The following is a 111,275-nucleotide window of genomic DNA, read 5'->3' as shown; positions in this document are numbered from 1 at the left end:
GTTTGCCCATCTGGCAAATTTTGGCTGGATTCGCGGCGACGACCATAGAGAACACGTTTCAATACGGCCAGCTGCTCCTGCATCTGTTGGTTTTCGTGGAGTAAATTTTGGACGATAGTCCGTAATTGCTCGGGGGTGGCATCTGCGAGTGCAATGCTATTTTTTGGGTCGACCAATGTGTGGCCCTCCTGAATTATTGATTATTGGATTATATCATTTATAGATCATAAAAAGGAAGAGGTAATACCAAATTTCATTTGGCATCCTCTTCCACATTTAATTGGTATATCCGACCCTGCGGTCATGAATGGTACGCCTCTCAATAATACTTAGACCAGTGATCAATCGTTTTAACTGGTAATGGCTTAGTCGTTGTACGTCGGACCGGTTGCGGGGCCATTGCAGGTGGCCGTTCTCGAACCGCTTGTAATAGAGGACGAAGCCGCTGCGATCCCAGTAAAGGGCCTTGAACCGGTCCCGCTGACTGCCGCAAAATAGGAATAGTGAGTGGTCGTACGGGACTTCGTTCTCACCATAGAGTTCCCGCAGTGAGGCAGCTAAACCGTCAATTCCTTTGCGGAGGTCAGTCTTGCCACAGATGATGTAGATGTTAAGTTCTTGGATATTGGGGAACATTACCAGTCAACTCCTGTAAGACGATGTGCAGAGTGCTCCGATCAGCACCATTATAAAAAATCACTTCGGCATCTTTGAGCTTGATTCGAGCAGCTATCTGGGGCTTCCCACCAGTGCTGGGTGTCCGATCTGTCATTTGAACCGGCACAATATCTTTAATTTGAACCATAAAAAGCCTCCTTGTGCACTTGATGACTCAAGCATACAAGGAGGCTACGGCGCGAACCATATACCCGTTTAACGACCGCTTACCGTCAAACAGGTCCTGATGCTCTCCAAGAACATTATTCAGCTCATCGAAGACAAACCAGAACGAGCGATCCGCGTAATGGTAATAATCCTTTTTCGCCAGCGCGTCGTTCAAAGCCTGATCCGTTGGGAACAACTTGTTTTCAACCACTCGACTCGTCAATTGCCACCCTAACGCCGTGACATAATCCTGGCTGGTCATCCGCATCAACTGCTCGACTTGCCGATTCAAGATACCGAAAAATGTGTTGAGCCCAGTTGACGGACTGCCCACAAACAGCCGTCTGGCTAAATAACTCAGAATAATCGCTAACACGTTAGAAAGCTCTTCACCGGTGAGCCGGCCCGAATTGTTCATTTTGAACAACTGAAGAAAATACGGCGTGGTAATATCGTTATTCATTCGGCCCAGCCGAATCAACAACTCCCGGGCCCGTGGATCGGGGTAATCCTCAACTTGGTGATGCTGCGGATCCTGATCAGGCTGTAATACTTGGCCACCTGACTTTCCTTCCGTAATTCATCAATGCGGTCAAACCCCGGAGCTTCACCGATAAATCGCCGATAGTCGTCGTGGATCTGCTGTTCCAAAGTGATTTTCGACCGAACAGCCAACGATGTCAGATAGTGCCGGAAAAATTTGGACAATTCACCCCGACCGACCAGCTTTTCGTTTTTCTGCCAAATCGCGTAGGCCTGCTTTTGCTGGTCGCCATGTAAGTCCATCAGCAGGAAGTTGCGAATTTTATCGGCTTCGGTTAGATCCAACCCAGTGGAATTGAGACTTTCAAAAATTAACTGGGCGTCGTCATCCTGCTGAACGGTAATTGACATCACGACCAGCCGTTGCTCCAAGACGGTTAGCCAATCCTGTGGCGACATCTTCGGATCGTCTTTGAGCACCTGCTGAAACAAGACGTAGGTGTCCCTAAATAGCGACGGCTTGGCCGCTGCCCCATTCTCTAAGACATCTACATATTCTTCCTCGTCACCTGGCACCGAGTGCAGGCGATTCTTGTGCACATTCTCGTGGTCGTACTTGTCGATCAAGTATAGATCATCGATTCGTTGATGGGTTTCATCAGTTCTTGGAAATGTATCCCGAATGGCCATCAGAAAGAGAGAAATGGTGGTGATTCGTTGCTGCCCATCGATCACCGAAAAATCGTTGATGCCCTCAACTGTGGCATCCAAAATGAGACTACCCAGAAAATAATGCGGCCGGTGCTGCTCCTCCGCTAAGCGCAGATCGTCAACCAACCGTTCCACCTGGACCTTTACCCAACTATAGCGGCGCTGGTAAACCGGAATATAGTAATGATTCCCCTTCATTACTTGCGTGACTAAATTTTGCGAACTTCCTTGCATAATTTTTCACTCCCCCAACATACGTTTGCTTTGATTGTAGCAGATAACGGAGTTGATGGTGAGCATTTGTGATTGAAAATACAGAAAAGGCCATCCGCTTTTGCGAATGACCAATAAACTCAGTAACCAGATTTAATTCCGGTACACCAAGAGCACAACCATTTAGCAGGTTCTGGAAGAATCCATTAGCAGTTTCAATCCGCGCACCCCTAGAGGTGCGACCAACCCCCTTCGGCCTGGTCGGTCTGCATGCATCTTTCAATTCACGCACCCCAAAGGATGCGATACAATCCTGACCCAATGTCGCTGCAGGAGAAAGTCTTTCAATTCACGCATCCCCGAAAGATACGACCGCAACAATTCATAACGCCATTGCAGCGGGTATAGCACAGTGACCACTAACACGTAGAGGCTTGTGGCTCTATGAAGATTTTACCAAGTTCGACGGTGAAACAGCAATAATGATGCTTGCATTAATTAAAGATTGCACGTGCTACCCATCGAAACAAAAAATCCACCCGCTTCCGCGAGTGGACCATGAAATATTAAACTCAATTACTCAGGCAATTGCCCATCCCAACCAGCATCCCGAGTTAATTCCAAAGAATCAAACCCGGCCATGGTCAGATACATCTTGCCATTGCTGATCTTCGCGAGAATATTATTGATCCCCGGCTTAGTGGCCCGGAAGAGCACGCGGCCGTCAGCCATTTGTTCAGCAACTACCGGTGACTGAGTTGTATTGCCGTCTTGGGTTACGACCATCGTCCCGGTAGTGGTGTAGTAAATCGTAAATCCGTCTGCACCATCCCACTTACCGTGGAATTGCGCCAACGGTACGGCGGATTCAGTCGAGCTGCTTTCAGCTGCTGCCTGCTTGCTGCTAGAAGACGCAACGCTGCTAGTGCTGCTGCTCTGCGGTTGACTGCTGGTTGTCGCAGCAGCCTGCTGCTGACTGCTTTGGGTGCTGGCTGCCGGTGCGCTGTATGTATCATTATTCGCTACCGGTTGGCTGGATTCAGTTGATTGGGAAGCACTGTTTTGATCAGTGCCCTCGCTATTGTCCGGTGTGGAACTAGCGGTAGCGGCAACCTGCTTGTCACTGCTCTTTTTGCTTTCAGATTTCTTTTCTGACTTCTTAGGTGCCTTCACGGATGAGGATGTCGTATCGGACTGGGACACTGCAGCGCTGTGATTGTTGGTGCCTTCACTGCAACCAGCCAAAAGAATTAACGATAATGCGGATATAAGTGCGATGTGCAATGTACGTGTCTTCATATTTATCACCTCGTAAACAGTGTAACCGACCAAAACGCTGGAAACAACCCTATGTTACAAAATTGTTACCTAGTTTGTAAGGCTTTAGAAATATTTAGACTTTTGTCCGCCAATGGCTTTCCCACCCCAGACTCGGTATGCTGGTAGTAGTAACTAGCGAAAGGATGACCACCATGAGATACAGAACTTTAGGAAAAACTGGTTTAAAAATCAGCGAAGTCTCCCTCGGCACCTGGCAGCTTGGCGGCAAATGGGGCGACCCGTTCAGCACTCAAGACGCCCAAGACACCCTCGCCGCGGCCTATGACGCCGGCGTGAACTTTTTCGACACCGCCGACGTCTACCAAGACGGCCAAAGCGAGCACGCCATCGGCCAGTTCCGCAAGACTCACGACGACATCATCATTTCCACGAAAATCGGCCGCAAGCTACCGGAACAAACGGCGGCCGGTTATTCACCGGACAATATCCGCCAATGGATCGATGATTGTCTAACCAACCAAGGCGTCGACGCCCTGGACAATGTCCTGCTCCACTGTCCCAGTTTCGATACATATTACACGCCTGAGACTTTCTTCACGTTGGATCAGCTCCAAAAAGAGGGCAAGATCAAGAACTACGGGGTGAGTGTCGAAAAGGTGGAGCAGGCTATCAAGGCCCTGGACTACAACATCGGCAGCGTGGAGATCATTTTCAACATGTTCCGCCTGCGCCCGGCCAAGCTGTTCTTCAAGCTGGCCAAGCAGCACAACGTCGGCATCCTTGCCCGGGTGCCGCTGGCTTCGGGTCTGCTGTCTGGTAAATACACCCTGGATACCCAGTTCGGTCCCAACGATCAACGGACGACGAATCGTCACGGGGAGCAATTTGACAAGGGTGAGACCTTCTCCGGTGTCGACTACGCCACCGGCGTGAAGGCTGCCAATGAACTGAAGGCCCGGCTGCACACCGACAACCTGGCCGCCACTGCCCTGCGCTGGATCCTGATGTTCGACGCCGTCTCCACCGTGATTCCCGGCGCCAGCAAGGCCAGCCAGATCAGCCGCAACACGACGGCCGCCGACCTGCCCGCCCTGACCCACGAGCAAATGGGCATCGTCCAAGATGTCTACGACCAATATATTAAAGATCCAGTTGACTACCTCTGGTGATCAGCTACCCATCAAGCTTAAGAAAATGGCTGACCAAGGCCTATGCGCGCGCTGGTCAGCCATTTTTCTATCCCATTACAAATTACAAATCCCGATACTCGTACAATCTCCGAGCCAGCCAGAGCGACCCAACAAACAGCACCGCACCAACGGCTAAGGCAATCCCGCCAATCCGCAGGCCCCGACGAGAAAGAAAGCCGGCCGTCCCCACGAATTGGGAAGAAATACCGCCCAGATACCCGACAAACAACCCAGTAACGATAAAGGGCAGAAAAACCGCGTACGGCGCTTTCTCATAACTCACCCGCATCAGAATCGGATACTGCACGGCGGTCATCATCAGCAGCATGTAGGGGCCGACCAGAGAGACAGACAGCAGGATCTGGAAGTCGCTGCCGAACAGCGCCGGCCGCAGCAGATGGATCACCATCAGTGTCAGCCACGTATTCCCCAACATCAACAGCCCCACCGTGAGCGCAAACAGATAGTGGCCATGGACCACGTCCCGCCGGCGAATCGGCAGCATGGCGTACAGCGCATCCAGACTGCGCTGGGCGCTGGAGATAAACGGCGTGATCAGATACGCGCCGGAGCCGCCGATCATGCTGCCGAAGCCGATCAAAAACGCATCTTCGCGCATCGGGCTGTATGCTAACCCAATCGTGATCAGATCAATGGCCAAGTAAATATAGACCACATTATTTCGCGCACTGACGGCGTGCATGTCGAGCATCATCATTTTATAAGCGTTGCGCATGCGCGTGCCTCCCAAACTTATTCATCACAAATCCCGCTGGCCGTACAACCGCCGGGCCACCAACAGCGACACCAGGAACACCGCCGCCCCACCGGCCAAGCTCAAGCCTAGCAAGGGATACCCGCGAGCAGAAAAGACCCCCTGGGGCCCAAGCAGATCAGTAGACGACCCGGCGATGTACCCCGACACCAGGCCCGCCGCCACGATCGGCAAGAAGATCAAATACGGCGCCTTTTCGTAACCGATCCGCATCACTATCGGATATTGCAGGGACGACATCAGCAGCAGCATAAACGGCCCGACGAGGGCAAAGGCAATCAAGATCGGCAAATCAGCACCGAACAGCGTCGGCCGCAGCCAGTGAAGTACAATCACGATCAGCCAGGTGTTCAGGAGCAGCAGTCCGCCAAGCGTGACCGCAAACAAGTAATGCCCATTCACCACATCCCGCCGGCGCACTGGCAGCAAAGCATAAAACGCGTCGAGTCCGCGCTGACCACTGGCAATGAACGGGGTGATGAGACACGCCCCCGATCCGCCGATCAGACCGCCGAACCCAACCAGGAACGCCGTTTTCTGCATGGGACTGAACGCTAAGGCCACGGTGACCAGGTCCGTGATGAGATAAATGAACAAGATACTGCTGCGTGTATTCACGGACCGCATATCGAGCCGCATGATCCGCACTGCATTACGCATGGGGGCCCCTCCCAAAGTAAATCATCAATTCTTCCAGCGTGATGCTTTCCTGAAGCAGGGTATCTGGCAAACCCACCGTCTGATCCACCGCCAGCAAGCCGCTGAACCCTTCGCTGTGGGTCCGCAGGCCAATCAACGCGGCCCGCAAGGCCGGCGTCAAATCAGCTAAGCCGCCTTTGATCAATACATACTGACCCAGCAGATCATCCACGTGGCCAAAGAACTGCTGCCGGCCGCCGCGAATGTACAGCAGAAAGTCCGCGATTCGTTCCAAGTCTCCGGTCAGATGGGTCGACAGCAGCACCGAATGCTGCCCATCCGCGATAAAGTCCTGCAACCGGGTCAGCAGTTCATCCCGGGCCAGCGGATCCAGTCCCGCCGTGGGTTCATCCAAAATCAGCAAGCGCGGATGATGGGCTAAGGCCGCCGCTAATTGCAGCTTCACCTGGGTCCCCCGGGACATGCTCTTATACTTGGTCTTCAGCGGAATCTCCATGTCGGTGCACAATTGGTCAAAATACGCATCATCCCATTGGGGGAAGAAAGACCGCAGACTTTTTGCCACCTGCTTCACCCGCCAATAATCGGGATACAGGGTGGTATCCAGCTGCACGCCCAAACTGTCCCGCAGGGCGATCCGGTCGGCCGCGGTCGCGGCGCCGAGCAAGCTGATGGTTCCCGCATCCGGCCGAATCATATCCAGCAAGGCTTTGATGGTAGTGGTTTTCCCCGCCCCATTGGGCCCGATCATGCCCATGATGTAGCCGGCGGGCAAATGGAAATGGATCCCATGCAGGGTGAACTCCTTATACTGTTTCGCTAAACCGTCCACGACGATCAGATTTTCTTCCTCACCGGTCACCATCATCACCACTTTCTGCTGCAATCAGCGTATCAAGCATCGTGTGCAGGTCCTGCACGGGAATCTTCGCCAGCTGGGCCGCCGCCAGGGCATCGCCGAGGTGCTCCTCAATCTCCCGCAGGGCGTGCTCCTGGACCAGCGCACTATCCTGGCCCAGCACGTAACTGCCTTTGCCCTGGACGTTGTTCACGAATCCCTGCTCCTCCAGGTCATGGTAGGCCCGCGTCGTGGTGATCACACTGATCTGCAAATCTTTTGCGAGCTGACGAATGGAGGGCAGCAATGTGCCCTCCACCAGATCGCCAGCAAGAATGGCGGTTTTAATTTGGTCTTCGATCTGTTGATAGATCGGAATACCCGCTTTATTCGATACGACGATCCGCATACTGCCGCCTCTGCTTTCTACAAGATTGCTTATTTCGTATTTGCTGGTACAGCTTTGCCCCGGCCCCGTTCGCTGCGGGCGATCGTCCATGACTGACGCAGCGCATGCCAGATACTGTTGTCGGAGTATGCCAGCACATTGGTTTCATAGAGTTTCGCCGCTAGCCAGGTGAAGACGATCAGAAAGGCCGTGCTGATGGCCAGCGCGATCACGGCCTCGCCGCTGCTGACCTGGCCCACCGCCAACCGGGAGGGCATCATCATCGGCGACAGGAACGGGATGTAACTCATGATGCTCATCAGCGGCGTGCTGCCGTTGGCGGACATCAGGGAGGCCAGATACCCGATCAAGGACAGCATCACCACCGGCATGGAGGCCTGGCCAGCCTGTTCCTGACTGGCTACCAGGGACCCCAGCAGTGCAGACAGCACAGTGTAGCTGAGAATTCCGACAATGAAGAAGCCCAGGGTCACCGCCAGGAAGCTGCCGTCCAGCATTGACCAATCCACCTGACTGACGATTCCGCGAATCGTTTGATTATTGCGGCCCACCAGCAAGGCAATACCGGTCGCAATGCCGTACAGAATGATTTGAACAACCATCAATGCCATGATCCCTAATATTTTACCAATAAATTGGGCCCGTGCGCTAATCGCCGCAAGAATCATTTCTTCGATCCGACTGCCCTTCTCCGTGGCGATCTCTTGAGCGGTCATAGATCCGTAGCTGAGCAGGAAGCCGTAGAACAGCACGCTGATCGCCATGGCCAGGAAATACTTTGCCCCCTCGTCGGCGCCGCCCTTGGTGCTCATCTTGCCGCTATCCGAGAACGTCACGCTCCGGGTGGTCACCGTGGGCGGCGTGAGCAGCTTGGTCAGCTGAGCGCCGGTCAAGTGCAGTTCGCCGGCCACGGCCGCCGTATTCAGCTGGCTCAGATCCGCCGTCAGCGTGTTTTTGCTGACGTCTTGGCCGCCTTGGCGGCTGATATACCGGCTGGTGTACGGCGTTTGGGCATTGACGGTGAGGACCCCGTCAATTTTCTTATCCCGCAGCGCTTTCTGGGCCGCGGCTTGACTGCCGTATGTCCGATACTTCACTGAATCGCTGGACTGTTTGCTTAGCCCTTGTTGAATCGGTTGCGCGGCGACCACGCCGACTTCAGCCGGGGCCGTCGTACTGCTGACGTAATACCCGATCCCGAACATGATCAGACCGAGAACCAGCGGCGACAGGACGATAGACCACCAGGTACCGCTCTTCAGATTTTTGCGAAAGACTTGGTTGAAAACAATTTTGACTGCGTTCATGCCGATGCACCTGCTTTCAGTTTGAAAATTTCATCCAATGTCGGCGGCTGCTGACTGAATTCCGGTAAATACCCCTTCGCCGTGGCGGCTTCGAACAACGCCCGACCCGCGGCCGGATCGCTCAAGGTCAGCGTGTAGCGCGTGCCCTGCTGGAGCACCTTGGCGACCCCGGGGAAGGCTTCTAATTCGGCGTCGCTCAGCGGCGGCTGTTCCAAATAGACCTTCGTCCGGCCAAATTGCTGGCGAATCTCGCTGACTTTGCCGTTCAGCACAGTCTCACCATTGCGCAGCATGACAAGATGATCAGAGACTTCCTCCACGTTGCTCATATCATGACTGGAGAAAATAATGGCCGATCCGTTCTCCTTGAGCAAACGGATCCCATCTTCCAACAGGCCCGCATTCACCGGATCCAATCCAGAGAATGGCTCATCGAGAATCAACAGTTTGGGCATGTGGATCAAAGTAGCAATCAGCTGAATCTTTTGCTGATTCCCCTTCGACAGATCTTTGACTTTATCAGTTTTCTTCCCCTTAACTTGGAACTGGTCCATCCACTCGTCTAACCGCGATAGGGCATCGGCCCGGGAGAGGCCGTGGAGCTGGGCAAAGAAAACGATCTGGTCGGCCACCTTCATCTTCGGGTACAAGCCCCGCTCTTCCGGCAGATAACCGATGAACGCCCGGTCTTGGTTGGCGATGGGCCGACCATTCCACAGCACCGCCCCATTATCCGGATGGAGAAAGTTCAGAATCATTCGGAACGTCGTCGTCTTCCCCGCGCCGTTTTGGCCGATCAGACCCATGATCGTCCCCGGCGCGACGCTGAACGTTTCGTTATGGACAGCGGTTTGACCGCCGAATGTTTTGGTTAATCCCTGCAATTCCAGCATTGCACTCACCTCTACTGTTCATAGTGTTTATACTGTACATATTACAATATATACAGTATAGGCAATTAGGAGAAAAGTCAAGGGAAATCTCTCGGAAAATTTTGAATTTTATTTCCCGGAAGATTTCCCTTTTCAGGATCGATCTTCAATCCAACTTTTTTGGTAGCCGCTGCAGCCTGCATCAAGATAGATCAGCTGGATTGGTACCCAGTCCAGTACATCTGCGTGTAGAACATCGCAGGCACTTTCGTAGAAACCGCAACGCCATGCACCAATGGAAGCTTCACCGTTTTTGACGATCAGTACATTGGCAGCACTCATATCCGGCATGTCAACGCTGAAATTCTGTGTCGGTTCACGTTGTTCCAAAAGACTCAATGGACGCCGACCAGATTCATCACGCCGAGATTGTTTGAAGATCGAAGTACCAACTGCAACTTGATCTTGCTGTGCCGGTGTAATACGCTGCTGCTCGCCAAAACGAACATGTTTCCGATAACCGCCGCGTTTCTTTTCTGTTGGCTTTTTCCCAATCTTGAGCTGAGTCAAAGGTTCAGCTGTATCAGAAAAGAGACTGAGGATCACTGGTTCACTGCTTTGTTCATTCCTATTTTGCTGCTTCATTGTCAAAACTTCCTTCGTTTATTTATTTGTACACATGTATCGTACATCCGCGGAAGTTGTGCTGAAGCAACTGAATTACAAAATTATTTTCTCTCGGTCAAAGCCTGAACCAGTGCGTTAAGCCGATCTAAGGTGTTGGTATCGTGAGATTGCTGCGCCCGTTCCAGATTGACAGCAAGGCAGGCTACAAAGCGAGCACTTTCGCGCACTGGATAGTCCGGAAAGGCCGCAACGATGGTTGAATCCAACGGCTGGTCCGGAATGGTATCAGTTGACCGACTGCTGTTGTCGGTGGTACTGAGCAGCGCAGGAACGGGACTATCAATATCAATTGGCGTACCGGTAGCCGGTTCTGGCTGATCGCCGATATCCAGCACATACTCCTCCCCGTCATCAGTATCACTGTCTTTTTGGGTGAAGACTGAACGATAATGAGCCGCTAACGTAACTGGATCGTCCGAAAAGTCTGGCGTATTCAAAAACTCCTGATATCCCGCGAAGCGATCTGGCTCAGCCAGTACCATTACCTGATAGATGCGCTCAGCAGTGATCTGCCCTACAGGATCTCTCAGTTCAGCAGCAATTTTTTGACGCAGCTTTTCTAACTTCAATTCAAAGCACTCCCTCGGTTGATTTTCTTTGTCTCCTAAAACTTAGCACATAGTACCTTAGGCGAAAGCAACTGAACATAAAAAGGCAAGCAGTTTCCTGCTTGCCAATGAGAGAGTCAAACATTCATCAGATCAATGCGGTTAGTTTTGATCTGCGCGGTACATCCAGAAGAACTCATAACTACGAGTTCCTGAGTCGAAGCCAACAGCAACGCCATAAGAACCAGAACCCGTTACCTTAGCAATGGCATCAAGGTTGAACATGTTAACCCAGTCCTCGTTGAAATAGTTCTTAAAATGGCTGTACGTATCCTGATCGATGTCCGTTTGCTGGTAAGGCGTAACAACAACGCCATAGGGATGTAACGCCCCGATACTAGCGTATTGCTGAACCTGGTTCTGCAAAGTAGACGAATGACGCAAAGCAGGTAATCCATGGGTAGAACGATAGTCATCCATAGTTTGGTAAGCCCATTGCTGAAGAGTGGAAAGACTTAACGTTTGAGCATTGATTTGGTCGTAAGGTACGTCGATAGAGTCCCATCCGGTTTTTTTAATCGTACCGGTAATTGTGCCGGTATCTGAAGGCTTGTAATCAGCATTCGTGCCGTTAAAGGTCCAATTAATTTTATCCGGCAATTTAACTGTAAAGGTAGAGCCAACTTTGCCGGTGACCATATATCCAGCAGCGATGAAGCTGTATTTATACAGTGAATTTACTGGCATGATCATCACGCCACCTTCGCCAGCGGGCAAATCGGGATTTTTGTGATACAGAGCGTCGTCTACTGACAAAGGCTCAACTTTTGCAGTACCACTTGTCTCTGATCCACCCTGTGAACCAGATCCTGTGGTCGAAGAGCCTCCCTGTGAATCGGATCCAGTAGAACCAGATCCTGTCGTGCTACCAGTAGATGAGCCCTGATTGCCAGAAGTATTCCCAGTGTTTGTTCCCGTTGAAGAACCGCCGCCAGTCGTGGAACCTGATCCAGAGCCAGTACCACCGTTACCGTTAGTTGAACTGCCTTGATCACCAGTATTAATGGTCGGGGCATTTTGACCATAAGTCTTTGGACCACGGGTGTAATCGTCCATCAAAATTGCGTACTTGCTATCCAGCCACTGATTGCCTCCCAAGTTGTACCACGTGTGGCCATTAACAACTGCCCGGCTCAGCAAACGCCAGTATGTACCATGTTTCAGGTATTTATTTAATGCCCCTGTACCACCGGCATTCTTCCAAATCATGATGCCGTAGCCTGGTACATAATTGATCTTGACAACACCCTTCATGGCTTGGGTGGAGTATTCATTATTTAGATCCAGATAATTGCCGGCAATATACTGATTGCCACCGAGATTAAAATAAATATTGCCGTCATCAGCTTGGACCGCTTTGTACGTTGCCCAGCGACTCCCAGCGGTCAACTTGCGACCCGCATAAGCCTTGTTTGATCCGTAGCCATTCCACAGTGCAATCCCGTATGGCTTGACATAGTTCACTGTGCCAACATAAGGAGCAGCTGCATGAATACTCCCGACCTGTCCAGCCGCGGCAATACCAGCAAAAACTGCCGCAACAAATAAAGCACCCTTAAACTTTTTCACTATGATTCCTCCCCAAACAATATGTTTGCAAGTGGTCTCGCGCTTACATAACTAATATACACCACCAAATGTTGACGGACGCGCTGATTTTCAGGTTTTTTCAACCTGCCAGCACGACTGTATCTTACCGGTCACGAGTCACTCCGTTTTTGTCTGACGCTTTCGTATAACTCTCAAAACTGGACACCAATATTTCGGGCGTCTGCAAAATCATCCCCGTCATGACGTCCCAAGCAGCTTTCATCGCCGCATCCGGCAGTTGATCATACAGTTGCGCTAACGTATCAAACAATCGGTGGATGTAGCGTGTCAACTCGGGATCGATTGTTTCATCCGTCACCGCCGGATAGCCAATATTCGTGTCCCAGATATCCGCTAATTGCTTGACTTGGTGATAAGTCATGGCCTCCCAGGCAAAGGTGTGGTTAGTAATTTGGCCCATGACTTCTGGCATCCACGCCTTGAGCTTATCGACTTCTTCAAGCGTCAGCTGATTTGTCATGAGGTCTTTCGCCTTGTCCAACCCATCAAAGTCTGACCGTCTCATATAGCTGTACATCGTCATTCCCCCATGTGTTTAACGATATGGTAGCACCTTTTTTTCCGGTGCAAGGGCACGGTAGCAATTAATTGGCAAAAAATTTTGCAGATTTTCCGAGTAGTACTCAGACCCCAGCAATAACAGGCAAATGCTGTAGAATAGAAGTGACGGATGACGGCAGTCGAATCGTTTTTCTCCACAAAAAAAGCCCCTGACACATCATCGAAATCATGTGTCAGGGGATCACTATGCCGGTGGCAGGAGTCGAACCTGTACTCGGTGTAAACCGAACAGCGACCTGAACGCTGCGCGTCTGCCAATTCCGCCACACCGGCAAGCAACGTTAAATATATTATCAGGAAAAGGGCGGCTTGCCAAGTCCTTTTCTGCAGAAAGGCGAATTATTTTGCAAAAAAGATTGATTACGGAACAACTGGCCCGGCGCGTCGTACGGCCGCGGGCGCGGGATACGTATAAGGGCAGTTTCGGCCACGTTCTGGTGGTCGGCGGTAACGACCAGTATGGCGGTGCCGGGATCATGAGCGCCGGAGCGGCTGTTCATGCCGGCGCGGGCTTGGTGACTTTGGCTACCCGGCCGGTGAATTTCACGCCCCTGCATACCCGCTACCCTGAAGTGATGGCCATTGACTATACGGACCACAAAATGCTGGCGGAACTGATCACCGGCGCGACGGTGGTCGTCATCGGTCCTGGTCTTGGCACCGATCAAGAATCAGCGGAGACCCTGGAATTTACGCTGACCCACGTGACTGACCAGCAAACGGTCGTCATCGACGGATCGGCGCTGACCCTGCTCGCCGCCAAGAAGAAAATTGAGTGGCCCGCCAGCCATATCATTCTGACACCCCACGAGATGGAATTTGCCCGGCTCAGCAAGCTCAAGATTGCGGCCCAAACGCCGGAGGCAATTCAGTCCTATATGAACACATTGCCGACAGGAACGATTCTTGTCCACAAAAGTGCCCGGACAACGTTGTACACCCCGGGAAGTCAGGACTATTGGCAGAATACGACCGGCAATCCCGGCCAAGCCACCGGCGGTACTGGCGATACACTGACAGGGATCATCGCAGCATTTGCTGCCCAATTCGGCTGGTCAGAAGAAGCGATTGCAGCGGCGGTGTTCACGCATTCGGCGGTGGCCGACCAATTAGCCGAGACTGAGTATGTCACCCTGCCGACAATGGTGATCGATCACGTGTCGGTGTATATGCGCCGGTTAAGCCAATCATAGGCTGCGGGGCAGTACAGAAAAATCCCTGACTGAGCGGCTAATGCCATGCGGTCAGGGATTTGTTCCACTATTCAGTCTTCATACTGGCAATCATCTTCATTGCCGTCTCCGCACTGTGCGCCTGAACTTGATAGACCTTGTTTCCGACTTGCCATGTGAACTTCTGGTTCAAGGCCGCGAAACTGGTCCCCACTTCTAATTCAGCTGCACCCCGGGCATCCGGCAGTGCGTATTGATTCGCCCACGTAACGATTTGCTTCCCTGTCGCCACGGGATCTTCTCCGTTCACTGCCGCCGCATGAACGAGGAACGACCACTGGCCCTTGTTCCAATGCAAGTACCGTTGACCAGCGCCAGCATCGATCGTGCCGGTAACGCCGCTGCCGAGATCAGTCGTGGGCAAACCGGCGGCGTTTTGCTGATAATTCACCTGACCAGCGGCCGCGTCATTATTCGCATAGGTTGTTTCGGTCAATGTGGCATAGGGATATTCGTTTTGCAGCGAGGCCGCGTTGAACGCTTCTGCCTGATCGCCGACACTGTAGTAGATGGTCTTGCTGGTATCGGTTTGGGCATAGCGGATATTCAGATGATCACTGCCGGCACCGAGCCCATCGGCTTGGGGCAGCGGCATTTTACCCAAAACATCCGTCAACTTTTTGTTTAACTCAGCGATCCGGGTCGTGGCGGCTTGGACTTGGTCAGTACTGGTTGACGAGGAAGCGCTGGCTTCTGAACTCGAGCTTTCAGCTTCTGATTTCTTGCTGACTTGACTAGCACTGGCGCTGCTGGATTCTTTGGCTTGGCTGGCCGGTTTCTGGCAACCGCCCAGCAGAGCGGTCAAAACCAGGGCAAATGCCGCAATTTGTTTGATGCGCATGGTAAAGTCCCCTTTCAAAACGCGCTTTGTCGGCCTGACCCAAATGAATTCGCTTTTAGGGCTTGGCAAAGCAGTGATTATCTGATAACATATTAATGTTGCATGCCGGTGTGGCGGAATTGGCAGACGCGCAGCGTTCAGGTCGCTGTTCGGTTTACACCGAGTACAGGTTCGACTCCTGCCACCGGCACTCGCACGGAGAACTGCATTATTGCAGTTCTTTTTTTGTGTTGCTTGCAGAAAGCGCTGACAGGAGGAATGGGTCATGAACTTCAACTTGAGCCCCAGAGAAATTGCGATTCTGCGCTACCTGGCTGGTGTCTTCGTTGGCTTTGTATTCTTTATCTTAATGGGCTATGCCGGCTGGCAGCTGCTGCAATCCACGGCCATTGTTGCCTTCTCAGTCGCGGTTGCCGCCTTGATCCCCAATTTATTCAAGCTGAGAAAAAAGTAGCCTGCAGCCTAAAACTTATCCCACTCATCACCCAGCAGGTCTTTCTTCTTCCGATCATACTCATCTTGGGTAATCGCGCCATCATCCAGCAGCTGCTTATACGCCTTGATCTTGGCGATGGTATCTGCCTCTTTTTCCTGGGCCTGCTGCTTTTCCGCCTGTTCGGCGGCCGCCTCAGCCTTTTGCCGTTGCAAATACCAATAGACTGCACCGGCAATGACGGCCAGAGCGACGACGACGTACCAATATTGAACCACCAGGGCGATGATCAACAGGACCCCGAACGCGCCCCAACAACCTAATTCACCTGAACTCTGCCGCACGACTGGCCACCCGCCTTTCCCTATACCATAATTTTAGCACAGTCCCCGATCAGCCACAGAAAACGCCTCCGTAGATTTTTTTATCCGCGGAGGCGCCTTTTTTATTTTCTCACCAACTGAGCCGCGGTCATCATGGCGGTCAACTCATCAGGATGGAGCGGCCGCACCGCGCCGGGCAGCAGGTCATCTGTCAAAACCAGCGGGCCGAATTGGGTCCGCTCCAGCGACTGCACTTCTTTACCCACCGCGCCGAACATCCGCTTCACCTGGTGGAACTTGCCCTCATGCACGGTTACCTGGGCGTGCTGACCGGGTAACGGCACTAAGGCCGCTGGCGCGGCGGTGAAGTCTTTCAGGTGAATACCGGTCGCGAACTGGCGGACATCCGCCGGGGTCACCGGGGCATCTAACCCGGCCACATAGACTTTATTCACGTGCCACTTAGGACTGAGCAGCCGGTGACTTAATTCGCCGTCGTTGGTCAGCAGCAACAGCCCGGTGGTGTCCTTGTCCAGCCGGCCCACCGGGGCAATATCCGGCCGATAGAGTTCATCCGGAAGCAAGCCCATCACGGTGGTTGCCTTGGCATCCTTGGTGGCCGTAATCACGTCCGCCGGTTTATTCATCACATAATACACATATTGAGTGTACACCAATGGTTCAGCACCCAAGGCCACCTGATCTTGATCGGGGTCCACCTTGGTTTTCGGATCTGTCACGGTGGTGCCATTGAGGGTCACACTGCCCCCGCGGAGCAATTTTTTCACTTCCGCCCGACTGCCCAGTTGCAGGTGGGCCAGAAACTTATCGATACGCATCATTTGATATGCAGCCTCCTTCGAATACCCGCGACGCGGGCGCCCAGCAGCCGATCAGCAACCCGGAAGCGGAGCACCAGATAACCGTAGACCGCGGCGCCAAGGCCGGCGGCCAGCAATAATTCGACCATCGCTAACATCCGATCCCGGGCGGGGAAAACGATATTCATTAAGAAAACAGCCAGCGTGACAACGGCAAACATGATCGTGGCATAAACGAGAATCTGCGTGGTGCCGCGAATGAGATCACCCATGCGGAAGCGGAAATCACGGTACAGCAGCGCAATCATGAACCCGCAGCTGACCAGGAAGCCAATACCCGTGGTCGCCAGAGGGCCGAAGACGCCAAAGTAGTAAACAAAGGAATACTGCAGCGTAATTTTAAATATCGCACCATACAGCAGGTAGCGAATCGCCTGTTTATTCAGGTAGACGCCCTGCAAGATCGCCGCCAGCACCGTGAAGAGCCCCATGATGATGGCGATGTACGAATTGAACTGCAAGACCATTGTGCCCATCGCGTCGTACTTATAAAACACCGTGTTCAGCGGCTGAGCCACCGCGGCCATGCCCAACGAGCTGGGCAGCATGACAAAGAAAAACAGCTCCAAGGTGTTGTTGATCTGCTCCCGCACACTCTTCATGTCGTTACGGGCCTGGGCTGCGGACAGCAGCGGCACCACGGTCAGCGCCATGGACGCCGCCAATGAGACAATGATCATCACCAATTTATTACTGTTGAACCCGAATAATTGGAAGAAATAATCATTTTGGTCCCGGGTCAATTTATAGAACATATCCATGAACGGGTTGAACGTATACTGATCAAAAAATTGATACAACGTGATACTGGCATCCAAAATAATGAACGGGGCCGCCTGCCGAATGATATCCGTAATGATCTGGCGGGTCGACACGGTCAGGCTCTGATCACTTTGCGCAATAGCCGCGTTCATCCGAGGAATCTGGCGCATGTATAAATACACCAAATACACCAGGCCGGCAGCCGCTCCGATGAAGGCCGCAAAGGTGGACTGGGACACGGCATCAATATAATTGCCGCCCATCACTTTCATGATGGCAAAGGTGGCGCCTAGAATGTAGACCAGGCGGGCAACTTGTTCCAGCAGTTGAGAAATCGCACTGGGGGCCATTTCAGCAAAACCTTGGAAGTACCCGCGCAAAATACTCAGCGGCGGAATCAAGAGCAGCGGCCAGCTCAGTGAGCGGATAATGGGGATCATCCGCGGGTCCCCTGCCGCCAGGACCGGCGCCCCGAGGTACATCACCCCCGCAGTCACGACCCCCATGCCGCCCATCAGCATCAATCCCTGATAGAACAGCCGCCGGGATATTCCGTACTCGTTCAATGAGTTATAGTGCGAAATCTGTTTTGAAATCGCCCCGGGGATCCCCACCGTTGAAATAATCAGGAACAAACTATAAATATTGTAGCCGCGCCCAAACAACGCGTTGGCTGAATGATAATGGGTGCCCATCCAGATGCCCCAAGGGATCACATAAATTGCCCCGAGGACCCGGGAGATGATACTGCCGGCCGTCATCCAGGCGGAACCGACCAAGAGGGACTTTCGGTCCGAATTCGCGTCCTGCTTCGGTTTAGTCCGGACATCCGGCTGTTTTTCTTCAGACATCATTACCAATTCTCCTTCACCGTCAATAAACCGCAATGCCCTTATTTTACCCAAGATTGGGAACGCTGACTAGTCAGGCAAAAAAATAACACGCCCCAAGAGGACGTGTTACCTGGATCCGTCGTTATTTCACAACAATATTAACGATTTTGTTAGGAATGGTGATCACTTTGCGCACAGTGCCGTCACCGATGAACTTCTGCACGTGCTCGTTGGCCAGCGCTTGCTTCTCCAGTTCATCCTTCGGTGTATCCCGGGCAACGCTGAACTTGCCGCGCATCTTGCCATTGACTTGGACGATGATCTCCGCCGTATCCTCAGTCAATTGGCTGGGATCGTACTTCGGCCAGGGAGCCAGCTGAACGGAAGTGTCATGGCCCAGTTTTTGCCACAACTCTTCGGCCATATGCGGCGCGATCGGTGCCAGTAATTGGACAAAGCCCTCCACATAAGCCACCGGCAGATCATCCACCTTCTGGGCTTCATTGACGAAGACCATCAGTTGCGAAATCCCGGTGTTATAGTGCAGCGCACCGAAATCATCGCTGACTTTCTTCACGGTCTGGTTATAGATCTTAGTCAAGCGGCCGTCATTGATGGTCGTGATCCGATCCCGCAGCTTGTCGTCGTCATCGATGAACAGGCGCCATACCCGGTCTAAGAACTTCTTGGCCCCATGCATACCGTCTTCGCTCCACGGTGTAGAAGCTTCTAGCGGACCCATGAAGAGTTCCATTAAGCGGAAGGAATCGGCGCCGTATTCCCGAATGACATCATCGGGGTTAACGACGTTGCCCTTGGACTTGGACATCTTCTCGTGCCCGGCACCCAGGATCAAGCCCTGGTTAACCAACCGCTGGAACGGTTCCTTGGTGGGTACGACACCGATGTCGTAGAGGAACTTGTGCCAGAAGCGGGCATACAGCAAGTGCCGCGTGGCGTGTTCCGCGCCGCCGATGTAGAGATCCACCGGCAGCCAGCGCTTCAATTTGTCAAAGTCGGCCAAAGCTTCGTTGTTATGGGGATCGATGTAGCGCAGGAAGTACCAGGAAGACCCCGCCCATTGGGGCATTGTGTTGGTTTCTCGCTTGCCCTTGCGGCCATCGGGGCCGACCACGTTCACCCAATCCGTTAAGTTAGCCAAGGGTCCTTCCGGTTTGCCGGAGGGTTTGATATTTGTCGCCGGCGGCAGGCGTAAGGGCAGCTCTTTTTCTGGTACGAGTGACGTTGTCCCGTCTTCCCAATGGATCACGGGAATCGGTTCGCCCCAATAGCGCTGCCGGGAAAAGACCCAGTCCTGCATGTGGTAGGACACTTTGCGGTCCCCGACGTGGTGGGCTTCCAACCAGCTGATCATCCGCGCCATGGCTTCTTTTTTATGCAGCCCATCCAAGAAACCAGAGTTGATGTGGGCACCGTCGCCGGTGAAGGCTTCTTCGGCGACATTGCCGCCTTCCAGAACGGGAATGATCGGCAGGTCATGGGCTTTAGCAAAGGCGTAGTCTCGGTCATCGTGAGCCGGTACGGACATGATTGCCCCAGTACCGTAGGCCGCCAAAACATAATCAGCGATCCAGATTGGCAGCTTCTTGCCATTAACCGGATTGATGGCGTAAGCGCCGGTGAAGACACCAGTCTTTTCCTTGTTCAATTCCGTCCGTTCCAGCTCGCTCTTCCGTTCAGTGGCTAAAACGTAAGCATCCACGGCGGCCTTTTGTTCCGGCGTGGTGATCTCTTTGATCAATTCCGATTCCGGGGCCAAAACGGTATAGGTCGCGCCGAACAGGGTGTCCGGCCGGGTGGTGAAAACATCGAAGGTTTTATCCGAATCAGCGATCTTGAAGGTTACTTGGGCCCCTTCAGACCGGCCGATCCAGTTGCGCTGCTGTTCCTTGATGTTTTCCGGCCAATCCAGATCATCCAAATCAGCCAACAGGCGGTCGGCATAGGCGGTGATCTTCAGCATCCACTGACGCATCGGCCGGCGGTAGACGGGATAGCCGCCCCGCTCCGTCTTGCCGTTTTCAATATCCTCGTTAGCCACGACAGTACCCAGATCCGGGCTCCAGTTAACCGGCACTTCCGCCTCATAGGCCAAGCCCTTTTTGTACAACTGTTCAAAGATCCACTGAGTCCACTTGTAGTAATTGGGATCCGTCGTGTTGATTTCCCGGTCCCAGTCAAAGGACAGGCCCATGGAATTCATCTGGCGCTTGAACGTTTGAATATTATGCTCCGTAAACGTGGCCGGATCATGACCCGTCTTAATGGCATATTCTTCGGCCGGCAGGCCAAAGGCGTCCCAGCCCATGGGATGCAGAACGTTAAAACCCTGGGCCCGTTTCATGCGGGCAATCGCATCGGTGCCCAGGTAGCCGTGGGGATGACCCACGTGCAGACCTTGGCCGGACGGGTACGGAAACATATCCAGGACATAATATTTCGGCTTATTGGGGTCCTCTGTCGTCTTGAAAGTATGATGTTCCGCCCAATAATGCTGCCATTTTTTCTCGACGGTACGGTGATTGTACGCCATGTTTGTCTTTCCTCCTCAAATGTATAAAAAAAGCCCCACGAAACTATGCAGTTCCATAGGACGGTTAAACCCGCGGTGCCACCTATTATTCGTCTTGCGACGCACTCAAGGGGATAACGCACCCAGCGGTCCAACCTACTATCAGTTCAGTTGCACGGCAAGTCTAACCAGTTCACCGGGGCCAAGGCAACTGCTCGCATCCACCGCAGTCTCTCTGAAGCGCTCTTGCCGGTTACTCATTTAGACGCCTTTAGCTTGAATCAATTGCTCCCACAATACCATAGGCTGGTATGGGATACAAGGTCTAACGGACTTTTAATGTCTGCCCCACCAAAATTAAGTTAGACTGCAACTCATTGACGGACTTCAACGTATCGGTGGACATCTGGTACTTGGCCGCGATACTGGCGATGGACTCACCAGCAGTCACGGTGTGGGTATGATCGTAAGTCACCGGCTGCTGCTTGGCCGCGGCCGGCTGAGCTTGACTGGTCTGTTGGGTCGGTTCAGTGGGAACGTATTGTTCCTTCACTTTTAACACCTGACCTGGAAAGATCAGCATCGTTTGCGCATCCAGATTATTGAGAGAAACGATCTGACTCGCGCTCACGCCGTATTGGGCGGCAATGCCGTCCACGGAATCACCGGCTTTGACGGTGTATGTGGTCACGACCAGCTTGCCGGCCGGCCGATCATAATCGGTCAGATGGTAGCGGTCGATCAGGGTGTTCAAATGGGTATTGTAATCTGTGGCGGTAGCGTAGCGGCCGGTCAGAAACTGCGTGGCATCCTGATAGGTGGCGGCATTTTGCTTATGGGCCCCCGTATACATCGGCTGCTTCAGCAGATTGACGTAATCCTGCAGCGATTGGGTGTAATTATCATACTGGCGAAAACCGGCCTGGATCGTATACCGTTTGCCAGTACCGTCGTCTTCCTGGGTCGCCATGCTCACGGACTGGCCGTTGAAGCTGCCCTTGATACCAAAGAGATTGTAGTTCGGCGCGGCGGCTAACCCGCTTTGGCCCCAGCTGCTTTCCAGAATTGCCTGGGCAATCATGACCGATGCGTACAAGTCATTCTTTGCGGCCAAATCCCGTGCGGAGTCGCCAATCGTTTTGATAAACTGGGTATGCGACTCGTCCGTATTAGTGAATACCGTCGCCTGCGGCGGGGCAGAAACGCTTTGCCCAGTGGCCTGGGCACGACCGTGAACAGCCCCTAAAATGCCCACACCCAAACTGGATACAGCCGCGACTGTGCCCGTCCCGGCCAATAATTGTTTGCGGCGTAACTGCTTCTTGGCGCGCTTCAATCCTTGAATTCGTGCAACTCGACTTGCCACTATTACCCACCCTTGATTTTTATGACGTAATTTCTCAGCTGTTTCTATTATAATGGACTCAATGCCCGCTGTGGAGTAAAAGTTCGAAAGGATGTTTATATTTAATGAATGCGCAACACCGAGCGATATGGCTGACCATCTTGAATTACGCGGTATTTATCGTCCTGCTGATTGGCGTCGCCACCCATGCTGGTTTTATCACTGTGATCGACCATGCCGGTCAGCAGTTAGCGAACCGGGTAACGAATCCGACCATGACCAAGATCATGCTGACCATCACCCAGTCGGCGAATCCTTTGAGTTTGATCGCCGTTACCGCTTTGATCATTATCCTATTGATCAGTACCCGCCAGTGGCGCTGGGGTCTTTTCGTCGGTTTAGCCGGCGGTGCTGCCAGTCTGCTCAACCTGATCATCAAATTGATCATTCAGCGGGCCCGGCCGACGCTGCCCCACCTCATTGAACAGGGCGGCTACAGCTTCCCCAGCGGTCATTCGGACAGCAGCATCGCTATTTACGGCGCACTGATCCTATTTCTGCTGGTCACCCAGCGCTCCCGCTGGTGGCGGACCACCGCGGTGATTTTACTCACCGCCTTCATCCTGTCGATCGGGTTCTCCCGCATCTACGTCCATGTCCACTTCCCCACCGACGTCTTAGCCGGCTGGTTCTTGGGCTGGGGCCACATCTGCGTATTATGGCTGATTGCCCGGCGAACCTGGCTTAAGAATTCTCTTGCTGGGCGGCAGAGCGCCGGGCGTGGGCGGTCTTAGTCCCCGCTGCCCGGGAGCGCAGTTTGTCCGGTACATCAAAGAGATTGCACAGCAGCGCAATGGCAATGATGCCGATCCCGACGATATACACGCCGTGCAGCCCGCTGTAGAGAATGTTGCGCAGCGTCGGCAGCAGATGAGCCGGTAATTGGGCCGCTGTTTGCGGATCAATCAGTTTGTTGAGCATATCCGTCGTTAAGCCCGCATGACCGGCGACACCTTGGGCAAAATGGGTGTTCAAAACGATCCCGAAGACGGAGACCATCAAGGTTTGACCCAGCGTCCGGCTCAGCGTATTGAAGGACGTGGCCACGCCGATTTCAGATTGCGCCACGGAGTTCTGGACAGTGACGGTGGTGATCGTGATGATCAAGCCGAAAGCCAAACCCAGCCAGCCGGCAATCACTAGGAACGCGACGAAGGGTGTGGTCACTGGTACGATGGCCAACGCAGTGGCGCCGACCAGCAGCCAGGCCAAGGCAATCGTCAGCAGATGCTTCGGACTCCACTTCACCAGCAAATGACCAGCCAAAAACGAGCCAATGATCCACATCAAAGAGCTGGGCGTGACGGCAAAGCCGCCCATGGATGCCGGCAAACCCAGAATACCCTGCATCCACATCGGCATGTAGGATTCGAAGCCGATCAGAAAGCCGGACACCAGGGCCGCGACACTATTTTGGATCACAAAGGACCGATTTTTGAAAAGGGCCAGATCGATCACCGGATCGCTGGCCTTTTTTTCGAGGCGAATAAAGGCGACTAACCCGACAACCGAGAGAACCAACGCGGCAAAGGCGATGGGCCGCGAGCCGGCATCGGTGAGCAGCTGCAAGCCGATCATCAAGGCAAACAACGTCACCAGCAGGCTGAACACGCCGGGGTAGTCGATCTGCACGGCCCTGGTCTGCTTTTCTTCAAAGAAGAAGAACTGCACTAAGGCAATGGTGATCAGTCCCACCGGCAGATTGATAAAGAAGATCCAGTGCCAGGACAACCGCTCCACGATAAAGCCGCCCAAAAGCGGCGCGATGACCGACGCGATGCCCCAGGCCGAGCCGTTGAAGCCCAGCACCTTAGCCCGCTTTTCAATTGGATAAATATCCGCGATGATGGTGAACGTGACCGGCATGATGGCGCCGGCCCCAATCCCCTGCAAAGCTCGGAAAGCAATCAGCTGGATCATATTCTGGGCCAACCCGGCCAAGCAGGAGCCGACAATAAAAATCACCAGTCCCACTTCCAACACCGGTTTGCGTCCAATGGCATCGGCCAGTTTACCATACACCGGCGTAACCATCGCGTTGGTCAGCAGATAGATCGAAAAGACCCAGTTCATCAATTCCACCCCATGCAGACTGCCGATGATCGTCGGCATCGCCGTGGAGACAATGGTCCCTTCGATGGCGGTCATGAATGTGGCGACGAAGATAGCCGCAGTCGTGACCGCGACGTTTGTTTGCTTTTTAGTCATTATTTTGACGATTCCCCCTATATATTCTTTGTATGTCAGTTTTTCAGCAGCGCCCACTTCGTTTAGAGAACCGAGTGCCAATGCGCAGCAAGCGGAGCATTGGCACGGCGAAGCAGAGCACATTTCTAGCCGCCCCTGCGGAAACGGGCTCAGGCGGCCAGAAGCTAGGGCGTAAGGCAGAGCGGGCAAAAACCTAAGGGCGCTCTGCCTTACGCCTACGCTTCTGAACGGCCGCCTGAGCCCTCTGGGCACAAAAAAGACGACCCCCACAGAAAAAAACTCTGTGTTTGGTCGCCTCTTAAAACTCGCCGGTTACTGAATTAGTTATTGCCAGGCAATAATTTCTTCAACGCAGGCACTTTATCCAAATGCTCCCACGGTAAATCGACATCTGTACGTCCAAAATGACCATAAGCCGCGGTCTGCTTGTAAATCGGCCGCTGCAAGTCCAGCATCTTGATGATGCCGGCTGGTCGTAAATCAAAATTATCCCGGATGGCCTGCACGATCGCGTCCTCCGGCACCGTATTGGTCCCAAAGGTATTCACCGCCAAGGAGACCGGCTCGGCCACCCCGATAGCATACGCAATCTGCAGTTCGATCTGATGGGCCAATCCGGCTGCCACAACATTTTTTGCAATATAACGAGCGGCGTAACTAGCCGAGCGGTCCACTTTCGTCGGATCCTTCCCAGAGAACGCCCCACCGCCATGGCGAGCCGCTCCGCCGTAAGTATCGACGATGATCTTCCGGCCGGTTAACCCAGAATCCCCCTGGGGGCCGCCAATCACAAAGCGGCCCGTGGGATTGATCAGAATGCGGGTATTTCCGTCCAAATACTTGGCCGGAATCACGGGCAAAATGATATGCTCCGTCACGTCTTCAGTGATTTGGTCCAGTGTCGCATCAGGATCGTGCTGCGTGCTCAAAACGATGGTATGGACCCGGGCGGGCTTGCCGTCGGTGCCGTATTCCACAGTCACCTGGGCCTTGGCATCCGGACGCAGGTAAGGGATGATCCCCTGCTTGCGTACTTGCGCCGTCCGCCGCATCAGTTTGTGCGCCAGCTCGATGGGCAGCGGCATATATTCCGGTGTCTCATCGGTGGCATACCCAAACATCATGCCCTGGTCGCCAGCGCCAATTTTGTCCAGCGGATCCGTATCCTGCTCCCGCGCTTCCAGAGAATCGTTGACTCCCTGGGCAATATCCGGCGATTGCTCGTCAATGGCGGAAAGCACTGCCACACTGTCGCCGTCAAAACCGATCCGATTATCGGTATAGCCGATGTCCTTGATCGTTTGGCGAACGATGTGTTGAATATCCACGTAAGCCGTGGTTGAAATTTCTCCCGTCACGAGCACTAAGCCCGTGGAGACGACCGTTTCGGCCGCCACCCGCGCCTGCGGGTCTTGGGTCAGAATCGCATCCAGGATCGCGTCGCTGATCTGGTCAGCGATCTTGTCCGGATGGCCTTCGGAGACAGACTCCGAAGTGAATAAGCATTTTTCCATGGTTTCCCCCTCTTCGGTTACAAGGCACGGCCTTGGCCGTCACCTATCGGGAATTGTAACTTGCCAATATTAACACATTTACCAGCAAATACCAACAATCCAATTCGCCAGAGGCCGCCGACTACGGTATGATGGAAGGGAAGTTTTTAGAAAAGCAGGTGCCCGTTCCATGTCCGAAACAACAACCGAAAAATGGCTCCATCTAGCCGGCTGTGCCGGAGTGCTGTTGGCGGCGCCCTGGTTATTGGCTTGGCAGAATAACCACTTTGCCCGCTGGGGTGCTTTGACCCTGGTTTCTTTGGCGGCTATTGCCAACATTTTATACCAGGAATGGTTATTGCCCCGCCATCCTAAGACCAATCTGATCATTCTCTGGCTCGGACTCAATCTGGTGCTGGGGGTGCTCGCCGGGTTGACCAGCAACTGGTTCATGCCGGTGCTGGTGGTCCTGGCCGCTGTCCTCTGGCTCGCACCGCCGGTCCTCGCCCGCCGGCCGTTGGAACAGCAGCTGCTGCCGGTAATTGCTTACGGCTTGGCGCCATTCCTGCTCAGTATCGTCCTCTACACCGTGGCTGAGGGCGGGCTTTACCTGCCCGCATTGTTTTGGCCGCTGATCCTGCTCCTCAGTCTCGCTGCGAACGAAACGATGGCAGGCATCAGCAGCGGGCCGATTCGGCTCACGATCGCCGTGGCGACCTCAGCCGCGATTCTCGCCATCGGCCTCGCTTGGGCGCACCTGGCAATCTTAGCCTTAATTCTGCCCGTTCTAGCGACGCTGATCGGCATGATGCCCCAGGGTAAAACCTATTGGTCCGGCGGCATTCTAACCTTAGCCAGTGTGGTGTATTGCTTATTGATCCATTAATCGGCACTGTCCAGCCGCTGCTCGCCCTGCAGGGCCTGGATCGGATCGATATCCTGAGAGACTTCCAAGCAGCCCAAATACGTCCCCTCCGGCGACCGAATCGCAAAGTAGCGGATATACATGTAATGCCCCCGGAAATGGATCCAGAAATCAGCGTGATCCCGGGCGCCGCTATGGAAATCTTGGAGAATTTTTTCGACCTTGTCCACGCTCTTTGGCGGATGACAATTCACTACCAAACGGCCAATCACCGCGGTGGTCCGAGGAAAAACCCGGTCGGGATTATCGCTGAACCAGCGGACGGTATCTTGGGCATCCACGAAGGTCATCTCAAACGGCAACAGCCGCAAGATATTGGTCAGCTCGGCGAGGGTGAAACTGCCGGTGGGCAAAACCACTTGGACATTGCCGGCCGCGTCGGCAGTGATATGGGAAATAAAAGGTCCGGAGGCTGCTTGGCGCCGTTTGCGCCGAGGCGTCGGCGGATCTTTTTTCTTGGCCAGCATATCTTTCACGAACGCCGGCATTTCGCCGCCGCCGTGCAGTTGGGCCATCACCGCCGCCGTATCTGGCGCTGGCGGCGCGGCCGGCCGCGGCGCCTGGGCTGCCGCCAGCTCTTGGGCACTCTCATTCAACTGCTGGGCCAGCGCGGAGTTCCGTTTGGGGGCTGCCGCCAGTTCCGCCTCAGTCGGCTGCCAGGGCAGCGGCTCCGCAATCAGCGTATAGCCGATCGGCCCGCTCTCTGCAGCCACCGTTCCCCAATCCGCCGGGGTGAATATTTCCAGCACCATCGGCAGCAGAATCGCGTCTTCTTTGAAGATCATTTCGTCGACTTCTTTGGCCGCCTTTTGCACCGCTGCTTCAATGACATACTTATCCGGCAGCGGGTCCGTATTGACTAACTGATTAGCCTGTTTGATCAGCCCCCGGATCTCGTCATCCACGCCCCACATCACTTTGGGCGGCGCCGTGACGCCGAGTTTGTCCATGATGGGGAAAATCAGATTTTCCTTGCGGGCATAATGATGATCGATTGTGGCCAAATCTTTGAGGGCGTGGCGCAAATAGTCGTTATCGGCCCCGTCCTGGATCCATTTCTTCAATGTCGGCAGTAATTCATCGTTGAGTAACGACGCGAGGACCGTGTTCTCCAGCTTCATCACTTGGACGGGGTGGCCTGGAATCTGTTCCTCCGGGGTTTTGCTGTCGTTAGTAATCTTGCCCCGAAAAACTGCGGCATGCACGTTGCACAGGTTCTGAATCTCCATTGGGTTCAAGCCGCTGGCAATCAACTGGCGCTCCGCCGTGGTAATTTCCGCAACGTCCACACCGTCGAAGGAGTCGTCAAACATTTTCTTGGCTTCTTCAAAGGAACCGCCATGGTGCAGCAATTCCAGAATCTCGACGATCCGGTGCTGACGCCAGGCACTGTTATGTACAGGTAACGGGCTATTAGTCATTATCAACCACCTCATATCCCGCCTTCGCAAAGTCTTGCTTGACCTTGGCTAGGGAAATTTGCATCAACCGCGCGCCCTTGCGCAGATCGACGAAGTGGCCGACGGTATTGAGCACGGCCGGATCGGCGATGCGGGTGAACCCAATGTCCACCATAATGCCCACAATGTCGGGGTGGGCATGGACCAGGTCGTACACCGGCGTGGTCGCTTTGATTTGTATCATCCGCGTGATTCCTCTTTTCTGTTTGTCTCTATCGTATCAAAAGATGCCTCGGTACTGGGTACTAAAAAGGCCCATCTCATATAATTGAGATGGACCCGTATGATGGAGGCTACAGGGCTCGAACCTGTGACCCTCTGCTTGTAAGGCAGACGCTCTCCCAGCTGAGCTAAGCCTCCATGTCTTACCGACTTGAATTATTATACGGGAAAGACCAGGGGTTAGGCAAGCCTTTTTTTAAACAAAAACGACTTGACCTTAGGCAGCCTCCGCCCTCAAACAAAAAAGCAGCAAGACCTAATCCGCCTTGCTGCCGCATGTTCGTAATGGTCAGAATTTCTTGAGAGAGAAAATTCTGGAGATGAGAGATAGAGATGGGACTATTTGTCCGTTACTTTATTGTTGGCATCCTTCACCACCTTCATATTGTGGATGCTGATGTAGCCCAGCTTCTTAACAGCGCTGTCCTGGACTGCGGTGGATTGCATATATTTGATGTATGCTTTCGTTGCGCTGCTTGGTTTCTTAGTCGTATACATGTGCTCGTATGACCAGATCTTCCACTTGTTGGTAGTGACGTTGTCGTCCGTGGGCTTTACCCCGTCAATACTCAAGGCTTGGAGGTCATCCTTGAAGTAGGAGAAGGCCAGATAGCTGATGGCGCCCGGCGTCGTAGCGACGATCTTTTGGACCGTGCCGTTAGAATCCTGTTCCAAAGACTTCACTGCGGCCTTGCCGTCCATGACCGAGGCTTCAAACGTCGCCCGGGTACCAGATCCTTCGGCCCGGTTAACAACGGTGATCTTTTGATCCTTGCCGCCGACTTCTTTCCAGTTGGTGACTTTCCCGGTGAAGATATCGCGCAATTGGGCCATGGTCAGGTTGGTGACCCCGGCATCCTTGTTTGCGACCGGCCCCATGCCGACAACGGCCACTTGGTGGTCGACGACTTTAGAGGCATCGATCCCGCCCTTTTGTTCCGCGAAAATATCGGAATTACCGATGTCCACTGAGCCTTGGGCGATTTGGCCCAGACCAGTGCCGGAACCGCCGCCTTGAACATTGATCGTCACGCCAGGGTTCTTATCTTGAAAGTCCTTGGCTACAGCGTCCGCCAAGGGCTGCAACGCAGTGGAACCAACGGCCACGATTTTCCCCGACGTGGTACTCGTTTGTGTTGACCCTTTAGCCGTACTGGACTTTGTGGATGCGCTCTGACTCCCGCAGCCGGCCAGCAGACCAGCAACGGTCAGCGCGATCGCACTGATTAAAATACCCTTTTTCATTCTTCACACCTCATTGAGTTATTGTGTCATTTCTTAACAACTCTCAGTGTACAGGGTGTACTTCACGATATGTCCCGGTTTCAGTAAACAGCGTGTAAATTCAGCATAAAATTGTAAACACACCGTAAATTGGCGAATGTTCGGCAAAAGTTGTCATTGACAGCGGCCGCTGGATTCGGTATGCTGAACACAATTTAAGAACCTTTAACTGAGTCCAGAGAGGCTTAGAAGGTCGCGGTGCGCCGCACACAGACAGATCGACTAGGGTCGCCTTCTATCCACAACTGGGTAGCGGGCGACTTTTTTGTTTGCGCCCTGCTCTGTGTTAACGCCGCCAGCCGGACCTGGGTCCAATTTAAGAAAAGAAGGCAACCCATCAATGTTTATGAACTTTGTATCTGCCCACCAGGTTTCCCCCGCCGACGCGATGACGCTGATCGACCGCGCCGAGGCGTTCAAGAATGGCACCCCGGTGCCCGAACACGGCCCCGTGTATGCTGCTAATTTGTTTTTTGAGAATAGCACCCGGACCCGCACCAGCTTTGAAATGGCGGAGCGCAAACTGGGGCTGACGGTCATTCCTTTTGACCCGGCCCACTCGTCAGTGAGCAAGGGCGAGACCTTGAGCGACACGATCAAGACCTTGGCGGCCATCGGTGTGAACATCGCTGTCATGCGCCACCCCGCCGACGCCTACTACGAACCGCTGCTGGCTGCCAGCCCGACCTTGGCCATCGTCAACGCTGGCGACGGCGCTGGTCAGCATCCGTCGCAGATGATGCTGGACCTGATGACCATCCACGAGGAATTCGGCAGTTTTGCCGGCTTGAATGTCGGCATCGTCGGCGACCTGAGCCATTCCCGGGTCGCTCATTCCGACGCCGAGATGCTGACGAAGCTGGGGGCCAACGTCTTCTTCTCCGGTCCAGAGAAATATTTCTCACCGGAATACAAGCAATTTGGCCCGTTCCTGCCCCTTGCTGAACTCGTCAAGAAAGTCGACGTACTCAACGTGCTGCGGGTCCAACTGGAACGCTTCAACAGCGGCGAGACCGCTGAGTTCTCCCGCGCCGACTACCACGCCAAATACGGTATCACCGATGCCCTGGCCGCCACCATGAAGCCCCGGGCGATCATCATGCACCCAGCGCCGGTCAACCGCGACGTGGAACTCGCCTCCGACCTGGTAGAAGCCCCGCAATCCCGAATTTTCATGCAGATGCACAACGGCGTCTACATGCGCATGGCGATGCTCGAAGCCGTCATGCAGGCTCGCCAATTCGGTGCTGTCCCTGCCTCACAAGCCGCAACCGTAAGGAGATAACGATGACCAGCCAAGACTTAATGATCAAAAACGCCCATGTCGTCGGACCGGAAACTTTCAATGGTGATATTCGCATTCAAAATGGCCGAATCACCGCCATCGGCACGGATCTGCCAGCGGCCGCTGGCACACCCGTTTATGATGCTGCTGGCCGTACCGTACTGCCCGGCTTAGTCGATGTGCATGTCCACTTCCGCGATCCCGGCCAAACGGCTAAAGAAACCATCGCCACCGGTAGCAAAGCCGCGGCCCATGGCGGCTTCACCACCGTGGTCGCCATGCCCAACGTGACCCCGGTGCCGGATAACGCCGCCGACCTCGCCGCGCTGTTGGCTAAAAATAAGCAGGCCGGAGTCGTCCACGTCCATCAATGGGCCCCGATCACGGATGCCCTGCGCAGCGACCGCTTGGTGGATTTTGAGCAGTTCAAAAAAATGGGTGTGCTCGGTTTTTCTAATGACGGCGTCGGCGTGCAGCATGCCGCCACGATGATGGCCGCCATGGCTGGCGTCCACGCCGCCGGAGCGCCGCTGGCCGCCCACATCGAGGATGAAAGCCTGCGGGGGGATGGCGTAATGAATGCTGGGCCTGTCGCCGATAAACTCGGACTGCCCGGTATGTCTAACCAGACTGAATCCAGTCAGCTCGCCCGGGACCTAGACCTCGCCGCCGCGACTGGCGTGCACTACCATGCCTGTCACATTTCGACTCGCCAAAGTGTTGACCTGATTCGCCAAGCCAAGGCGGCCGGCGTGCATGTCACGGCAGAAGTCACGCCCCACCACTTATTATTGGAAGATACCGACATCACCGGGGATGATCCGAATTTCAAAATGAATCCGCCACTGCGCAGCCACGCTGACCGGCAGGCCGTCGTCCAAGGGCTGCTGGACGGTACCCTGGATATGGTCGCCACGGATCACGCGCCCCATACCCTGGCGGATAAAGGCGGCACAATGAGAACTGCCGCCTTCGGGATCGTTGGTCTGGAAACCGCCTTTGCCTTGCTCTACACCCGCTTCGTGCGCAGCGACCGGATGAGTCTGCCGGAGCTGGTGGCGCGCATGAGCACCATTCCGGCTGCCGCGTTTAATCTGCCCGCCGGCCACATCCAAATCGGTGCGCCAGCGGACTTGACGATCATGGACTTAGATACGCCCTATCAAATCAACAGCAGCACCTGGTTCTCCAAGGGCGTCAATTCGCCTTTCATCGGCGAAACGGTTTACGGCCGCACCGAAGCCACCATCGTTGCCGGCCGCCTGGTTTATGATCAACAGAAAGAAGGTCACTAATTCAATGGCACGCGATTTAGTATTAGCCGACGGCACCGTATTCACCGGCGAAGCTCTAGGCGCCGACATCGAACACATCGGCGAATTGGTTTTCAATACCGGCATGAGCGGGTACCAAGAGACCCTCACGGACCAGAGCTACAACGGCCAGATCATCGTCTTCACGTATCCCCTGATCGGCAACGCCGGCATCAACCGGGATGACTTCGAAACCATCACCCCCACCGTCCAAGGCGTTGTCGTCCGGGAGGCCGCCACAGTCACCGGTAACTGGCGGTCAGAAATGACCCTGGATGAGTATTTGAAAGAAGTCGGCGTTCCTGGCATTCAGGGCGTGGATACCCGCGCGCTGACCAAGAAGATCCGGACTGCCGGCACCATGAAGGCCATGCTGGTGGACCACGCCGACAGCGCGGCCCTGGCCCGTTTGCAAACCACCCAGCTGCCCACCAACCAAGTCAGCACCAGCGCGACCCCGATGCCCTTCCCCGTACCCGGCACCGGCAAGAAAGTGGTCGTTGTAGACTTCGGGTTCAAGCAAAGTATTCTGCGGGAACTGACCAAACGCGATTGCAACGTCATCGTCGTACCGCCCACCACCACCGCCGCCCAGATCGCGCACCTGGATCCCGACGGCGTGATGCTGTCCAACGGTCCAGGCGATCCCAAGAGCGTCGACTACGCCCTGCCGATGATTCGCGAGATTGAACAAAAAATGCCGCTCTTCGGTATTTGTCTCGGTCACCAGCTCTTTGCCCTGGCCAACGGCGCCGATACCTTCAAAATGAAATTCGGTCACCGCGGATTCAACCATCCAGTGCGGGAAATTGCCACCGGCCGGATCGATTTCACCAGTCAGAACCACGGCTACGCGGTGTCACCAGACTCCATTGACCAAACTCGGCTGCTGATCACCCACGAAGAAATCAACGACCACACGGTGGAAGGACTGCGGCACAAAGAATACGCCGCCTTTTCTGTCCAATTCCACCCGGATGCCAACCCTGGCCCCCATGATGCCAACCATCTCTTCGATGACTTCATGGATATGATGACCACATTCCAGCAGCAAAGAAAGGAAGTCGCCACCCATGCCTAAACGGCAAGATATTCACAAGATTCTCGTCATTGGTTCCGGCCCAATCATCATCGGCCAGGCCGCCGAGTTCGACTACTCCGGCACCCAAGCCTGTCTTGCCCTGCGGGAAGAAGGTTACGAAGTCCTGCTGGTCAACTCCAATCCGGCCACGATCATGACGGATAAAGAAATCGCCGATCAAGTTTATATCGAACCGTTGACCGTGGAATTTCTATCGCGCATCCTGCGCAAAGAATTACCCGATGCGATCCTGCCCACCCTGGGCGGCCAAATTGGTCTGAATCTGGCCATGGAATTATCGAAAACCGGCATTCTGGATGCCCTGCACATCGAACTGCTGGGCACCAAACTCTCCGCCATTGATCAAGCCGAAGATCGCGAGAAATTCAAAGAATTGATGCAAAACCTGGGCGAACCGATCCCCGAATCCCACATTGCGACTACTATGGACGAATCCTATCAGGTCGCCCACCAAATCGGTTATCCCGTCATCATCCGTCCCGCCTTCACCATGGGCGGTACCGGCGGGGGCATTGCCCATAACGATGAGGAACTGGCAACGATCGCCGAAAACGGCCTGAGTCTGAGCCCCGTGACCCAAATTTTGATCGAACAATCCATCGCCGGCTTCAAGGAAATCGAATTCGAAGTGATGCGCGACGCGGCCGATAACGCCATGGTCGTGTGCAACATGGAAAACTTCGACCCGGTGGGTGTGCATACCGGCGATTCCGTCGTTTTCGCCCCGGTGCAGACGCTGACCGATAAGGAAGTCCAAATGCTGCGGGATGCCTCGCTGCGCATCATCCGGGCCCTCAAAATCGAGGGCGGCTGCAACGTGCAGCTGGCACTGGACCCGAATTCTTTCCAATACTACATCATTGAAGTTAATCCCCGGGTGTCCCGTTCCAGTGCCTTGGCCTCCAAGGCCACCGGCTATCCCATTGCCAAAATGGCGGCTAAAATCGCCGTCGGTTTGCACTTGGACGAAATCAAGAACCCCATCACCCAATCCACTTATGCTGAATTCGAACCGATGCTGGACTACGTCGTCTGCAAGATTCCCCGCTTCCCGTTTGATAAATTCGAAAACGGCGACCGCACCCTCGGCACCCAGATGAAAGCCACCGGCGAAGTGATGGCCATTGGCCGCAACGTGGAAGAAAGCCTGCTGAAAGCCACCCGCTCCCTGGAAGTCAGTGCGATCCATCTATATCGCGAAAAATACCGGCACATTAGTGAACAGGATCTGTCAGACCATCTCATCACCCCGACAGACGAACGGCTTTTCTATCTGGCCGAAGCCTTCCGGCGGGATTACAGCGTCCCGGAAGTGGCTGAACTGTCCCACATCAACCCGTTCTTTCTGGCCAAAATCCAACATATCGTCCAACTGGAAAGTGATCTGCGCGACCATGTCCAGGATGTCCAAGTGCTGCACCAGGCCAAGCGCAACGGCTTTGCGGATGAAACTATCGCCCAGTTATGGCATACGGATATGGATACTGTACGTCAGCTGCGGGTGACCAACAAAATGCTGCCGGTATACAAAATGGTCGACACATGTGCTGGCGAATTTGCTTCCACAACGCCGTATTTCTACAGTACCTATGAACAGGAAACCGAAAGCAGCCGCAGCGCCCAGCCCAGTATTCTGGTCATCGGCAGCGGTCCAATTCGAATCGGCCAAGGCGTGGAATTCGATTACGCCACCGTCCACTCCGTCAAGGCTATTCAGCGCGCCGGTTACGAAGCAATCATCATGAACAGCAACCCCGAGACCGTATCGACCGACTTTTCAATTTCTGATAAGCTCTACTTTGAACCCTTGACCCTGGAGGATGTGCTGAACGTCATTGATGTCGAAAAGCCCCTGGGCGTCATCGTTCAATTCGGCGGGCAAACAGCAATCAATCTGGCTGAACCGCTGGCTGCCCATGGCGTTAAGATCCTCGGCACGCAAGTGGCTGACTTGAACCGGGCTGAAGACCGTGATCTCTTCGATGCGGTCATCAAGAAACTGGAAATCCCCCAACCGGTGGGCGGCACTGCCACCACCAAGGATGAAGCGTTGGCTGTCGCGGAACGGGTCAGCTACCCCGTCCTGGTCCGACCCTCCTACGTGCTGGGCGGCCGGGCGATGGAGATCGTCCACGACGCTGGCGAACTGGCTCACTACATTGATGAGGCCGTCGCCGTTTCCCACGATCACCCCGTCCTGGTGGATCAATATCTGGTCGGTCGGGAATGCGAAGTCGACGCCCTGTGCGACGGCGACCATGTCGTGATTCCCGGAATCATGGAACACATCGAACGTGCCGGAGTCCATTCCGGCGATTCCATGGCCGTATACCCCAGCCAGCATTTCGATCAGCATATTATTGACCAGATCACCACCTACACGACGGAGCTCGCTCGGTCGCTGAAGTGCATCGGTATCATGAATGTGCAATTCATTGTCCATGATCATCAGGTTTATGTCATCGAAGTCAACCCCCGGGCCAGCCGGACCGTTCCCTTCCTCAGCAAAGTGACGAATATTGCCATGGCCCAAGTCGCCACCCGGGCCATTCTCGGTCAGTCACTCATTGACCAAGGATACACGCCAGGTTTGCAGCCGCACCACGGCGAAATCCACGTCAAGGCACCCGTCTTCAGCTTTAATAAGCTGAACCATGTCGACAGCCTGCTCGGACCGGAAATGAAGTCCACCGGCGAAGTCATGGGCAGCGACACAACACTGGCTAAAGCACTGTACAAAGCCTTCGAAGCCAGCCACACCCACCTCCCCGCCTTTGGTACGGTATTGCTGACCGTTAAAGACAGCGATAAGGCAGAAGTCATCAAACTGGCCCACCATTTCCACGAAGTCGGTTACCAGATTGCCGCCACGACCGGCACCGCAAAAGTGCTGAAAGAAGCCGGCATCCGGGTGATCCCAATGGCTAAAGTGTCTGAACCAAAGAGTGAAAAAAATGCCCGGGCAGACGCCGGCAAAGTACCGGATGACATTCTGGACGCCATTGCCGCGCATCGCCTGCAACTGGTGATCAACACCATGACCCTGGACCGCACAAGTACCAGCGACGGCTTCCGCATCCGCGAGACCGCCATCCAACATGGCGTCCCCCTGATGACCAGTCTGGACACCGCTGGTGCCATTCTGAAGGTCCTGGAGGCCCAAAGCTTTGCCACCCAGCCAATCTAACAGCTTGTTTGTTAAACACGTCTCCTGCGCTCGCAGGGGACTTTTTTGGCGCAAAAAAAGGCCCTCCGATTACACGCGGAGGACCGTCTGTCTATTCTCTCTGGGGAGGGAAAATATTAGGGAAATTGCATTGCGCCAGGCTAGGGGTCCTGGCACGATTAAATATAGCACCATGTGGACTTTATGTCTATACCCTAATTAGATTTTCGCTAAAAAATGTCGCCCTTCCGCTTAATTACGCGACGCCTGATGCCCCGGCCAGACCAGCAGCCCAAGCGCTGCCGCCCCGATCAGTACGAAAACAATCGTCGCCAGCCAGTTGCCGTTAGCCCCCATGGCAAACGCCAAGGTAGCAAACAAGCCCGTTACCGTTAGGATAATACCGGACTGTTGGAGCTTGGTGAGGGTGTGGAAAGTATCTTTGAAGCCCGCCGCGAGCAGCAGCGCACCGGCGAATGAAGCGAGACCGAAGATGATGTGGCCGATGATTAAGGGGTTGAGCATGTGGAGGTCCTCCTTTGAATGGAAAATGCAAGTTGTAGTGGAAACGCTGACTGTAATTATAAAGGATAAACCATACCGATGCAACGCCAAGCGTCTGTTGGGTATGTTTATGCTATATTACTGCTCTTACTGACTACCAGTATACCTTTGATTTGCTGCAGATCGCTCCCCAGGTCCGCAGCAAATAACGTGCAGCCGTGGCGGAAGCTAAATCATAAAGTCATACCATTGCCGCTGTTCTACATTTTTTCAGCGGTATTGGTATCGTTTCCTTTTTCGTGAGATAATCACCTTATCCGATAGGAGATGATTTAGATGGACAATCAGTTGAACATACATTTTGAGGTTGATGGCGAGCGCGCATTCAAAATTGCAGTTTTGCGTGCGCTTGAAACCGTTGACTTAGGTTCAACGGAGCAAAACCTGATTAGCGCAAAGCCGGAAGAATTTGGTGATTTAGCTGCCAAGCTGTACACAGCAAAATTTGCCGAAACACTTGCTCCTTTAATCAAGGAAGAAGTCACCAATTCGCTCTATGCCAACATTGACCATCAAGTCGCTAAGCATGTGGGGTTTGATTCAACGACTTATCAGTTTTAGTAACGGCCTTTCCCGTGATTAACTGGCGAATTTTCATCGTGTGTTTTACAGTCGCCTAATTAGCTTGAACTGCCATTTCAATAATTAAAGCAGATTAACTCAGCAACCCTTTACCAGAGTTCTGAGATAATCTGCCTTTTCATGCGCCAATAATCCGGCGAATCGTCTTGAGGACCTTGCTGCAAGCCGTATCAGCACATTTTTGACTGTGGACTACGATCCGTTTTCTGTGCAAGATTTGTGCACAGTCATCGTAATTCGATCAAATCCAGACAAAAACAAAACCCCCGAAACGCCGGTATAAAGGCATTTCAGGGGTTCAAGTAAACTCAGTTCGAGTCAATTACGGAGAGCGAGGGATTCGAACCCTCGATACAGGTTAATGCCCGTATACATGATTTCCAATCATGCTCCTTCGGCCTCTCGGACAGCTCTCCAAGTCGAAAGTTTGATGCACGATCTACTCGTCCCATCAACTCCGGTTGTCAGACTCGAACTGACGACATCTTGATTAACAGTCAAGCGCTCTACCAACTGAGCTAAACCGGAATAAAAAAATAAGAACAGCAGCGTCCTACCCTCGCAGGCAGTTTCCCACCAACTACTATCGGCGCTGAGAAGCTTGACTTCTGTGTTCGGCATGGGAACAGGTAGTTCCTTCTCGCTATCGCCACTGTACTTAAATTTGAGAGTTTGTTCTCTCAAAACTGGACATCATGAAGTTCTTTCTTCGAATCACCAATGTGACTCTTTGAGGTGCGTACCTTCCGGTACGCTCTTGGTTAAGTCCTCGACCGATTAGTACTGGTCCGCTCCACCCCTCACGGGGCTGCTACTCCCAGCCTATCTACCTGATCATCTCTCAGGGGTCTTACTTCCTTAAAGGAATGGGAAATCTCATCTCGAAGGGGGCTTCACACTTAGATGCTTTCAGCGCTTATCCCTGCCATACATAGCTACCCAGCTCTGCGCCTGGCGGCACAACTGGTACACCAGCGGTATGTCCACCCCGGTCCTCTCGTACTAAGGGCAGCTCTTCTCAAATTTCCTACGCCCGCGACGGATAGGGACCGAACTGTCTCACGACGTTCTGAACCCAGCTCGCGTACCGCTTTAATGGGCGAACAGCCCAACCCTTGGGACCAACTTCAGCCCCAGGATGCGATGAGCCGACATCGAGGTGCCAAACCTCCCCGTCGATGTGGACTCTTGGGGGAGATAAGCCTGTTATCCCCAGGGTAGCTTTTGTCCGTTGAGCGATGGCCTTTCCATACAGAACCACCGGATCACTAAGCCCGACTTTCGTCCCTGCTCGACCTGTCTGTCTCGCAGTCAAGCTCCCTTATGCCTTTACACTCTGTGAATGATTTCCAACCATTCTGAGGGAACCTTTGGGCGCCTCCGTTACACTTTAGGAGGCGACCGCCCCAGTCAAACTGCCTGCCTGACACTGTCTCCCGCCACGCTGAGTGGCGCGGGTTAGAGTGGCCGCACTGCAAGGGTAGTATCCCACCAATGCCTCCATCGAGACTAGCGTCCCGGTTTCTACGGCTCCTACCTATCCTGTACATGCGGTACAGACACTCAATATCAAGCTACAGTAAAGCTCCATGGGGTCTTTCCGTCCTGTCGCGGGTAACCCGCATCTTCACGGGTAATATAATTTCACCGAGTCCCTCGTTGAGACAGTGCCCAAATCATTACACCTTTCGTGCGGGTCGGAACTTACCCGACAAGGAATTTCGCTACCTTAGGACCGTTATAGTTACGGCCGCCGTTTACTGGGGCTTCAATTCTCTGCTTCGCTTACGCTAACAGATCCTCTTAACCTTCCAGCACCGGGCAGGTGTCAGCCCCTATACGTCATCTTTCGATTTAGCAGAGACCTGTGTTTTTGATAAACAGTTGTTTGGGCCTATTCACTGCGGCTGACCTTCCGGTCAGCACCCCTTCTTCCGAAGTTACGGGGTTATTTTGCCGAGTTCCTTAACGAGGGTTCTCTCGCGCGCCTGAGGATACTCTCCTCGACTACCTGTGTCGGTTTGCGGTACGGGCGATCTGTTACTCACTAGAAACTTTTCTCGGCAGTGTGACATCAGGTGCTTCGCTACTTAATTTCGCTCCCCATCACACCTTGTCCTTAGGAACAAGCATTTGACTCGCTCCCAGACTCAGTGCTTGGACACGCTTTTCCAGCTGCGTGCTCACCTTAGCCTCCTGCGTCCTTCCTTCGCTCAAACATAACAGATCGGTACAGGAATCTCCACCTGTTGGCCATCGATTACGCCTTTCGGCCTCATCTTAGGTCCCGACTAACCCTGGGCGGACGAACCTTCCCCAGGAAACCTTAGTCTTGCGGCGGGCAGGATTCTCACCTGCCTTTTCGTTACTCATGCCGGCATTCTCACTTCTAAGCGCTCCAGCAGTCTTCACAGTCTGCCTTCACCGCCCTTAGAACGCTCTCCTATCGCACGACCTTGCGGTCGCACCCACAGTTTCGGTACCATGCTTAGCCCCGGTACATTTTCGGCGCAGAGTCACTCGACTAGTGAGCTATTACGCACTCTTTAAATGGTGGCTGCTTCTGAGCCAACATCCTAGTTGTCTGTGCAACTTCACATCCTTTTCCACTTAGCATGGATTTAGGGACCTTAACTGGTGATCTGGGCTGTTCCCCTTTCGACTACGGATCTTATCACTCGCAGTCTGACTCCCGGAAACAAATATCTGGCATTCGGAGTTTATCTGCATTCAGTATCCCGAGACGGGACCATCATCCAAACAGTGCTCTACCTCCAGTATCCGCTTTTCCGAGGCTAGCCCTAAAGCTATTTCGGAGAGAACCAGCTATCTCCAAGTTCGATTGGAATTTCACCGCTACCCACAACTCATCCCCTCATTTTTCAACATAAGTGGGTTCGGTCCTCCAGTGCGTTTTACCGCACCTTCAACCTGGTCATGGGTAGGTCACTTGGTTTCGGGTCTACATCAGCTAACTCACTCGCCCTATTCAGACTCGCTTTCGCTCCGGCTCCGGCTTTTCTGCCTTAACCTCGCTAGCTAACGTAACTCGCCGGTTCATTCTACAAAAGGCACGCCATTACCCATTAACGGGCTTTGACTACTTGTAGGCACACGGTTTCAGGTACTGTTTCACTCCCCTTCCGGGGTGCTTTTCACCTTTCCCTCACGGTACTGGTTCGCTATCGGTCACTAGGGAGTATTTAGCCTTGGGAGATGGTCCTCCCAGATTCCGACGGAATTTCACGTGTTCCGCCGTACTCAGGATCCCGATTGGAGAGAAGCAACTTTCGGCTACGGGGCTGTCACCCGCTCTGGCCGGCCTTCCCAGGCCGTTCGCCTAATTCCTTCTTTTATCACTCACTACATCGGTCCTACAACCCCAGCATGCAAGCACGCTGGTTTGGGCTCTTTCCTGTTCGCTCGCCGCTACTTGGGAAATCGAAATTTCTTTCTCTTCCTGTGGCTACTGAGATGTTTCAGTTCACCACGTCTGCCGATCAGCCGCTATGTATTCACGACTGATCAACCACCTTCTCAGATGGCTGGGTTCCCCCATTCGGAAATCTTCGGATCAAAGCTTACGTGCAGCTCCCCGAAGCATATCGGTGTTTGTCCCGTCCTTCATCGGCTCCTAGTGCCAAGGCATCCGCCGTGCGCCCTTCTTCACTTAACCTAAGTGAAACGCTGTAAACAGCGCTTGATTCGGCGGACTCAGTCCGCCTGAACTCAAAAAAATCACAGTGGTGTTTCTCGGTGTGGTCAGCTCTGACAAGCTGACCTTCACTTCATGATATCCAGTTTTCAAAGAACAAATTTAGTCAATCATTGGCCTGACGGCCAATGGAGGTTAACGGGATCGAACCGATGACCTCCTGCGTGCAAAGCAGGCGCTCTCCCATCTGAGCTAAACCCCCGATAGTGCGATGGGCCTAAATGGACTTGAACCATCGACCTCACGCTTATCAGGCGTGCGCTCTAACCAGCTGAGCTATAGGCCCGATCTGCGTGCACTGACTGTTTGAGAGGCAGGCCTCTCAAAACTGAACAAAGTTTTGACTGTATCGGTTTCCGTTGCCTGTGACCGGGGGTCACAGGACTTTTTCCTTAGAAAGGAGGTGATCCAGCCGCAGGTTCTCCTACGGCTACCTTGTTACGACTTCACCCTAATCATTTGTCCCACCTTAGACGGCTGACTCCTTGCGGTTGTCTCACCGGCTTTGGGTGTTACAAACTCTCATGGTGTGACGGGCGGTGTGTACAAGGCCCGGGAACGTATTCACCGCGGCGTGCTGATCCGCGATTACTAGCGATTCCAGCTTCATGCAGGCGAGTTGCAGCCTGCAATCCGAACTGAGGATGGTTTTTAGAGATTCGCTTGACCTCGCGGTCTCGCTGCTCGTTGTACCACCCATTGTAGCACGTGTGTAGCCCAGGTCATAAGGGGCATGATGATTTGACGTCATCCCCGCCTTCCTCCGGTTTGTCACCGGCAGTCTGACCAGAGTGCCCAACTGAATGCTGGCAACTGATCATAAGGGTTGCGCTCGTTGCGGGACTTAACCCAACATCTCACGACACGAGCTGACGACAACCATGCACCACCTGTCATTCTGTCCCCGAAGGGAACAGCTGATCTCTCAGCCTGGCAGAAGATGTCAAGACCTGGTAAGGTTCTTCGCGTTGCTTCGAATTAAACCACATGCTCCACCGCTTGTGCGGGCCCCCGTCAATTCCTTTGAGTTTCAACCTTGCGGTCGTACTCCCCAGGCGGAATACTTAATGCGTTAGCTGCAGCACTGAAGGGCGGAAACCCTCCAACACTTAGTATTCATCGTTTACGGCGTGGACTACCAGGGTATCTAATCCTGTTTGCTACCCACGCTTTCGAGCCTCAGCGTCAGTTACAGACCAGAGAGCCGCCTTCGCCACTGGTGTTCTTCCATATATCTACGCATTTCACCGCTACACATGGAGTTCCACTCTCCTCTTCTGCACTCAAGTCTCCCAGTTTCCGATGCCCTTCTTCGGTTAAGCCGAAGGCTTTCACATCAGACTTAAAAGACCGCCTGCACTCGCTTTACGCCCAATAAATCCGGACAACGCTTGCCACCTACGTATTACCGCGGCTGCTGGCACGTAGTTAGCCGTGACTTTCTGATTGAATACCGTCACTGCATGACCAGTTACTGTCATACACGTTCTTCTTCAATAACAGAGTTTTACGACCCGAAAGCCTTCTTCACTCACGCGGCGTTGCTCCATCAGACTTGCGTCCATTGTGGAAGATTCCCTACTGCTGCCTCCCGTAGGAGTTTGGGCCGTGTCTCAGTCCCAATGTGGCCGATTACCCTCTCAGGTCGGCTACGTATCATTGCTTTGGTAGGCCGTTACCCCACCAACTGGCTAATACGCCGCGGGTCCATCCTTCAGTGATAGCTTGCGCCATCTTTTACCCGAAGACCATGCGGTCTCCGTGGTTATACGGTATTAGCATCTGTTTCCAAATGTTATCCCCTGCTGAAGGGCAGGTTACCCACGTGTTACTCACCCGTCCGCCACTCGGTTTGATCGGTAATTGGTGATGCAAGCACCACCGCAAACTGACCAAACCTCGTTCGACTTGCATGTATTAGGCACGCCGCCAGCGTTCGTCCTGAGCCAGGATCAAACTCTCATTTAAAAGTTTGCGGCTCAATAAATTTACTTGCTTGCGAAATTGACATTCGCAAATGTTGCCTCAGCCGAAGCTGAGTACCGATACATTTGCGGGATTGCTTATCTTCCCGAAGGAAGATATGTGATCCGTTCGTCAAAACTTTGTTCAGTTTTCAAAGGCCTGCGCTGTAAAAAACAGCTTAATTACTATATCATGCACACACTCGAATGTCAACATCTAATTTTTTAATTAATCGTTGCCATCCGCGTCCTGACGCACTTTCGTCGCTGTCGCTCATCACGACAACGAATAATATCTTATCAGCCCAGTCCCGCTTCGTCAACACCCTTTTTACAAGAATATGATATGCGGTTTCTGTAAATATGAACGATCTGAGTTTTTTGTTTTCTATCGTTTGTTTGTAGCAACCATCAACCGAATATCAAGCGGCGTGTTCCCGTCGATTTCCAATAAACACTGAACAACGATTAATTCAAAAAAGATAAAAACAATTGTTGCCACGCCTTGCAGTCGAAAAAAGGCACCGGCTATTAAAGCCGGCGCCTCGTACACTACTCTGCTTTCTTCTCTGACCGCTTCTTCTGGCAGTCCTTGCAAATCCCATAGACTTCGATCCGGTGACTAGTCACAGCGAAGTCTGTAGCGTTCTCGGTGATCGTATCGATCTCGTTCAATCCAGGATAGTACATATCGAAGATTTTGCCGCATACCTGACAAATAGCGTGGTAATGGGCTGTCTCGACAAAGTCGAAATGGGACGAACTATCACCATAAGACAACTCTTGGATCAGCCCCAACCCAGTCAGGGTACGCAAATTGTTGTATACGGTCGCGATACTCATATTGGGAAAGCGGCTGCCCAGATGATGGTAAATATCATCGGCGGTCGGATGGGAATCGGTACCCATGAGGAAGCCTAAGATCGCTTCCCGCTGCGGGGTCACCCGCGCATGGGATTTTTTCAACAACGCACTGGGACTGAGTGTCTCTGTGGCCATAGCCCTCATCCTTTCTAAAACTACTTACTGCTGGAACTGCTGCTCATACTCCACGAAGCCGAGCTCTTGGCGTCGGCACTGCTGCTGCTCGCCGAACTGCTGGCCGCGGAGGATTCACTGGCTGCGTCATCGGTCGAACTGCTGCTGGCTGCGGCGCCATCGGCGGTTTCGCTGTAGTTGCTGCTGCTCTTCAACTCTGGCGCGTTCGTCTTGTACTTGTCCATCGTTGATTTGTCATTATTCTTCTGGAAGAGACTTGTGGGCGATTCCTTCTGCAATTTCTTCAGCAGCGCATCCCCCTTACTCTTCTTGTAATTATAGTCGCTCTTGTCCACTTTTTTAAACCAGCTGGGCTTATAGAAACGCAGCAAATCACCAGTGATGACCTTATCTGACAAAGACAGCTCAGTTTGAACATGGTTGTTGATCTTGCCAATCTCTTCCTTCTGGGCATCGGTCAGTTTCAAAGCTTTCCCCGTGTTGGTGTCATAATACGTGGACCCGACTTTGGTGTACTTCGGTGTCACGAAGTCCCCATTACGGAAAGGCACGATCTGGTTGCGATTAGTGGCCAGCAGATCCTGACCGAATTGCACCGTATCAGTGTTCGGTACCCCAGCCAAATCCAGAATCGTCGGCAGAGCATCGATTTCGCCACCGAAAGTGGTGTTGATACCGCCCTTGAGACCAGGCATTTGGATCATGAACGGTACACGCTGATACATCGCATTGTCATAGTTGTTGAAAGAGTCCTTGTTGGTCAGTTTGGCCATTGCTTTCTTATGGTTGGCCGAAATGCCGTAGTGGTCCCCATAAAAGACAACCATCGTGTTCTTTTCCATACCGCTGCTCTTCAGCCAGCTCATAAATTCCCCGATGGCTTGGTCCAGGTAATGGGCAGTCTGTACATAACCGTCCACAGTATTATCACCGGTATCAGTCTTGCTGATGGACTGATTCGCTTTATCCAACGGATAAGGATAGTGGTTGGTGACGGTGATCAGTTTGCTATAAAACGGCTGGGGCAGCTTCTCCAGATAGCTGGCCGACTCCAGCATGAAGATCTTGTCTTTCATCCCGTAGTTTTCCATGTAACTGGCTTTCTTGGGCAGATAATTCGTACTGAAGAAGAAATCGTATCCCCAAGACTTATAGGTGTTATCCCGATTCCAGAAAGACGGCACATCGCCATGGAACGCGGCAGTCGTATAGCCCTTCTGATCAAAGATCGCCGGAGCGGCCTGGAAGGTATTGGTCGTACCATATTGCACCATGGCAGGACCTTCCGGCAAACCGAACAGTGAATTTTCCATCATCATTTCAGCATCGGCAGTTTTGCCGGTCCCGACCTGGTGGAAGAAATTGGAGAAGGACAGCGTGTCATTGGCGTGATAGATCTTATTCAGGTTCGGGGTAACTTCCTGCCCATCCCATTTAAAGTCAATCAGAAACTGCTGGAACGACTCCAAGTGGATGACGATGATATTCTTACCCTTCGCCTTGCCGTAATACTCCGTGTTCGGCCCGACTCGGCTGGTCTTTAAGTATTTCAGCACACTCTTCATGTCCGAGCTGTCTGCCTTATTACGAACGGCACTGGTTTGCGCCGCCTTTACACTGTCGTATACCGTGTAGGCATTGAGCCCAAGATATTTAACAATGTAGTTATTATCAAAGGTCCGCGTGAGCAATCCGCTGCGGTCATTTTGGGCCATTGTCAGATTCAACCCGAACAAGGCTAAAGCAAAAGCCGTAACGGTTAAAGCATAGCGAATCTTCAACGGATGCACATCAATACGGATTACCTTGAATGCCAGCAGCAGAATCAGAATAGCCACATCTAGGAATAGCAGGAAATCCGACGCTTTGGTAATGCCGACAATACTGGTGCCTAAGTTGTTCGAAACCGCCCCGCTCCCTTTGATCAAGTTGATACCCAGAAAATCGGAAAACTCGCGGTAGTAAAGGGCATTAGCGAACAGCCACATAGACGTCAGCAGGTCGATCACGATCATCACAATGTAGGACTTGCGCCCTTTCATGTACAAGGCAATGCCGAACAGGAGGAGCGTGGTGGGCAGCGGGTTCAATACCAATAGCAGGTATTGCATACCGCCCTTGACGCCGAGATTGAATTTTGTCGTGTAGGCATACACTGTCTTGATCCAAAACAGCACGACTGCCAGCAGAAAGAAGCCCCACCGGGAATTAAAAAAACGACGTGTTGCGTGTAACGCATTTTTCATCAGATGTTCCTCCACGCTCGATATTTAAAGTAATGGTGCATAATCTTTACAGTCTGTTGAAATTGTACCTGAGTGAGCACTGATTGACAACGTATCTGCCCATCAGGTACACGAAGTTAAAGCATTTTTTAAGGGTCCGCGGGGGCGGGGGCCTTCCCTCTTAAACGGGCTTCGGCCGACAGAAGCTAGGGCGCCAGCCTCCCCCTAAACGGGCGAAATCGACCAGAAGCTAGGGGATAGTGTTGGGAAGGCAAAAACCCAAAACCGGGGTTTGTGCCTTCCCGACACTATCCCTACGCTTCTAACCGGTCGATTTCGCCCTCTGCATACAAAAAAACTGGAACGATGTGACGTGTCCCAGCTATTGTGCCCGTGGCTCGCCAACTTGTTTAGTCGTACAACAGGTCGTAGATTTCCATGGCGACAAGATCAATGTTATCGAATTGGAATGATTGGTGCGCGTCGAACTCTTCCAACATAAACGAATCGGAAGCGGGATCGTACGTCACGGCACACTTCTCGGTACCGTCAATCTCAAAGCGACGGGTCCGTTCTTCTTGGCCGTCTTCTTTGATCATGGCGTCCAGGCGATTAATGATCGCTACTAATTGTGAGCTTTCCATGCCCATGCCCCTTTCACTTCAGGCTTCATTGTCAGTTTAACAAATGTCAGGGCACATGTGGAGATAAATATGCATGTTTTTAGGCATTATTATCGACTTCGGCCGTTTTTCTTTTATCCACCTGAGCATCCTTGTGCGCTGGTACAGCCAGCATGACCACCCCAGAGAACATCCCGACATAGTAAGTGATGAACCGCCACAGCAGCATCCCCAGCACTAATTGCGAGGCATTGGGGATAAAAGCAGCAAACAGAGTCCGGAAGCTGTACTCGGCACCGCCCGTCCCGCCTGGGATGGGGAAGATCGAGGTGATCATGACGATCATCACGTGCATCGACATCACGCTGAACGGATTGGCATTCGTTTGCCCCAGCGCCAGCAAGATGAAGTACGGGATACTATAATAAATCAATAATTGGACCATGGTCAAAATAACTGCTTTGACCACCCGTTTCTTTTCTTGCTTCAAGCGCTGGCTTTCTTCGTAAAACGTATCGATCTTGTGATCTAACGTCGTCATCAACTCGTTAAAACGAGCCGCCGACATGAACCAGCCCACGGGCTTCATTACGATTTGCAGGAGCCGCTTGGTGAACCGATACCAGAACATGATCATCAGCAGCGTGGCAATCGTGAACAGATGGGTCACAAAACCCAGGAGGATCAGCCAGGCGATCCCGGAAAACTGCTGAGCGACAGCAGAAAAGCCGACCACCATGGTCAACACGAAGTTCACGAGGACTGCCAGCTGATAGATGATGAACTTCATCAACAGCAGCGAACTGGACTTGCCCGCTTCGACACCGGACTGCATCATCGCAATCAATTCCGCCGGCTGACCACCGGAGGAGAATGGTGTAATACTGTTGAACAGCTGCTCGATAAAGGGTACGCGCACCGCGTTGTGATAACTGAGGCGGGTGTTCTCATCATTTGTCAGGACCTGCATGATCACGCCTTCGATACACAGCTGACCAATCATAATGATTACCGCAAACAGCAGCCACCACCAGTTAAGATGAAGCAGATCCCGCCAAAAATGGGCCATATTGATGGTCCGTAATTCGAAAACCAGGATACCCATGCTGAGCACGAGCATGATGAAAAATGCGAGTTTGTTTTTTCGACTCATGGTGTCCTTCTTCGTGTCCGTTGACCGAGAGCGGCTTGGGTTGTGTAAAATTTAGACCAAATGCCCGCCAGGCGGTCTTCAGAATAGTATTGGGCCGCCTCAACGGCTTGTGCCCGCCAAGGGGCCAGAGCACTCGGATCAGCCGCCACACGGGCGAGCTGCGTCGCCATCTCAGTCACGTCAGCGGTTGGGATGTAGCGATTGTTGATGATGGCGTGATACAAAGATAAATCCCGCAGCATCACCGGTACCCCGCAGGCAAAAGCCTCCAGGACCGACATGGGGAAAAGTTCATCATAGCTGGGCAGCAGGAACAGATCGGCGACATTGTAATAATCCCGCATCTTTTCCCGGGGAATAATACCCGTGAAGGTCAAATTCTGAGGTGCATTGTCGATCGCCTTTTTGAACCCCTCATACCCATCCGTCAAGCGGCCGAAGGAGAACCCCCCAGCCCAAATGAACTGCACGTCCGGATGAGTCTGAGCCAGGGTAATAAAATCCCGTACCCCTTTGCGTTCCTGCACTTGGCCATTGCCGAAGACGACAAACTTGCTGGCCGGAATCCCAAGCTGTGCGCGCAGCGTTTGTTTTTGATCCGGGGTGTACGCATAGAAATCCTGCTGGGATACGAAGTTCGGGATATATTCCACTGTACTGGCGGGGATACCGTAGTCCGCTAACTTTGGAATAAAACTGGGATTAACAACCACCAGCTGGTCCATCGCCTTATAAAAAGCAATCACGTACTTATAAAACACCTCATCCGCCGGCCACGGAATCGACAGCGACCCTTTCAGCGTCTCCGGCAAAAAATGCACGTACCCGATCCGCCGCCCCCGTTTTTTCTCATGCATCGTCAAGAAAAATTGGGGGTCGATCGTGTGATAGTGGCTGATGTCGCTGGCACTATAATCATTCACCCGTACGTCAAACTGATCGGGAAAATGACGTTTCAGCAATCCCATCAGCTCCGTGTAGGCACTGCCGACACCCTGCCCCGCGACCTTCGTCGCCGAGGAAAACATGTGAATCTTAATCATTCAAAAAACTCCCCATCTTCGTCTTCGTCATAAACCATTGATGCATAGTGAACTTCGGCCGTCCGGTAAAATGACAGCACCTGCTCACCGAAATGGTCAGCTGAAATATCATAGAGCTTGCGCTGGCGTGTTGTTTCATCGTCAAAAGCGTGCGGGTGGCGCAAATATTCCACCGTGGCCCGAACCATTTCCGGCGTGTCGCTGAACGTGATCCCCAACGACGGATCGTCAAACAGACTGTTGGTGTATTCGCCCGCCCGGGTAACGACTTTCAAATTAGCTGCCAACGCCTCAATATAGGTCAAGCCCTGTGATTCGGTATCAGAGGCCGACACCAGCACATTGGCCATGTGGTAATAATCGTTCACATGGGTGTGGGGTACCTCACCGGTGAACAGCACATGGTCCGCCACGACCAGGTCCTCAGCCTGCTGCTTCAAATCGTCCAAAGCGGGGCCGTCGCCGACGATCATCAACACCGCCTGGGGCACTTGGTCAAGAATTTGGGGAAAAGCGCCAAGGACAATATCGATTTTCTTTTCATATGCCACTCGGCTGAGGGACAGCAGCACCGGCGTGTCCGGGGCCAAATGCCACTTTGCCCGCAAATCCTGCTGGGGCTGCTGATCGTATTGACTAAGATCGACACCAGTGGGAATTACCCGCATGGGAATCTTGATGCCGTACCCGATCAGCGACTCCCGGGTCTTTTCACTGGGACAAATGACGCCGTTCATGTTGGCCAGATACGCCCGCATATACTGCTTCACGTGGTAAGGCCGCAATAAATGACCGTTTAAGACGTAGTGCAGGTAATTTTCATACATTGTGTGGTACGTATGCACCGCCGGGATTTCTAACTGCTTAGCAACGTATTTGCCCAGCAAACCTAAAGAAAACTCCGTTTGCGTGTGAACGATGTCCAATTTGAGATCCTTGGCCACTTCCACTCCGCGGATAAAGCCGCCCACGGCAATGCGCCGATCCGTAAAGGAGACGAAGGGAATACTCGAAAACCGAAATACATTGGGTTCCACGGCGTCCTTCGCCACATGGGGATCCGTTGTCGTGAAGATGTAGACAGAATTCCCCCGCTTCTCTAAATTTGTGGCCAGGGTCTTAATTGAAGTAGCTACCCCGCTCACCTGAGGGAAATAACTGTCTGTAAATAACCCAATGTTCACGTGCTTGTCCTCCTGCTTCATTGACTGTGTAACCGTTTCCTACTGTACAAAGCTAACTATACAATAGCATAACATGGAAAAAAAGGCGGTGAAAGCCGCCTTTCAGCATTGTAAGAAGAAACGATCAGCGCCGGTCAACGAAGAAAGACACCACGGCGACCACGATCACCGCGCCGATGATGGCGGGAAACACCGCCATGCCGGCGACGTGCCAACCCCAGTGGCCGAACAACGCCTGGCCGACCCCAGCACCCACCAGACCAGCCAGAATGTTGGTCACACAACCCATTCTGTCGCCGCGCCCCGTGATTCCGCCGGCAATCGCGCCTACGATGGCGCCGACAATTAAGACCCAAATCCAATGGAACATGATCAGTTCCTCCATTCTGGCTGTTCGCCAACTTGTTAATCCGATTATAGCAAGGCCGCCGCCAGCAAAAATGGCACCAAAGACCGAATTATAAAGCACCCCAAGGCGGATAAAAAGGCCAGGTTCCCGTAAATGGGTCCTGACCTAGCGAAATCTCTTAAAAGAATTAGCTACAACCAGCCATTATCCATCAGCTGATGCCGCGGATTCATTGCCAGCCACAGTTGCGATTGCTGGATGCGGTGCAAGATCCGCAGATACAGCGGATCGTCTTCCTGCTTAGGCGTCAGGAACACCCGGGTGATATGGCCATCTTCTTCGACCCCGTAAATCGTTTGGCCCTGGATCGATACAATTCTTACTGGAATACGTTGTGTCATTTCATTCACCTCGTTTGCTTGATTGTCTTTACTATACCGAACGCAAGTAAAAAATCTGTCAGTAAACCGTGAAGTTTTTGCGCCATCTGCTAAAGAAAGATTTAAGCCAGTCGTGTGAAAATGCTTGTCCCGGCTAGACCGCATCGATATAATAGCGACCAGGGAGGGATTCGTGATGTACATTGATCGTTCAGAAATTAAAGGGATAGCAAAACGCAAACTCCGTCACCACGTGGGTCAAGGTTTCATGATTGGTCTCCTGCCCCTGATCATTCTCGGGGTGATGATTTTTCTCGCTGTCCTGAGCTGGCAGCAGGCCACCCATCAAATCATGCACGTTGACACACTGGCCAACCGGCTATTGTGGCCGACTTCTGTCCATTTAGGCAATACCCTGGCTGAAATGCTGCTATCATTAGCCGCCGATATCGTCACCGCCAGCACCAGCTTGGGTTATCTCTATTGGCTGCGGCAGAAAGAACCAATCACCCAGCCGTTTCGTCTCGGCCTGCTCGGCTTTTCGCCCCGCTATTTTCTGCTTTTCATTCTGACCTACATGACGCTTTCCGTGATCAATTATTTTCCGCTGGGGCTGCTGCCTACCGCTAAGGGGTGGTTTGCAGCACTGTATCTGGTCTTAGCCGTCGTCATAATCATCGTCGGGTTGGGCCTTTCCCAGGTGTATTACGTCGCCATGGATCTGCGGGATAGCGGCCATGGCAATATCTTAGCCGTTCTGCGCATCAGCTGGCAATTAATGAGCGGGTTCAAGTGGCAATACTTCGTTCTCCAGCTGAGTTTTATCGGCTGGAATTTACTTGGCGCTCTGCTCCTCCCGCAAATTTGGATTGTCTCTTACCAGCAGCTGACCTATGCCGCTTTTTACGAAAAATTGCGGGACTATAAGCCGGAACTGCTGCCGGCCCGGTGAGATTTCCGGTTGCGCGCATTGACCGGTCCAGTGAACTTCGGTAGAGTTGGTCAGTGGAAGAAAAGGAGGTCGATTTTATTGCAAAGTATGCATATCGATCGTGGTCAATTGAAGAATCAAGCGAAGGAAAAGCTCCATAAGCATTGGGGTGAAGCCATTTTGGTCGGTTTCTTGCCCATTGCAATCATGTTCATCGTGGTGATCGTCACCATTATCGGCGCAATGGCGGTCGTCAATACCCAACCAGATAACATCAAAGCATTGCAATCCAGCGGTACCTTGATGACTCAGACACTATTCTCCAGCAGTGTCGGCGGCGGTACCAATCTCACCGATCTCATTGTTATTCTCCTAGCCGGGGTGATGGGTGCCAGCACCAGTATCGGCTTTCTCACTCTGTGGCGCCGGGAACCGCGGCAGCTTAACCCGTTGCTGCGCAGTTTGATCGGCTTTCGGCCGGAATATATCGGCGGTCTGTTGGTTGCTTATATCGTTATTCAACTGATCGACAGTATCCCCACTTTATTGGGTCTGATCAATAATCCTGCCATTAATGTAATCAATTTTGTGCTCCTTTTCGTACTCCTCGTTGTGGATATTGGTTTATCCCAGACCTTCTTAGTTTGGAAGGACCTGCGGGATGCGAATAAGGGCGGTGCCTTGACTGCCATCCGGATCAGTTGGCAATTGATGGCTGGTTTTAAGTGGCAGTATTTCGTCATGGAGCTCAGTTTTCTGGGCTGGTGGATACTCACCTTCTTACTGCTGTTTATCCCCTATTTTTGGCTGTATCCATATCAGTTGATGACGTATGTCGGCTTTTACGATGCTCTAAAATCGCGCAAACCTGAATTATTCGCCTAGCTTAGGCAAGCAAATACCCTGCCGCTGTAATCCAGCGGACAGGGTATTCTTTTACGCAAATTCAGGCTGTAAGCGGCTGGCTTCCGCAAAACAGCAACACCCAACCAGGTGATCATTGACTACCCCGGCGGCTTCCAGCCAGGAATAGATGATCTTCGGCCCGGTGAAGGCAAAGCCGCGTTTTTTCATATCCTTGGCAATTTGAACCGCCAAGGGCGTTGTCGTTGGGACTTCATCAGCGTGATGGTAATGCCCCACGATGGGTTGACCGTGAACGTAGCCCCAGAGGAACTCGGCCAGCGTGGTGCCATTTTGATGCAGATCCTGGATGACTTGGGCATTGTTGATGATGGCTGCAATCTTGCGCCGGTTGCGAATGATTCCGGCATCAGCGAGCAGCCGGCTTTCGTCCTCCGCGGTGAAGGCCGCGACTTGATCCACTTGGAAATTGGCGAAGGCTTCTTTGAAAGAAGCCCGCTTATTCAATACCGTTTGCCAACTCAGCCCGGCCTGCATCATTTCTAGCGACAGTAATTCAAATAAGGCCCGCTCATCCGTCAGCGGCCGGCCCCACTCTTGGTCATGATAGGCCAGCATCAGTTCGTTCCCGGATGTTGCCCAGGCACAGCGTTGAACCATTTTCATCACTCCTTGTCTTTCCTACCTGATTACATTACGCATTTCTGACGCTTTATTGCAAGGTGTTTTGCCAATTGGCCAGCATGGTATAATAAGCGGTGCTTTTTAGTCACTCAGGAACACAGAAAGAAGGATATTCGTTGAGCACTTCTCGTCAACAACGGCTCCACCCAACCAAGCAGAAAAAGCGGCGCTGGCCGAAAGTCTTGATTGGTTTTCTCATTGTCGTCGCGGTCCTTGTGGGCCTGGTCATTGCCTTTCCGTTTCAAACAAATAACGCACTCCGCAGCGCCATGGGCGGCCGCGACACACCGGTGGATACCGCCGCTAAGAATGAATTGATCAAGAAATTAGACAGTACCAAGACCGGCAGTGTGGCCGGGGACGAATTGATTTCCGAAGCCGTTTCCCGGCTGCGCAACACGTCCATGCAGCAAGTACGGGACGCTGCGCAATCATCATCGGCGGCGGCCAAGCTCATTCAACAGAATACAGGCTTGTCAGACACTCAGGCGCAGGCGCTTAGCAGCTTTGTCTTCAGTCACCCGCAATTCAGCGGCATGCGCACCGCGGTCGCTGACGGCGACTGGCTGCAAGCCTATCGCGAATACCAGCAGCTCACCAGCAGCGGCGATATGGCCACCCTGCGCAGCGATATTCAGGGACAGTAAAGAATCAAGGGTTTGCCGCCGGTGAGCGGCAGGCCTTTTTTTGCGGCTTATGCCGGCATATCTGGGGAGGAACATATGCAACAGAAAAGATTGAAACGTGCAGCGGCTCTCGCCGAACGATACTATACCGTGGCTTTTGCGCTGCTGGCGATCATTTCCATCATCTTGATCGTTCTAGATTACATGGGCCGCATCGATATTGATACTTGGCCTTATGCCCTGATTGATAACGGCATCTTGATTGTTTTTGCCATTGACTACATCTGTCGGTTCATTAGGGCAAAGGATAAATGGCACTTTTTCAAGCACAATTTAATCGACCTGCTCGCCATTATTCCGTTCAATTATGCTTTCTCGCTCTTTCGGTTCGCCCGCATCTTTCGGTTAGTCCGACTGACGCGGCTGTTTCGCTTAACCCGTTTCGCCCGCTTGGCTGGTATCATTGGGATGCTGACCAAGAAGCAGCATGCGTTTCTTCATCGCAGCGGCCTCATTTATTATCTTTGGCTTTCGCTGGCATTGATCCTGGTTGGCGCCGGATCTACTCAATTACCGAAGGCACAAGCTACGGCAACTCCGTCTGGTGGGCTATCGTGACGGCCACGACAGTTGGCTATGGGGATATTTCACCCCACACGATTCTAGGCCGAATCACCGCGGTGATCTTGATGTTCAACGGAATTGGGTTGATCAGTGCGCTGACCAGTGCCGTCACGATGTATCTGGCCAGTGACGACCCGGATACTGGCGCACCCCAAGCGATGTCAATTGCCGACGAGATACGGCAGTTTCACGATTTGGCCGACGATGGCATCATCACGGCGAGCGAGTTTGAACAACAGAAGCGGCGATTGCTGGCGCTGAATCAAGCTGATCGGGAGGACTGAACTGATTGGCTAAAGTTGCTGGCTCAATCCGGCAATTTTATCGCCGCTGGCACGTCAACTGAGAGCGTCGCTGGATGTCAATTCATTAGCGGACCCCGTGGGTCAACAACAAGCTGACGAGTACCACTGCCCCGTAGCTCAGTGCCAATCGGGTTTGGCCGATTGCAACAGCAGCCATCGCCGTGCCGCCAAACAGGACGATTTCTGCGATGAGCCGTTGCCACTCCACCAGCTGAAATGGCGACCTGGGTGCCATCCAGCGCCCCCAGGCGAGCAGCACCGCAATCGGGAGCGCAACGCCGCCAATTAACCGGCCAACCAACGAAGGAGAATGCCAACCCGCCCAAATGAGCAAGCTGACAGTCGTAATTTCGACCAGGAACCGTAAACTGTCAATTAATGATTTAATCATCCAGCTCATCCACTTTATTGATCAAGTCGTTGACCTGTTGCGGATTCTTGGTTGGTTTTTCGATTTCTTGACTGATGCGCTCCAGTACGGTCAGAAGACCCTGGTAGAACCGCGCTTGCGCAGCGGCATCCGTTCGTTTCGTCTGGATAAAGGCAAGCGTCTCGCCGCGACACTCGGCCGTGATTGGCCGCTGCTGCAAGGCAAGTACCTGTTGGCACTCGACTAGGCTTAGCCCTGCCCGCTTCAAATTGATGATCACTTTTGCTGTCGCAGCGTCCGTCTGATTGTAGCAGCGGTAATTGCCTGGTGTCCGGGCGGGGATTAATAATTGTTTCTTCTCGTACAGACGCAGGGTATCCTTTGATAACCCAGTCTCTTCCGCAAATTCTTGAATGTTCATGCAACCATCTCCTTTGGGTGGTGTAAGCATAGCATTAGACCGGGGTCGAAGGTCAACCGTAAGCGGTCGTTGACATAGGTATCGTGACCCGGTGCAGGCCTCCTTGTAAACTTGGTTTATCAAGTAAACAAGGAGGCCTTTCATGGTTCAAATCAAAGATATCGTGCCGATCCAGGTGACCGACCGGTCGCCGAAGCCGCTGGTCAAACCGCAGGTTGCGGCACGAGTGAAGCTCAAGGACGCCGAGGTCGTGTTTTACACCGGTGTTGACCGGGCAATTCTGCACGTGGTGCTCCAGGAGTTGACAGGCAATGTTCCCCAATATCCAAGAGCTTAACATCTATATCATTTGCGGAAAAACGGACCTGCGCAAAGGAATCGACGGTTTGGCCGCTTCCTTGCGGGAGCTGTACGGCGAAGACGAAGTGCCTTATGATCACTCGCTGTTCTTATTCTGCGGCAGTCAGCGCGATCGGTTCAAGGCTCTGTACTGGGACCGCAGTGGGTTTGTTCTTTACTACAAACGGTACGAGAACGGCCACCTGCAGTGGCCGCGAACGCGCTCTGAGGTGCAGCATCTCAGTCATTACCAGCTGAAGCGATTGATTACTGGTCTAAGTATTCAAGAACGGAGTACCATTCATGATTTCAAGCCAGGATATACCAACTAATTGAGGAGGAGAAGCCATGATTTATTAGCATCTCCTCTTTCCTTCGCCGTATAAAACATGATATAATCCATTTATTATATTTATTGGAGGAACACCGATTGGTAGACACAAAAGATGCAGTGCGATTGGTGGACGCTTCGCCAGAACAATTACGCACCGCACTGCAGAATTCGATAAATGAAAATCAGGACCTCCGGGAACAGATCGCCGTCTTGAAGCGCATGTTGTTCGGTCGGCGCCGGGAATCAAGCGATAACCTGCCGCATGGCCAGACGAACCTGTTCAATGAGCACATCATCACCGGTGAAGAACAAAGCATCATCGACAAGCTCACCGGTGATGACCGCAAGGTCGCCAAGAAGAAGCTCAAGAAAGCGACACGGACCAAGAGCACCGACTTGAACAAGCTGCCGCTGGACGAGCAGGATTGCCTGCTCGAAGGTGAGGAGCGCAAGTGCCCGGTCTGTGGTGAAGAGATGCAGGATATCGGCCGGTCGAAAGTACGCGAAGAAGCAACCTTGATTCCGGCACAGCTCCTGCACACAATCGTCTATCGGCACACCTACGCGTGTCCTAACGGCTGCTTGAATCAGCGCGGCAACCAGTTCCTTAAGAAGTCCGATGTGCCTCGCCCAGCCATACCGCATAGTCCAGCTTCTTCAAGCGTCTTGACCGAATCCATCATGGCTAAGTTTGCCTACAAGATTCCGGACAACCGGCAAGAACGCTTGTGGCACAGTCGCGGGGTCGATTTCACCCGGCAATCAATTGCCAACTGGCACATCAAGGCGTCAGAAGGCTACCTGGAGTCCCTATACAAGCTGATGCACCGAGATCTGCTGACTCAAGACGTTATCCATGCGGACGAAACGCCCTACCGGGTGTTGGATCTAAAGAAGGCGCAGACCTATTACTGGGTCTACACGTCCAGCAAGCACAGCGCCCACCAGATCGTCATGTATGAGCACGGTAATAGCCGCGGTTACGAGGAAGCTGCCCGGTTCCTGGCCGGCTACGAAGGCTACCTGCAAAGTGATGCCTACGCCGTTTACCCTAATTTGCTTGGGGTCACCAATGTCTTCTGCTGGGCTCACGTGCGTCGTAAGTTTGACGAAGCCGTGACCGCCGGAGACAAGGGGCTGGCCCCAACGGGCCGCCAGTATTGCAATGATCTCTTCCAATGGGAAAAGAAATGGCAAGACTTGTCGGCTGATGAACGTCAAACCCAGCGCGAACAACGACTCAAACCTGTCATGGATGCGTTCTTCGCTTGGCTGGTCTCGTTGGACGGCAGCTATCTGCCAAAATCCAAGGTGGGCAAAGCCATCACCTATGCGTTGAAGCATGAGGCTGGCTTGCGGGCAGTCCTGTTGGACGGCCGACTTGAACTATCGAACAACCGGGCCGAACGCGCCGTCAAAGAACTGGTCATCGGTCGTAAAAATTGGCTGTTTTCGCAGAGCAAACGCGGCGCGACGGCTGCGGGGGTCATTCTTAGTCTGCTCACGACAGCACGGGCTAATCACCTCGATCCGAGTAAATATTTCAACTATCTATTCGACACAGTGCCTAATTTGCCGGCTCCCGGCGACATGGTCGCCTTGCAGGACTATTTGCCGTGGGCGCCGAAGGTGCAGGCGTTCTGTCACGAATAACAGCGGGTAAAGCAATGGTGCAATCTTCATGATAGAGGATTGCACCATTTTTGTCTTCACACCTATTTCAACGACCGCTTACGGTCAACCGGGAAGAGTAATTTCAATCAACGGCTGACGGCACAAAAAAAGAGAAGCCATCGCTTCTCTTCGTAATACCGGTGATCGGGGTCGAACCGATACGCCCTCAACGGGCACGGGATTTTGAGTCCCGCGCGTCTGCCAATTCCGCCACACCGGCATAATAATTATCAGTAACACTGTGATACTTGGCCTTTTAAGGCAAAGGCGGTAACCGGATTTGAACCGGTGATGAAGGTTTTGCAGACCTCTGCCTTACCACTTGGCTATACCGCCACCAAGGAACAAATCCTCAAATATCTTACCAGATCATGATGATCGACGCAAGAAGTATTTGAATTGGGATAGCTGGATTCGAACCAGCGCATGATGGAGTCAAAGTCCATTGCCTTACCGCTTGGCTATATCCCAGTAAAGGGCGGTATGTGGGTCTCGAACCCACGCATGCCGGTACCACAAACCGGTGTGTTAACCACTTCACCAATACCGCCATAAGCATAAATGCACCAGGAAAGCACTGCGGCAAGATCAAACACTCGATCAAAGGCGGTATGTGGGGATCGAACCCACGCGTGCCGGTACCACAAACCGGTGTGTTAACCACTTCACCAATACCGCCATCAGTGCTTACTGGGACAACAGGGATAGTAGGAATTGAACCCACACCGACGGTTTTGGAGACCGTAGTTCTACCTTTAAACTATATCCCTATATGGAGGAGAAAGGATTCGAACCTTTGAACCCGAAGGAGCGGATTTACAGTCCGCCGCGTTTAGCCTCTTCGCTACTCCTCCAACAGATAAATGGCGCGGGACGGAATCGAACCGCCGACACATGGAGCTTCAATCCATTGCTCTACCAACTGAGCTACCGAGCCATTAACGGTCCCAACCGGATTTGAACCGGTGATCTCCTGCGTGACAGGCAGGCGTGATAACCCCTACACCATGGGACCAATTGCGGGAGTAGGATTTGAACCTACGACCTTTGGGTTATGAGCCCAACGAGCTACCAGACTGCTCCATCCCGCGATAATATTAAGTTTAAAGGAGGATGTGGGATTCGAACCCACGCGTGGTTTCCCACCTGACGGTTTTCAAGACCGTTCCCTTCAGCCGGACTTGGGTAATCCTCCAAATGTCTAGCCATGACCCGTACGGGATTTGAACCCATGTTACCGCCGTGAAAGGGCGGTGTCTTAACCACTTGACCAACGGGCCGACAACGGAGAAGGAGGGATTTGAACCCTCGCGCCAGTTTCCCGACCTACACCCTTAGCAGGGGCGCCTCTTCAGCCACTTGAGTACTTCTCCAAAAAATGGGCCTAAATGGACTTGAACCATCGACCTCACGCTTATCAGGCGTGCGCTCTAACCAGCTGAGCTATAGGCCCAAAACATGAATCACTAATCGGGTGCAAAGCGGGTGACGAGAATCGGACTCGCGACTACAGCTTGGAAGGCTGTCGTTTTACCACTAAACTACACCCGCATGATCTTAGTGATATGGCGCGGGACAGAATCGAACTGCCGACACATGGAGCTTCAATCCATTGCTCTACCAACTGAGCTACCGAGCCAACGGTCCCAACCGGATTTGAACCGGTGATCTCCTGCGTGACAGGCAGGCGTGATAACCCCTACACCATGGGACCAATTGCGGGAGTAGGATTTGGACCTACGACCTTTGGGTTATGAGCCCAACGAGCTACCAGACTGCTCCATCCCGCGATAACGTTAAAAAGTATAGCATACTACATGACCTAAATCCATCTGGGGTAGATGGACCTTGTAGGACTCGAACCTACGACCGGACGGTTATGAGCCGTCTGCTCTAACCAACTGAGCTAAAGGTCCAGGAAGCTCAAGTCTTAATAGCGGCGGGGGGGATCGAACCCTCGACCTCCCGGGTATGAACCGGACGCTCTAGCCAGCTGAGCTACACCGCCATAGTGTAATATGAAGCACCGGTATTGACTAATGCCGGTATCGGGAAGACAGGATTTGAACCTGCGACCCCCTGGTCCCAAACCAGGTGCTCTACCAAGCTGAGCCACTTCCCGATGATGCACCCAGTAGGAGTCGAACCTACAACCTTCTGATTCGTAGTCAGACACTCTATCCAGTTGCGCTATGGGTGCGTCATTGTATGCCGAGGACCGGAATCGAACCGGTACGGTGATCACTCACCGCGGGATTTTAAGTCCCGTGCGTCTGCCAGTTCCGCCACCCCGGCATTATACAATGAAGCGGAAGACGAGATTCGAACTCGCGACCCCCACCATGGCAAGGTGATGTTCTACCACTGAACTACTTCCGCATGAAAAAGTGCCGACTAGACGATTCGAACGCCCGACCCTCTGATTACAAATCAGATGCTCTACCAACTGAGCTAAGTCGGCATTTAGACCGCTGGTTGGATTTATTATACACCACCAAGCACTGGCAGTTATCTTGATGGTGCAATGGAGGCTACAGGGCTCGAACCTGTGACCCTCTGCTTGTAAGGCAGACGCTCTCCCAGCTGAGCTAAGCCTCCATTAAGAACAGCAGCGTCCTACCCTCGCAGGCAGTTTCCCACCAACTACTATCGGCGCTGAGAAGCTTGACTTCTGTGTTCGGCATGGGAACAGGTAGTTCCTTCTCGCTATCGCCACTGTACTTAAATTTGAGAGTTTGTTCTCTCAAAACTGGACATCATGAAGTTCTTTCTTCGAATCACCAATGTGACTCTTTGAGGTGCGTACCTTCCGGTACGCTCTTGGTTAAGTCCTCGACCGATTAGTACTGGTCCGCTCCACCCCTCACGGGGCTGCTACTCCCAGCCTATCTACCTGATCATCTCTCAGGGGTCTTACTTCCTTAAAGGAATGGGAAATCTCATCTCGAAGGGGGCTTCACACTTAGATGCTTTCAGCGCTTATCCCTGCCATACATAGCTACCCAGCTCTGCGCCTGGCGGCACAACTGGTACACCAGCGGTATGTCCACCCCGGTCCTCTCGTACTAAGGGCAGCTCTTCTCAAATTTCCTACGCCCGCGACGGATAGGGACCGAACTGTCTCACGACGTTCTGAACCCAGCTCGCGTACCGCTTTAATGGGCGAACAGCCCAACCCTTGGGACCAACTTCAGCCCCAGGATGCGATGAGCCGACATCGAGGTGCCAAACCTCCCCGTCGATGTGGACTCTTGGGGGAGATAAGCCTGTTATCCCCAGGGTAGCTTTTGTCCGTTGAGCGATGGCCTTTCCATACAGAACCACCGGATCACTAAGCCCGACTTTCGTCCCTGCTCGACCTGTCTGTCTCGCAGTCAAGCTCCCTTATGCCTTTACACTCTGTGAATGATTTCCAACCATTCTGAGGGAACCTTTGGGCGCCTCCGTTACACTTTAGGAGGCGACCGCCCCAGTCAAACTGCCTGCCTGACACTGTCTCCCGCCACGCTGAGTGGCGCGGGTTAGAGTGGCCGCACTGCAAGGGTAGTATCCCACCAATGCCTCCATCGAGACTAGCGTCCCGGTTTCTACGGCTCCTACCTATCCTGTACATGCGGTACAGACACTCAATATCAAGCTACAGTAAAGCTCCATGGGGTCTTTCCGTCCTGTCGCGGGTAACCCGCATCTTCACGGGTAATATAATTTCACCGAGTCCCTCGTTGAGACAGTGCCCAAATCATTACACCTTTCGTGCGGGTCGGAACTTACCCGACAAGGAATTTCGCTACCTTAGGACCGTTATAGTTACGGCCGCCGTTTACTGGGGCTTCAATTCTCTGCTTCGCTTACGCTAACAGATCCTCTTAACCTTCCAGCACCGGGCAGGTGTCAGCCCCTATACGTCATCTTTCGATTTAGCAGAGACCTGTGTTTTTGATAAACAGTTGTTTGGGCCTATTCACTGCGGCTGACCTTCCGGTCAGCACCCCTTCTTCCGAAGTTACGGGGTTATTTTGCCGAGTTCCTTAACGAGGGTTCTCTCGCGCGCCTGAGGATACTCTCCTCGACTACCTGTGTCGGTTTGCGGTACGGGCGATCTGTTACTCACTAGAAACTTTTCTCGGCAGTGTGACATCAGGTGCTTCGCTACTTAATTTCGCTCCCCATCACACCTTGTCCTTAGGAACAAGCATTTGACTCGCTCCCAGACTCAGTGCTTGGACACGCTTTTCCAGCTGCGTGCTCACCTTAGCCTCCTGCGTCCTTCCTTCGCTCAAACATAACAGATCGGTACAGGAATCTCCACCTGTTGGCCATCGATTACGCCTTTCGGCCTCATCTTAGGTCCCGACTAACCCTGGGCGGACGAACCTTCCCCAGGAAACCTTAGTCTTGCGGCGGGCAGGATTCTCACCTGCCTTTTCGTTACTCATGCCGGCATTCTCACTTCTAAGCGCTCCAGCAGTCTTCACAGTCTGCCTTCACCGCCCTTAGAACGCTCTCCTATCGCACGACCTTGCGGTCGCACCCACAGTTTCGGTACCATGCTTAGCCCCGGTACATTTTCGGCGCAGAGTCACTCGACTAGTGAGCTATTACGCACTCTTTAAATGGTGGCTGCTTCTGAGCCAACATCCTAGTTGTCTGTGCAACTTCACATCCTTTTCCACTTAGCATGGATTTAGGGACCTTAACTGGTGATCTGGGCTGTTCCCCTTTCGACTACGGATCTTATCACTCGCAGTCTGACTCCCGGAAACAAATATCTGGCATTCGGAGTTTATCTGCATTCAGTATCCCGAGACGGGACCATCATCCAAACAGTGCTCTACCTCCAGTATCCGCTTTTCCGAGGCTAGCCCTAAAGCTATTTCGGAGAGAACCAGCTATCTCCAAGTTCGATTGGAATTTCACCGCTACCCACAACTCATCCCCTCATTTTTCAACATAAGTGGGTTCGGTCCTCCAGTGCGTTTTACCGCACCTTCAACCTGGTCATGGGTAGGTCACTTGGTTTCGGGTCTACATCAGCTAACTCACTCGCCCTATTCAGACTCGCTTTCGCTCCGGCTCCGGCTTTTCTGCCTTAACCTCGCTAGCTAACGTAACTCGCCGGTTCATTCTACAAAAGGCACGCCATTACCCATTAACGGGCTTTGACTACTTGTAGGCACACGGTTTCAGGTACTGTTTCACTCCCCTTCCGGGGTGCTTTTCACCTTTCCCTCACGGTACTGGTTCGCTATCGGTCACTAGGGAGTATTTAGCCTTGGGAGATGGTCCTCCCAGATTCCGACGGAATTTCACGTGTTCCGCCGTACTCAGGATCCCGATTGGAGAGAAGCAACTTTCGGCTACGGGGCTGTCACCCGCTCTGGCCGGCCTTCCCAGGCCGTTCGCCTAATTCCTTCTTTTATCACTCACTACATCGGTCCTACAACCCCAGCATGCAAGCACGCTGGTTTGGGCTCTTTCCTGTTCGCTCGCCGCTACTTGGGAAATCGAAATTTCTTTCTCTTCCTGTGGCTACTGAGATGTTTCAGTTCACCACGTCTGCCGATCAGCCGCTATGTATTCACGACTGATCAACCACCTTCTCAGATGGCTGGGTTCCCCCATTCGGAAATCTTCGGATCAAAGCTTACGTGCAGCTCCCCGAAGCATATCGGTGTTTGTCCCGTCCTTCATCGGCTCCTAGTGCCAAGGCATCCGCCGTGCGCCCTTCTTCACTTAACCTAAGTGAAACGCTGTAAACAGCGCTTGATTCGGCGGACTCAGTCCGCCTGAACTCAAAAAAATCACAGTGGTGTTTCTCGGTGTGGTCAGCTCTGACAAGCTGACCTTCACTTCATGATATCCAGTTTTCAAAGAACAAATTTAGTCAATCATTGGCCTGACGGCCAATGGAGGTTAACGGGATCGAACCGATGACCTCCTGCGTGCAAAGCAGGCGCTCTCCCATCTGAGCTAAACCCCCGATAGTGCGATGGGCCTAAATGGACTTGAACCATCGACCTCACGCTTATCAGGCGTGCGCTCTAACCAGCTGAGCTATAGGCCCGATCTGCGTGCACTGACTGTTTGAGAGGCAGGCCTCTCAAAACTGAACAAAGTTTTGACTGTATCGGTTTCCGTTGCCTGTGACCGGGGGGTCACAGGACTTTTTCCTTAGAAAGGAGGTGATCCAGCCGCAGGTTCTCCTACGGCTACCTTGTTACGACTTCACCCTAATCATTTGTCCCACCTTAGACGGCTGACTCCTTGCGGTTGTCTCACCGGCTTTGGGTGTTACAAACTCTCATGGTGTGACGGGCGGTGTGTACAAGGCCCGGGAACGTATTCACCGCGGCGTGCTGATCCGCGATTACTAGCGATTCCAGCTTCATGCAGGCGAGTTGCAGCCTGCAATCCGAACTGAGGATGGTTTTTAGAGATTCGCTTGACCTCGCGGTCTCGCTGCTCGTTGTACCACCCATTGTAGCACGTGTGTAGCCCAGGTCATAAGGGGCATGATGATTTGACGTCATCCCCGCCTTCCTCCGGTTTGTCACCGGCAGTCTGACCAGAGTGCCCAACTGAATGCTGGCAACTGATCATAAGGGTTGCGCTCGTTGCGGGACTTAACCCAACATCTCACGACACGAGCTGACGACAACCATGCACCACCTGTCATTCTGTCCCCGAAGGGAACAGCTGATCTCTCAGCCTGGCAGAAGATGTCAAGACCTGGTAAGGTTCTTCGCGTTGCTTCGAATTAAACCACATGCTCCACCGCTTGTGCGGGCCCCCGTCAATTCCTTTGAGTTTCAACCTTGCGGTCGTACTCCCCAGGCGGAATACTTAATGCGTTAGCTGCAGCACTGAAGGGCGGAAACCCTCCAACACTTAGTATTCATCGTTTACGGCGTGGACTACCAGGGTATCTAATCCTGTTTGCTACCCACGCTTTCGAGCCTCAGCGTCAGTTACAGACCAGAGAGCCGCCTTCGCCACTGGTGTTCTTCCATATATCTACGCATTTCACCGCTACACATGGAGTTCCACTCTCCTCTTCTGCACTCAAGTCTCCCAGTTTCCGATGCCCTTCTTCGGTTAAGCCGAAGGCTTTCACATCAGACTTAAAAGACCGCCTGCACTCGCTTTACGCCCAATAAATCCGGACAACGCTTGCCACCTACGTATTACCGCGGCTGCTGGCACGTAGTTAGCCGTGACTTTCTGATTGAATACCGTCACTGCATGACCAGTTACTGTCACACACGTTCTTCTTCAATAACAGAGTTTTACGACCCGAAAGCCTTCTTCACTCACGCGGCGTTGCTCCATCAGACTTGCGTCCATTGTGGAAGATTCCCTACTGCTGCCTCCCGTAGGAGTTTGGGCCGTGTCTCAGTCCCAATGTGGCCGATTACCCTCTCAGGTCGGCTACGTATCATCGCTTTGGTAGGCCGTTACCCCACCAACTGGCTAATACGCCGCGGGTCCATCCTTCAGTGATAGCTTGCGCCATCTTTTACCCGAAGACCATGCGGTCTCCGTGGTTATACGGTATTAGCATCTGTTTCCAAATGTTATCCCCTGCTGAAGGGCAGGTTACCCACGTGTTACTCACCCGTCCGCCACTCGGTTTGATCGGTAATTGGTGATGCAAGCACCACCGCAAACTGACCAAACCTCGTTCGACTTGCATGTATTAGGCACGCCGCCAGCGTTCGTCCTGAGCCAGGATCAAACTCTCATTTAAAAGTTTGCGGCTCAATAAATTTACTTGCTTGCGAAATTGACATTCGCAAATGTTGCCTCAGCCGAAGCTGAGTACCGATACATTTGCGGGATTGCTTATCTTCCCGAAGGAAGATATGTGATCCGTTCGTCAAAACTTTGTTCAGTTTTCAAAGGCCTGCGCTGTAAAAAACAGCTTAATTACTATATCATGCACACACTCGAATGTCAACATCTAATTTTTTAATTAATCGTTGCCATCCGCGTCCTGACGCACTTTCGTCGCTGTCGCTCATCACGACAACGAATAATATCTTATCAGCCCAGTCCCGCTTCGTCAACACCCTTTTTACAAAAGATAAACAGAGTGCTAATTGAAAGTCGAACAAAAAAATACCACTCCAGGCTATTATTAAGAAATAGCTGGAATGGTAGCGGACAGATAAGGGGAACACTTCCAAACATGCCCTCTTTTTACTCAAAAATCAGGCAAAAAAATCTTTTTCAGCTTCTTTAAGCCACGCGGGCACCGCGTTATGAATCGGTGCGAACCCGGCTGCTACGTGGTGGTTAGTCCAATAGTGCTTGGCGCGTACCCGACTGCCGGAAAAAGGATCCGGTGCCATGGCCCGCAGCGATAAGCTGATTTTCTGGGAATATTCATCCACATCCAGGACCTTAACATGGACAGTCTCTCCGACGTGCAAAATATCATGCACATTTTTGACGTACCCGTGCCGGCATTCCGAGATGTGGATCAATCCCTGCGTGTCGCTGTCCAGCGCAACAAATGCGCCGTAGGGCTGAATGCCGCTGACGGTACCCGTCAAGACATCACCAATGTGTACTTCCAAAACAGATACCCTCTTTCATCCATTCGATTGTATTACAATTGTTCGGCAGCTAAAAGCAAAGCGCCTGTAATCCCGGCATCATCGCCCAAGCCCACTGGAACAATATAGTCGTCGGCGGCCGGAACACTCACGTAATCGGCCAGAAGTTTAGTGAATTGGGACCGAATCAACGGGAACAATTGGCTCTGTTTGGATACCCCGCCGCCAAAAATGATCACGTCGGGAGAAAGGAAAAGCGTCGTAGTCATGCACGCTTGCGCTAAATAATAAGCTTCAATCGCCCAGGCAGCATCGTTCGGAGCAATATCCTTGCCCTTCTTCCCCCAACGCTGCTGAATGGCCGGGCCGGCGGCCATCCCCTCTAAGCAATCACCATGATAAGGGCAAGCGCCGGCGAAGGTATCAGCTTCGTGCCGGCGCACTAAAATGTGGCCCGCTTCAGGATTTTGACTGCCCATATAAATTTGGCCATGATGGATATAGCCCATGCCGATGCCGGTCCCAACTGTATAGTAAGCAACGTTTTGCTTGCCCTGACCAGCACCCTTCTTGAATTCGCCGTAGGCAGCCACGTTCACATCGGTCGTAAAGGCGATCGGCACTTGGGCATAGTGTGCTTTTAAAGCACCCAAAAAGTCATAATTGGCCCAAGCAAGTTTCGGCGTCGTTGTAATGTAGCCGTATTGCGGTGATGCCGGATTGGCGTCAATGGGGCCAAAAGAGCCGACGCCCATGGCCTCAATGGTATATTGATCAAAAAAGGCAAACACGGCACCCAGAGTTTCGCTGGGGGTGGTGGTCGGAATGTGGGTCCGGGCCTGGATATTGAATTTATCGTCGCTCACTGCGCACACGAACTTCGTGCCGCCAGCTTCAATTGCTGCGTACATGGTTGATGACCTGCTTTCTTTAATTGAAATCGTTTCACGGTTTTCGCCTTTTATAGTACAGTGATTCACTAACCGTGTCCAGACAAGACAAAGCTAAAATGACGCCGCGCTTGCGTCCAGGGTCCTAAATCAACTATGCTATGGGAGATTACGTACCCACTTGGAAAGGAATAGTCACAGTGACAGCAGACACAACACATATGTATGATATCAGCATTATCGGCGGCGGCCCCGTGGGCATGTTTGCCGCCTTCTACGCCGGCCTGCGCAACGCCGACGCCCATCTGATCGAAAGCCTGCCCCGGCTGGGCGGTCAGGTCAGCGCCCTGTATCCGGAAAAGGACGTTTACGACGTCGCCGGCTTCCCCCATATTAAGGCGAAACAACTGGTGGCTGAATTAACCGATCAGCTCAAAGAATTTGCTCCAGCGATTTCTCTGGAAACCACTGTCCAAACCATCACGAAAGAAGCTGACGGTACATTCAGCATCGGCACCAATCGGGGCACTTACCGGTCAAAAGCAGTCGTTATTGCCATCGGCAACGGTGCCTTTGCTCCCCGCAAACTGGCTTTTGACTACGATCACCAGTTGGATGAGCGGCGGGTGCACTATTTCATCAATGATCTGGAAGATTACCGGGACACCGATGTGGCTGTCGCCGGCGGCGGTGATTCGGCCATCGACTGGGCCTTGGCCTTGGAACCGATTGCCAAGAGCGTGACGATCATCCACCGCCGCGATCAGTTCCGCGGCTTGGAATCCAGCGTGGAGAAAATGAAAGCCTCCAGCATCCAAATCATGACCCCCTATCTGCTTTCTGCCTTAACGGAGACTAACGATCGGTTGACGATTGACTTGAAGAAAGCCCGCACGAAGGAAGACGCCAGCATCACGGCGGACCACTTGATCGTCAATTACGGCTTCACTGCCGATGCCCGGATCCTGCGGGATTGGCCGATCAACATCAAAGGTGCAACCATTCCGGTCAATACCAATATGGCCACGTCCACGGATTTGATCTATGCAATTGGCGATGTAGTCGATTATCCCGGCAAAATGCAGCTGATTGCCAGCGGTTTCGGTGAAGCCCCGGTGGCTATCACCCAGGCGCTGCAAGAAATTTACCCGGAACGCAAACAACCGTTGCACAGTACCTCATTGATCCACTAAGGAGTTGAAGCTTATGGCAACAAATGCCGATCGAATTTATGATCACTGCGTCGGTCTGCTTCATGAACGCGGGGTCCAAATCGAAGATATTAGTAAACTCACGTTATTTCTACAAGAAAAGTACATTCCCAACCTAACCCTTGCAGAATGCACCGAGAATGTTGACGTGGTATTGCACAAACGGGAAGTGCAAAACGCCATCATGACTGGCATTCAACTGGATAAATTAGCTGAAGCCAAGGAATTGGAACCGCCGCTGCAGCAAATCGTTGAAGAGGATGAAGGCCTCTACGGCGTGGATGAAATTATGGCCCTGTCCATCGTCAATGTTTACGGCAGCATCGGTCTCACCAATTATGGGTACATCGACAAGATCAAGCCCGGCATCTTGGCTAAACTAAATGCCCATGAACCGGGCATCATCCACACTTTTCTAGACGATATTGTCGGCGCCATTGCCGCCTCCGCTGCCAGCCGGTTAGCCCATGCCCATCCTGAAACCCAGCCGGACGTTTATTAACCGCAATTGCTAAGAAAGCAGAACGAAGCCAAACATTTTTTCTGTTTGGCTTCGTTTTTTGCTATAATGCCCCTAGTTTACTTCCAAAATGACTATAAACGGAGGCCCTCACCCATGAACACGTTAATCGACTTTATCTTACATATCGATTCTCACTTGGTCCAGATCGTCAATACCTTTGGCAACTGGACCTATGTTATCCTCTTCGCCATGATCTTTATCGAAACCGGCATCGTGATTTTCCCTTTCCTGCCTGGTGATTCATTGATCTTCGCCGCCGCGGCCCTGGCTGCCAACGCCAACTATCACCTCAATATTTGGCTGCTGTTCTTCCTCTTCCTAGCCGCCGCTGTAATCGGCGATACCGTCAATTACCACATCGGTCATCACATGGGCCTGGCCGCCAGCAACAATTCGTTCTTCGGCCGCTTCATTAATCGAGATAAACTCAAGGTCGCCGAGGATTTCTTCAATAAGCATGGCGGCAAGACGATTGCTATTGCACGCTTCGTCCCCATTGTTCGGACCTTTGCTCCTTTTGTTTCCGGCGGCAGCAACATGCACTACGGCCACTTCCTGCATTACAACTTCATCGGCGGGCTTGCTTGGGTGCTGGTCTGTGTGAGCGGCGGTTACTTCTTCGGCAACATTCCTTTCGTTCAAGAGCATTTCAGCCTGGTTGCCCTGGGCATCGTGCTGATTTCCCTCCTGCCAATGGTCTTCGCCTACTTGAAGCATCGATTCAGCAAGACTACCGCTGAATAATGAGTGAGAAAAGCAAAAAGATCGGCTGTCCGAATGGACGCCGATCTTTTTATTATGCGCGACTCTGCTTTTTAGCCCACCGATACAGCAGCCAGCAGAAGAGTTCCAGCAGAATGAACGCTAAGAAAAACGTATGCGCAAAGAAATCCTCCGGCAGTACAGTGATGATGGGATCCTTAGCCGGGTCAAAGATCCAGTCCGAATTGCGGAACAGGATCTCGTGGAAAGTAATGAAAAACTGGTCGAAACCCATCAGCGCCAGGACCCCCAAGGCCGCTGGCACTGCCATGGCGATTCGGCTGGGGTTCAGCAGCCGCCACGTATTTCCCCGCCGCTTCAATTGGCGCAAAAAATGCCACGCCGGCCAGGCGGTGATGATCAAAATCGCATAATCTAGAAGAAACAGGTTTTTTACATCGTGAAAGTGCACTGCCCCGGTGGCCGATACAGGGAAATTCGTCATATGCAGCGTCCCGATCCACGGAAAATGCAGGTAGGCCATCAGCTGACCATAATTACGATATAACTGGCCAAAAGTCACCGGCACATTGGATTGATCCAGAATATTCAAAAAGTGCACATCGATTGGGTACAGAATAAACGTCCCAAGAATCGTCACCGCGATGGCCGCGCTCAAAACAAACAGCCAAAAAGCCACCCACTGGGGAAAGCGACGCAGCATCTAAATCACCTGCCATTGGTCCAAACTGGACAGCACATAAGTCGGCTGGACAGGCAGCTTAGGCACTTCCTCCGGTTTGGTATACCCGGTCGTCACCAGCAGCGTATCCATTTTAGCATTGATACCCGCCTGAATATCAGTATGATAATTATCCCCAACCATCAAAACATCCTTAGGCGGCAGGCCGATTTCATTCAATGCGGCCTGCATGATCGGCAACTGCGGTTTGCCAATGTAAAGCGCCTTTTGCTGCGTCGCCCGCTCCACCAGAGCAATCAGTGATCCGGCACCAGGTACTAACCCCCGCTCGTTGGGCAGATTCGTATCTTCATTGGTCCCGATAAACCTGGCTCCGCGCTTGATTGCCAAGGTTGCCAGTTCAAATTTATGGTACGTCACGTCGTAATCCAGACCAACGACAACATAATCCGGCGTCACTTCTTCCAGGGTCATCCCGGCATCCAGCAGCGCCTTTTTCAGCCCCAATTCACCAATGCAATAAAAACTGAATGGGTGCCCCACCGTCCGCGCCCGATCCCGCAAATACGCGGCCGTCGCCAGTGACGGCGTATAAATCGTCTCCGGCGTCACGTGAATATCATGATTATCCGCCAAATTCTGAACCACGGCGGCCGGTGTTTTGGTCGTATTGTTGGTCAAAAAAAGAAACGGAATGTGTTGCGCCTGCAGCCGTTCCACGAAGGTTTTGGCTGCGGGGATCCGCTCCTTGCCCCGATAGGTCGTGCCGTCAAGATCAATAAAATAGCCCTTATAATGCCGCAAAAAAAGTCTGTCCCTTCTGGTTGTTAATTCAACTGCTGGCCCGGTGTCATCGGCACTTTAGCCAAGACAAAATAGGCACAGCCAAAATTGCAAAATTCGTATAGATAATCCGCCAAAGTGGAAATATACTGGTCCCGATTGGCATGGCGGTGCCCATCCGCGTAAAAACCGCGCAATCGCAACTGGTCGAAGCCCCAGTCCCCGACGATATAGTCGTATTTACTCAACAGCGTGACAAAGCTATCTCCGAGGGCGTCGGCTTGAAAGCCGTCTTTGTGATTGGTGACCACTTGGTAAGACACATCGTCGATCTGGATCAGGTCCTCTTTCAATTGTACGACCCGGTGCGCCGGAGTATGCAGCGTTTCCGCGGAATTAGCCGGTTCAGTCATCCTTGTTCACTCCCCTTCTGACTCAATTGGATAGTGTTTGGTCAAATAGCGGGCCACAATTTGCCGCAAAAAGTCAGGGAACATGATTTGATTATCGCCCATGATCTCAATGGTTGGGAAAAACGGGACGAATAAGTAATGATCAAGCGTACCCACGGTATATTCTCGGTCAGGGTCAATCGGCCGGTCTTGCCAGTAAACGGTCCGGCTGGCTGCGTCAAAAGACAGGCCCCGGTAGCCGATCGTACCAAAGATTTTACCGCGGAAGCTCATCCCCTTTAATGGGAATCGGCGCAGGAAGCCGCGGTTTTTCTCCATTTCGCGAACCAGCCGCCACAGATCCGTCCCTTTCAGCGTGACCTTCATCGCATGCATCGGGTGCGGCATCTGTGTGTGCAGATCATCCGCCGTGACAATGCCCTGGTGCAGACCAGTCAGAAAGAGGCCAGCATTCAGGATGGTCGCCTCGGTGCCGGTATATTCAGCCAAGGCCTTGAGTGCCAGGTCCAGCATGGGCGACGGATGATTGTAATCAATGGGAAAATCCTGGGGTAGGCGAGCGATTTGATGCTGCTGCAGCAAATGATGCCCCTCATCGGCCCAGGCCTTGATCTGCGCCGCATCCGCCGGCTCAGCGGGCAGATCCACAGTATCATAGACCCATGCCCGCTTGCTGGTCACATGGTGATCGGCGAGTTTTAATTCCATTTCGCCCACGTGCTCGCCCCACTTGCCGGCGGCACCCAGCAGGACGCCGTTATCCATCTCGCCTTGAGGCAGCAAATGATGGGTATGCGCTCCCAAAATCACATCCACTTGGGGATAATGAGCGGCAATGTACCGATCCATTTCGATCCCTAAATGCGACAAAAGAATACAGACATCGTATTGCCCAGCAAAGGCATGGAGCTGGCGGGGCAGCACCTCACCGATGAGTTCTGGATACCAGCCATTCGCGTGATACGTGGTCAAAAACGGCGCCGTATAGCCCAAAACCAGGATCCGGGTGCCGCCCGCCGAGTGCAGCAGCACATGATCCACAGCAAAAGGGGCGAGTTTTTGAGTCGTCCGGTCGCTGAATAAATTGCCCAAAACCACAGGGAAGTTAGCCTGGTCATAAAGATGGCGCAAGACATGGGGCGAATTGCCAATCCCCTCGTTGTTGCCGATCGTGGCGGTATCATAGCCGACCTTGTTCAGCATCGCCACATTGGCCTGCCCATTCGTGGCCTCGGTCAGCGGGTGGGCCCGGTCCATGGCGTCACCGATATCAAAAGTCAATACCGTGTGGGTCCCTGCGGCCAACCGCCAATGGGCTTTGCGGGCCGCCAGCTGGCGCGTGATCCGCGGCCAATTTTCAAAATGGGAATGAAGATCATTCGTGTGTAATAAATGGATGGTTTCCTGCACCGTTATTCCTCTTCCATAAACATGATTAGCTCCACTATACCGTGCCCGCTGCCGCCAAGCAACGCCCGGTGATTCTTGGAAGCGCCTTACCCTTGCTTTTTCTGCTGGGCCAAAAAGGCGTGTTTGCCTGCAATCATCTGCTCGACCTCAGCAAACGTCAAGGGTGCCCCAAAGGGCAAGGGCGGTTTGACCCACTGCCGTTCCGGCGCATCTACCCCGATGTTGATGTTGGTGTCGTAAGGCATCATCGTGTGGTGGATGTGTCCGTGCAAATTGTAAGTCTGATGGGTGATGCCGAAGAAGAGCGGATAATGGGTCAGAAAATACTGATTATGATCGTATTTCACGATGATGCCCACATCATGAAAAGTGTATTTAGGCCGGCCATCGGGCATGGTCGGGTTATGCTGGGCTAAGTACTTGAACAGGTCGCGATAATCGTGATTGCCCTTGATCAGCACAATATGCCCGTGAAGCTGCGCCAAGATGGCGGCCACATCAGCCGGCGTTAAATAGTGTTTCGGCCGCAGCGCGATGTCCCCGAGTTCATAAACTGTATCGGCATCACTCACCCGATCATTCCAAGCGGTGATCATCTGCTGATTCATCGCTTCGACAGTGGGAAAATCCCGGGGCGCGAAGTCATTATCCCCCAACAAGTCGCTGTGATAAAAATGGGTGTCGCTGATCACAAACTGCATATGCATGGCTCCTTTTGTTCTATGATACAACAAAACCTCCCAGCGGCAGGAACCGGTGGGAGGCCAGATAACGATTAATTAGCCAATCAGCTTCATGGCTTGTTGCAAAACAGTCTCGCCATCCATCATGCCATAAGCGCGCATGTCGATGACATCAACCGGAATGTTCTTGTCAGCCAATTTCTTAACGAATTGATCCTTCATGAAACGAACTTGCGGTCCAAGCAGCAGCACATTGACGTTGTTTTCAGCCAACTTGTTGTCAGCGTCAGAAGCACCCGTTGCGAAGATATTCGCTGTAATGCCATCCTTCTTAGCAGCTGCGTCCATGCGCTGCACTAACATGGAAGTGGACATCCCCGCCGCACAAACCAACATGATTGTTTTTTCATTTTCAGCCATTGTAATAATCTCCTTTTCGTTATCTCAAGAGTGATTCGTTCTTGACTCTTTAAGAATACACGCGTAAGCGTTTCATGTCAACTAAACGTTATTTTAGACCAATTGAAAACATGACTACAGTCCGTAGTGGTCACGCTTACCGCAGCGTCGCAGTTAATGGGCTGCGTGTTATTTTATACAGGACTTGTTTCTTTGCTGAGGGGAAACGACAGGCTGGGATCGGCATTGAGAGTCAGGTCGCCGCGAATACCTTGGGCGTAGGCCACATGGGCCGCTGCACCGATCATGGCGGCGTTATCCCCGCACAGCCGTAACGGCGGGATAAGCAACTGAGGCGGATCAGGCAGCTTAGCCAATTCCGCCTGCATGCGTGTCCGCAACCCCTGATTAGCTGCCACACCGCCGGCAATCACCAATTGATGGACCGGATGGGTCTGAAGTGCCCGTAATGTTTTGCCCACCAGAATGTCCAAGACAGCGTCCTGAAAACTGGTAGCCAAGTCAGCCTTGTTCAGCGTCTCCCCCACCTGTTCAGCATGATGGACAGTGTTGATGAAGGCACTCTTCAATCCGGAGAAACTAAAGTCAAGATTATGTTCTTCCATCATCGCCCGGGGGAAATGGAACGTATCTTGGCCCTGATGAGCCAGCTCATCCACCGGCTTGCCCGCGGGATAGGGAATCCCCAGTACGCGGCCGATCTTATCGTAGGCTTCGCCCACAGCATCGTCCCGGGTGTCGCCGATGATCTGAAAGTCGTAGGCGCTGGCCATATAAACCAGCTCCGTATGACCGCCCGAGACCAATAATGCCAGCAACGGGAAATGGAACGGCGCCACATAGCTGGCCGCATAGGTATGACCGGCCATGTGGTTGACCGGGATCAAGGGCAAGTGGTGGGCGAAAGCAATCGTCTTCGCCGCGGTCACGCCAATCAGCAGCGCACCCACTAGGCCCGGTCCATAAGTCACCGCGACAGCGGTCAAATCAGCATAGGTCACGCCGGCTTCGGTCATCGCCTCTTCCGTACACCGGGTAATCTGCTGTACATGGTGGCGGCTGGCCACCTCCGGCACGACCCCGCCGAAGCGTTTATGGCTGTTAATTTGAGTGGCAATGATGTTGCTTAAGATTTTCGTACCGTTTTCAACCACCGCCACACTGGTTTCATCACAACTGGATTCAAAGGCGAGAATTAATTCACGCACAGAGCTATTCAGCCTCCTTCTCTGATTCAATGGTCAAAATCATATTTCGCGCATCCATCTGATCGGCAATGTAGTAATTCGGCTTGATGGCCCCATCGCGAAAGCCTAAGGCGTGATACAGGGCAATGGCCGGGGCGTTATCCACCCGTACTTCGAGGGTCATCTTCGGCATCTCCGCTGTCTTGGCCCGCTCAATCATCGTCGTCAACAAAAAGCGGCCCAAGCCGCGCCGCTGCCAATCTGGATCAACCGCCAGATTCGTGACATGCGCTTCGTTGGGCGTAAACCAAGTGCCAATGTATGCCACGAGGTCGCTTTGATGGAAAATATTCAAATATAATGCCTTGTCGTACCGGCGCAGTTCTGAGTGAAAGGCGCGGGCATCCCAGGGCTGACGGCCGGCATAAATTCGCCGTTCCACTGCCAGCATGGCAGGAATATCGGCCTCCACCGCCTTTTTCATCCGGTAGGTGACATCTTTGATCGTGACCGGCTGCTCCGTAAATTGCAATACGTCAAGCGGTTCGGCGCGTCCGAACCAGGACTTAAACTTCCTCAACATAGGGTGCATGTCCCTCATCATGGTGGTGTCGCCTCCATTCCTGCTCGGCCTGTGTCTGGCGGTAGTAGGTGGGTACAAAATCATGCAGATCAGCCACCGGCGTCATCGCTGGCGCCCACAGCGCCAACCGGCTGGTCTTGGGTAAAGCAGCCAAGGGTTCCGCGAAGGCGGCCCGGTCGCCCAAGACGCTGCGGATATGCTCTTGGTACGCAACTGGGATGTTCCCAACCACGATCACCGGTTGCTGCAAGGCCGCGACACCAGCTAACAGTTCAGCCAGCGGTTCATGCTGGGGCAGCAGCACATTTTGCGGCCCCGTGGCTTCCTGTCCAGGGACCCACTGATATACCCCGGCAAAAACGTTCTCGTGGCGCGCGTCGATCAGCGGCATGATCATCCGCGGATCAGCGGCCCCCACATTACCGGCCAGCAGCTGCAGCGAGGTTGTTGCCACCAGCGGAATACCCAACGTCCAGGCCAAGGTCTTGGCTGTCGTCACGCCGATGCGCACCCCGGTATAACTCCCCGGACCGCTGGTGACAGCAATTCGTTCCAGTTGTTCAACCGGTGTTTCTGTGTGCTCCAGCAGCTCGCTGATGACTGGCAGCAGCGTTTGGCTATGGGTCCGCCGCATATTCAGCGTCACCGTCCCCAACACTGTCTCGTCTTCACTCACCGCGACACTCAACGGCTGATTCGCTGTATCAATTGCTAAAACCCGCAAATCCTTCGACTCCCCTCAATCCATTTATTTACTTTGCAACTGCGCCGTCCCTGGTACCCGCACCAATACTTTCAGCACCGAATACAGAATAACGATCTGAATCGGGGCAGAAATGAATTGCTTAAGCAACCGCCAAGAAATCAGCAGTGGCCATGGGGTTTGGTACATGAACCGGACCCAGAGGGTATTCATGAGCATATTGACAATGATCGTCACACTCACCACCCCGAGAATCGTATACCGCCATTCGACCGGCCGATTATGCAGCCAATAGCCGTATAACGCTCCAGCCATAATCGCCGACAGGGTGAAGCCAAAGTAGAAAATCCCCCCGCCGCCGAGAAAGAACCCGATGATATCGTCGGCGCCGCTGGCGAAAGCTGCCCAGAACGGTCCGAAGAAATAACCCAATAGTGCGGTACCAATGAAACCAAAACCCACCTTGACCAATGAATCGCTGCCGACGCTGATTTTAGCCAATACCAGTTGTACGGCCATCAGAATTGCCAGCCAAATAATTTGGCGTGTGGTGAGCTTCCAGGAATGTTGTGTTGTCATGTCTGACATCTCCCTACTGGAGCTGTCGCAAAGAAATCTTGCGGCGAATGCGGCCCCAACACCGCAAGCTAATGCTTTTCCAGCCGCAGTTCACATTCCGTTCCTGCGGCACTTAACGCGTGGGGCCTACTCCGTATTTTTTATTGTAAATACGTGTTATATCATGCAACATATAATTTGCAAAAGCAAGCAGAGAGCGCAGCCGACCGGTTAGAGGCTAGGAGAGACCAGCCCTCTTCCCTTCACCCCCAAAAGCGAGTACGCTAAAAACAATCTCACACAAGGAGCGATCAACCAATTGAAAAAAATTCTGGTCCTGCATACTGGCGGTACGATTTCAATGTCGGCCAATGCCAGCGGTGATTTACAGCCCAATGATGAAAATCCGTTAGTAGCCGATGTGGATATGGAAGGCATGTTCCATCATCAGCTGCAGCTGATTACCGAGGAAATCTTCAATCTGCCCTCGCCCCATGTTACCCCGGAACGGATGCTGGAATTGCGCAACCGGATCGTACGGGCGGAAAACGATGAAGGCATTGACGGCGTGGTGATCACCCACGGAACGGATACGCTGGAAGAGACCGCCTACTTTTTGGATCTCACATTGCCCAACACCATTCCAGTCGTCGTCACCGGTGCAATGCGCGGGGCCAATGAAATTGGCAGCGACGGCTTGCATAATTTCCAAAGTGCCGTTTGGACCGCTAATTCCGATGATGCCCGGGGCAAAGGCGTCTTGGTCGTCATGAACGACGAGGTGCACACCGCCCGGTTTGTGACCAAGACCCATACCACTAACGTGGCCACCTTCCGCACGCCGACCTTTGGCCCCATCGGCTTGATTTCTAAGCAGCACGTGAACTTCTTTCAAGAATTGATCCAGCAAACCGTCTGCGACATTGACCATGTCATCGGCGGCGTTTACTTATTGAAGGCCTTTGCCGGAATGGATGGCGATTTATTCGACGCCATTGATCAGCCCACCACCCGCGGACTCGTTATTGAGGCCCTCGGTGCTGGCAATCTGCCCCCAGCCACCTTGCCGGCCCTGCGCCGCCTGCTGGCCCACGATATCCCAGTCGTCCTGGTCTCCCGCTGCTTCAACGGCATCGCCGAAGACGTTTACGACTACGAAGGCGGCGGTGTGGAATTGAAGAAAATGGGCGTGGTTTTCTGTCGCGGCCTGAACGGGCAAAAGGCCCGGATCAAGCTGCTGGTCGGCCTGAGCAACGGGATGCAGGGCGAAACTCTGCACCATTATGTGAACAACGCCTTTTCATAATCTTGGATACAAAAATGGCAGCCCGTGCGGCTGCCATTTTTGTATCGATCAATCTTCAGCCCAATGCAAAATGGCCTCAGTATTCATTTCGTCATTGTGCCGAATCAAGTGATGGGTTGCTAACGCATCTTCCGGATCCGCCAGATACAAGGATTCCGCCGTGTCGCCGTATTGAATCTCCCGTTCATAGCGAATATCGACTTGCTTCAGCGCATGATGCAGGACAAAATCCAACGGCAGCGTATCGATCATCCAATCGAAATAATGCACATTATTCACGTGATGGTTAGAATCGATATCCTGGTACCGCACCCGGTAAGGCTTCATCAAAGCATCCGTGTAATCCATCTTATTGATCCGGGGGAACTTCAAGACCGTCTTTTCTTCCTTGGTGTGGAACGGAGCCACTAATTCATCGATGATCGGCACCATTTTGCGGGTGCTAAAGCTCATCATCACAAAGGTCGCCGTGACATGGGCCAATTCAGTACCCTGATCATCCAGCACCCAGAACTCGCGATAACAGAAGAACCGGTTGCGGCTGGACGCCGCGGTGCGCAATTCCAGCTTGTCGCCCACTTTAGGCAGGCGGGTAAACGTCATGTGGTACTGCGTAATGACCCAGCCGACACCATGCGCATGGGTTTTATCTTCGCCGACACCAAGCGCTTCCGTTTGATGCTCCGACGCCATGATCAAAATTTCCATCAGACTGGATAAATGGATCTCTTCCCGAGTATTGACCATGAAGTACGGGACTGTATAGTGTTCAGACCAAATTAGGGCCATTCGGCATTACCTACTTTCTTTCCTGTTCAGCAAGATATTCTTGATACACGTCCTGGCGGTGCCAACCGCTTTCCTTGGCGACGGCCTTGGCCGCCGTCGTCGGCTTCTCGCCATGGGCCACCCGATCCTGGACTGCCGCCCGAACGGCTTCCCCCGACCAGGTGACTGTTTCCGCTTGGGCTGCGGGCGGGGCTAAAATGATCACCATTTCGCCCTTAGGCGAGTTATCCGCAACCCAGGCAGCCACTGCGGCGACGGTTCCCCGGATGTAAGACTCGAACTTCTTCGTCACTTCCCTGGCGACCACGATTTTCCGCTCACCGCCCACCACTTCCGCAAAGCGAGCCAATGTCTTGGCGATTCGCATGGGTGATTCATAATAGATCGTTGTCATCGGCAACTGGGCGTATTCGGTCAAAAACTTCTTCTGCTCCTGACTCTTCCGCGGCAAAAAACCAATGAAGGCAAAGGGCTGGGTGACTAATCCGGAGGCAATCAGCGCGGTCATCCCGGCATTGGGTCCAGGCAGCGCCACCACCGGAATGTCAGCGGCCACACAAGCGGCCACGAGTTCCTGCCCCGGATCACTGATGGCCGGCATCCCCGCGTCAGAAACCTGGGCGATGCTCTCCCCTTGCTGCAAACGGGCCAGCAAAACGGGAATCCGGGCTTGCGTATTGTGCTCATGGAAGCTGATCTGCCGGGTATCAATGGTGAAATGCGTCAGCAGCTTCTGAGTATTGCGCGTATCCTCAGCCGCAATCAGATCAACCCCGCGCAGGATATCCACCGCCCGAGGCGAGAAATCGCTCAGATTGCCAATGGGGGTGGGCACCAGATACAGCGTCCCAGTGGTGTGCTCACCGAAACTGCGCTGGACCTGGACTGCGTTATCGTTCGCCATAAATAACATCCAAACAAAAGGCGCAGTCTTCGTTGTTTTCGCGGCGGGAACCATACATCACTGTGCACACGTGATAGCCCTGCTCGTACAACTTTTCTAAGTTCTTTTTCGACTTGGAAAGGCCTTCCTTGGTTTGATTTTTATCGCCCTCGGGCCGGCTTAATTCCTCCAAGCGGTTGCGCAAATTGACATTTTCAATGCGGAGTTCGGCATTTTTCTCTGTGAGATCCGCCACCTCGTCCGTCATCTTATTGGCCAGTGCCAGGGTGTTTTCCGCACTTTCTTTCAATGCCATTAATTCGCGATACAGATCCTGTTTTTCAACTTCTTGTTCAGTCACCTGCGTCACCTTTCTTATATCCCGCTTACGTTAGAGAACTGAGTATTTGCGCCGTTAAGCGTTCGAGCAAGCCTTGGAAGCCCACGTTGCCCTGCAGCCGGCGCTGGGCCGCCAAGGCATCGCTGACCGCGGCGGTCATGACGGCCGGCGGCAAAGCTTGAGCCACCGCCGTACATTGCGTCCGCTGCTGGGGAAAATGACCGGGCAGCGCAGGGGCATATTGGGCCATGAGAATATCTTGAAACGCTGTGATCAGAATATCCAGGAATAAGTTCTGCGTTGGCCGGTCCTTGACCAGCGGCATGATTCGCGTTTGGACCAGAATGAATGCCTGCCAATCGCCGCGCCCCACTGCTGTCAGCCACTGCCAGGCAGTCTCAATGAGCGGCGTCAAATTCTTGTCTGTTGCCAATTCCCGGGCCGTGGTCACCGACGTCCCCAACGCACTGAATAATGGGGCTAACTCTGGGCTGAGTCCCTCCTCAGTCAATTTATCGGCGACTTGGGCCGCACTAACCGGCGGAAAATCAATGACCTGCACCCGGGACAGGATCGTCGGCAGCAATCGCTGCTTTTGCTCACTCACCAAAATGATCAGCACCGGCCCTGGCGGTTCCTCAATAAACTTCAGTAAGGAATTCGCCGCCCCGGGCGTCAGCAGATCGGCTTGGTCAATTTCAAAGATTCGACGGGATTGTTCCAACCCCGTCCGAGTCATTTCTTGGCGCAAATAGCGAATATCATCGACCTTGATCGTCGCGCCGGTGGGAACGATCTTCAAAAAATCCGGGTGGTTGCCGGACAACACCTGCCGACAGTGAGGACATTGGCCGCAGGGCTGGTCATTTTGTATATTACTGCAAAAAAGGCGCAACGCGACCCACTGGGCGAGGGCGGTTGTGCCGCTTTCTTGCGTTCCGCTGAACAGATAAGCATGGGCGAGTTTATCATCCTTGATCAGCGTATTGAAATGCTGGACCAAGGTGGGCTGCAACCGGGTCACGGCCCATTGCGTGTCGGCTGGCATTAGAACTGGTGGAACTGCTCAACCGGCAGGACAAAGACTGTCGCGCCGCCCACTTGCACCTCGATCGGGTAAGACAGCGAGCTGTCGCCAGTCACATCCATGCTGACCGGCGGAGTCATGAATTGTTCCCGGGCATGAGAGGTCTTCTTGATGAGCGCCAGCACTTCCTCCACACGTTCGTCTTCGATCCCGATGATGAACGTGGTGTTCCCCGATTTTAAGAAGCCGCCGGTCGTCGACAGCTTGGTCGCCCGAATATTGGCGTCAATGAACTCATTCTGGAGCATGTTGCTATCTTTGTCTTGGACAATCGCCATGATCAATTTCATGCTGGTCTCTCCTCTCAGATGTTAAAAAATGCCGGAAACCGCTGCTGGATAATAGCCCACGCCTGATCCGCGACTGTTTGGATCGGCTGGGTGCCGTCCACCGTGACAATGCGCTGCTGCTCTTGGTGCGCTAATGCCTGATAGGCAGCGCGGACCCGGTCATGGAACGCCGCCCCAGCCTCTTCCAACCGATCTTCCGGTTGGGCGCGGTAATGCTGGATACGGGCAATGCCCACCGCCGGCGGCACATCAACGTACACAGTCAATTGCGGCATCGTGCCGTTGGTCGCGAACCGGTTGATGGCCGCCACGGCGTCGGTCCCTAACTCACGGCCGGCACCTTGATAGGCAATAGAACTATCCACATACCGATCAGACAAAACGATCTTGCCCTGCCGCAAAGCCGGCCGGATCACATCATGCAGATGTTGAGCGCGGGCAGCGGCATACAGCAGTGCCTCAGTACTGGCCGCCATGTCGGTGTTGTTCGAATCCAGAATAACGTGGCGGATTTGTTCCGCAATCGGGCTGCCGCCGGGTTCACGCGTCAAAACCACTGAGTGGTCTGAATGCGCTTCTAGTACAGGTACGAGTTGTTGCAGCATACTGCTTTTGCCGGCACCATCTGGTCCCTCAAATGAAATAAATAATCCGTTCACGTTATTCCTTCTTTCTTTCTGGTTAGCCATAAGTTTATTGTATCACGACGACCGGCACAACCCGGTCAATTAATTAAATGTATCCGTAAAATGACTGATGAGTCCCGGGGCAATGGTATGGGAATGCAAATGCCGGCGGCGCGCCTCGCTGTATAACAGTTCGTAACGCGCCTTCAAGATCTGCACATCGCTCTCGTCACTCCAAGCGGTGGGGACCGCCGCGTTGGCGATGTGCTGTTCCCGCTGCCACTCTTCCCGGATCACATTAATTTCAGCCAACAGAGCGGCATCGAATTCCGCACGTAACTTGTGCTGCTTAAACATGGGCTACATCTCCTGTCGGCCTTCCACTGCCTTGATCAAGGTCATGGCATCTGCGTATTCAATATCGCTGCCCACCGCTAGACCATAGGCCAGCCGGGTCACTTTGATGCCGGCCGGCTTGATCAGCCGGGCCAGATACATCGCCGTGGATTCCCCTTCCGGCGTCGCGTTGGTGGCAATGATCACCTCTTTAACTTCCGTGTGCTGCTGCAGCCGGGTCAGAAGCGATTTGATATTAATATCTTCCGGTCCTTTGCCCGTCGTAGGCGACAAAACGCCATGCAGGACATGATACAAACCGTGATACTCATTCATCCGTTCCAACGCCATAATATCTTTAGGCTGTTCCACGACTAGGATTCGGGTTTGATCCCGGGACGGATCAGAACAGATCACACAGGGATCCTGGTCCGTGATGTTGCCGCAGATCGAGCAAAAATGCAGTTTGGTCTTGGCATCATGCAGATCTTGGGCAAATTCATCCACCTCATCCTGGGGCATATCCAGGGTAAAAAAGGCCAACCGAGTAGCAGTTTTTTCACCGATCCCGGGTAATTTCATATAACTGTCGATCAATTTTGCAATGGGTTCCGGATATTGCAGCATGCGCCTTACATTCCTTTAGCGAAGCGGCCCATGGTGCTGTCTGTCGTCTGTTTGATCTGTTTCTCGGCGTCGTTGACGGCGGCGATGATCAGATCTTGCAGCATATCGGGATCATCAGCATCGATCGCTTCGGGCTTGATTTGAATATCAGTCATTTCGTGTTTGCCGGTAAAGGTCACCGTCACCATATCTTCTGGGGCCTTGCCAGTAAATTCGGTCTTATCAAGCTGGTCCTGGGCCGCGGTCATTTCTTTTTGCATCTGTTGTACCTGGCGCATCATATTCTGCATGTTGCCGCCGCCAAAATTGGGCATTTTAGCCATTTGTCTTCACTCCATCTGTTTGTTTTTGGTTATTGTCTGAGGATGCTGTCTGTTTGTTTGAACCATTATCGACTTCCACAAAACTGCCGAACAAGGCCTTGGCTTTGTCCACCAGGGGATTGGCTGGCGCCGCCGCGGGGGCAGCACTGGCCGTCGCGGGGCTGGCCGCCGCTGACGTCGGGGCGTCACCGGGAGCAGGCCGGCCAGACTTTTTCTTGCCCACCGGATGAGCCAGCAAATAATTCTTACGGATCTGCGGCCATTGTTCTTTGGGCACGAAGTAGACGTGCATCGGATTGCCAGCCAATTTGTTCAAATCGGCCTCGACTTGTTCCCGCAAGACTTGATCCTTGGCCACTCGCTCAAACATCATCGGATAATCAAAGGATACCACAACCGCCTCGGGACTGGCGGCCACCGGTTTGGTACCCACATGGAGCATCGCCCGCTGGCCAACATCCAGCATATTCAGCAGATCACCCCATATCGATTGCAAGTTGGCTAGATTCTGACGAGTGGCCTGCCCCAGGACCGTGTTGATCTCTTCCAGATTCACATGGACCTTGGTATGCCGCTGGGGCGCTTTGCGCTTAACGGCCGCCGCTGGCCCAGCAGCCAGCGCCGCGCCGCCCTTCGCTGCCTGCTGCAAGGCCGCCACTTGCTGTTCAAGGGATTTGATCGTCTCAGTAAGCGCCTCTGGCGCGGGTGCCGATTGAGCCGCCGGGGCCGCCGCTGGCCCAGCGACGGTCTGGCTGAGGGTCGCCAATTTCACTGTCAGTACATCCAAATAGACATCTGGATGGGTCGTTTGGCGTAATTGTTCCTGCACATCCGTCAGCACGTCGATCATCTGATAGACCCGCGTATCGTCAATTTGTTTGATCAGCTCGGCAAAGGCGGCCGGATCCTGGGTCGCGTAGAAACTGCGGGCCAAATGGGGATCCTGCCGGTACAGCAGCAGATCCCGCAGAAAAATCAGCAGGTTCGTGATGAACTGATTCGGGTCTTTCCCCGCGGCCAGCTCCGTTTGGACGATCGTTAAACCATTCCCCGTTTCGCCAGCGTTGACGGCCCGCAAATACTTCGTCAGCGTATCGCCAGACAAGGAGCCGGTGACGGTGAGCGCATTGGCTAGCGTCACGTGGTCGGCACCAAAGGAGAGGACTTGGTCCAAAATACTCAGTGCATCTCGCATCCCGCCGGCCGCCGCGTTGGCAATCAGTTCTAAGGCCGCGTCGTCAAAGGTGATCTGCATATCCTTTAAAATATAGTGCATCCGGGCCACGATGGTCTCGGTGGCGATCCGCTTAAAGTCGAAGCGCTGGGTCCGGGAAATGATCGTCGCCGGGACTTTTTGCACTTCGGTGGTGGCTAAAATAAAAATCACATGCGCCGGCGGTTCTTCCAAGGTTTTGAGCAGGGCATTAAAGGCCCCGGTCGACAGCATGTGCACTTCGTCAATAATATACACTTTGTAGTCGGCCACAGTGGGAGCGTACTTGGCCTTGTCCCGGATATCCCGAATTTCGTCCACGCCGTTATTTGAGGCCGCGTCAATTTCGATGACGTCACCCAGCCGGCCGGCGGTGATGGCCTGACAGGTCTCGCACTTGTTGCAAGGCTCTCCGTCTTCTCGATACCGGCAATTGACCGCTTTAGCTAAGATCTTCGCCGCGGACGTCTTCCCGGTCCCGCGGGGGCCGGTAAATAGGTAGGCATGACTGATTTGATCGGTGATCAGCGCATTTTTCAGCGTTTGGGTCACCGTCTCCTGCCCCACGAGATCAGCGAATCGCTGGGGCCGCCACACCCGATACAGCGCCTGATAAGCCATTGCCAGCCGTCCTTTCTGCCTAGTTAAAAAATCTCTGGATAGTCAAGTGGCTGAAGCAGAATGAATCCGCCCCAGCCACAGTTAAATTTCTATAAAACAAAAGGCACATGACAATACGTACTTAGTGCTGCTTCCTTCCGGACCTGACACGCTTCGTAAGACTGTCATTGCCTTAAGGCCTTGCGGCTTAATTAGTATAGCAAAAATCCGGCGCAAAGGCAAAAATCCGCCAGCTGGGAAGGAAGCCCAGCCGACCGCCCTTGCCAGCCATCTTGGCTCATCTTATACTCAATCAGAGTCCAAAAAAATAATTGGAAAGTAGGAATTTGCGATGACCGATGTCGTGCGTAAAACTGTCCAAGAACGGCTGCGCCAAGGAATTCACGCTGGCAATGTTCAGCGGTAAATGGAAAACGGTGATCCTGTGCAATCTGCACTACCACGGCCCGTACCGTTTCAATGAACTGATGCGGCTGCTGCCCAAAGTATCCCACAAAGTGCTGACCAGCCAGTTGCGGGAACTCGTTGAGGATCAGCTGATCACCCGGTACACTGGGGCTGGCGCCCAGCCGCAAGTCTGTTATGCGCTCACCGCTCTCGGTCAATCCCTGATGCCGATCATTGACGCCATGTGCGCTTGGGGCGAACAACGGATCCAGCAGCTGGCCGTGACCCCCCCCCCCGTACAATATCCGCCTGCCCGCCGAAACACCCAGTCATGCCTGACGATCGTCGGTCCCCGCTGCCCGGGCGGCCCGCTTGGCAGCTTTCAGTTCATCTCGAATGCGCTTGAAGAACGCCTTCATCCGGCCGGCCGCCTCCCCCTCCCGGACACCGGGATAAGTGGGCACGTGATGATTATAGCCGGGGAAGTCCAGCAGATTGATCAAGGTGCCAGCACTGCCTGCTTTGGGGTTCGGGACGCCATAATAGACCGCATCCAAGCGGGCGTTGATGATTGCCCCGGCACACATCGGGCACGGTTCCAACGTCACAAACAAACTGGCATGGGTCAAGCGCCAGCTGCTGCGCCGGGCACAGGCCTCATGGATCGCAATCATTTCGGCATGGGCGGTAGCGTCGTGATTGACTTCCCTTAAATTGTGCCCCCGGCCGATGATTTCGCCGCCGTCGGCCACGATGACGGCGCCAATCGGTACTTCGCCTAAAGCTTGCGCGGCATCCGCTTCTTTGAGCGCTTCGCCCATGAAATACTGAATTTCATCCTCCGTAAACGCGATGATCGTCCACTCCTTAATTATTAAAAATGGTACACTGAAGACATTGTAACAACTGGAAAGGAGACCCGCTATGCCCCTTGATGCTGCCGACTGGCAACGAATTTATCCCACCGCTCTCGTGGTCGATCAGCCCTTGTCTGATCCCCGTTATTTATCCCTTCCCCTGCCGGAAAAGCAGGGGTACATTGCCATCGACCGCAACCCCCTGAGCCGCAGCGAGGCGACGCTGTTGGAAACGTTGGCGCAAGATGACGAGACGCCGGTACAAAATCCCTGGTACGCCTTTTTGACCGGCCAGACCAGCAAAGCCCCCGCCCGGTTCACCGGCTTGCGGGTGGTGCAATTGCGGGTCACCATGAAAGACGCCAGTGTCAGCAAAACTGATTTTCTTGAAGCCGCCATCGGCATGTTCGACAACCTGCTGGCCCACTTCTGGGTCGATGATCACTATGCCCTGCTGATCGAACCGCTGAGTACTAAGAATCCGGATCACCAGACCCTGGCCGATTTCGCTCAGGTACTGGCGGCGATGGAGACCGACTTTTACGCCAACATTCAGATTTACGTCGGCAACTTCTGGCAAGCAGAAGATCCGCTGCCCCAGCTTTTTGCGGAGGAACAGCGGATTTTTGCCGGGGTCAAGGCAACCAAGCCGCAAAGCGACCTGGCCAGCCAATCCTTGGCCTATTTCACCGCACCGATGCGGGCCCAATCGACGGTGTATGAAACGCTGCGCACCCGATTAGCCGAAATGCCGGAATATGCCGAGGTGATTATCGCCTTGTACCAGCATCAGGGCAATATGACCGGCGCCGCCAAAGCCTTGTATCTGCATCGGAATACGCTGCAGTACCGGATCGATAAATTTCAGGAACTCACCGGCTGGTCCTTGCGGGACATGGATCACTTGACCCTGTGTTATCTCCTGCTCATCGAATGAGCACACTATCCAGAATTTGATACCCCTTATTATGTTTCAGCACCGTACAGTTGCCAAAGGCGGCCGTCATGCGTTTCTTCGCAGACGGGGCGCCTTGTTTTTTTTGAATCACGACTAATAAATGGCCGCCTTCCACCAAGTGGTCCGCCGCTCCCGTCAAGATGGCATTGACCACATCCTTCCCCGCCCGGATCGGCGGATTGGTCAAAATGGCGGCATAACGCCCATCAATCGCATCGTACACGCTGGACGGGAAAATATGAACGTTGTGAATGTGGTTGGCCGCGGCATTCTCCACCGCCAGACCCAAAGCCCGTTCGTTCACGTCCGTCATGTCCACTTCCCGCCGGGGAGCTAAAGCAGCCATGGTCAAGCCAATCGGGCCATAGCCGCAGCCCAGATCCAGAATTGCCCCCGCTGGCCAGACGGCGGGATCCGCCGTATCGATCAGCGTTTGACTGCCGAAATCCACCCGCTCCTTCGAAAAGACACTGGCGTCGGTCACAAAACGGAAGGGAATCCCCCGCAGCGTGGCGTCAAACGTATGCCGATCATGGGCACTGGCCGGATCGACAGAATAATAATGGTCAGCCATGGTAAACCTTCTTTCTATGCCAACTAGACATTATGCGGGCCAAAGAATTGCGGTTGATACATCCCGGCCTGATACAGCTGGGGATCGATCTTCTTATTCACGATCAGCAGGATCTGCAGCATGGTGAACAGGACAGAACTGCGCCGCCAGTAGACCACATATCGCGGCACCCACTTGGTCACGTACTTATTCTTGTAACTGCGCAGGCCACCGAAATCGTAGAAACGGTAACCATATTGATAAATCAAGTGGGCGGCCCGCTCTTCCAGGAAACCATAACTGTTGGTTCCCACGCCGGAAAGCGGCGCCATACCCATGTTGAAATACTGGTAGCCATTATCCCGGCCCCAATAAAACAGGTTAATGAACACTTCATCCATAATTCCGGACGGTGCATCCGCCATATGGCGCATCAAGTCAATGCTGGTGGTTTCCTTGCTGCCGGCAGGCATTGAATTGGCAAAGGCAATCATCTGGCCGTCCTTATCCCGAATCACGGCCACCGGGGTCTGTTCCAAGTAATAGCGGTCCATGAAGCCCAGGGAGAAGCCTTTTTCTTCCCGGCCAGCCAGCCAACTGTCTGAGATCTCCTGCAGCCGGGCCATGGTCTTGTCGTCAAAGGGGGGCTGAATGATGTCAAAGGTGTAGCCCTCCCGTTTGAAACGGTTCATCAGTGAACGTTCACCCTTGAAGTGATTGCCGGAAATCTTGAAGTCTGGCAAAGCGACTAACCCTTCCTCGCCGAACTTCATGAAATCAAAACCCAGATCGTGCATCTGCATGGTGAACCCTTCGGATACTTCATAGAAGACCAAGGACAGGTCCAGCTTGTCCGCCTCATTCATGAATTCTTCGACGGCGGGCACCAGATAGTCCTGATTCCCCACCGGTTCGCCCATGATGATGATCTTATCGGCCTTTTTTCGATACATGAAGAATAATTGATCCTGACCATCGACTTGGTAATAGTGGATCGACTTGTCCCGCAAGAAGGCCAAGTGAGATACCAGGTTGCCGCCGTACTGATCGATCACGGCCTTCACTCGGTCCGCATCAAAACCGGCGTCCAGTTTATCCCCGCCCACGGACAGGTACTTCAACACCAAGTACACCGTCACAATGGCAATAAACATAGCAATCAGCCCGGATAGATACAATCGCCAGCTAGGGAAGATCCAGGCGGTCGGCACCGGCCGGCGGTGATGGATGTTCGGCGCATTATAGAACCCGGCCACAGCGTAGGCCACGAAGGCGGCAATATAGATCACCCCATCGAAGAGCCGGTCGCCCCAAGCAAACTGGATCCGTTCCCGGTACAGTTCCCGGCGAGAAAGCAGCGTCACAATGATCATGACGCCAAGGAAGATAATCGTCTTCAAGGAAGTATCCTTCAGTAAGGTGGTAATCATCCCTAAAATCAGAATGATGATCGTTGGCCAGTAAGCCTTGCGCGACTTGTTGGCGATGCCCCGAGCCAAGCCCATGAGCATAAAGGCGATCACGATGTTCGCCGCCCGGCCCAAAAAGACTAAGGTGTACGGCCGAAATGAATGAAGCACATGATTTTGCAAAGCAAAGTTCGGCATTGTGGCCAGAATCAACAGCATGATCGCCGTGAAATACAGCAAAATCGTAAAAACCAGATGCGCCCCGCGGGACAGCAGCTGCATGGGAATGCCCTGGAGGTAATCGTTGATCCGCTTGCCCATGTCCTGGACAAAGATTACGACGGCAATCGCGAAAGGTACCAGGTAATAAAATACCCGGTAGAACAGCAGCCAGACCACAGCGATACTAGGATCAACGCCCACCGCCGACAAGCCCATGATCATGAAAACATCGAAACTGCCAATGGCCCCAGGAACCATGGAGGCGATCCCGACAACGTTGGCGATCATGAACAGCGGGAAGACCGCCGCCAAATGGGTCAAGCCCAGCTGATAGCCGATGAACAGGAAAAAGCCCCCGGCAAATCCCCATTCCAGCATAGAACCCAGCGTCAAGCGCATTTCCCGGGCTAAAGGCAGATCCGCAAAGAACTCCGACTCCCGTAAATGCGTGAAGCCAAGCAGGATCGGAAAATACAACCCGCCGCCAATCAGCCAAATCGTATATTGCGTGAACTCTCGGCCAATACCGAAGACGTACATTTCAACCAAGGCCAGCAGCGACCAGACGGACAGGCCGGACAGCAGGAATAATGCGATCTTTGAGACCGCAAAAATCACCTGCCGCCGGCTGGCATGCTTGCCGTAATACGTGGCTCGCATCGTCGCCCCCAGGACGCCCCCGAACCCGATCAGGTTGTTGAACGTGTTGACCACCCAGCCCGATTTCAGGATATACTTCGTTTCTGCCCGCTCTGGCAGAAACTCTTGGATCACAAAATCATAATTCAGCATTGGTGTGACCGCTACGAGGCCCAACACCAGCATGCTGAGGACGCTGCCCAAGCTTTGGTTGGTCAGATATTCTTGTAATTGGACTGGATCGACATCTTGCCCGATCCGGCCGACTTCAATGATGACGAAGACGATGACGGACATGACAAAAATGGCCTTCAAAATCGTCTTATGCAATTTGGCGAAGCCGGTCAGCTTTTGCCAGAAATTCCGCACAATGGTGTTCCCCTCTCTGTTTCTATCGTGGTTCATTATAACGTACTTTTTAGGTCAGACAAAAATACCGTGCCCAGGCAAACGCTGTCGCAGACACGGTATCCCCTAACATTATTGTAAGACGACGTACTGGCCGCTGATCCACTGGTCGCCGCCCAGATTATACCAAGTGACGCCGTTCACGGTCTTCTTGGCATAAAGCTGCCAGGCGCTGCCGTGGGCTAAATACTTGCCCGCGATGCGGCTGCCGTCATTGCGCCAGACGGCAATGCCGTAACCCGGCACGTAGTTGATCCGGCCGACGCCGCGGAATGCCTGGTTCCCGGTGCTGCCTGAGCCCGAATTACCGATCTCCATGCCCGCGGCCGGCAGCCAGAACTGGCCGACACCCGCAGCATTCGCCAGCAGATACATGGTCGCGCCTTGGGTCGTTGTTGCTTTTGCGGTGATCCGGTAGGTTTGGCCCTTCAAAGCCGCACTGCTGCCAGCCGGCTTGAAGCCGGCGTCCGTCAGATAGTACTTTGTGGCAGTGCCGGTAACCAGCGCATTACCTGTGGCAGCCTCTTTCGTCGCCACGGTGTCATAGGCTGTCCCATTCATGGCTGCTAACTTTTGCTGCACGAGTGCGGCAAACTGATCCATGCTGTAATGCCAAGAAGCAAAATATGCTTCCGGGTCGGTGTGGTTCGTGTTGCCCAACCACTGAGATACCGCATTGTGGGACCAAATCGTTCCCTGGCCAGTGTGATCAGCCAAAACGGCCGGCAAATTGTATTTCTTCAGCAAAGTCGCGACGTAATACGCGTCGTTATTCACGGATTGGGCGAAATCCTGCGCGTTATGCTCCTCAACGAGTTCGATCTGAATGAACCGCTGATTGGCAAAGTAGCCAGCGCCCCATACCGCATAATCCGTCGGGTGAATATTGACCACTTCGCTATGGTCCACAAAAGCATGGACGTAAGCTTCCCGCTTCTGCCATTCCGTCTGCATCCGGGTCACTTCTTCATCCAAGGTCATGTCGGGATCAGAGGTTTCGTGAATGACGACCCCCTCCGGCTTGCCAACACCGTTGCGATAACCGTTCATATGGGTGAACGTCGTGGGTTTGGCGATGATCGGCGGGTTGCTGAAATGCTGATCGTTGATAAACTGATTGTCCACCGCGACGGGCTGAATCAAGGCGTCGCTGCGGTAGGACCAAGTCTGGGCCATTTTGGGCAAGGCTGCTGTCCCCAGGATGGCCGCGCAGGCTAAACTGAGTAATAAATACCGTTTCTTCAAGATGAATTTCCTCCTCCAGTGTTCGTCCTTCCTATCTTACCACGAGAACCAGGGAGATAAGAAAAAACGCCCGAACCGGTCAAAACCGGTACGAGCGTTTTTGTGAAGGGAAATTACTTAACAGTGATAGTATCAGGGGCCATAACCACAGGCTTGAATCGTCCTCATTCCATATCGGTTCCATATTTAATTGAAAATGACGCTTACACGGTCACTTGAAGACCTGACCACTGCCTCGGATGTACTGTGTCGGGATGTACTCACTCGTGCTGACTTTGTAGCAGACCTGGCCGCGAATCTTGACCACTGTGGCCGAAAGCCAGCGGCTGCCACTCTTGAACTTGGTATTGGATCCAGCGATCTGCTTGCCGCTGGAGTCGACGGCAGCCACACCATAGCCTGGCACGTAATTGATCGTGATCAGACCGGCCTGGTCCGTGTACTGCTGTGGCAGCCACCAACCCCGACCGATGTTGTAGCACGCCTGATTGCCGATAATGCTGATGCCATTGGACCGCCAGGCCGTCCCGTGCTTGAGTACCAGATTACTGCCAGGCACCTGCTTACCGTTGTCGCCAAGAGCAGCCACACCGTAGCCTGGAACATATTTGACCGTCACAACATTGGGATTGTCTGCTGCAGGGGAGCTGTTGGACACGCCGCCCGCCAGATCAGTCGCCAGCTGGGCCTTGCTAATTCCCCAAGACGCCAAGTAGGCATACGGGTCCACGTGATCACCGCCATAATTGGCCGTCACCCATGCGTGTGTCTTGATCCCTCGATTGCCTGCACTGCCCTCATCGAGAGTGAGCGGGATCCCGTAGGTTTGTGCCGACTGGCGGGCCAGAGCAATATACGCCTGGTAATCCGCCCGGAACGTCTCACGGTCCGCTGTGCGAGCCAGTTCGATTTGCACAGGGGCATAAGGGTTGGCTGACAAGGCCGCCCAGGAGACGTAGCCAGGTTCGCCGATCTGATAAATCTGGCCGCCACCACCTACGAAGTACGTCGAATATGCGTTGCTCCAATTGCTGCGCATGAATTTGACCTCGTTCAATACGGCATTGGCATCATACACGTCCTTCTGGTTGCCTGACTCGTGGAGGATCACATACCACGGCAGTGCCACCCGTGCATCCCCCTGGTTGGCGCCCAGGGCATACCCTTTATTGATTGACAGTGCCATCCTTGGTGTCCTCCTTCGGCCCAGTCTTGAGCTGAGCACCGGCGTCCCGTTGGCCTTCATGCTTCTCCTCCGGCACTGTGGTCAGGGGAGCAGCCGGCAGTGTCTGGGCCTCGTTGAGACTCGCAGGGCTGGCCGCACTCTCGGTCGTACCGAAGGCCGTGGCCGACAGTCCTTTAACACCGTCGAACAGGCCCGAGGTAGCAGCACCCAGCAGCAGACCTTGCAGCGCAGCGGGTACCCAGTTACTGTCCTTGGTTGCAACCACCGACACCAGACCGGCCCCCACACCCAGGCCCATGGCGATCCACGGCAGCCACTTGTTATTGACCTTTGTCTGCTTGATGGCCTGCACCAAGGCCAAAATAATAGCGGCGCTGATCACCAGCTCCGCTGCCGTACCGAGATTTAACGTTTTGATAAAATCCATTATCCATCGTCCTTCTTTCGTTCGTTGAGTTCTTTCCGTAGTCGGTCGACTTGCTTTTCGGACGCCAGCCACTTGGAATAAATGGCATCTCGTTCGGCTCGGAGGCTCTCGATGAGCTTGTCACGGCTGTCGACATCGTCATTGTGTTCTTCACGGTGATTCTTCTTGTTAAATTCGAGATACGCCAGCAGCCCCAATAGCAAGGGGCTTAACACATTTAAGAGCGGCGCCAGTTGCTTAATGATCTCCTCCATTAGCATCGCTCCCCCTTGCCAGCAAGATAATAAATGCAGTCACCGCAGCGTTGCTCATCCACGGCATAATGTCAGTACCCAACGCCACCCAGTGGAGTAGCTGATAAGTCGCCAAGGCGCCCATGGTCATGGTCGATAGCACAAGGATTGCCCGATTCCATCGGATGTCTTTCGCACCTAACAGCACCCAGAGGAGATAGGCCAAGCCGACCAGCATAAACCAAAAACCAACCCAGTCATCGTTGGCAAAAAGCAAAAAATCCCCTGGAGGCCAGCGGAAATAGTTGTCATGATTAACTAGGAAAATACCTGTTCCGATGTGCAACAGGCCAAGCACCTCATGCTGCGGATTGTCTTTAATCCGCTGCCACATCGCTCTTCACCTCCTCACACCAGAAGTCCAGCCAGGAAGCTGGCAACCACCAACAGGATTACGCCTGCGGCTTGCCAGCGTCGTCGTTTTTTTCTGTGTCAAGAATCTTTTGGACCTGGGGCCGGATTACTTCGGGGACTTCTTCAATTTTGCGGCCACCGTCCAAAACATTGGCAGCATACAGGGCAGATAAGGCACTAAACTTGAAATTCAACATGATAAGTTCCTCCTATTTTTGAGTAACATAATGCCGCTACTTTTCAGCAGCGGCTGCATCGATAAGTTTCTTAACGTCGTCCCGGATCAATTCCGGGACTGAATCAATGGTTCGCTGGCCGTCAGTGATGGCCTTGGCATAGAGCTGCTTGATGGCATTCATTACTTCGTGCCCCCTTCGTCTGCTGGCTTGGTGTCGTCCTTAGCAATCGTACTGGACAGTACCAAGTCAGAAATTTCCAGCAGCGCAGCCTGCAACTGTTCGGCCTGTGAGCTGGCACCCTCTGCCGCTGTCTTGGCATCAGTCGCCGTAGTATTGGCCGCAACCGCAGTCTGACCAGTGGACTTCAGACCAGCAGCAAATTCGCTCAATTGCAGCTTGAGCGCGTCTGCCGACCCGTCAATCCATTTGAGCTGACTCCAATCATAAAATGGGAGCTTGGCTTTGAGATCGTCTGGGATTGGATCAGTGGTATACGGATGCGTAGCTTCCACGTCCGTCGGCCAATACATTAGCGCAAAATACGTCCCGTCTGGCCGGACTTTTTCATATGTCTTATAAACCTTCTTCATTGCATTTTCTGCTATTCTATTTACGTCCTTTCATTATTTACTTCTGCCCATCCATGATCAATGCCATTCGTTAAACCTCCTATTCTGAGATTACTTGGAACACGCTTGTGTAACCAAAGGACATGCCCCATCCGTTTGGACCAGGGTTAATCCAGAATATGTTCGTATTCATCGGTGTGAAAGTTAGTGTGTTTCCTGTCAGCTTAACAGTAATGTTGTTCCCGGTCGGATAATTGAACGACATGTTATTTCCCGCCACTGCTTGTAAAATCCAATCCTCTGGTTTAAGCAAATAGCCTTCGTGCAATTGGCTTATCGAAAGGGTGATTGGTCGATATCTGAATCGATAAATATAATCAGATGTAACTGGCAACGGATCTGTAGATGTAAAGACACTATCTGAATTATGAATATTAAAGTTGAGCATGAACATCAGGCTTCCCATAAGCTGATCTCCATCTGGCACTGTTACTGACCTGGCCTTTCCGGTAATCGTTATCCCTGGCACATCCAACAACTTCAATAATTGACCGTCATCCGGTTTCTTCACGAACTCTTGCCCTCCAAGTGAAACGGTGTCTCGCTCCACTCCACTAACTATAAAAGACAATGTCATCACCCCTTTTCATCGACCGCCCAGATGCCGTTTTGTTTGTCGGCGGTGCTGAGTTTGTCGTAGGCCGTACGCGTAATCGGTTTTATATAACCAGCCAGCGCTGTGTCGATCTGTGCGCTGACCTGATCGGCTGTACGGTATTTTGCACCGCCTTCGATGGTCAGGTACTTTTTATCAGCGTCTACCTTAGATAAAAAGTCAGCGACCAATTTATCAGTCGTCGTGTACTTACTCATATCTGGTGCTGGGACAACAATGGCGATATTGCCGTCAGTGGCTGGCAGAATCTTATCACCGCCATTAATGGTCACGGACCGGGCAGGCTTACCCAATTCGTCCTTGGTGGCATAGGTATCTTTGATCCGGCCTTCCAGCATATCCAATGCGGCCTGGCCTAAACCCGATGTGCCGTCCTCTGGCAAGATGATCTCTAGTTTGTCAGTGTCACCGATAGTTGAACTGATCCAATACGCCTGAGACGAACCGGCGTTGTCTGGATAAACGTATTGCCCAGCCTCAAACGTCACGATGGAATATAGGATCTCCTCCCCGGGGGTCTTGTCGTCCACTGGCTTAGCAAACAGCCCGAGTGTGTTGAGTGTAAACGCCTTGGCCGTCTTCGATTGGTCAAAGACAGCTTTCACTTGGACCGTCGTGTCATCGACCACTTTGGCGCCGCTGACCTGTGTCTCCTGATTGACCGGGATATCCTTCGCAAGTACTATAGACAGTTCATCGTCAGTCTTCGCGTGCAAGTCAATCTCGCTGCCGACTGCCCGCGTGAACATTATCTTGGTCTGGCCCGCCTGGACCTGAGCAGTCAATTTTAAGCCTGCAGTCGTAAATGTATTACGATTTGTTGCCATTGTTCAGCCCCCTTTCATGGTTTTAATGCCGCTGGTACGACTACGCTGCTGCGAGTCCGTGTTGATTGCCCGATGTAAACACCCATCGGATCCGTTTGGACCACGTGCGAGATCGTCAGATTGACCGGCACGTATTGGTTCAACATGCCAAAAAGACGCTGCGTGAGCGATTTGCTCAGTGAGTCGGTCAGCACGAAGATCCGGAACGTCGGCCCGTCAACTTGTACCGTCGCCTCAGCAAACCCCATGACCTTGAGCAGTTCCCGGAGATAATTGATGGTGATTGGCCGCGGTGGCAACAGATGTAACAGCACATCGTACCGGCGTGTCTCCAAGTCAGCACCTGGCAACGGCGTGATGCCGAGCATGTCCTCGTACACAGATATCCCGTCCACGTCAGCCAACATGATGGACTGGTTTCGTCCGGTGCGGATCACCGTGGCGTACAGCTCATCCAGTTGGGGTTGCTCAGCTTTCATCAGTTCGTGCATATCTAGCACATCGTCATAATAATCTAGCAGCAGGCTCTCCAGCCGAATCAACTCAGCCATTAACTGTCACCTCACCTAACACCGGCAACTCGGATAATTTGCCAGTAGAAACTAGTGTGATATCAGCGTCACCGCCGGCAATCGTCAGGTCTGTAGCGTTGATAATTCCAGGAATCCGGAGCACCGCCGCGATGATCTGCGCCCGGATAATCCGCAACGTGTAAGACCGGTGAGCAATATCCATATTTCCCCACGTACGTCGAACAGAATCAAAGTAGGCTTCAATGGCATCGTGAATCTTGGCCTTAACTTCGACCACTTGGACGCTGCCATCGGTTTGAACGGTTACCACAACATCAATATTGCGCTCAGTCGGCCCAATGACTGTTACCGTGTGTCCAATGGGTGCCAATCCGTAGCCATCACCAGGCATGTCCTGTGGATCAATTGCAGCCTGCACATCGTGGATCAGCTGATCACTGGGCGTCGAATAATCGTTGTCCAGGATGACCAGCTTGACTGTGCCGCCGCCATTCCAAGTCGGGTAAATCTGCACAGCTCCCACCGTGTGCAACTGAGCTACCATGTCCTGATAATCCGCCACGTTCCCGCCGTATGCATTGACGTTGTAATTGGCTAGGATCCGTTTGCGAAATTCATCGTCAGTCTCGACGTTGCGAGCCGGCACACTGATCTCGATGATTTGAGCATCGGCCACGTCATCATTCGGCGTGATTGGCAGGATTTGGCCAATGTAGTGGTTGGGTGCATCGCCTGCAGTTTCGCAGATAAGCTGACCCGTGCCATCGTCGTTGACTTTGCTCACACCGTAGAAATATGGAGACGAACCAATACTGGCGAAGCGGTCCCCAACCTCCACGGTTACCGGTTTACCGTCTCGGTCCAGGAAGCGACCAGTAACAACGGCTTTGGACGCCGCAATGCGGGTTAATCCCCGTTCTTGCCCACGGTAGTCCAGATACTGGTCAGTAGCAGTCTGTGTGTAGCTATCGAGAATCCATTGCCGAATGTACAGGATCACTTCGGCAAAGCTGTAAGCAGACGGTGCTAGTGCATCATAAATGATTGAGCCCTCGCGGCTGTCGATGTTGCTTGGTACTTTTTCCAGTGCCTTGTCCTTCCAATAGTCATAATCCAATTTGGCCAACTGGTCGGCCATTTCCTGCGGCGTCATGTTGTCACCTCGCTTTCAATATTCAACAGTCCGAACTGGGTCGTCACAGTAGCAAAAACCGACAGCTCATCACTACCGGTCTGCTCAATCTTGTTAATTTGCACATCATTCACCCGATCGTCAGCCTTCAGAGCCTCCACCAGCATTCGCCGCACTTCAGCTTTCACATATGGCATTTCCTTACCCAGTAATTCGGCCAGGTCGTTGCCATACTGATCATCATAAATGGGCCAGTCAAACCGCTCAGTCCGCAGTATCTTGTCAATCGCTTGACGTGCTGCATCCTGACCGTCAATCATGCCCACAATCCGGCCGTTGATCACTCGATAGGTGAGTGACGGCGCAGTGACCTCAATCACATCACCTTGGTTGTCCATCACTCATCACCTCCGGTCTTTTCTAAGACGAAGAACGACTGACCGCCGTCAGAGCGGATCATCACAACGCCGTCGCCAGCCTTCAGTGATTCGTCCACTTCAACCTCCTCTGTCCGATCATTGTCGCTTGTATCCGTTCGGTCCTTGTAAGTGATCTTGACCTTATGCTTGGTCACATGTAGACCGAGCGTCAGGAAGTTGTCCGTGAGAATCATCGAGTTACTGAGCTGAATCTTGAGCGGCGAGACGCTGACGACCTTGCCATAAACCAGATCAGCGTACTCATTGGGCTTACCGCCCCGCGAACTCATTTGATTCAGCATCCATTCGCCAGCCATCAGATACTCACCTCCAGATCCATTGTCCAGTTCTTCGGGTCAAACTTGTGCGTGAGCTTGGTGATATTGACCTGGCGCGGGCCAATGCCGATATCAGTCAGGCTCTGCACCTTGATGTAGCAACTGTCCCCGGCCCGCAGATCGGTGGTACCTAAGGCGGTCAGCTTCAGCGTGCGTTCCTCTTTGTTCTTCTCCCGCAAAATATCCTTGGCCTTCTGCTGCATGGCAGCGGCGTTCATCTTGTCGTCATTGACCTTCTCGACAACTTGCAACTTGCCCCATTTACTGACAGTCGAGCCAGATGCTGACTTGGTGGCCAGGGTCGTGTTGGCCGGATCATCACCGCTGGACGAGTCTCTTGCGGTCGCCGTGGTTTTACCTTCGTCCTTCTTGGACTTCTTGACCACTTTCACTACGTTCGCCACGTCGTCAATGCTGGTGTCGTACTTCCAATCCGTGAGCAGTGACTTATCGCCAATGATGATGTCACTCTTGGCGGACGGCATGGCCAGGAACTCAACCGTGCCGTCATTGTCGCGGAGAAAATATCGTTTGCTCGTTGCCGTGGCCGTATCGTCCAGGTCGGCCTTGATCATGTCGAAATAGGTCTCCCCATCGGACACTTTGGCTGGCAGCTTGTAACTGGATCCCGTCACCACTCGATACGGAATCCCTGCTGCCTTGCACATAGTTTCAAAACGTTGGCTGGCAGTCCCAGCAGGCCAAATGATACTGTCCTGATTTTTCAGATATCGCATATTGTCGTAAGCGGTGCAAGAAAATACCTCATCGCCGGTGTATGAGACTTTGAAGATGTGGCCGAAGAACACCTTGACGCCGTTCCAGGAGAAGCGGACTTCATCACCATTCTGCGGTGTGAACCAGTCCTGGACTTCAATCAGATCAAACGTCAGCGTGCCGGCTGCAAAGCCAGTATCGACTTCCAGCTGAGGCGTGGTCTTCAAGATTGGCAGCACATTCCAGCGTTCGGGGTTACCCCGTCTGCTGATTTGAAACGTTGTCGCTTTATCCATTGATCACACCCCTTTCAGACTTGATGCTGATACCCAACCCTGCGGCAAACCACCGAGAGTAGCCACGTGGTAGGGCCGTGCCCGTCCCGGAGCCACCAGGGTGATTTTCAGCTTTACGTTGTGCTCCTTCATTCCTGGCCCGCCGCCATAAGAATCCCGGAACAGCTGGCCATTGGCCACCACTTTCGAGCCAATGCCCAGCTTTTTAGCCGGGGCGGCACGGGCCGTTCCCTTCTTAACTGCGATCTTTTTACCGGATGGTGCCGTCTTAACAGTCATCCGTTTGGCCTTGTACTCACGCCACTCAGTCAGCGACAGCGTGTACTGATATTCAATTGAGTTTCCAGCCTTGAAGCCAGACTCGAAACTGTCAATCTTAGTGAGCACATTAATCTGTGTGCCAGATAGGACAACCCGCACCGGCTTGTCTGCATCTCGTGCAGCGGTCAGCCAGTCGATATAAGACTGGGCATCTGGCAACGGATTTTGAGCTGTCACCCAGTGAGCGTCGGAAGTCAGCGGCAGCGTTGACTCAATCGACAACGGAATCAGCTTGCGTGTCGTGTACCGCTTAATTTCGCCAAGACCCAACACGGTTGCTGTATCGCCATCGACCTCGCCTTTGACCATCAACTCCGCCGGTGTGACCGGCAGTTCGATGGTCTCATTGCTGCCATTCGTCAGATAAATACCGACATGATCCAATCAACTCACCTCCTAACTCGACAGACCGGCATCAGCTCGGCCGCGCAGATAATCCTCAATTGTCCGCACAATCGACTCACCGTCTTGGGCAGTCGCTGCATTGACCACGATGGCCCCTGGAGCAACTGTCACTTGTCGGCTGGTCGATTGACTGTTGTTCGTCGTATTGCTATTCCCAGCCAAGCCTAAGCTTGATGGAGCATAAGACGGCCCATTACTACTCGGGCCACTAACACCGATGCCGCCACTATTCGCACCTGTATATGCAGCGCTAGAAAGGGCACTCCCAGCCGCCGCCACCGGTGCCAGGTTATCCGTGATCCCCTGGGCAGCACCCAGAGACATGAATTTACCCAGCTCACCGAACAACTTGGATGGGGAATGGATATCCGCCTTGGCTCGGACCGCCTTATCTGCTTGCGCAACCAGTGCGTCAGCAGCAGCCGTCACGGCACCCAGTTGCGACATGATACCGCCAGCCAGACCGGCACCAATCATAGAGCCAGCGCTGAACGCCTGAGCAGCACCCGTGCGCATCCGACTAATAGCCACCATGACCAGCATGGAGGAAGCCATCATCACACTGGCACTGCCAGCTTGAATCCCAGCGCCGATTGCACTAGCCAACGCTTGACCAGCAGCCATTGCGTTGCCTGTGCCGCCCTGGAAGGCACTCACCAATGAGTTGATAGCCTTAGAAGCCATATCCCCAATGGCGCTGAGCCCTTCCTTAACGACTGAGACCGCGCCGACCATTGTCTCTAAGCTGTCGGCCGCAGCGGCTGCATTCGTTGCAATGCTCCGGACCTTACTCGCAACCAATGCCGTAGCGGCTCCTAATAGAGCCATGTCAACAGCAGCGACCGCTGCACCAGCACCCAGAGCAATGATCCCGGCCATCGCCACGAGAGCCATAACCCCGACGAGCATTAAGCCCGCCATCGCAACCATTGCACCGACGCCGACCATCATTAAACCAACCATGGCCATCATGCCGCCAACCATGAGCATCATGAGCCCTGTGAAAGCCATCATCGCCATCGTGAAGACCATGATCAGTCCGACCATCGCCATCATGCTACCAACCATCACCATCATCAGGCCCATCATGGCCATCATGCCGCCCATCATGACCATCATTAATCCGGTGAAAGCCAGCATGGACATTGCAAAGACGAGCATTAAGCCCGCCATCGCCATCATCCCGCCGATCATCACCATCATGAGTCCAGTCATAGCGAGCAGTCCGCCAGCCATGAGCATAACGAGCCCTGCAAAGGCCACGATGCTGGCCGCAAACAACATAATCAGGCCAACAGACGCAATGAGCGCTGCCGGCATAAGCAACAAGAGTGAGCCAGCTAACGCTAGGAACCCGACCGCAGCCGACAGCCCAAATTGAGCCACCAGTGGCAATGAGACTGCAATCAGTGCAATCCCAGCACCAGCGAGGAACATGCCAGCACCGACCAGCAACGCCGCCGCGCCCAGCATCAACATCGTGACACCGAATACCAGCATCGCTGGAATAGCAGCCGTTAATGCACCACCAAACACGGCGAAGACAATCACTAGACCAGCAATCACCAAACCAAATGCAGCCATCGCGATAGCACCTTGCATACCCGTCGCAGCCAACGGTGCCATCGCTAATGCCATGACACTGACTGCCGCGCCGAACACTGCAATCCCGGCCATACTAGCTTGAAGTTTGCCGCCCAGCAGAGCAAATACGCCAGCCAGCGCACCAACGACCACGCCAAACGTGATCATCGCAGCAACGCCCTTTTCGCCAGTGTTCGCCAGCGGGGTCATAGCCAAAGCCATCCCGCCAACCGCGCCAGCAAATACAGCAATACCGCCGGCACTCGCTTGGAGCTTCTTGCCCATGAGTCCCAGCACAACAGCCAGTCCACCAACAACACCGCCGAATGTCGCCATATTAGTGACAGCGTTCGGACCAGCATTGGCAATGCCTTGCATCGACTTAGCCAGCAGAGCGAGACTCGCGACAACTAACGCAATGCCCGCCATCTTGATTCCAAAATTGAGACCGCCGGCAAGAGCTTGTTTCAGGCTCCCGACCTTTGTGGCGGCATCCTCCGCACCTTTGCCGGCTTTGCCAAGAGACGACAGTTTACTCGCCAACTTGGCCACGATGCCGACTACAGGCAGGACAGTCTTCTTAGCGACTTTCCAGGCAATAAATGCTTTAACTGCTTTGCCAGCCAGATCCTTAATCATAACCAGCTGTTCTGGCGTCAAGGATTGGAGCCATTTACCAAACGCGCTGATAGCCCTGGCCGCAATTTTCATCGCCTTGCCGACACCTTCGGCAGCCATCTGGATCGGGTTGAGTTTCTTGCCATCAGGTATCTGATTGAACGCGGCCTTGACGAAATCCAAGCCAACCGACACATCACCCCAGGCGTCAGAGAGAGCCTTGACTGCACCGGTATCAACCAACGCAGACCAGAAATCAGTGACCCACTTTTTAGCTGTGGCGAACGCCTTAAACGCATTATCAGCAATCTGGTCGAAGTTAATCGACGCAATCTTGTCAGACAAGCTGCTGATGACGTTAATCCCGACCTTGGAAACCCGGTCAAACGCCCCTTGGAGCTTGTTAGTCACCCCTTCCCGCAGTCCGTCCATGGCTTGACCAACGGTTTTGTACTCCGTCGCCATTTTCGTGAACGCGCCGCTGGTACCAGTTTTCGTGATCGCATTGAAGAAGTCTTGCGTCTTAACTTTGCCATCTTGGATGTTTTGAACCAGTTGTGACGTGGTTTTACCCATCGTCTTGGCCACGGCCGCAATACCCGCAGGGGTTTGTTGCAGCATCAACTTAAAGTCAGCCCATTGGACTGTCGGTAGCGCAGCCATTTGCGTGGCTTGTTGGCTCAACGTCTTCATGGCCTGGGCTGGCTCAGGAGCTGCTGCGGCCAGACCGCCGAACCCTTTAACCAGCTCAGTGGTGTTCTTTGTCCCGACAGCAGCCAGTTGGGAATACGTGGAGGACATGTCAGACGCCGAGTAAATGGTCTCCGTGGCGTAGTCTTGCAACTGCTTTTTAACAGATGCAATTTCTGCCGGACCCTTGCCCATGTTCGCCATGTTACCCTCAAACGTCTTCCAAACCGCAGACGCTTCACCGAGGTCACCAATCAGCCCACCAATTTCATTCTTCACGGCTCCGAGTGCATTGCTGATACCATTGCCAATCACATTGGCACCCAGCATTGACTTAAATGCACTACCAAGGGAGGAGGTCTTGCTGGTGACCGCATCGATACCCTTACTCAAACCGCCCATGATATTGCCACCGAACTTGCCTTTGAGCGAGTCAAATCCTTTACCGGCATTGCCCAGCCCACTGTCCAGCTTGGATAGTGCGCTGGAGAAGCGGTCTTGAATTTCAATAGAACTGCGAATCGTCGCCATGGCCGACCTCCTCTCTAGTGTCTACGGTGACTGCGGGCTTTCGCCTCAGCCTCACGCTGCTGTTTCTTCTCCTCTTCCTGTCCGAGATCAATGCCGGCAATCACGACGGCTTTCTCCCGGACGGAGAGCGCACTCCATTGCTTCGGTGTCCAGCCGAATTGGCGCATAGCGAACCAGTAATACTGGAACTCAACGCCATAGCCGGCCTTGACTAGTTTTTTACTTGTTCTCGGAGATCATCAACGTCTTCATCAGCATCGAAACCGCTGACTTCTTGTACAGCCAGTGCCAAGTCGGTATACTCACCGATTTTGAGCATCTTCTTGATGGTCGCTACCGGATTACCAGGAGTACCCCAGCTCTTTTGCAGCTTGGCGTTGTTGACATCAGGACTAACCAATGCATTGACCACTAACAGATCCACGTAAAGGTCTTGGTCAGTCTGTGCAGTGATTACGCCGGCCTTGTTCTTCGTCCGGCGGGTTGCCTGTTTCTTCAAGTCTTCAGCCACATCGGCCCCAACCGCTTCAACGACGAACGGCTGCTTAAAACGCGGAAATTTTACTTCCTTGGTTTCTTTCGTGGCAGCAACGTTTTCGGCAAGGAAAGCGTCAATACCCACTTGTTCGTTTTCAGTCATGTCAATCCTCCTATGCTTCGTTAAGGCCATTGAAAGGTGTCACCAATTCGCTGCCCTCGAATGTGAAATCAGACTCCCAGTCCAGCACACCATCGTCAGAGTTCAGGTTGAGCAACGGGATGTCGTCCAGGTTCACGTCTTGCAGCAGAATTGTTTGCTTGCCCACGCGGCTAGTGTTGTCTTCAATCGTGGCAGAAATGCTGAAATACAGATCAGCACCGCCCTTAACGAAGTCAGTGCCGTACTTCATCCAGTTACTATTGATCAAGTAACCGGAGAGTGTGCCAGTCCCCTTCATGCTGGTGGTCTTGTTCTTAGTGGTCCGGGATCCGATCACCTGCACTTCTTCCTTGTTCTTCTCCCATTTCGCGCTCAATTCTTCAAGCTCGATCATTGGGATGTTCTGGCCGTTAATCGTGGCGAACACCATCGCCTCCTTGGAGGAAATTGTGTCGCGAGCTTCCAGAAATTGTGAAATCGTATGAATTTCAGCCATGCTTTATTCCTCCTTAAACGGTCACTGTCATATACAGCTTTTCCATGGCATCAGCCGGAGTGACGGCCAAATTGACAACCACTGTATCCAGGTCTTCGCCGGGATCCACGCTGATATCCGCAGCGTCAAATGCACCGAGTGCGCCACTAGTCACCAGGCCGTTGAGATACTCGACCCGATTGCTCTTGAACAGGTCGCGACCGGCACCATTATTGGTGATTTTACCGATAAACGCCTTTTCGAACGTGTCCTTGGTGTTCTGGGCAATATCGTCCAGCACCCGGATAACCCGGTTCTTGGCCAGATCACTGCGCTTGTCCTGGGTGAAATTGTGGAACGAGTTGATGTCCTGTTCAATGACCACTGTACCGTCGTTCCGAACTGTGAACAGCAGCTTGCCAGCATTGAGCGCAAGGATTGTATCTTCGTTGTTTAACCGGCCAATCACGTCCGAAGCATTGGGATAAACTGCATAGGTCAGTGACTGATTCAGCGGAACTGCCGATTCAACGCCGGCAATATAGCCCGCTGCCTCGGTGGTGGACAATTGCGTGCCGTCAGAGAGCACTACCCCATTAGCCACCACAATAATGCCTTCATAGTCGTAGTCAGCGCCGACCGTGTCTGGGATGACTGCTTGTACCTTTTGACCAGCTTCTTCCCGCAGGCGCTTAACGGTATTAGCCAGCAGCACATGAATCGGTGCGTCGTCGGCGTAACCCGCAGCCGTCAAGATGGCGAATTGCTGTGTCTCCAGGGTGTTGATCAAGGCGTCCGCGTCGACCTCACTGGTTGTATCCGTGGTGCCACCAGCTAACGGGCTGGTAATGCCATTGGTCAACCCAGTGATCAGTGCTTTGCCGTCGTCAGCCTTGGCTGCATCAGTCACGGAAACTGCAGTGTACTCAGTGCCATTAAGCTGGCTGGCAGTCTTAACCGTCTGTTTATTGACGGCTTCCGTGCCGAAATACGTGGTGACGATCACCGTGCCAGCCTTTGCCGGATTTGGTGACACACCCACCGTGATTTGGTTACCAGTTTCACCGGGATAAAGTGCCTTGAAGTCCCAGGGCAGCTTGTCGTCCTTGAACTCGGCCGTCTTGCCCGTGTTGATGTTGTAATACAGGACCTTGAGCGCGCCCTTCAGCGTCTCATGCAGTGCAGTGAGCACGCCTTTCTTCTTTTCGTCAATCTTGACGACTGCACCATCGGCCGTTGCCTCAGACGTTACACCAAATAGGTCCGCGTCCAGGTCAACGCCTAGCAACTGCTTAAAATCACTGTCCGGGGACAACGTGATGATCCCGTTCTGGCCCCAGCCCAGGACGTTCCCGCCTACAAAAAAGACGACGCCACGTGATCCCGTGACACCGCCCTTGCGATTCGGCGCCTTGACGTTGATGTACGCGCCGGGCCGCCGCTTATCGTGTTTGATAAAAGTTCCACCTGCCATTAGAACAGGCCTCCTTTCAGTTGCTTGACTGCTTCCTTAGCTTCATCGGCCGTATAGGTCCGTCCATCGACCAGCGCTGTCTCCAGCAGGTCGTGTTGAGCTCCAGAGAGCTCCGTTGAGCTGAGAAAATCTTGCTTCGTAAATTGTGGTTGTGCCTTTTCATCGGCCATCGGCCACGCCTCCTTGATATTTCATGCCGCCAAATGGCGGATCCTTTTCTTTCGGATATGCCCGAATGTTGAGATCAAACGTCATGCTGAGATGCTCGTCCTCCACGGCCAAGTCCTGGTTAATGAGCTTGGCATAACCCGGTATCTCGGTCAGATTTGATTGCAACTGTTCAGCCATCGCGTCTAGTTCCTCATGGGGTTTAATCCCCGGCGGGAAATAGACCACCTGATAGCTGAACGTGCGTTTTTGCCAGCCAGTGAAATCATTAATGTGATTGACGTGGATTCGATGGACATAGAAAGACGGCTCGGAAAAGCCGCCTTCCTGATTTTCCAGGTAAACCGGAATATTTGGCCAATGCTGATCCAACGTGTCGCTGATCAATCTTGTCACGTCCTCGATGTCAATCACCTCCAAAGATTTGGTTCAATGCTTTCTCCGTCTCCGGCTCGATAATCTTATCCATGTTGGCACGCAGGTCCGCTTCGGTGGACTTCCACATAAACGTGCCTTCGACCCATGGCTTTTTGAGTCGCTTGCCAATCGCTGGCACGTATCGGCCGACAACTTGCCGGTGCCCATTCTCAACAAATGAGATGTACTCGGTGTTGTTGTAAATGTCGAACGTAAAGGCACTGCCCGTGTAATGCGGCTCAGTGACATCCCAGCTACGGCGCCCGGTTCCAGTATCGACCGGTGTCCGCTGTTTAACTTCTTTCAAAGCATAACGAGCCACCAAGTCCAGTGACCGCTCGATTGATTCAATCATCACCTTGGCCTGGACAGCATCGTGTACCTTCTTGGCGAATTCCTGGAACTCGGAATCGTCAATCTTTGCCCAATCCGACATTTTTCTTCCCCGCCTTCTCGTCGAGGATCATGGCTACCTCTTGATGGCTGCCATAACCGGCATAACTACGACTGGCCCGCTTGTAATGAGTGACTTGACCGTTCATGGACGTGACCGTTATATGCGCACCGGCTGGCACCTCAATCCCATTGTCAATCAGCAGTTTGGCGTCATATCCATTGGACAGGAACTCTTGCTGATCACCAGCTTTGAGACCACTCATGATCACCTTACCGGGAATATTCGTCGCAATGGTTACATCTTGCTGCTCGGTGACCGACCCGTTTTTAACGGATACTTGACCGGTGATGGTCACCTTATCGTTGTACAGGATGTGCAGAAACCGAGCGTGGCTTTGTAACTCATCGATAATCACATGATCACCTGCCGGAAACTATTGAGCTGGGCCCGATAGTTGTTATTGACTGTATCGACACTAGCCAGTGTAGAGATAACAGCAGACTGGTCCCTGAAGGTAATAGACGTGTCCCCCTCGGAGACGCTCGCCATCGCTTTACCGTTAGTGCCAATGGGCGCTAATAACGCACGCTCGTTGATGATCGTCCCCATCATGCCGATGAGCACCAGGTCCAGCTCAGGCGGCAACTCAGTGATGGGGATGTGCGTGTAGTTGCATACATCGTTGATAACCTTATCCAGTATCAGGTCCATTACTGCATTGTATTGGGCCTGGTCTTGGCCATCGGGCTTGGGATAGAACACTTTGGATCGTGTCAGGACTTCATCCTTGCGAAAAAACTTAGGCGTGTCCATTTGGCCACCACCTAAGCAGCAGCCGTAACGGTCACGGCCACAGTCGCGGTCAAAGCGCCAGACGTCAGCGTGATCGTCGCTGAGCCAACGGCCACAGCCTTGATATCAAAGCCACTATCCTTGTTGGCTGCCACAGTAGCAATATTGTCATCACTGGACTTAGCAGTGACAGCCTTGATCACATCAGCAGCATCAGTGGCGTCAGACGGATCCGCCGCCACGGTCACATTCTTGGTGTCACCGACTTTCAACGCAGCCGTCTTCTGACCAGGCACAATTGAGCTAGTCAGCTTAGGAAGCACCGTGAATCCCTCGACGTCCACCCAGTTGCTGGTCTTGTCACCGTCTTCCAAGCGACCGCGATGGTCTCCAGTCGCGACCACAGTCCCGGGTGCCAGACCAGTGATGGCTGCCTCCGTGTCAGTGCCTGAAAACAGCGGCGTGTCGCCATCCTTTTTATAAATCTTCAATTGTTCCGTCATGGTGTCCCTCCTCACTGCTTGTTTTGCCTACGTACCTTGGCACCGTCCGCTGTAGGCTCACTGGCGAGTGTGAACGATGCGTCTATTTTCCCGGCACAGACTTGCCGATTGTGTGCTGTAAGCCAACGATGCCGATGTTCTTCAAGTCGTAAACGGCTTGCCAGTTTGCCGGCTTCGCCAGGTCTGCATTGGTCGCAGTCAAGTTGCCAGCATCCCGGTCTGCATCGGTCCACTTAATCCCATAAGGATGCAGCACGAAAGCCCGGCGAGTGTAAATCTTGTTGGTGCCGGCTGCGGCATCGCGATCGGTTTCAAACGTGGTCAAGGATGCTGGTGTGCCAGCATTGCGGCCAAACGAACCAGTTGCCAGCATGTACGTGGTGTAAGTGCCCTCGGCAGTTGGCTTTAACGCGTCATCAACTACTACCCGATAACCCAGGTAAGTGGGGATGTTGATATTGGCGCCTGCCGGTTGGACAAATTCGATGAGCTGCTGTTTCTGCAAGTCGGTGTAAACAGCCGAATGCATGAACAACAGTGCCAACGAACCAGAGTGGTCACCGAGTAACTGCTTGGTGTCTAACACGGCCGCCGCATCGATGCCAGCACCCGTCTTATTCAAGTGATCTTTTGCCAAAGGACCGCCATCGGCAAACAGCCCATTCAGGGTCGCCGTCATAACGACCTGCTCACGGCGCAGCCAATAGTTGCCGACCTTAGCCAGCATGGACCGCAACGGATCACTGCCGGACATTACTGCCGCCATTTCATTCACAGCCCAGCCACGGCCACGGTACAGCACCGCAGACTGGTCAGAACCAGCGACAATCTTGCCGGTACTCAAGGACTTGTCACCATCGCCTAGTACCTCATCGTCACCATTCAGGTCATTCCAGAAAGGCATGGTGACGGTTGTACCGCCAGCCGTGATCATTCGAGATACACGTTCATCAGACACAGCCACGCCGGACTGCACCAAGGCAGAGTTTTCGGTGGAATACTGTTCGGTGTACGCGTTATAAATTTCAGGTGTGATCGTATCGAGCACACGGGTTAATTCGTTTGCCATTATTCATCGGCTCCTTTATTGGCCAGTGCCTCAGTCAGATTCAGCTTCGGGTTAGCCATAATATTTTTGATGTCGCCACCAACGGGTTGCCCATTGCCGGCCGGTTCATATTCA

Annotated in this window: 116 protein-coding genes, 35 tRNA genes, 6 rRNA genes, 1 other RNA gene, 1 pseudogene and 1 riboswitch (2 of these 160 only partly in view); of the genes and pseudogenes, 25 read left to right on the top strand and 134 right to left on the bottom strand. The window is 53.2% G+C overall.

Translation table 11 applies throughout. The features are described 5' to 3' along the window. The 6 genes from tnpC (FMM01_RS02860) to FMM01_RS02835 form a co-directional block, all read right to left on the bottom strand. Positions 1–176 carry the 5' portion of an IS66 family transposase gene (gene tnpC, locus FMM01_RS02860; protein WP_150391513.1) on the bottom strand. It extends 1,381 nt beyond the left edge of the window, so 176 of the gene's 1,557 nt are visible here — the first part of the coding sequence; the start codon lies at positions 174–176; its stop codon lies off the left edge, out of view. A gap of 100 nt (positions 177–276) precedes the next feature. Then, on the bottom strand, positions 277–636 hold the full coding sequence (gene tnpB / locus FMM01_RS02855; protein ID WP_057824131.1) for an IS66 family insertion sequence element accessory protein TnpB: 360 nt from the start codon (positions 634–636) through the stop codon (positions 277–279). After that, the gene (locus FMM01_RS02850; protein ID WP_146995692.1) at positions 611–805 is read right to left on the bottom strand and encodes a hypothetical protein; all 195 of its coding nucleotides are present in this window, start codon (positions 803–805) and stop codon (positions 611–613) included. The genes tnpB (FMM01_RS02855) and FMM01_RS02850 overlap by 26 nt, the downstream gene beginning before the upstream one ends. A 27-nt stretch (positions 806–832) precedes the next feature. After that, entirely contained in the window at positions 833–1,288 is a 456-nt protein-coding gene (locus FMM01_RS02845) for a hypothetical protein (RefSeq protein ID WP_150391620.1), read from the bottom strand. 14 nt (positions 1,289–1,302) lie between these two features. Further along, on the bottom strand, positions 1,303–2,253 hold the full coding sequence (locus FMM01_RS02840; RefSeq protein ID WP_150391619.1) for a DUF262 domain-containing protein: 951 nt from the start codon (positions 2,251–2,253) through the stop codon (positions 1,303–1,305). Between the two features lie 555 nt (positions 2,254–2,808). Beyond that, complete coding sequence (locus tag FMM01_RS02835; protein WP_150391618.1) at positions 2,809–3,531, bottom strand: hypothetical protein; 723 nt, start codon at positions 3,529–3,531, stop codon at positions 2,809–2,811. A 173-nt stretch (positions 3,532–3,704) separates the two neighbouring features. Here FMM01_RS02835 and FMM01_RS02830 point away from each other — a divergent pair, with 173 nt between their 5' ends. Next, positions 3,705–4,682: an aldo/keto reductase gene (locus tag FMM01_RS02830; RefSeq protein WP_150391617.1), complete on the top strand. Its 978-nt coding sequence runs from the start codon at positions 3,705–3,707 to the stop codon at positions 4,680–4,682. Positions 4,683–4,764: 82 nt separating this feature from the next. Here FMM01_RS02830 and FMM01_RS02825 read toward each other — a convergent pair whose 3' ends face one another. From FMM01_RS02825 to FMM01_RS02775, 11 genes are all read right to left on the bottom strand, one after another. Beyond that, a complete protein-coding gene (locus tag FMM01_RS02825; RefSeq protein WP_150391616.1) occupies positions 4,765–5,439 on the bottom strand; it encodes an ABC-2 transporter permease in 675 nt (224 codons plus the stop codon). Positions 5,440–5,463: 24 nt separating this feature from the next. Further along, positions 5,464–6,138: an ABC-2 transporter permease gene (locus tag FMM01_RS02820; protein ID WP_150391615.1), complete on the bottom strand. Its 675-nt coding sequence runs from the start codon at positions 6,136–6,138 to the stop codon at positions 5,464–5,466. After that, complete coding sequence (locus FMM01_RS02815; RefSeq protein ID WP_415651959.1) at positions 6,131–7,006, bottom strand: ABC transporter ATP-binding protein; 876 nt, start codon at positions 7,004–7,006, stop codon at positions 6,131–6,133. Before FMM01_RS02815 ends, FMM01_RS02820 begins: the two co-directional genes overlap by 8 nt. Beyond that, the gene (locus tag FMM01_RS02810; protein WP_027828961.1) at positions 6,990–7,385 is read right to left on the bottom strand and encodes a GntR family transcriptional regulator; all 396 of its coding nucleotides are present in this window, start codon (positions 7,383–7,385) and stop codon (positions 6,990–6,992) included. Before FMM01_RS02810 ends, FMM01_RS02815 begins: the two co-directional genes overlap by 17 nt. Before the next feature lie 29 nt (positions 7,386–7,414). Further along, positions 7,415–8,692, bottom strand: a complete 1,278-nt coding sequence (locus tag FMM01_RS02805; RefSeq protein WP_150391614.1) for an ABC transporter permease — start codon at positions 8,690–8,692, stop codon at positions 7,415–7,417. Continuing rightward, positions 8,689–9,585 (bottom strand): ABC transporter ATP-binding protein, encoded by an 897-nt coding sequence (locus tag FMM01_RS02800; RefSeq protein ID WP_150391613.1) that lies wholly within the window; start codon positions 9,583–9,585, stop codon positions 8,689–8,691. Before FMM01_RS02800 ends, FMM01_RS02805 begins: the two co-directional genes overlap by 4 nt. A gap of 132 nt (positions 9,586–9,717) precedes the next feature. After that, positions 9,718–10,209, bottom strand: coding sequence for a hypothetical protein (locus FMM01_RS02795; protein ID WP_150391612.1), 492 nt, complete (start codon positions 10,207–10,209; stop codon positions 9,718–9,720). Positions 10,210–10,292: 83 nt separating this feature from the next. Next, the gene (locus FMM01_RS02790; RefSeq protein ID WP_150391611.1) at positions 10,293–10,820 is read right to left on the bottom strand and encodes a hypothetical protein; all 528 of its coding nucleotides are present in this window, start codon (positions 10,818–10,820) and stop codon (positions 10,293–10,295) included. Between the two features lie 141 nt (positions 10,821–10,961). Continuing rightward, positions 10,962–12,428 carry an SLAP domain-containing protein gene (locus FMM01_RS02785; protein WP_150391610.1) on the bottom strand — a complete coding sequence of 489 codons (1,467 nt, stop codon included), beginning with the start codon at positions 12,426–12,428 and terminating at the stop codon, positions 10,962–10,964. 124 nt (positions 12,429–12,552) lie between these two features. Beyond that, a complete protein-coding gene (locus FMM01_RS02780) occupies positions 12,553–12,975 on the bottom strand; it encodes a hypothetical protein (RefSeq protein WP_150391609.1) in 423 nt (140 codons plus the stop codon). 243 nt (positions 12,976–13,218) lie between these two features. Further along, positions 13,219–13,304 (bottom strand) — tRNA-Leu (locus tag FMM01_RS02775). A 71-nt stretch (positions 13,305–13,375) separates the two neighbouring features. On the opposite strand from FMM01_RS02775, the gene FMM01_RS02770 reads away from it, so the two are divergent. Continuing rightward, on the top strand, positions 13,376–14,224 hold the full coding sequence (locus tag FMM01_RS02770) for an NAD(P)H-hydrate dehydratase (protein ID WP_150391608.1): 849 nt from the start codon (positions 13,376–13,378) through the stop codon (positions 14,222–14,224). A 67-nt stretch (positions 14,225–14,291) separates the two neighbouring features. Here FMM01_RS02770 and FMM01_RS02765 read toward each other — a convergent pair whose 3' ends face one another. Then, positions 14,292–15,104: a hypothetical protein gene (locus tag FMM01_RS02765; protein WP_150391607.1), complete on the bottom strand. Its 813-nt coding sequence runs from the start codon at positions 15,102–15,104 to the stop codon at positions 14,292–14,294. Positions 15,105–15,208: 104 nt separating this feature from the next. Here FMM01_RS02765 and FMM01_RS02760 point away from each other — a divergent pair. Then, positions 15,209–15,294: transfer RNA gene (locus FMM01_RS02760), tRNA-Leu, on the top strand. A gap of 75 nt (positions 15,295–15,369) precedes the next feature. Next, positions 15,370–15,558: a hypothetical protein gene (locus tag FMM01_RS02755; RefSeq protein WP_150391606.1), complete on the top strand. Its 189-nt coding sequence runs from the start codon at positions 15,370–15,372 to the stop codon at positions 15,556–15,558. Between the two features lie 8 nt (positions 15,559–15,566). Here FMM01_RS02755 and FMM01_RS02750 read toward each other — a convergent pair whose 3' ends face one another. From FMM01_RS02750 to FMM01_RS02730, 5 genes are all read right to left on the bottom strand, one after another. After that, positions 15,567–15,881: an SHOCT domain-containing protein gene (locus FMM01_RS02750; RefSeq protein ID WP_223849997.1), complete on the bottom strand. Its 315-nt coding sequence runs from the start codon at positions 15,879–15,881 to the stop codon at positions 15,567–15,569. Positions 15,882–15,982: 101 nt separating this feature from the next. Then, positions 15,983–16,702 (bottom strand): pseudouridine synthase, encoded by a 720-nt coding sequence (locus FMM01_RS02745; protein WP_223849996.1) that lies wholly within the window; start codon positions 16,700–16,702, stop codon positions 15,983–15,985. Further along, positions 16,699–18,357: a putative polysaccharide biosynthesis protein gene (locus FMM01_RS02740; protein ID WP_223849995.1), complete on the bottom strand. Its 1,659-nt coding sequence runs from the start codon at positions 18,355–18,357 to the stop codon at positions 16,699–16,701. The genes FMM01_RS02745 and FMM01_RS02740 overlap by 4 nt, the downstream gene beginning before the upstream one ends. Positions 18,358–18,478: 121 nt before the next feature. After that, entirely contained in the window at positions 18,479–20,890 is a 2,412-nt protein-coding gene (leuS, locus tag FMM01_RS02735; RefSeq protein ID WP_027828970.1) for a leucine--tRNA ligase, read from the bottom strand. Between the two features lie 304 nt (positions 20,891–21,194). After that, positions 21,195–22,235 carry a glucosaminidase domain-containing protein gene (locus tag FMM01_RS02730; protein WP_146994987.1) on the bottom strand — a complete coding sequence of 347 codons (1,041 nt, stop codon included), beginning with the start codon at positions 22,233–22,235 and terminating at the stop codon, positions 21,195–21,197. A 104-nt stretch (positions 22,236–22,339) separates the two neighbouring features. On the opposite strand from FMM01_RS02730, the gene FMM01_RS02725 reads away from it, so the two are divergent. Then, entirely contained in the window at positions 22,340–23,008 is a 669-nt protein-coding gene (locus FMM01_RS02725; protein ID WP_051225365.1) for a phosphatase PAP2 family protein, read from the top strand. Here FMM01_RS02725 and FMM01_RS02720 read toward each other — a convergent pair. Together FMM01_RS02720 and metK are read right to left on the bottom strand one after the other, a co-directional pair. Beyond that, entirely contained in the window at positions 22,959–24,482 is a 1,524-nt protein-coding gene (locus FMM01_RS02720; protein WP_150391604.1) for an MDR family MFS transporter, read from the bottom strand. The genes FMM01_RS02725 and FMM01_RS02720 overlap by 50 nt on opposite strands. Positions 24,483–24,802: 320 nt before the next feature. Further along, the gene (gene metK / locus FMM01_RS02715; RefSeq protein WP_150391603.1) at positions 24,803–25,996 is read right to left on the bottom strand and encodes a methionine adenosyltransferase; all 1,194 of its coding nucleotides are present in this window, start codon (positions 25,994–25,996) and stop codon (positions 24,803–24,805) included. 169 nt (positions 25,997–26,165) lie between these two features. Here metK and FMM01_RS02710 point away from each other — a divergent pair, with 169 nt between their 5' ends. Beyond that, positions 26,166–26,861 carry a hypothetical protein gene (locus FMM01_RS02710; RefSeq protein WP_150391602.1) on the top strand — a complete coding sequence of 232 codons (696 nt, stop codon included), beginning with the start codon at positions 26,166–26,168 and terminating at the stop codon, positions 26,859–26,861. Here FMM01_RS02710 and FMM01_RS02705 read toward each other — a convergent pair. The 4 genes from FMM01_RS02705 to FMM01_RS02690 form a co-directional block, all read right to left on the bottom strand. Continuing rightward, on the bottom strand, positions 26,858–28,321 hold the full coding sequence (locus FMM01_RS02705) for a DUF438 domain-containing protein (RefSeq protein WP_150391601.1): 1,464 nt from the start codon (positions 28,319–28,321) through the stop codon (positions 26,858–26,860). The genes FMM01_RS02710 and FMM01_RS02705 overlap by 4 nt on opposite strands. Continuing rightward, positions 28,314–28,544 (bottom strand): DUF1858 domain-containing protein, encoded by a 231-nt coding sequence (locus FMM01_RS02700; protein ID WP_150391600.1) that lies wholly within the window; start codon positions 28,542–28,544, stop codon positions 28,314–28,316. Before FMM01_RS02700 ends, FMM01_RS02705 begins: the two co-directional genes overlap by 8 nt. 103 nt (positions 28,545–28,647) lie before the next feature. Further along, a tRNA-Val gene (locus tag FMM01_RS02695) sits at positions 28,648–28,720 on the bottom strand. Between the two features lie 201 nt (positions 28,721–28,921). Continuing rightward, positions 28,922–29,827 carry a phosphate ABC transporter substrate-binding protein PstS family protein gene (locus tag FMM01_RS02690; RefSeq protein WP_063516207.1) on the bottom strand — a complete coding sequence of 302 codons (906 nt, stop codon included), beginning with the start codon at positions 29,825–29,827 and terminating at the stop codon, positions 28,922–28,924. 379 nt (positions 29,828–30,206) lie between these two features. On the opposite strand from FMM01_RS02690, the gene FMM01_RS02685 reads away from it, so the two are divergent. From FMM01_RS02685 to carB, 4 genes are read left to right on the top strand one after another with little or no spacing between them, the layout of a single operon-like run. Further along, positions 30,207–31,151: an aspartate carbamoyltransferase catalytic subunit gene (locus FMM01_RS02685; protein ID WP_027828977.1), complete on the top strand. Its 945-nt coding sequence runs from the start codon at positions 30,207–30,209 to the stop codon at positions 31,149–31,151. Between the two features lie 2 nt (positions 31,152–31,153). Further along, a complete protein-coding gene (locus tag FMM01_RS02680) occupies positions 31,154–32,446 on the top strand; it encodes a dihydroorotase (RefSeq protein WP_150391599.1) in 1,293 nt (430 codons plus the stop codon). 4 nt (positions 32,447–32,450) lie between these two features. Beyond that, complete coding sequence (locus FMM01_RS02675; RefSeq protein ID WP_150391598.1) at positions 32,451–33,545, top strand: carbamoyl phosphate synthase small subunit; 1,095 nt, start codon at positions 32,451–32,453, stop codon at positions 33,543–33,545. Then, positions 33,538–36,753, top strand: coding sequence for a carbamoyl-phosphate synthase large subunit (carB, locus tag FMM01_RS02670; protein ID WP_150391597.1), 3,216 nt, complete (start codon positions 33,538–33,540; stop codon positions 36,751–36,753). The genes FMM01_RS02675 and carB overlap by 8 nt, the downstream gene beginning before the upstream one ends. A gap of 231 nt (positions 36,754–36,984) precedes the next feature. On the opposite strand, the gene FMM01_RS02665 is transcribed toward carB, so the two are convergent. Beyond that, on the bottom strand, positions 36,985–37,257 hold the full coding sequence (locus FMM01_RS02665) for a hypothetical protein (RefSeq protein WP_027828981.1): 273 nt from the start codon (positions 37,255–37,257) through the stop codon (positions 36,985–36,987). Between the two features lie 315 nt (positions 37,258–37,572). Here FMM01_RS02665 and FMM01_RS02660 point away from each other — a divergent pair, with 315 nt between their 5' ends. Beyond that, the gene (locus tag FMM01_RS02660; protein ID WP_027828982.1) at positions 37,573–37,857 is read left to right on the top strand and encodes a hypothetical protein; all 285 of its coding nucleotides are present in this window, start codon (positions 37,573–37,575) and stop codon (positions 37,855–37,857) included. 346 nt (positions 37,858–38,203) lie between these two features. On the opposite strand, the gene FMM01_RS02655 is transcribed toward FMM01_RS02660, so the two are convergent. The 15 genes from FMM01_RS02655 to FMM01_RS02585 all read right to left on the bottom strand — a co-directional run bounded on the left by FMM01_RS02655 (position 38,204) and on the right by FMM01_RS02585 (position 51,534). Further along, positions 38,204–38,294: transfer RNA gene (locus tag FMM01_RS02655), tRNA-Ser, on the bottom strand. Positions 38,295–38,333: 39 nt separating this feature from the next. Further along, a tRNA-Asn gene (locus FMM01_RS02650) sits at positions 38,334–38,406 on the bottom strand. Between the two features lie 12 nt (positions 38,407–38,418). Further along, positions 38,419–38,535 (bottom strand): 5S ribosomal RNA (gene rrf, locus FMM01_RS02645). 100 nt (positions 38,536–38,635) lie between these two features. Beyond that, positions 38,636–41,554 (bottom strand): 23S ribosomal RNA (locus tag FMM01_RS02640). 168 nt (positions 41,555–41,722) lie between these two features. Continuing rightward, positions 41,723–41,795 (bottom strand) — tRNA-Ala (locus FMM01_RS02635). Between the two features lie 10 nt (positions 41,796–41,805). After that, a tRNA-Ile gene (locus tag FMM01_RS02630) sits at positions 41,806–41,879 on the bottom strand. A 110-nt stretch (positions 41,880–41,989) separates the two neighbouring features. Then, positions 41,990–43,561: ribosomal RNA gene (locus tag FMM01_RS02625) — 16S ribosomal RNA — on the bottom strand. The 16S, 23S and 5S rRNA genes sit together here with 4 tRNA genes alongside, the layout of an rRNA operon. 548 nt (positions 43,562–44,109) lie before the next feature. Then, positions 44,110–44,556, bottom strand: a complete 447-nt coding sequence (locus FMM01_RS02620; RefSeq protein ID WP_150391596.1) for a Fur family transcriptional regulator — start codon at positions 44,554–44,556, stop codon at positions 44,110–44,112. Positions 44,557–44,576: 20 nt separating this feature from the next. Beyond that, a complete protein-coding gene (locus FMM01_RS02615) occupies positions 44,577–46,802 on the bottom strand; it encodes an LTA synthase family protein (RefSeq protein WP_081674934.1) in 2,226 nt (741 codons plus the stop codon). 389 nt (positions 46,803–47,191) lie between these two features. Next, positions 47,192–47,425: a YkuJ family protein gene (locus tag FMM01_RS02610; RefSeq protein WP_027829389.1), complete on the bottom strand. Its 234-nt coding sequence runs from the start codon at positions 47,423–47,425 to the stop codon at positions 47,192–47,194. A gap of 79 nt (positions 47,426–47,504) precedes the next feature. Next, entirely contained in the window at positions 47,505–48,557 is a 1,053-nt protein-coding gene (locus FMM01_RS02605; RefSeq protein WP_051225448.1) for a lysylphosphatidylglycerol synthase transmembrane domain-containing protein, read from the bottom strand. Continuing rightward, positions 48,554–49,600, bottom strand: a complete 1,047-nt coding sequence (locus tag FMM01_RS02600; RefSeq protein WP_150391595.1) for a glycosyltransferase family 4 protein — start codon at positions 49,598–49,600, stop codon at positions 48,554–48,556. Before FMM01_RS02600 ends, FMM01_RS02605 begins: the two co-directional genes overlap by 4 nt. Continuing rightward, complete coding sequence (locus FMM01_RS02595; protein WP_150391594.1) at positions 49,597–50,784, bottom strand: glycosyltransferase family 4 protein; 1,188 nt, start codon at positions 50,782–50,784, stop codon at positions 49,597–49,599. The genes FMM01_RS02600 and FMM01_RS02595 overlap by 4 nt, the downstream gene beginning before the upstream one ends. 124 nt (positions 50,785–50,908) lie before the next feature. Beyond that, on the bottom strand, positions 50,909–51,154 hold the full coding sequence (locus FMM01_RS02590; protein WP_035441142.1) for a GlsB/YeaQ/YmgE family stress response membrane protein: 246 nt from the start codon (positions 51,152–51,154) through the stop codon (positions 50,909–50,911). A gap of 170 nt (positions 51,155–51,324) precedes the next feature. After that, the gene (locus FMM01_RS02585) at positions 51,325–51,534 is read right to left on the bottom strand and encodes a hypothetical protein (protein ID WP_027829393.1); all 210 of its coding nucleotides are present in this window, start codon (positions 51,532–51,534) and stop codon (positions 51,325–51,327) included. Between the two features lie 175 nt (positions 51,535–51,709). Here FMM01_RS02585 and FMM01_RS02580 point away from each other — a divergent pair, with 175 nt between their 5' ends. Further along, positions 51,710–52,465, top strand: a complete 756-nt coding sequence (locus FMM01_RS02580; protein ID WP_150391593.1) for a DUF975 family protein — start codon at positions 51,710–51,712, stop codon at positions 52,463–52,465. Between the two features lie 87 nt (positions 52,466–52,552). Beyond that, positions 52,553–53,329: a DUF975 family protein gene (locus FMM01_RS02575; protein ID WP_223850033.1), complete on the top strand. Its 777-nt coding sequence runs from the start codon at positions 52,553–52,555 to the stop codon at positions 53,327–53,329. A 51-nt stretch (positions 53,330–53,380) separates the two neighbouring features. Here the strand turns inward: FMM01_RS02575 and FMM01_RS02570 are convergent, their stop codons facing one another. After that, on the bottom strand, positions 53,381–53,974 hold the full coding sequence (locus FMM01_RS02570; RefSeq protein WP_150393225.1) for a DNA-3-methyladenine glycosylase I: 594 nt from the start codon (positions 53,972–53,974) through the stop codon (positions 53,381–53,383). Positions 53,975–54,108: 134 nt separating this feature from the next. Here FMM01_RS02570 and FMM01_RS02565 point away from each other — a divergent pair, with 134 nt between their 5' ends. From FMM01_RS02565 to FMM01_RS16400, 3 genes are all read left to right on the top strand, one after another. Further along, positions 54,109–54,639 carry a DUF4179 domain-containing protein gene (locus FMM01_RS02565; protein WP_027829397.1) on the top strand — a complete coding sequence of 177 codons (531 nt, stop codon included), beginning with the start codon at positions 54,109–54,111 and terminating at the stop codon, positions 54,637–54,639. A gap of 75 nt (positions 54,640–54,714) precedes the next feature. Continuing rightward, positions 54,715–55,236, top strand: coding sequence for an ion transporter (locus tag FMM01_RS16405; RefSeq protein ID WP_223849994.1), 522 nt, complete (start codon positions 54,715–54,717; stop codon positions 55,234–55,236). Further along, entirely contained in the window at positions 55,233–55,526 is a 294-nt protein-coding gene (locus FMM01_RS16400; RefSeq protein WP_223849993.1) for an ion channel, read from the top strand. Before FMM01_RS16405 ends, FMM01_RS16400 begins: the two co-directional genes overlap by 4 nt. A gap of 85 nt (positions 55,527–55,611) precedes the next feature. Here the strand turns inward: FMM01_RS16400 and FMM01_RS02555 are convergent, their stop codons facing one another. Then, the gene (locus FMM01_RS02555) at positions 55,612–55,938 is read right to left on the bottom strand and encodes a YrdB family protein (protein WP_027829399.1); all 327 of its coding nucleotides are present in this window, start codon (positions 55,936–55,938) and stop codon (positions 55,612–55,614) included. Next, a complete protein-coding gene (locus FMM01_RS02550) occupies positions 55,931–56,338 on the bottom strand; it encodes a MerR family transcriptional regulator (RefSeq protein ID WP_027829400.1) in 408 nt (135 codons plus the stop codon). The genes FMM01_RS02555 and FMM01_RS02550 overlap by 8 nt, the downstream gene beginning before the upstream one ends. Positions 56,339–56,480: 142 nt before the next feature. Between FMM01_RS02550 and FMM01_RS02545 the strand changes: the two genes are divergently transcribed. The 3 genes from FMM01_RS02545 to tnpC (FMM01_RS02535) all read left to right on the top strand — a co-directional run bounded on the left by FMM01_RS02545 (position 56,481) and on the right by tnpC (FMM01_RS02535) (position 58,664). After that, positions 56,481–56,675: a hypothetical protein gene (locus FMM01_RS02545; protein WP_027827606.1), complete on the top strand. Its 195-nt coding sequence runs from the start codon at positions 56,481–56,483 to the stop codon at positions 56,673–56,675. Next, the gene (gene tnpB / locus FMM01_RS02540) at positions 56,650–57,009 is read left to right on the top strand and encodes an IS66 family insertion sequence element accessory protein TnpB (RefSeq protein ID WP_150391429.1); all 360 of its coding nucleotides are present in this window, start codon (positions 56,650–56,652) and stop codon (positions 57,007–57,009) included. Before FMM01_RS02545 ends, tnpB (FMM01_RS02540) begins: the two co-directional genes overlap by 26 nt. 98 nt (positions 57,010–57,107) lie before the next feature. Continuing rightward, entirely contained in the window at positions 57,108–58,664 is a 1,557-nt protein-coding gene (tnpC, locus tag FMM01_RS02535; RefSeq protein ID WP_150391428.1) for an IS66 family transposase, read from the top strand. 156 nt (positions 58,665–58,820) lie between these two features. On the opposite strand, the gene FMM01_RS02530 is transcribed toward tnpC (FMM01_RS02535), so the two are convergent. The 33 genes from FMM01_RS02530 to FMM01_RS02370 all read right to left on the bottom strand — a co-directional run bounded on the left by FMM01_RS02530 (position 58,821) and on the right by FMM01_RS02370 (position 68,154). Further along, positions 58,821–58,905: transfer RNA gene (locus FMM01_RS02530), tRNA-Leu, on the bottom strand. Positions 58,906–58,950: 45 nt separating this feature from the next. Continuing rightward, positions 58,951–59,021: transfer RNA gene (locus FMM01_RS02525), tRNA-Cys, on the bottom strand. A 63-nt stretch (positions 59,022–59,084) separates the two neighbouring features. Next, positions 59,085–59,156: transfer RNA gene (locus tag FMM01_RS02520), tRNA-Gln, on the bottom strand. 6 nt (positions 59,157–59,162) lie between these two features. Then, positions 59,163–59,235, bottom strand: a tRNA-His gene (locus tag FMM01_RS02515). Positions 59,236–59,290: 55 nt separating this feature from the next. After that, positions 59,291–59,363, bottom strand: a tRNA-His gene (locus FMM01_RS02510). Between the two features lie 21 nt (positions 59,364–59,384). Continuing rightward, positions 59,385–59,455: transfer RNA gene (locus FMM01_RS02505), tRNA-Trp, on the bottom strand. Between the two features lie 3 nt (positions 59,456–59,458). Continuing rightward, positions 59,459–59,539, bottom strand: a tRNA-Tyr gene (locus tag FMM01_RS02500). A gap of 10 nt (positions 59,540–59,549) precedes the next feature. Further along, positions 59,550–59,622, bottom strand: a tRNA-Phe gene (locus FMM01_RS02495). 5 nt (positions 59,623–59,627) lie between these two features. Next, positions 59,628–59,700 (bottom strand) — tRNA-Asp (locus FMM01_RS02490). A gap of 2 nt (positions 59,701–59,702) precedes the next feature. After that, positions 59,703–59,776, bottom strand: a tRNA-Met gene (locus FMM01_RS02485). Between the two features lie 16 nt (positions 59,777–59,792). Further along, a tRNA-Ser gene (locus FMM01_RS02480) sits at positions 59,793–59,880 on the bottom strand. A 13-nt stretch (positions 59,881–59,893) separates the two neighbouring features. Further along, positions 59,894–59,965: transfer RNA gene (locus FMM01_RS02475), tRNA-Glu, on the bottom strand. A gap of 5 nt (positions 59,966–59,970) precedes the next feature. Next, positions 59,971–60,058 (bottom strand) — tRNA-Ser (locus FMM01_RS02470). Positions 60,059–60,064: 6 nt separating this feature from the next. Further along, positions 60,065–60,138: transfer RNA gene (locus FMM01_RS02465), tRNA-Ile, on the bottom strand. A 27-nt stretch (positions 60,139–60,165) separates the two neighbouring features. Continuing rightward, a tRNA-Gly gene (locus FMM01_RS02460) sits at positions 60,166–60,236 on the bottom strand. Between the two features lie 15 nt (positions 60,237–60,251). Then, positions 60,252–60,324: transfer RNA gene (locus FMM01_RS02455), tRNA-Phe, on the bottom strand. A gap of 2 nt (positions 60,325–60,326) precedes the next feature. Beyond that, positions 60,327–60,399, bottom strand: a tRNA-Asp gene (locus tag FMM01_RS02450). A gap of 2 nt (positions 60,400–60,401) precedes the next feature. Beyond that, positions 60,402–60,475 (bottom strand) — tRNA-Met (locus FMM01_RS02445). A gap of 52 nt (positions 60,476–60,527) precedes the next feature. Then, positions 60,528–60,601: transfer RNA gene (locus FMM01_RS02440), tRNA-Ile, on the bottom strand. An 18-nt stretch (positions 60,602–60,619) separates the two neighbouring features. Beyond that, positions 60,620–60,693: transfer RNA gene (locus FMM01_RS02435), tRNA-Met, on the bottom strand. Between the two features lie 40 nt (positions 60,694–60,733). Beyond that, positions 60,734–60,807, bottom strand: a tRNA-Pro gene (locus FMM01_RS02430). Between the two features lie 4 nt (positions 60,808–60,811). Further along, positions 60,812–60,885, bottom strand: a tRNA-Arg gene (locus FMM01_RS02425). Positions 60,886–60,894: 9 nt separating this feature from the next. After that, positions 60,895–60,980, bottom strand: a tRNA-Leu gene (locus FMM01_RS02420). A 12-nt stretch (positions 60,981–60,992) separates the two neighbouring features. After that, positions 60,993–61,064, bottom strand: a tRNA-Gly gene (locus tag FMM01_RS02415). A 9-nt stretch (positions 61,065–61,073) separates the two neighbouring features. Then, a tRNA-Thr gene (locus FMM01_RS02410) sits at positions 61,074–61,146 on the bottom strand. 64 nt (positions 61,147–61,210) lie between these two features. After that, positions 61,211–61,283 (bottom strand) — tRNA-Val (locus FMM01_RS02405). Positions 61,284–61,288: 5 nt separating this feature from the next. Continuing rightward, a 5S ribosomal RNA gene (rrf, locus tag FMM01_RS02400) occupies positions 61,289–61,405 on the bottom strand. A 100-nt stretch (positions 61,406–61,505) separates the two neighbouring features. Beyond that, positions 61,506–64,424: ribosomal RNA gene (locus FMM01_RS02395) — 23S ribosomal RNA — on the bottom strand. Between the two features lie 168 nt (positions 64,425–64,592). Further along, a tRNA-Ala gene (locus FMM01_RS02390) sits at positions 64,593–64,665 on the bottom strand. A 10-nt stretch (positions 64,666–64,675) separates the two neighbouring features. Continuing rightward, positions 64,676–64,749: transfer RNA gene (locus tag FMM01_RS02385), tRNA-Ile, on the bottom strand. Positions 64,750–64,860: 111 nt separating this feature from the next. Continuing rightward, positions 64,861–66,432 (bottom strand): 16S ribosomal RNA (locus tag FMM01_RS02380). Between the two features lie 463 nt (positions 66,433–66,895). After that, on the bottom strand, positions 66,896–67,264 hold the full coding sequence (locus FMM01_RS02375) for a CvfD/Ygs/GSP13 family RNA-binding post-transcriptional regulator (RefSeq protein ID WP_027828814.1): 369 nt from the start codon (positions 67,262–67,264) through the stop codon (positions 66,896–66,898). Between the two features lie 32 nt (positions 67,265–67,296). Continuing rightward, on the bottom strand, positions 67,297–68,154 hold the full coding sequence (locus tag FMM01_RS02370) for an ROK family protein (RefSeq protein ID WP_035440586.1): 858 nt from the start codon (positions 68,152–68,154) through the stop codon (positions 67,297–67,299). Positions 68,155–68,354: 200 nt separating this feature from the next. On the opposite strand from FMM01_RS02370, the gene FMM01_RS02365 reads away from it, so the two are divergent. The 3 genes from FMM01_RS02365 (at position 68,355) to FMM01_RS02355 (ending at position 70,611) form a co-directional block, all read left to right on the top strand. Further along, positions 68,355–69,326 carry an NAD(P)/FAD-dependent oxidoreductase gene (locus FMM01_RS02365; RefSeq protein ID WP_223850032.1) on the top strand — a complete coding sequence of 324 codons (972 nt, stop codon included), beginning with the start codon at positions 68,355–68,357 and terminating at the stop codon, positions 69,324–69,326. Positions 69,327–69,339: 13 nt separating this feature from the next. Beyond that, positions 69,340–69,846 carry a phosphatidylglycerophosphatase A family protein gene (locus FMM01_RS02360; RefSeq protein ID WP_027828817.1) on the top strand — a complete coding sequence of 169 codons (507 nt, stop codon included), beginning with the start codon at positions 69,340–69,342 and terminating at the stop codon, positions 69,844–69,846. Between the two features lie 114 nt (positions 69,847–69,960). After that, positions 69,961–70,611 carry a VTT domain-containing protein gene (locus FMM01_RS02355; protein WP_027828818.1) on the top strand — a complete coding sequence of 217 codons (651 nt, stop codon included), beginning with the start codon at positions 69,961–69,963 and terminating at the stop codon, positions 70,609–70,611. A gap of 52 nt (positions 70,612–70,663) precedes the next feature. Here FMM01_RS02355 and FMM01_RS02350 read toward each other — a convergent pair whose 3' ends face one another. From FMM01_RS02350 to FMM01_RS02305, 10 genes are all read right to left on the bottom strand, one after another. Beyond that, the gene (locus FMM01_RS02350; protein WP_150391590.1) at positions 70,664–71,293 is read right to left on the bottom strand and encodes a TIGR01906 family membrane protein; all 630 of its coding nucleotides are present in this window, start codon (positions 71,291–71,293) and stop codon (positions 70,664–70,666) included. Further along, positions 71,294–72,076: a TIGR01457 family HAD-type hydrolase gene (locus FMM01_RS02345; RefSeq protein ID WP_063516118.1), complete on the bottom strand. Its 783-nt coding sequence runs from the start codon at positions 72,074–72,076 to the stop codon at positions 71,294–71,296. It lies immediately after the preceding gene. 23 nt (positions 72,077–72,099) lie between these two features. Then, the gene (locus FMM01_RS02340; protein WP_121499997.1) at positions 72,100–72,468 is read right to left on the bottom strand and encodes a YutD family protein; all 369 of its coding nucleotides are present in this window, start codon (positions 72,466–72,468) and stop codon (positions 72,100–72,102) included. Positions 72,469–72,474: 6 nt separating this feature from the next. Then, the gene (locus FMM01_RS02335; protein WP_150391589.1) at positions 72,475–73,878 is read right to left on the bottom strand and encodes a bifunctional metallophosphatase/5'-nucleotidase; all 1,404 of its coding nucleotides are present in this window, start codon (positions 73,876–73,878) and stop codon (positions 72,475–72,477) included. An 86-nt stretch (positions 73,879–73,964) separates the two neighbouring features. Further along, a complete protein-coding gene (locus FMM01_RS02330) occupies positions 73,965–74,579 on the bottom strand; it encodes a metallophosphoesterase (RefSeq protein WP_150391588.1) in 615 nt (204 codons plus the stop codon). Between the two features lie 78 nt (positions 74,580–74,657). Then, positions 74,658–74,981 (bottom strand): PTS sugar transporter subunit IIB, encoded by a 324-nt coding sequence (locus FMM01_RS02325; protein ID WP_027828824.1) that lies wholly within the window; start codon positions 74,979–74,981, stop codon positions 74,658–74,660. 173 nt (positions 74,982–75,154) lie between these two features. Next, positions 75,155–76,201, bottom strand: coding sequence for a tRNA (adenosine(37)-N6)-threonylcarbamoyltransferase complex transferase subunit TsaD (gene tsaD, locus FMM01_RS02320; protein ID WP_027828825.1), 1,047 nt, complete (start codon positions 76,199–76,201; stop codon positions 75,155–75,157). Next, positions 76,194–76,751 carry a ribosomal protein S18-alanine N-acetyltransferase gene (gene rimI / locus FMM01_RS02315; protein WP_027828826.1) on the bottom strand — a complete coding sequence of 186 codons (558 nt, stop codon included), beginning with the start codon at positions 76,749–76,751 and terminating at the stop codon, positions 76,194–76,196. Before rimI ends, tsaD begins: the two co-directional genes overlap by 8 nt. Then, positions 76,735–77,475: a tRNA (adenosine(37)-N6)-threonylcarbamoyltransferase complex dimerization subunit type 1 TsaB gene (gene tsaB, locus FMM01_RS02310; protein ID WP_150391587.1), complete on the bottom strand. Its 741-nt coding sequence runs from the start codon at positions 77,473–77,475 to the stop codon at positions 76,735–76,737. Before tsaB ends, rimI begins: the two co-directional genes overlap by 17 nt. A 24-nt stretch (positions 77,476–77,499) precedes the next feature. Beyond that, a complete protein-coding gene (locus tag FMM01_RS02305) occupies positions 77,500–78,033 on the bottom strand; it encodes a folate family ECF transporter S component (protein WP_027828828.1) in 534 nt (177 codons plus the stop codon). Between the two features lie 39 nt (positions 78,034–78,072). Next, positions 78,073–78,169, bottom strand: a riboswitch (THF riboswitch). A gap of 153 nt (positions 78,170–78,322) precedes the next feature. Here FMM01_RS02305 and FMM01_RS02300 point away from each other — a divergent pair. Then, a complete protein-coding gene (locus FMM01_RS02300; RefSeq protein ID WP_272868978.1) occupies positions 78,323–79,318 on the top strand; it encodes an asparaginase in 996 nt (331 codons plus the stop codon). A 48-nt stretch (positions 79,319–79,366) separates the two neighbouring features. Here FMM01_RS02300 and FMM01_RS02295 read toward each other — a convergent pair whose 3' ends face one another. From FMM01_RS02295 to ffs, 11 genes are all read right to left on the bottom strand, one after another. Continuing rightward, positions 79,367–80,107 (bottom strand): acyl-[acyl-carrier-protein] thioesterase, encoded by a 741-nt coding sequence (locus FMM01_RS02295; protein ID WP_150391585.1) that lies wholly within the window; start codon positions 80,105–80,107, stop codon positions 79,367–79,369. Positions 80,108–80,117: 10 nt separating this feature from the next. Beyond that, positions 80,118–81,011: a 16S rRNA (cytidine(1402)-2'-O)-methyltransferase gene (gene rsmI / locus FMM01_RS02290; protein ID WP_063516123.1), complete on the bottom strand. Its 894-nt coding sequence runs from the start codon at positions 81,009–81,011 to the stop codon at positions 80,118–80,120. Then, positions 80,998–81,351: a DNA replication initiation control protein YabA gene (locus FMM01_RS02285; protein ID WP_223849992.1), complete on the bottom strand. Its 354-nt coding sequence runs from the start codon at positions 81,349–81,351 to the stop codon at positions 80,998–81,000. The genes rsmI and FMM01_RS02285 overlap by 14 nt, the downstream gene beginning before the upstream one ends. Before the next feature lie 25 nt (positions 81,352–81,376). After that, entirely contained in the window at positions 81,377–82,378 is a 1,002-nt protein-coding gene (gene holB / locus FMM01_RS02280) for a DNA polymerase III subunit delta' (RefSeq protein WP_150391584.1), read from the bottom strand. Further along, positions 82,378–82,707: a cyclic-di-AMP receptor gene (locus FMM01_RS02275; protein ID WP_063516124.1), complete on the bottom strand. Its 330-nt coding sequence runs from the start codon at positions 82,705–82,707 to the stop codon at positions 82,378–82,380. The genes holB and FMM01_RS02275 overlap by 1 nt, the downstream gene beginning before the upstream one ends. A 14-nt stretch (positions 82,708–82,721) precedes the next feature. After that, complete coding sequence (gene tmk / locus FMM01_RS02270; RefSeq protein WP_146994825.1) at positions 82,722–83,366, bottom strand: dTMP kinase; 645 nt, start codon at positions 83,364–83,366, stop codon at positions 82,722–82,724. Positions 83,367–83,435: 69 nt separating this feature from the next. Then, entirely contained in the window at positions 83,436–83,690 is a 255-nt protein-coding gene (locus FMM01_RS02265; protein ID WP_027828836.1) for a YaaL family protein, read from the bottom strand. A 3-nt stretch (positions 83,691–83,693) separates the two neighbouring features. Further along, positions 83,694–84,293, bottom strand: coding sequence for a recombination mediator RecR (recR, locus tag FMM01_RS02260; RefSeq protein ID WP_027828837.1), 600 nt, complete (start codon positions 84,291–84,293; stop codon positions 83,694–83,696). 8 nt (positions 84,294–84,301) lie between these two features. Then, positions 84,302–84,610 carry a YbaB/EbfC family nucleoid-associated protein gene (locus FMM01_RS02255; protein ID WP_035440599.1) on the bottom strand — a complete coding sequence of 103 codons (309 nt, stop codon included), beginning with the start codon at positions 84,608–84,610 and terminating at the stop codon, positions 84,302–84,304. A gap of 1 nt (position 84,611) precedes the next feature. Continuing rightward, positions 84,612–86,453 carry a DNA polymerase III subunit gamma/tau gene (gene dnaX / locus FMM01_RS02250; RefSeq protein ID WP_150391583.1) on the bottom strand — a complete coding sequence of 614 codons (1,842 nt, stop codon included), beginning with the start codon at positions 86,451–86,453 and terminating at the stop codon, positions 84,612–84,614. Positions 86,454–86,540: 87 nt separating this feature from the next. Next, positions 86,541–86,638: signal recognition particle sRNA small type (ffs, locus tag FMM01_RS02245), an RNA gene on the bottom strand. A 153-nt stretch (positions 86,639–86,791) separates the two neighbouring features. Here ffs and FMM01_RS02240 point away from each other — a divergent pair. Next, positions 86,792–87,055, top strand: a pseudogene (locus tag FMM01_RS02240) (winged helix-turn-helix transcriptional regulator); the annotation flags it as partial. Between the two features lie 114 nt (positions 87,056–87,169). Here FMM01_RS02240 and FMM01_RS02235 read toward each other — a convergent pair. After that, positions 87,170–87,697 (bottom strand): nucleoside deaminase, encoded by a 528-nt coding sequence (locus FMM01_RS02235; RefSeq protein ID WP_150393224.1) that lies wholly within the window; start codon positions 87,695–87,697, stop codon positions 87,170–87,172. A gap of 67 nt (positions 87,698–87,764) precedes the next feature. On the opposite strand from FMM01_RS02235, the gene FMM01_RS02230 reads away from it, so the two are divergent. After that, positions 87,765–88,634, top strand: a complete 870-nt coding sequence (locus FMM01_RS02230) for a PucR family transcriptional regulator (protein ID WP_150391582.1) — start codon at positions 87,765–87,767, stop codon at positions 88,632–88,634. Here the strand turns inward: FMM01_RS02230 and FMM01_RS02225 are convergent. The 31 genes from FMM01_RS02225 to FMM01_RS02090 all read right to left on the bottom strand — a co-directional run. Next, positions 88,624–89,229, bottom strand: a complete 606-nt coding sequence (locus tag FMM01_RS02225) for a class I SAM-dependent methyltransferase (protein WP_063516128.1) — start codon at positions 89,227–89,229, stop codon at positions 88,624–88,626. The genes FMM01_RS02230 and FMM01_RS02225 overlap by 11 nt on opposite strands. A 23-nt stretch (positions 89,230–89,252) precedes the next feature. Continuing rightward, on the bottom strand, positions 89,253–91,847 hold the full coding sequence (gene mprF, locus FMM01_RS02220; protein ID WP_223849991.1) for a bifunctional lysylphosphatidylglycerol flippase/synthetase MprF: 2,595 nt from the start codon (positions 91,845–91,847) through the stop codon (positions 89,253–89,255). A 111-nt stretch (positions 91,848–91,958) separates the two neighbouring features. Beyond that, on the bottom strand, positions 91,959–93,131 hold the full coding sequence (locus FMM01_RS02215; protein WP_150391580.1) for a peptidoglycan recognition protein family protein: 1,173 nt from the start codon (positions 93,129–93,131) through the stop codon (positions 91,959–91,961). Positions 93,132–93,342: 211 nt separating this feature from the next. Beyond that, positions 93,343–94,317: a peptidoglycan recognition protein family protein gene (locus tag FMM01_RS02210; RefSeq protein WP_150391579.1), complete on the bottom strand. Its 975-nt coding sequence runs from the start codon at positions 94,315–94,317 to the stop codon at positions 93,343–93,345. Next, positions 94,298–94,744, bottom strand: a complete 447-nt coding sequence (locus FMM01_RS16180; RefSeq protein ID WP_190973442.1) for a phage holin family protein — start codon at positions 94,742–94,744, stop codon at positions 94,298–94,300. Before FMM01_RS16180 ends, FMM01_RS02210 begins: the two co-directional genes overlap by 20 nt. Beyond that, positions 94,744–94,998, bottom strand: a complete 255-nt coding sequence (locus FMM01_RS02200) for a hypothetical protein (protein WP_150391578.1) — start codon at positions 94,996–94,998, stop codon at positions 94,744–94,746. The genes FMM01_RS16180 and FMM01_RS02200 overlap by 1 nt, the downstream gene beginning before the upstream one ends. Further along, a complete protein-coding gene (locus FMM01_RS02195; protein WP_150391577.1) occupies positions 94,982–95,371 on the bottom strand; it encodes a hypothetical protein in 390 nt (129 codons plus the stop codon). The genes FMM01_RS02200 and FMM01_RS02195 overlap by 17 nt, the downstream gene beginning before the upstream one ends. Before the next feature lie 58 nt (positions 95,372–95,429). After that, on the bottom strand, positions 95,430–95,588 hold the full coding sequence (locus FMM01_RS16175) for a CD1375 family protein (RefSeq protein WP_190973441.1): 159 nt from the start codon (positions 95,586–95,588) through the stop codon (positions 95,430–95,432). Positions 95,589–95,624: 36 nt separating this feature from the next. Then, the gene (locus tag FMM01_RS16615; RefSeq protein ID WP_263405058.1) at positions 95,625–95,750 is read right to left on the bottom strand and encodes a CD1375 family protein; all 126 of its coding nucleotides are present in this window, start codon (positions 95,748–95,750) and stop codon (positions 95,625–95,627) included. Then, positions 95,750–96,160, bottom strand: coding sequence for a hypothetical protein (locus tag FMM01_RS02190; RefSeq protein WP_150391576.1), 411 nt, complete (start codon positions 96,158–96,160; stop codon positions 95,750–95,752). Before FMM01_RS02190 ends, FMM01_RS16615 begins: the two co-directional genes overlap by 1 nt. Positions 96,161–96,239: 79 nt before the next feature. Beyond that, complete coding sequence (locus FMM01_RS02185) at positions 96,240–96,710, bottom strand: hypothetical protein (protein ID WP_150391575.1); 471 nt, start codon at positions 96,708–96,710, stop codon at positions 96,240–96,242. Positions 96,711–96,775: 65 nt separating this feature from the next. After that, on the bottom strand, positions 96,776–97,642 hold the full coding sequence (locus FMM01_RS02180; protein ID WP_150391574.1) for a hypothetical protein: 867 nt from the start codon (positions 97,640–97,642) through the stop codon (positions 96,776–96,778). Positions 97,643–97,656: 14 nt separating this feature from the next. Further along, the gene (locus tag FMM01_RS02175; RefSeq protein WP_150391573.1) at positions 97,657–98,193 is read right to left on the bottom strand and encodes a putative phage tail protein; all 537 of its coding nucleotides are present in this window, start codon (positions 98,191–98,193) and stop codon (positions 97,657–97,659) included. Next, on the bottom strand, positions 98,186–99,328 hold the full coding sequence (locus tag FMM01_RS02170; RefSeq protein WP_150391572.1) for a baseplate J/gp47 family protein: 1,143 nt from the start codon (positions 99,326–99,328) through the stop codon (positions 98,186–98,188). The genes FMM01_RS02175 and FMM01_RS02170 overlap by 8 nt, the downstream gene beginning before the upstream one ends. Next, positions 99,325–99,705, bottom strand: coding sequence for a DUF2634 domain-containing protein (locus tag FMM01_RS02165; protein WP_150391571.1), 381 nt, complete (start codon positions 99,703–99,705; stop codon positions 99,325–99,327). The genes FMM01_RS02170 and FMM01_RS02165 overlap by 4 nt, the downstream gene beginning before the upstream one ends. Then, a complete protein-coding gene (locus FMM01_RS02160) occupies positions 99,705–100,043 on the bottom strand; it encodes a DUF2577 domain-containing protein (protein WP_150391570.1) in 339 nt (112 codons plus the stop codon). Before FMM01_RS02160 ends, FMM01_RS02165 begins: the two co-directional genes overlap by 1 nt. Further along, positions 100,043–101,077: an XkdQ/YqbQ family protein gene (locus FMM01_RS02155; protein WP_150391569.1), complete on the bottom strand. Its 1,035-nt coding sequence runs from the start codon at positions 101,075–101,077 to the stop codon at positions 100,043–100,045. Before FMM01_RS02155 ends, FMM01_RS02160 begins: the two co-directional genes overlap by 1 nt. A 3-nt stretch (positions 101,078–101,080) precedes the next feature. Beyond that, on the bottom strand, positions 101,081–101,782 hold the full coding sequence (locus FMM01_RS02150; RefSeq protein WP_150391568.1) for a hypothetical protein: 702 nt from the start codon (positions 101,780–101,782) through the stop codon (positions 101,081–101,083). A gap of 12 nt (positions 101,783–101,794) precedes the next feature. After that, positions 101,795–105,226, bottom strand: coding sequence for a tape measure protein (locus FMM01_RS02145; protein ID WP_150391567.1), 3,432 nt, complete (start codon positions 105,224–105,226; stop codon positions 101,795–101,797). A gap of 14 nt (positions 105,227–105,240) precedes the next feature. Next, positions 105,241–105,393 (bottom strand): hypothetical protein, encoded by a 153-nt coding sequence (locus FMM01_RS16170; RefSeq protein ID WP_190973440.1) that lies wholly within the window; start codon positions 105,391–105,393, stop codon positions 105,241–105,243. 44 nt (positions 105,394–105,437) lie between these two features. Continuing rightward, positions 105,438–105,866, bottom strand: coding sequence for a phage tail assembly chaperone (locus tag FMM01_RS02140; RefSeq protein ID WP_190973439.1), 429 nt, complete (start codon positions 105,864–105,866; stop codon positions 105,438–105,440). Between the two features lie 10 nt (positions 105,867–105,876). Next, positions 105,877–106,353: a phage tail tube protein gene (locus FMM01_RS02135; RefSeq protein WP_150393223.1), complete on the bottom strand. Its 477-nt coding sequence runs from the start codon at positions 106,351–106,353 to the stop codon at positions 105,877–105,879. 22 nt (positions 106,354–106,375) lie between these two features. After that, positions 106,376–107,815 (bottom strand): phage tail sheath family protein, encoded by a 1,440-nt coding sequence (locus FMM01_RS02130; RefSeq protein WP_150391565.1) that lies wholly within the window; start codon positions 107,813–107,815, stop codon positions 106,376–106,378. Then, positions 107,815–107,985, bottom strand: a complete 171-nt coding sequence (locus tag FMM01_RS16165; RefSeq protein WP_190973438.1) for a hypothetical protein — start codon at positions 107,983–107,985, stop codon at positions 107,815–107,817. The genes FMM01_RS02130 and FMM01_RS16165 overlap by 1 nt, the downstream gene beginning before the upstream one ends. After that, on the bottom strand, positions 107,975–108,370 hold the full coding sequence (locus tag FMM01_RS02125; protein ID WP_190973437.1) for a phage tail terminator family protein: 396 nt from the start codon (positions 108,368–108,370) through the stop codon (positions 107,975–107,977). Before FMM01_RS02125 ends, FMM01_RS16165 begins: the two co-directional genes overlap by 11 nt. Positions 108,371–108,389: 19 nt before the next feature. Continuing rightward, the gene (locus FMM01_RS02120; RefSeq protein WP_150391563.1) at positions 108,390–108,836 is read right to left on the bottom strand and encodes an HK97 gp10 family phage protein; all 447 of its coding nucleotides are present in this window, start codon (positions 108,834–108,836) and stop codon (positions 108,390–108,392) included. Further along, positions 108,814–109,212, bottom strand: a complete 399-nt coding sequence (locus tag FMM01_RS02115; RefSeq protein WP_223849990.1) for a hypothetical protein — start codon at positions 109,210–109,212, stop codon at positions 108,814–108,816. The genes FMM01_RS02120 and FMM01_RS02115 overlap by 23 nt, the downstream gene beginning before the upstream one ends. Continuing rightward, positions 109,209–109,610, bottom strand: coding sequence for a head-tail connector protein (locus FMM01_RS02110; protein ID WP_150391562.1), 402 nt, complete (start codon positions 109,608–109,610; stop codon positions 109,209–109,211). Before FMM01_RS02110 ends, FMM01_RS02115 begins: the two co-directional genes overlap by 4 nt. Positions 109,611–109,621: 11 nt before the next feature. Continuing rightward, positions 109,622–110,092, bottom strand: coding sequence for an Ig-like domain-containing protein (locus tag FMM01_RS16700; protein WP_336495144.1), 471 nt, complete (start codon positions 110,090–110,092; stop codon positions 109,622–109,624). A gap of 82 nt (positions 110,093–110,174) precedes the next feature. Further along, positions 110,175–111,161 carry a major capsid protein gene (locus FMM01_RS02095; RefSeq protein ID WP_150391561.1) on the bottom strand — a complete coding sequence of 329 codons (987 nt, stop codon included), beginning with the start codon at positions 111,159–111,161 and terminating at the stop codon, positions 110,175–110,177. Continuing rightward, a protein-coding gene (locus tag FMM01_RS02090) for a phage scaffolding protein (RefSeq protein WP_150391560.1) crosses the window boundary here: on the bottom strand, positions 111,161–111,275 show its final stretch. The gene runs 473 nt beyond the window's last position; only the last 115 of its 588 coding nucleotides appear in the window; its start codon lies beyond the right edge, outside the window; it ends in the stop codon at positions 111,161–111,163. The genes FMM01_RS02095 and FMM01_RS02090 overlap by 1 nt, the downstream gene beginning before the upstream one ends.

This window comes from Schleiferilactobacillus harbinensis, assembly GCF_008694105.1.
GTDB classification, from domain to species: Bacteria; Bacillota; Bacilli; order Lactobacillales; family Lactobacillaceae; genus Schleiferilactobacillus; species Schleiferilactobacillus harbinensis.
Note: the sequence above shows the minus strand (reverse complement) of the source record. Positions and strands in the feature narration are given on the sequence as shown.

What these genes read in the sequence shown, in the direction of transcription:
- tnpB (WP_057824131.1), bottom strand. Translation starts at nt 636, where the DNA reads ATGTTCCCCAATATCCAAGAACTTAACATCTACATCATCTGTGGCAAG.
- FMM01_RS02850 (WP_146995692.1), bottom strand. Translation starts at nt 805, where the DNA reads ATGGTTCAAATTAAAGATATTGTGCCGGTTCAAATGACAGATCGGACA.
- FMM01_RS02845 (WP_150391620.1), bottom strand. Translation starts at nt 1,288, where the DNA reads ATGAATAACGATATTACCACGCCGTATTTTCTTCAGTTGTTCAAAATG.
- FMM01_RS02840 (WP_150391619.1), bottom strand. Translation starts at nt 2,253, where the DNA reads ATGCAAGGAAGTTCGCAAAATTTAGTCACGCAAGTAATGAAGGGGAAT.
- FMM01_RS02835 (WP_150391618.1), bottom strand. Translation starts at nt 3,531, where the DNA reads ATGAAGACACGTACATTGCACATCGCACTTATATCCGCATTATCGTTA.
- FMM01_RS02830 (WP_150391617.1), top strand. Translation starts at nt 3,705, where the DNA reads ATGAGATACAGAACTTTAGGAAAAACTGGTTTAAAAATCAGCGAAGTC.
- FMM01_RS02825 (WP_150391616.1), bottom strand. Translation starts at nt 5,439, where the DNA reads ATGCGCAACGCTTATAAAATGATGATGCTCGACATGCACGCCGTCAGT.
- FMM01_RS02820 (WP_150391615.1), bottom strand. Translation starts at nt 6,138, where the DNA reads ATGCGTAATGCAGTGCGGATCATGCGGCTCGATATGCGGTCCGTGAAT.
- FMM01_RS02815 (WP_415651959.1), bottom strand. Translation starts at nt 7,006, where the DNA reads ATGATGGTGACCGGTGAGGAAGAAAATCTGATCGTCGTGGACGGTTTA.
- FMM01_RS02810 (WP_027828961.1), bottom strand. Translation starts at nt 7,385, where the DNA reads ATGCGGATCGTCGTATCGAATAAAGCGGGTATTCCGATCTATCAACAG.
- FMM01_RS02805 (WP_150391614.1), bottom strand. Translation starts at nt 8,692, where the DNA reads ATGAACGCAGTCAAAATTGTTTTCAACCAAGTCTTTCGCAAAAATCTG.
- FMM01_RS02800 (WP_150391613.1), bottom strand. Translation starts at nt 9,585, where the DNA reads ATGCTGGAATTGCAGGGATTAACCAAAACATTCGGCGGTCAAACCGCT.
- FMM01_RS02795 (WP_150391612.1), bottom strand. Translation starts at nt 10,209, where the DNA reads ATGAAGCAGCAAAATAGGAATGAACAAAGCAGTGAACCAGTGATCCTC.
- FMM01_RS02780 (WP_150391609.1), bottom strand. Translation starts at nt 12,975, where the DNA reads ATGAGACGGTCAGACTTTGATGGGTTGGACAAGGCGAAAGACCTCATG.
- FMM01_RS02765 (WP_150391607.1), bottom strand. Translation starts at nt 15,104, where the DNA reads ATGCGCATCAAACAAATTGCGGCATTTGCCCTGGTTTTGACCGCTCTG.
- FMM01_RS02755 (WP_150391606.1), top strand. Translation starts at nt 15,370, where the DNA reads ATGAACTTCAACTTGAGCCCCAGAGAAATTGCGATTCTGCGCTACCTG.
- FMM01_RS02745 (WP_223849996.1), bottom strand. Translation starts at nt 16,702, where the DNA reads ATGATGCGTATCGATAAGTTTCTGGCCCACCTGCAACTGGGCAGTCGG.
- FMM01_RS02740 (WP_223849995.1), bottom strand. Translation starts at nt 18,357, where the DNA reads ATGATGTCTGAAGAAAAACAGCCGGATGTCCGGACTAAACCGAAGCAG.
- leuS (WP_027828970.1), bottom strand. Translation starts at nt 20,890, where the DNA reads ATGGCGTACAATCACCGTACCGTCGAGAAAAAATGGCAGCATTATTGG.
- FMM01_RS02725 (WP_051225365.1), top strand. Translation starts at nt 22,340, where the DNA reads ATGAATGCGCAACACCGAGCGATATGGCTGACCATCTTGAATTACGCG.
- FMM01_RS02720 (WP_150391604.1), bottom strand. Translation starts at nt 24,482, where the DNA reads ATGACTAAAAAGCAAACAAACGTCGCGGTCACGACTGCGGCTATCTTC.
- metK (WP_150391603.1), bottom strand. Translation starts at nt 25,996, where the DNA reads ATGGAAAAATGCTTATTCACTTCGGAGTCTGTCTCCGAAGGCCATCCG.
- FMM01_RS02710 (WP_150391602.1), top strand. Translation starts at nt 26,166, where the DNA reads ATGTCCGAAACAACAACCGAAAAATGGCTCCATCTAGCCGGCTGTGCC.
- FMM01_RS02705 (WP_150391601.1), bottom strand. Translation starts at nt 28,321, where the DNA reads ATGACTAATAGCCCGTTACCTGTACATAACAGTGCCTGGCGTCAGCAC.
- FMM01_RS02700 (WP_150391600.1), bottom strand. Translation starts at nt 28,544, where the DNA reads ATGATACAAATCAAAGCGACCACGCCGGTGTACGACCTGGTCCATGCC.
- FMM01_RS02690 (WP_063516207.1), bottom strand. Translation starts at nt 29,827, where the DNA reads ATGAAAAAGGGTATTTTAATCAGTGCGATCGCGCTGACCGTTGCTGGT.
- FMM01_RS02685 (WP_027828977.1), top strand. Translation starts at nt 30,207, where the DNA reads ATGTTTATGAACTTTGTATCTGCCCACCAGGTTTCCCCCGCCGACGCG.
- FMM01_RS02680 (WP_150391599.1), top strand. Translation starts at nt 31,154, where the DNA reads ATGACCAGCCAAGACTTAATGATCAAAAACGCCCATGTCGTCGGACCG.
- FMM01_RS02675 (WP_150391598.1), top strand. Translation starts at nt 32,451, where the DNA reads ATGGCACGCGATTTAGTATTAGCCGACGGCACCGTATTCACCGGCGAA.
- carB (WP_150391597.1), top strand. Translation starts at nt 33,538, where the DNA reads ATGCCTAAACGGCAAGATATTCACAAGATTCTCGTCATTGGTTCCGGC.
- FMM01_RS02665 (WP_027828981.1), bottom strand. Translation starts at nt 37,257, where the DNA reads ATGCTCAACCCCTTAATCATCGGCCACATCATCTTCGGTCTCGCTTCA.
- FMM01_RS02660 (WP_027828982.1), top strand. Translation starts at nt 37,573, where the DNA reads ATGGACAATCAGTTGAACATACATTTTGAGGTTGATGGCGAGCGCGCA.
- FMM01_RS02620 (WP_150391596.1), bottom strand. Translation starts at nt 44,556, where the DNA reads ATGGCCACAGAGACACTCAGTCCCAGTGCGTTGTTGAAAAAATCCCAT.
- FMM01_RS02615 (WP_081674934.1), bottom strand. Translation starts at nt 46,802, where the DNA reads ATGAAAAATGCGTTACACGCAACACGTCGTTTTTTTAATTCCCGGTGG.
- FMM01_RS02610 (WP_027829389.1), bottom strand. Translation starts at nt 47,425, where the DNA reads ATGGAAAGCTCACAATTAGTAGCGATCATTAATCGCCTGGACGCCATG.
- FMM01_RS02605 (WP_051225448.1), bottom strand. Translation starts at nt 48,557, where the DNA reads ATGAGTCGAAAAAACAAACTCGCATTTTTCATCATGCTCGTGCTCAGC.
- FMM01_RS02600 (WP_150391595.1), bottom strand. Translation starts at nt 49,600, where the DNA reads ATGATTAAGATTCACATGTTTTCCTCGGCGACGAAGGTCGCGGGGCAG.
- FMM01_RS02590 (WP_035441142.1), bottom strand. Translation starts at nt 51,154, where the DNA reads ATGTTCCATTGGATTTGGGTCTTAATTGTCGGCGCCATCGTAGGCGCG.
- FMM01_RS02585 (WP_027829393.1), bottom strand. Translation starts at nt 51,534, where the DNA reads ATGACACAACGTATTCCAGTAAGAATTGTATCGATCCAGGGCCAAACG.
- FMM01_RS02580 (WP_150391593.1), top strand. Translation starts at nt 51,710, where the DNA reads ATGTACATTGATCGTTCAGAAATTAAAGGGATAGCAAAACGCAAACTC.
- FMM01_RS02575 (WP_223850033.1), top strand. Translation starts at nt 52,553, where the DNA reads ATGCATATCGATCGTGGTCAATTGAAGAATCAAGCGAAGGAAAAGCTC.
- FMM01_RS02570 (WP_150393225.1), bottom strand. Translation starts at nt 53,974, where the DNA reads ATGAAAATGGTTCAACGCTGTGCCTGGGCAACATCCGGGAACGAACTG.
- FMM01_RS16405 (WP_223849994.1), top strand. Translation starts at nt 54,715, where the DNA reads ATGCAACAGAAAAGATTGAAACGTGCAGCGGCTCTCGCCGAACGATAC.
- FMM01_RS02555 (WP_027829399.1), bottom strand. Translation starts at nt 55,938, where the DNA reads ATGATTAAATCATTAATTGACAGTTTACGGTTCCTGGTCGAAATTACG.
- FMM01_RS02550 (WP_027829400.1), bottom strand. Translation starts at nt 56,338, where the DNA reads ATGAACATTCAAGAATTTGCGGAAGAGACTGGGTTATCAAAGGATACC.
- FMM01_RS02545 (WP_027827606.1), top strand. Translation starts at nt 56,481, where the DNA reads ATGGTTCAAATCAAAGATATCGTGCCGATCCAGGTGACCGACCGGTCG.
- tnpB (WP_150391429.1), top strand. Translation starts at nt 56,650, where the DNA reads ATGTTCCCCAATATCCAAGAGCTTAACATCTATATCATTTGCGGAAAA.
- FMM01_RS02370 (WP_035440586.1), bottom strand. Translation starts at nt 68,154, where the DNA reads ATGTACGCAGCAATTGAAGCTGGCGGCACGAAGTTCGTGTGCGCAGTG.
- FMM01_RS02365 (WP_223850032.1), top strand. Translation starts at nt 68,355, where the DNA reads ATGTATGATATCAGCATTATCGGCGGCGGCCCCGTGGGCATGTTTGCC.
- FMM01_RS02360 (WP_027828817.1), top strand. Translation starts at nt 69,340, where the DNA reads ATGGCAACAAATGCCGATCGAATTTATGATCACTGCGTCGGTCTGCTT.
- FMM01_RS02355 (WP_027828818.1), top strand. Translation starts at nt 69,961, where the DNA reads ATGAACACGTTAATCGACTTTATCTTACATATCGATTCTCACTTGGTC.
- FMM01_RS02350 (WP_150391590.1), bottom strand. Translation starts at nt 71,293, where the DNA reads ATGCTGCGTCGCTTTCCCCAGTGGGTGGCTTTTTGGCTGTTTGTTTTG.
- FMM01_RS02340 (WP_121499997.1), bottom strand. Translation starts at nt 72,468, where the DNA reads ATGACTGAACCGGCTAATTCCGCGGAAACGCTGCATACTCCGGCGCAC.
- FMM01_RS02330 (WP_150391588.1), bottom strand. Translation starts at nt 74,579, where the DNA reads ATGCAGTTTGTGATCAGCGACACCCATTTTTATCACAGCGACTTGTTG.
- FMM01_RS02325 (WP_027828824.1), bottom strand. Translation starts at nt 74,981, where the DNA reads ATGGCTGAAAATGAAAAAACAATCATGTTGGTTTGTGCGGCGGGGATG.
- rimI (WP_027828826.1), bottom strand. Translation starts at nt 76,751, where the DNA reads ATGTTGAGGAAGTTTAAGTCCTGGTTCGGACGCGCCGAACCGCTTGAC.
- FMM01_RS02305 (WP_027828828.1), bottom strand. Translation starts at nt 78,033, where the DNA reads ATGACAACACAACATTCCTGGAAGCTCACCACACGCCAAATTATTTGG.
- FMM01_RS02295 (WP_150391585.1), bottom strand. Translation starts at nt 80,107, where the DNA reads ATGGCCCTAATTTGGTCTGAACACTATACAGTCCCGTACTTCATGGTC.
- rsmI (WP_063516123.1), bottom strand. Translation starts at nt 81,011, where the DNA reads ATGGCGAACGATAACGCAGTCCAGGTCCAGCGCAGTTTCGGTGAGCAC.
- holB (WP_150391584.1), bottom strand. Translation starts at nt 82,378, where the DNA reads ATGCCAGCCGACACGCAATGGGCCGTGACCCGGTTGCAGCCCACCTTG.
- FMM01_RS02275 (WP_063516124.1), bottom strand. Translation starts at nt 82,707, where the DNA reads ATGAAATTGATCATGGCGATTGTCCAAGACAAAGATAGCAACATGCTC.
- FMM01_RS02265 (WP_027828836.1), bottom strand. Translation starts at nt 83,690, where the DNA reads ATGTTTAAGCAGCACAAGTTACGTGCGGAATTCGATGCCGCTCTGTTG.
- FMM01_RS02255 (WP_035440599.1), bottom strand. Translation starts at nt 84,610, where the DNA reads ATGCCCAATTTTGGCGGCGGCAACATGCAGAATATGATGCGCCAGGTA.
- dnaX (WP_150391583.1), bottom strand. Translation starts at nt 86,453, where the DNA reads ATGGCTTATCAGGCGCTGTATCGGGTGTGGCGGCCCCAGCGATTCGCT.
- FMM01_RS02230 (WP_150391582.1), top strand. Translation starts at nt 87,765, where the DNA reads ATGCCCCTTGATGCTGCCGACTGGCAACGAATTTATCCCACCGCTCTC.
- FMM01_RS02225 (WP_063516128.1), bottom strand. Translation starts at nt 89,229, where the DNA reads ATGGCTGACCATTATTATTCTGTCGATCCGGCCAGTGCCCATGATCGG.
- FMM01_RS02210 (WP_150391579.1), bottom strand. Translation starts at nt 94,317, where the DNA reads ATGGCACTGTCAATCAATAAAGGGTATGCCCTGGGCGCCAACCAGGGG.
- FMM01_RS16180 (WP_190973442.1), bottom strand. Translation starts at nt 94,744, where the DNA reads ATGGATTTTATCAAAACGTTAAATCTCGGTACGGCAGCGGAGCTGGTG.
- FMM01_RS02200 (WP_150391578.1), bottom strand. Translation starts at nt 94,998, where the DNA reads ATGGAGGAGATCATTAAGCAACTGGCGCCGCTCTTAAATGTGTTAAGC.
- FMM01_RS02195 (WP_150391577.1), bottom strand. Translation starts at nt 95,371, where the DNA reads ATGTGGCAGCGGATTAAAGACAATCCGCAGCATGAGGTGCTTGGCCTG.
- FMM01_RS16175 (WP_190973441.1), bottom strand. Translation starts at nt 95,588, where the DNA reads ATGTTGAATTTCAAGTTTAGTGCCTTATCTGCCCTGTATGCTGCCAAT.
- FMM01_RS16615 (WP_263405058.1), bottom strand. Translation starts at nt 95,750, where the DNA reads ATGAATGCCATCAAGCAGCTCTATGCCAAGGCCATCACTGACGGCCAG.
- FMM01_RS02190 (WP_150391576.1), bottom strand. Translation starts at nt 96,160, where the DNA reads ATGAAGAAGGTTTATAAGACATATGAAAAAGTCCGGCCAGACGGGACG.
- FMM01_RS02180 (WP_150391574.1), bottom strand. Translation starts at nt 97,642, where the DNA reads ATGGCAACAAATCGTAATACATTTACGACTGCAGGCTTAAAATTGACT.
- FMM01_RS02175 (WP_150391573.1), bottom strand. Translation starts at nt 98,193, where the DNA reads ATGGCTGAGTTGATTCGGCTGGAGAGCCTGCTGCTAGATTATTATGAC.
- FMM01_RS02170 (WP_150391572.1), bottom strand. Translation starts at nt 99,328, where the DNA reads ATGACGCCGCAGGAAATGGCCGACCAGTTGGCCAAATTGGATTATGAC.
- FMM01_RS02165 (WP_150391571.1), bottom strand. Translation starts at nt 99,705, where the DNA reads ATGGACAACCAAGGTGATGTGATTGAGGTCACTGCGCCGTCACTCACC.
- FMM01_RS02160 (WP_150391570.1), bottom strand. Translation starts at nt 100,043, where the DNA reads ATGGCTGGCGAATGGATGCTGAATCAAATGAGTTCGCGGGGCGGTAAG.
- FMM01_RS02155 (WP_150391569.1), bottom strand. Translation starts at nt 101,077, where the DNA reads ATGGATAAAGCGACAACGTTTCAAATCAGCAGACGGGGTAACCCCGAA.
- FMM01_RS02145 (WP_150391567.1), bottom strand. Translation starts at nt 105,226, where the DNA reads ATGGCGACGATTCGCAGTTCTATTGAAATTCAAGACCGCTTCTCCAGC.
- FMM01_RS16170 (WP_190973440.1), bottom strand. Translation starts at nt 105,393, where the DNA reads ATGCGCCAATTCGGCTGGACACCGAAGCAATGGAGTGCGCTCTCCGTC.
- FMM01_RS02140 (WP_190973439.1), bottom strand. Translation starts at nt 105,866, where the DNA reads ATGACTGAAAACGAACAAGTGGGTATTGACGCTTTCCTTGCCGAAAAC.
- FMM01_RS02130 (WP_150391565.1), bottom strand. Translation starts at nt 107,815, where the DNA reads ATGGCAGGTGGAACTTTTATCAAACACGATAAGCGGCGGCCCGGCGCG.
- FMM01_RS16165 (WP_190973438.1), bottom strand. Translation starts at nt 107,985, where the DNA reads ATGGCCGATGAAAAGGCACAACCACAATTTACGAAGCAAGATTTTCTC.
- FMM01_RS02120 (WP_150391563.1), bottom strand. Translation starts at nt 108,836, where the DNA reads ATGTCGGATTGGGCAAAGATTGACGATTCCGAGTTCCAGGAATTCGCC.
- FMM01_RS02110 (WP_150391562.1), bottom strand. Translation starts at nt 109,610, where the DNA reads ATGGACACGCCTAAGTTTTTTCGCAAGGATGAAGTCCTGACACGATCC.
- FMM01_RS16700 (WP_336495144.1), bottom strand. Translation starts at nt 110,092, where the DNA reads ATGACGGAACAATTGAAGATTTATAAAAAGGATGGCGACACGCCGCTG.
- FMM01_RS02095 (WP_150391561.1), bottom strand. Translation starts at nt 111,161, where the DNA reads ATGGCAAACGAATTAACCCGTGTGCTCGATACGATCACACCTGAAATT.